This window comes from Streptomyces sp. NPDC002788 (assembly GCF_053592115.1).
This window is the reverse complement of the sequence record NZ_JBSFVB010000001.1, coordinates 114108-228574: the sequence shown is the minus strand read 5'-3', so window position 1 is coordinate 228574 and position 114467 is coordinate 114108. Positions and strand designations below refer to the sequence as shown.

Below are 114467 nucleotides of genomic sequence, written 5' to 3'. Positions count from 1 at the left end.
CCGGAGGTGTCGCAGTGTCGTAAAGCAGGCCAGCGAAGCAGCCGTCATGGCGATGCCTGCTACCACCGCGGTGGTGTTGAGTCCGCTGGTGAACGCGGTTCGTGCGTGGTCGAGAGCCCGGGCTGGCAGCTGGTTCGTAAGGGAGGAGGCTCCGGAGAGACTGTCGCTGTAGGTATCCGCCGCGGATGGGGATAGCCCGGACGGGGCCTCGGCCTTGCTTCGGTAGATCGCGGTGGTGAGGCTTCCCAGGAGTGCAACCCCTGCCGCGATGCCAAGTTCTTGAACGGTCTCGGAGAGAGCGGCCGCCGATCCGGACTGCTCCGACGGTGCCGCACCCACGACGATCTCGGTACCGAGCGCGGCGATGACCCCGAGTCCGAGGTAGGCGAACGCGAATCCAGTGATCACGCTCAGCTTGCTGTCCGTCCCTGCGAGGGCGAGCAGGGCGTATCCGGACAGCGACAGCACCAAGGTGGCCGACATGACGACGCCAGGTGACACGCGACCGGCCATGAGCGGGGCACCGATGGCGCCGATGAGCATAGCCAGTGCGGGCGGCCCCATCCACAGGCCAGCCGCCGTCGGCGAGAGGCCTTCGACGAGTTGCAGGTACTGGGTGACCAGGAACATCACTCCGCCGAACCCGACCAGGCCGATCAACAAGACGGACAGAGCTGCGGAGAAGACCCCACTGGCAAAGAGTTTCATGTCCAGCAGCGGCTCGCTTAGGCGCAGCTGACGACGGACGAACGCGACTGCGGCGCTACCACCGACGAGGACAGCGGCCAATGCCTGGATGTCGACGCCGCCGGCGGCCGCATGCTTGATCGCGTAGATGATCGGCAGCATCGCCGCGAGGGACAGCCCAACGCTCAGTAGGTCGAGACGACCGGCGGGAGCCCGGTACTCCGGCAGCAGCACCGGTGCACCAGCCAGCACCAGCATCGCAACCGGCACGGCGATGAGGAAGACTGCGCCCCACCAGAAGCTGGCGACCAGTGCCCCGCCCGCGACTGGGCCTGCCGCCATCCCCAGGGCAAACATTGTTGCCCATACGCCGATCGCCAACGCCCGCTGCCGAACGTTGGTGAACATGTTGCTGATCAGCGACAGTGTCGAGGGCATGAGCGTTGCGCCGGCCACTCCGAGCAGTGCCCGCGCCACGATCAGCCATAGGGCGCTGGGAGCGAACGCTGCAAAGACCGAGGTTGCGCCAAATGCCGCCGCTCCGATCATCAGCAACCGGCGCCGTCCGATCCGGTCGCCCAATGTCCCCATCGTGATCAGGAAGCCCGCGATGAGGAAGCCGTAGGCATCCATGATCCACAGCGTCTCCGTCGCGGTCGGATTCAGGTCCGCGGCCAGGCTCGGAAGGACGAGGTAGAGCGCCGTCACATCGAGCCCCAGCAGCATGGTCGGCAGCGCCAACAGCGCAAGACCAATCCACTCGCGCCGCCCAGCGCGCGCTGGCTGTCCCATGCTCATCACGCCCCACCCTCAGTAGTTGAACTCACGTACTACTTGTACCATAGTTCAGTTATGACGAGCGAGAAGTGCGGGGCTGGGAGACACAGGAACGCGCCCCTCAGCGTGGAGGGTCGACGGCGACGCCTGAATTCAGGTTCTTAAACCTTTGGTGCCGGAGCCACGGAGGGGTACCACGCCCGCGATCATGAACGGCTGTGGATGATGTGCTCCTCCAGGACCTGTTGATCCACCAGATCGAAGGCGCTGCACTTGAACAGGTAGTGCTCGAGGGCGAGTTGGTGGTCGTGCGGGCCCGTGCATCGGCGGAGCGGGCCGCGTGTCGGGGATACCGGTAAGAACCGTGTCACCAGCCACTAACGGCACCCAGCGTGACAGCACCAGCTCCCGCTGGCTGCCCCCTTCAGCACCAAATCACCTGCGGGATCAGAAACACGCACTACATAAGGGGTCCTTGGGTCCTTGCGCTATGCCCGCCCGGGTCGCGTGGTCTGGCGCCGCGCCTCACGTCCCGTCCGGCCCTCACCCGCCGGATCGAGGAGGTCCAGCACCCGGTCATGCCGCGTCGGCGACCCGCCGATGGCCGGACCCGCTGCCGACCGACTGCCCGGGTGGGCCTGTGCGCGGGACGAGGGACAAGTGGCGCCTGGTTTTGGCATGGCGCGCCGGCTGCCGGGGTGCGGTCTGCCCGAGCAGCCATTCCTCATAGCGGCCGAGTGCCAGGACCAGGCACAGCAGCCCCAAGGGCAGCAGGAAGGCGGCGAAGAGCACGACGACTCCTCTCGGAGGTGGCTTTTTCCATTCGGGTAGCCCCGCCCGGCGAGACGGAAAGCCAGACCGTGTGCAGGAAGTGTGACCCTCACGTGCGGGCGACGGGTCCGGCGGCTGCCCGTCGAGGGGCGGCAGGCATGTACTCGGCGGGGCGGTGCAGGCGTGGAGTATGAGGTGTGTCATCTACCGTGAGTCGCCGGGCGAGCCGGAGCAGGTGGACTGCGGGCAGGCCGACGGCGGCCTGGCGGCGGTGCTGGACAGTCTGAAGCGGGTCGGCGAACGCGAGTTCTGCCGGGTGAATCTGGATGGTTCTCGAATTCCGTGACGCCGTCCAGCCCTTGGTCCCGGTGGTGCAGGACTTCGCAGGCCCCCACGCCGGGTGGCCCGAGGAGATGCCGCCGTACTTCCGTGACGTCGCCGACCACACGCACCGCACCGACACCGAGGTGCGCTCCCTGGACGAGCTGCTCAACTCCGCCCCCGAGGCCCACCTCGCGCGGGTGGGGACCTGGCAGAACGACGACATGCGCCGCATCTCCTCCTGGGCCGCCATCCTGGCCACCCCGACCCTCGTCGCCGGCATCTACGGCATGAACTTCGCACACATGCCGGAACTGAGCTGGACGTACGGATACCCGGTCGCCATCGCCGTGATGGCCGGCGCCGCTGCCCTGCTGCACCGGACCTTCCGACGCAACGGCTGGCTGTGAACACCTGCCTCACTTCCGCCGGCCGACGGAAGTGAGGAGACACCCCTGCGGGTGCCGCTCTGAAAGGTGCCAGTCCTGAACGAGCTGATCGGCTTGACGGCGGGCCCGGGCCGGCAGCGCGCTGTGCGTTGCCAGGGCGTCGGGCGCGGCTTCGTCGGCGGACTGCTCGGTGCCGGTTCCCGAGGAGCGGGTCGGAGACGGCACCCGTACCGCCCCCGCGGTGACTGCCACGCATGCTTTCGCGGCTACCGGCTACCGGCTACCGGCGATCGCGGAGCGGGTCTGGTCGACCAGGCGTCCCAGCCGCAGGGGCGGCCTTCCTCCCCCCAGGACGAACTGGCGGTCGGCGGATGCCGGCGCCGGACTCGTCGAGGGCGAAAGTGCGGAACCGAGGGGGCCGGACACGGATTTCCGCGCCAGGCAGGGCAACGGGCAGCACGCCGTCGGCCGACGGCGCGCTGCCCGGCTGGGGCCCGGAAGGTCAGCCGCCGTGCACGGCGCTGACCAGGTCGGGCAGGAGCTTTGCCGCGTTCGGCGTGCCCAGTCCGGTGACGGGGTCCCATCCTGGGCCGGCCGAGTAGCCCGGGACCGACGTCTCGGCGGTGTTGTTGCCCACGGTGACGTCGTTGAAGTCGGCCGCGTAGCCGGCCGGGTCGGACGCGAGCTTGTACAGAGCCGGGTTGATCTGCCCGAGTCCGCCGTGGTTGATCTGGGCGGCGATGGAGACCAGGCCCGCCCACTGGGGACACGCCAGCGACGTGCCGCCGATGTCGTACCAGCCCGTGCTGCACGGTGTGCTGCCGCACTTCAGCCCGCTCTGGCCGTCGGGCGGGAGGGACAGGTACACCAGCGCTCCCGTCGACGGGCTCGCCTGAAGGGAGATGTCCGGAACGCCGCGCATGGCGCCGATGGCCGTGCTGCCGGCCGGCAGCACGCCCGACTGGTAGTCCGGCTTGGCGAAGACGCTGCTGTAGCCGCCGCCGGAGCCGGTCCAGCCGATCTCCGACTGGCCGGAGGCGTTCTGGCAGGCCCCCGGCGGAGAGACGCTGTCGACGACCCTGCCGCTGGTGGCACCCGGGGCGGTGCACAGGTTCGTGCCACCCACTCCGGTGACCAGCGGATCGGACGCCGGCCACTCGACAGCGGGACCGGAGAGCGTCGTCCCGCCCTGGCCCACCGGTGTCTTGGCCGAGCCGGCGCTGCCGTCGTCACCCGACGAGCCGAGAACGGTGACGCCGTTCTGTGCCGCCGATTTGAAGGCGTAGCGCAGGTTCTCGAGCGACCGGGCGCTGCCGAAGGCACCCTCCGCGGAGGCGAACGACTGCGAGATGACGGTCGCGAGGTGATGCTCGACGACGTACTGCTCGGCAGCCATCATCTGAGGCAGGCCCTGCACCCCGAGGGTCTCGGCGGTCGGGGTGGTCACCAGCAGGATGTTGGCGCCGGGTGCCATGGCATGGGCGGTCTCGACGTCGAGAGCCACCTCCAGCGCCCACGCGCTCTTGTCCTCCTGCCCGGGGCTGTTGCCCGTGGACGGCGGCGCTTTGGTGGCGGGCGAGCCCTGCAGGTGAAGCTCGCTGAAGGTCGGCATGCCGGACGCACAGCTGACGCCCTCTTCCCCGCACATGGGCGCGATGCCGAATGCCTGGTCGAAGACATGCAGGTCGTGGGCCATGGTGTCGCTGCCGTAGGAGTCGACGATGGCGATCGTCTGACCGCGTCCGTCGTTCCCGGCGGAGTGCAGCGGGCCCACGTTGTAGGCCGCCTGAATGGCCTGGGGAGTGAAGCAGCGGCGTCCCACTGACGCGCACTGGGGCTGGGTCGGCGGTGTCTGACCGGTCGTCACCTGCCTGTAGTCGGCCACCGTCGGCCGTACTTGCGGATAGATCGTCTGGTAGGCCGCGCTCGTCGCGGGCACGGCGCCCGCCGCCGCGAGACTGAGGGTGCCCACCCCCGCGAGCAGCCACCGTCTGATGGTGCGTGCCATCAGAGTCCTTCCTTGAGGCCGAAAGGGGACTTGCGTGTCCGCCACCTCAGGTGGGGGGTGGGACAGGGGGTGCGGACGTGGGGAGGCTAGCCCTCACGGCTAGCAGGCCGACACACTTGTCCTGTCAACAATGATCAAAGAATGGCCCACGACGAACCGGTGGTGCGGTGGTCCTCGGACATGACGACGGCGCGTCCTCGGCCCGGGCTCCCCTGGGCGACGGAAAGCCGGCGTTCAGCCCGTGCGGTATCACCGCCGGAGGTTATGTGACACACAACGACCGTCAACGGATTGTCCACGGTATTCCCTCGAATTCTCAACGCCCGCCAAATCTTGCGTAACCGCGCTTCTACGCGCGTTACCGTGCCGTTCATCCCGCGCCCGGCCCACTGCGCGGGGTGGTCGGACGTGAACGAGCAAGGGTGCCTTCCTCGCCGACCGGGAACGATCATCAGGCGAGGAGATGCCGTGAACAGAACGCTCCGTTTCGCTGCTCTGACGGCGACAGCGGCGCTGCTCACCGCCGGCTGCGCGACCAAGGCGCCGCCCACCAGCAGCATTGGCTCGTCCGCCGCCCCGGCGGCCGCCAAGTTCAGCGCCTGCATGGTGACCGACACCGGCGGTCTGGACGACAAGTCGTTCAACCAGTCCGCCTGGGCCGGCATGCAGCGGGCCAAGGCGGCCGGTACCGCGACGGTCTCGGTCGCTCAGTCCACGAGCGAGAACGACTACGTGGCGAACATCAACTCGTTCATCGGCAAGGGCTGCGGGATCATTCTGACCGTCGGCTACGACATGGCCAACGCGACGAACGCGGCAGCCAAGTCCCACCCCAAGCAGAAATTCGCGATCGTCGACAACGGCAGTCACGGCTCCAACGTGCGCGGCATCGAGTACAACACCGCCCAGAGCGCCTTTCTCGGCGGCTACCTGGCCGCCGGCATGACGAAGACCGGCAAGGTCGCCACCTGGGGTGGCGAGAACATGCCGACCGTCGACGTCTACATGGACGGCTTCTGGGAGGGCGTCCAGTACTACGACAAGCAGCACGGCAAGAACGTCAAGGTGCTGGGCTGGAACGAGAAGACCCAGCAGGGCTCCTTCGTCAACTCCTTCACCGACCAGAACGCCGGCAAGCAGCTCACGGCGACGTTCCAGCAGCAGGGCGCCGACATCGTCTTCCCCGTCGCCGGGAACGCCGGCCTCGGCGGGCTCGCGCAGGCCAAGGCGAGCAACGGCGCGCTCAACGCCATCTGGGTCGACACCGACGGCTGCGTGTCCGCCGCCCAGTACTGCGGGGTGCTGATCAGCACCGTGCAGAAGGGCATCGCCAACACGGTCGACGCCACCGTGAAGGACACGGCGTCCGGGCAGTTCAGCGCCAAGCCGTACGTCGGCACGCTCGCCGACGGCGGCACCGGACTCGCGCCGTACCACGACTTCGCGTCCAAGGTCCCGGCCTCGCTGACCTCCGAGATCGACAAGATCAAGGCGGAGATCATCGCGGGCAAGATCAAGATCACCTCGCGCAACCAGCCCACCAGCTGACAGACCGGCCGGTCACGTCGCCGGGCGGGCGCACCGCGCGCCACCCGGCGACAGGCCCGCCACCGAAGGAGAACCGTGCGCCTGGAACTGCGCGGCATCACCAAGCGGTTCGGCCCGCTGGTCGCCAACGACCACATCGACCTGACCGTGGAACCCGGCGAGATCCACTGCCTGCTGGGCGAGAACGGGGCCGGCAAGTCGACGCTCATGAACGTCCTCTACGGGCTCCACCAGCCCGACGAGGGCCAGTTGCTGATCGACGGCGAGCCGCGGACGTTCCACGGACCGCGGGACGCGATCGCCGCCGGGATCGGCATGGTGCACCAGCACTTCATGCTGGTGCCGGTGTTCACCGTCACCGAGAACGTGGTCCTCGGCGACGAGCAGGCCGGCCCCCTGGGCTGGCTCCACCGCCGCCGGGCCCGCAGCGACGTGCGCGCGGTGTCCGAACGTTACGGGCTCGCCGTCGACCCGGACGCGCTCGTCGAGGACCTGCCGGTCGGGGTCCAGCAGCGCGTGGAGATCATCAAGGCCCTGATGCGGGACGCCCGGGTGCTGATCCTGGACGAGCCGACGGCCGTCCTGACCCCTCAGGAGATCGACGAGCTGTTCACGGTCATGGACATGCTGCGGCAGTCGGGGACGTCGATCCTTTTCATCACGCACAAGCTGAAAGAGGTCAAGGCCATCGCGGACCGGATCACCGTCATCCGGCGCGGCCAGGTCGTGGGCTCCGCGGACCCCTCGATGAGCGAGGCGGAACTGGCCGCCCTCATGGTGGGGCGCGCCGTGCGGCTGGTCGTCGACAAGGCCCCGGCCACGCCCGGCGACCCCGCCCTGCAGGTCACGGACCTGACCGTGCGTGACGGCGGTGCCGCCGTGGTCGACGACGTGACGTTCACGGTCAGGGCCGGGGAGATCCTCGGCATCGCCGGGGTGCAGGGCAACGGCCAGTCGGAACTGGCCGAGGCGATCCTCGGCCTGCGCGAGGCGACCGGCTCGATCCTCCTGGACGGCACCGAGCTGGTCGGCCGCACGCCCCGCGAGGCCCTTGCCGCAGGGGTCGGATTCATCCCGGAGGACCGCTCGCACGACGGCCTCGTCGGCGACTTCACGGTCGCGGAGAACCTGGTCCTCGACCTGTACGACAGCGCGCCGTTCTCCCGCGGTCTGTCGCTGGACCTGGCCGAGATCGGCCGCAACGCCACCGCCCGTATCGCCGAGTACGACATCCGGGCCCTGTCACCCGCCGTGCCCGCCGGCACGCTCTCCGGCGGCAACCAGCAGAAGGTCGTCGTGGCACGGGAGATGTCCCGGCCACTGCGGCTGCTCGTCGCCTCCCAGCCCACCCGCGGTGTGGACGTGGGCGCGATGGAGTTCATCCACCAGCAGATCGTGGCCCAGCGCGACCGCGGATGCCCGGTCGTCGTCGTGTCGACCGAACTCGACGAAGTGGCGGCCCTCGCCGACCGGATCGCCGTGATGTACCGCGGCCGGATCGTGGCGGTGGTGCCACCGGACACCTCCCGCGAAGAGCTCGGACTGCTCATGGCGGGGATCACCGAGGACGCGGCCGAGGAGCAGGCCGCGGAACGGAGACAGCCATGACCCGGCCCGACCAGAAGGCCCCGCACGGCACCGACGGCCTCCCGCCGGACACCGCGCATGCCCGGACCGGCCCCAAGAGGGGAAGCGACCTGGGCGCGCTGGCCCGCGCCGTGTTCACCGCGCAGAACTCCACGCTCGTCACGGTGCTCGCCGTCGTCGTGGCCCTGGTGGCGGGCGCGGTCCTCATGGTGGTCTCCGACCCGCAGACGCTGGCGGCGTGGAACTACGTCTTCGTGGCGCCCGGCTACACGCTGTCCGCCACCTGGAAGGAGATCGCCTCCGGCTACGGCGCGCTGTTCGACGGCGCGATCCTGCGGCCGGACACGCTGACCCAGGGTTCGCTCACGCTGATCCTCAAGCCCCTCACGGACACCCTCGCCCGGGCCACGCCGCTCCTCTTCGGCGGCCTGGCCGTCACCGTCGCCTTCCGCGCGGGCCTGTTCAACATCGGCGGCCAGGGGCAGCTGATCTTCGGCGCGATCGCGTCCTGCTGGGTCGGCTTCGCCTGGCATCTGCCGGTCGGCGTCCACCTCCTCGCGGCCGTCCTCGCGGGCGCGCTCGGCGGCGTGCTCTACGGCGCCGTCGCCGGACTGCTGAAGGCGTACCGAGGCGCCCACGAGGTGATCGTCACGATCATGCTCAACTACGTGGCGCTGTACCTGCTGAACTGGGTCATCAACACCAGGGAGTTCCACGACCCGACCGCCAGTGGGCAGGCGATCTCCAAGTCGGTGGACGCCGACGCGCAGCTGCCGCACATCTTCGGGTCCGCCCTGGCACCGACCCTCGGCCTGCCGCTCGCGCTCGCCGCCGCCGTCGCCGTGGCGTGGCTGCTGAAACGTTCCGCCAGCGGGTTCGAGATCCGGGCCGTGGGCCTGAACCCCGACGCCGCGCGCACCGCCGGCATCAGCGTCCGCCGTGTGCAGGTCACCGCTCTGGCGCTGTCGGGCCTGCTGTTCGGCCTCGTCGGCATGTACCAGGTGCTCGCCGCGCCGTCCGCGTCCGCCGCGCTCACCCCGAACCTCGACGCGAACCTCGGCTTCGACGCCATCACGGTCGCGCTGCTCGGCCGCACGAGTCCGTGGGGCGTCGTGGGAGCGTCGCTGCTGTGGGGCGCGCTGGACGCCGGCTCGGCCACCATGCAGGCGAGCGCGGGCATCCCGGTCGAGATCGTCGAGATCGTCCAGGCCCTGATCGTGATCTTCGTGGCGGCGCCCCGGCTCATTCAGGAGATCTTCCGGCTGCGCGCCTCGCGCGCCGACGGGCCCGCCCCGGCCGCGCCCGGCCCCGCCGCACCGACCCCCGCTTCGCCGCTTCCGGAGGCAGCCTCGTGACCGCCGTATCCATCGCCGCCGCGCCGCCTCGCCCGCGCACCGGACGCAACGACCGGACAGTGGGCGTGGCCCAGGCCCTGGCCGGTGCGTACGGGCTGTGGGCGTTCGCACTGGGGAGCCGGACGGCCCACGGGGCGAAGGCCGTCTTCGGCCTCGCGCTGCTCGGCCAGAGCGGCGCCCAGCTGGGCGACCTGACCGTGCCGGCGCAGGCCACCGCGGCCTCTCTCGCGACCGTGAGCCTCCTCTGCGGGCTGGTGCGCGCGACCGTGCCCGTCGGCGTTCGGGTACGACGACTGCTGACGCTCGGTTACCTGATCGCCTTCGTCCTGGCCTTCATGGTCTGGGCCGCCGCGGGCCGGCAAGCCGGGTCCGTCAACATCGCGGGCATCCTGCAGAACACCCTCGTGGCGGCCGTCCCCCTGACCCTCGGCGCGCTGTGCGGCGCGATCTGCGAACGGTCCGGAGTGGTCAACATCGCCATCGAGGGCCAGTTCCTCGTCGGAGCGTTCGCCGCCGCCATGGCCGCCACGATGACCCACTCGCTGTGGGCGGGCGTGCTCGCCGGCTGCCTGGGGGGCGTGCTCATGGGGGCCCTGCTCGCGGTCTTCGCCAACCGCTACCACATCGAGCAGGTGGTGCTCGGTGTCGTGCTGAACCTGTTGGCCGGCGGGCTCACCGGGTTCCTGTTCGACCGGCTGATGTCCTCGGACTCAGCCACGTACAACAACCCGCCGATCTTCAACGCGATCCGCGTCCCGGGCCTCGCGGACATCCCGCTCATCGGCCCCGTGCTCTTCGACGAGAACGTGCTGTGCTACGCCACCTACGTCCTCACCGCGGTGGTGCACATCGCGCTGTTCCGCACCCGCTGGGGCCTGCGCACCCGGGCTGTCGGCGAGCACCCGACGGCGGCCGACACCGTCGGCGTCAAGGTCCTCGGCACGCGCTACCGCAATGTCGTCATGGCCGGCGCGATCTCCGGGCTCGGCGGTGTATGGCTGACGATCGGCCAGGTAGGGGCGTTCACCAAGAACATCTCCTCCGGCATGGGGTTCATCTCCCTGGCCGCGCTGATATTCGGCCGCTGGTCCCCGCTGGGCGCCATGGGAGCGGCCCTGCTGTTCGGCTTCGCCACCGGGCTGAACGACTCCTTCGGCTCGCTCGGTACGCCGATCCCGAGCCAGTTCCTGGCGATGGCGCCGTACCTGGCGACCATCTTCGCCGTCGCCGGCCTGGTCGGCCGGGTACGGCCGCCCGCCGCGTCGAACAGGCCGTACCTCAAGAGCTGACCGCCGCGGCGCGCGCACGGCGCTGGGCACGGCCGGCGCGATCACCGCCGTCAGGGCGCCGGGTACGGGCGCGGGGCGACCGGCGCCGCGGCCCCACGGTGGGCGGCCGGCCTGCCTGGTCGCGCTTGGCGGCCCTCTGGGCGGACTGCGTGAACGGGTGAAACGAGAAGCTCGGCGTGCGGAACCGTGAGGGGCGGCCCCCGCCGATGTGATGCTCCCCACGAGCCCGGAATGAAAGGTGATGTTCGGGCAAGGCTCACGCTCATGCCTCACACGCACAACCCTCGGCAGGTGACGTGATGGCGGCGACCGGGGCAACCCGGACGCCGCCCGCCACAGCGACCGCAGTCGAGGCCGCCCCCACAACTCCGGTGCCCTCACTGCCGTCACTCACGGGACTGAGATGGATGGCCGCACTGCTGGTCTTCGGGCTGCACGTGCGCAACTTCGGATATTTCACGGGTACCGGCGGGCGTATCGAGGCGTGGGGGTTCGGGGCCGGGGCCACCGGGGTGTCGTTCTTCTTCATCCTCTCCGGCTTCGTCCTGATGTGGTCCGCACGGCCGGGCGACCGCGCGCGGGCGTTCTGGTGGCGGCGTATCGCCCGGATCTATCCGGTCCACCTCGTCACCGCCGCGATCGCGATGATCATGGGATTCACCCTGGCCCATCAGGCGAAGCCCAGCCTGTATCAGGCACTGGCCAATGTGCTGCTGTTGCATTCCTGGTGGCGCCCCTGGTGGCAGACGCTGGATCCCGTCAGCTGGTCGCTGGCCTGCGAGGCCTTCTTCTATGCCGTCTTCCCGCTGCTGGCTCTCTGGCTGCGACGCCTGGGGGCCCGGGGATCGGCCGTCCTGGCCGGGGCATCGGTGCTGGCGGTGCTGGTGCTGGCCTGGTCGGACGCGCACCACTGGCTGGGCCAGCCGCTCTACTCCTTCCCCGCGGCCCGCTTCCCCGAGTTCGTCCTCGGTGCGGCCGTCGCCCGCGTGGTCAGTCTCGGCCGCTGGCGGGGGCCGAGCCTGGAGGCCTCACTCGCTGTGGCGATCATCGGCTACTTCCTGGTCCCCCAGGTCCCCGCCGGATACCCGGCCACCACCTGCACCGTCATCGGCTTCGCCCTGCTCATCCCGGCGGCGGCCGTCGCCGACCTGCGTGGCCTCCCCTCGCTGTGGCGGCACCGAAGGCTGGTGCGGCTGGGGGAACTCTCCTTCGCCTTCTACATGATCCATCTCCTGGTGCTGCGGATCGGCACCCACCTGCTCGGCACCTCCCCGCACTTCGGGGTGCTGCCCGCGCTGACCGCCACCCTCGTCGCGTTCACCGTGGCGCTGGGGTTGTCCTGGGCCTTGTACGAGGGTCTGGAACGCCCCGCCAGGCGGCTGCTGCTGCGCGGCCGCCGTGCCAAGGGCACAGGAGACGCCGGCGAGTTCGCTTCGGCCTGAGGTCGCAAGGGTTTTCGCGGCCTCATCCACCAACCAGGTGGTGCGCGGCCCCCTGGATACGCCCTCGACGCCGGGGTCTCCGTGCGCCAGGGCCCCGACGGCGTGCGCCCCCCGCGCGTAGGCACCGTCGGCATCTCTGCGCCAGTGGGCCCCAGTGAAGGCGAAAGGCGATATGCGTCACGCCGCCGGCCGGAACGATCAGCCCGGTTGCACCGTCTGCTACGAAAAGAGGCTCGTCGACGCATCGCCTGGGTGCGGCTCGGCGTCCAATCAGCGCCGAAGTGACCGGCTCGACCCCGTGACGGTGAGACATGACGGACATTTCACATGGTCGACGCGGGTCGGCCAGAACCCGCACGCGTGACCAACGGTCCGGGGTGGACACGTCACGACACGGCCGCTCGGGCGATCACCGCCGGGTGCACAGCCGCAGGGCGCGGCGGGCGCGGCGTCGGATGGCCAAGAAGCTCGGCATCGTCGCCTGTGTGCTGCTCGTGCTGGCGGTCGGCGTGGGGGACATGCTGTACGAGCATCTGAACAGCAACATCAAGTCGGTACCGCTGTCGGGTGCCGGTGGCACGGAGAAGGCCGACGCGTCCGGTGGCAGGCCCGTCAACGTCCTGCTGATCGGTTCGGATTCCCGTGCCGGTGCTTCGGACTGCAAGCTCGGCGGCGACTGCGGAGCGGGGCAGAACGCGGACGTCGAGATGGTCGTGCACATATCCGGCGACCACTCCAACGCCACCGTCATGAGCGTGCCGCGGGACACCGTCAGCGATATCCCGGCGTGCAAGGACAGCCAGAACCACACGTCGGAGTCCGGCTACACCGGAGCGATCAACAGTGCGCTGCAGTACGGCCCGGCCTGTCAGGTGGCCGCCGTTCACCATCTCACGGGCATTCCGATCGACCATTTCGCCGTGATCGACTTCTCCGGTGTGGTGAGCATGTCCGACGCGGTGGGCGGAGTTCAGGTCTGCGTCGACGACAACATCTACGACCCGTACTCGCATCTGAAGCTGTCCAAGGGCGATCACACCCTGAAGGGGACGGCCGCACTGCAGTGGCTGCGGACCCGGCACGGGTTCGGCGACGGCAGCGATCTGGGCCGTACGTACGCGCAGCACGAGTATCTGAGTGCGCTGATGCGCACGTTGCACAGCGCCGGCACGCTCGCGAACCCGGCCGCTCTCTACGGCATCGCGAACGCGGCGACCAAGGCCCTCACGGTGGACACCGGGCTGGACAGCGTCACCAAGCTGATCGGCCTGGCCGAGGCGCTCAACCAGGTTCCGACGAAGCGGATCACGTTCACCACCATGCAGACCATGCCCGATCCCGCCAACCGCAGCCGGGTCCTCGTGGGGCCGGACGCGCAGAACCTGTTCAACATGATCATCAACGATCAGTCGGTGACGGAGGGCAGTTCGGGGAAATCGTCGACCGCGAATCCGACGCCTTCGCACACCTCGGCGCAGTCCGGAATCCCGCACTCCCGGATCGCCGTGCAGGTCGAGAACGGCAGCGGTGTGACAGGGCTAGCCGCAGCCGTCGCCCAGGACCTCCTCGGCGACGGCTTCAGCCCGGGGACCACCGCTTCCAACGCCCCTACGTCGGCGTCGGCGACCGACGTCGAGTACCCGCCGGGCCGGCAGGCGGACGCCCAGGCGGTGGCCGCGGCCTTGAAGATTCCCGGCAGTCGCCTGAAGCAGGACGGCAACGTCTCCGGGGTGACGCTCCTGATCGGCTCCGACTGGAGCAGCGGCAGCACCTTCCCGCACTCCGCCGGTGGCGCCCCCTCGGCAGCCGGCACCCGGCAGGCTCTGTCCAGTGCGCACGCCGAGACCGCGGACCGGGCCGACACCTGCGGGCAGGTGAGTACCGAAGACACCGTCGAGATCAACGGTGTTCCCATGACGCCGACTCAGGCATACGCGATGTCGCCCAAGGTCGCGAGGTCAGCGCCCTGACGGTCCCGAATCGCACAACCGGCCCCCCCGCCCGCGCGGTGACCTCCATACCGCGATCCGGGTGACCTCCGCGACGGCGCGGCGCGGAACCGCCCTGCCCATGTGGTGCCGGCGGTCACACGGCTGACGGCCGGCGGGCAGGTGCTCGGCCCGTGCGCGGGCCGCGGCTGCGAAGGAGCCAAGCACGTCTGCGCGTCCGCGGCTTGTCCCGTTCGGTCCGCAGCCGCAGTCAGTGCTGGGCACTCTCGCCGCCGGCGCCGCTGTGCCTTCGCTGCGTAAGGCGGGCTGCGGAAGCGCTCATAACATCGCGACGTACGCTGCGCGCCATGAGGTACATGCGTTCGGGCCGGGCCCGATCCGCGCGATCGCGGGCATCAGCCACATCCTCGGGAACGACGGCCGCGCAGACGTTGAAGTTTCTCGGCGTGAGCGCACTGGCCGGAATCGTGCTGGCCGGCATCGTGCTGTCGACCACCGGCGTGATCGGACTGTCCGCCAAGGGCGTGGCGACCGGCTTCGACCGTTTGCCCGGCGACCTCGAACGTCCGCCGCTGAGTCAGGCGTCACACATCCTGGACGCCGACGGCGACCTCATCGCGACCGTCTACTCCCGGGACAGGACCGTGGTCCCGCTCAGCCGGATGAGCCCGGTCATGCGGAAGGCCATCGTCGCCGTCGAGGACGTCCGCTTCTGGCAGCACGGTCCCATCGACCCCAAGGGCGTGCTCCGAGCGGTCGTGAGGGACACCGAGGCGGGCGGCGCCGCGCAGGGCGCCTCGACGCTGACCCAGCAGTACGTCAAGAACGTCCTCATCGAAGAGGCGGGTGACGATCCGACCGCCGTGGCCCAGGCCACCTCGCCGACCCTCGGCCGCAAGATCCGGGAACTCAAGTACGCGATCGAGGTCGAGAAGGAACTCGGTAAGAAAAAGATCCTGGAGAACTACCTCAATATCGTGTCGTTCGGGGAGCAGTCCTTCGGCATCGAGGCGGCCTCCGAACGCTACTTCAGCACGCACGCCGAGGACCTCACGCTCCCGCAGGCCGCCCTCTTGGCCGGCGTCGTCAACGGGACCACGCTGTACGACCCGATCAAGCACCCCCAAGCCGCCCGCGACCGCCGCGACATCGTCCTGCAGCGCATGGCCGACGTGCACGACATCACCCAGGCGCAGGCCGACACCGCCAAGAAACAACCTCTCGGCCTGAAGGTCACCACGCCCGAGAACGGCTGCATCACCGCCGTGCGCGGTGCCGGCTTCTTCTGTGACTACGTCCGCGAGGCCTTCCTCAGCAGCCCCGTCTTCGGCAGGACCGCGCAAGAGCGCGCTCAGCGCTGGAACACCGGCGGCCTGACCATCAGGACCACCCTGGACCCCAAGGCCCAGGACGCCGTCCAGGCATCCATCACCCGGCACGTGCACAAGACCGACTCCGTCGCCACGGCCGTCACGCTCGTCCAGCCCGGCACCGGCAGGATCCTGGCGATGGGACAGTCGCGCCCGTACGGCTTCGGCAAGAACGAGACACAGATCAACCTCAGCGTCGACCATGACATGGGCGGTGGAACCGGCTTCCAGTCAGGCTCGACGTCCAAGCCGATCACCGCCGCCGCGGCGATCGACGGCGGTACCGACCCCAACACCGTGCTGTCGGCGCCGTATTCGATGAACTACCCCAGTCCGGTGAGCACCTGCGGCAAGCCGTGGGTGCGCAATCCCACCGATCCGCCGCTGTCCAACGAGGACAAGTCGGAGGTCGGCCCGATGAACATGAAGAAGGCGATGGCCCTGTCGGTCAACACCTACTTCGTCCAGCTCATCGGCAAGACCGGTATCTGTCCGGTGGTCCGGATGGAACGGAAGCTCGGCGTGCGGCAGGCGAACGGCGCTCCACTGCAGCAGGTCCCCTCCATCACCCTGGGCACCCAGCAAGTGAGCCCGCTGACGATGGCATCCGCCTACGCCGCCTTCGCCGACAAGGGGATCCACTGCACGCCCGTGGCGATCACATCGATCACCGACGCGAGCGGCAAGTCGCTACCGGTACCGCAGAGTTCCTGCAACCGGGCGATGTCGCCGAAGACCGCAGCGACCCTCAACACGCTTCTCAAGGGTGTGGTCGAGGACGGTACCGGCAGGCAGGCAGGCTTGAAGAGCCGCGACAGCGCGGGAAAGACCGGTACGACCGACAACCGCTGGGCCGCGTGGTTCGTCGGTTACACCTCGAACCTGGCCGGCGCGGTCTGGGTCGGCGGTCCGTCCCACAACGTCTCCATGACCGACATCACCATCGGCGGCGTGTTCCACAAGGAGGTCTTCGGCGCCGACACCCCCGGTCCCATCTGGCGCGACGCCATGACCGGCGCCCTCGCAGGCACCGCCTCGCCCCCGCTGCCCACCGTCCGACTCGCTGCACGCAAGCCGTAGACGACGTAGCGGACATCAGCAGGACCCGCCGCGCTGCGCGCTTCGCCGAGCCGTCTGTCGTGGCTGCGGGGTCGCGGCGGCGCCGCTCCGCAACGGTCACGCCCGGCCAGGAAGGCATGCTTATTTCGGGCATACGAGGTTTTGTCGCACCTCTCAGGGAAGTCTTAGGTAGCTCTCATCATCTCGGAGCACTCTCAGTTCCATGACAAAGACCTCCCGCCGAGACGGCGGAGCCGGCGCTTCAGCGGCCGGGCGTCCCGCGGCGATTCGCCGTGAGCGGGCATACCGCCGCGGGTCCGGGACCGGCAGGGCGTACCTCTGCGGAGCGCGTCCTTGCGCCGGCCGACTGCCGGCCGACGCGGTGTCGTCGCGGTCTTCTTGGGGCTTGTGAGAACGCCATGGACGGGACCCGGGTCCGCGTGGTTCAGCGCGGTACGCCCTTCGTACGTTCGCGGAACGCGGGCGGCCCTGGGCGGCTGCGGCGCTTCCTCGCGCTGTGTGTCGGCGCGGGCGCGGCGACGCTGTTCGTGCTCGTCGCCCGTTCGTTCGGCTACACGCTCGACGTCGCCGTGGTGCTCGGCCTCTATGCCGGGCTGACGGTGTTCGCTGTGGCCGGGGCCGAGGTGATCAGCCGAGGCATGCCCGGATGGCTGCGGCGCTGTGTGCGCGGCACACTCGTCATGGCGCTTTCGGCGGCTGTGCTGTGCACCGCGGGCGGGGCCGCCCTGCTGGCGGTCACCCCCGGAGTGAGCGACGCGGAGCAGCGGGTCCGTGCGCTGGACGCCGAGCGGGGGGTGAGCGACATGGCCGTTCCGACGCCGCCCAAGGTGGCTGCGGCCCTTGTCGCCACCGAGGACTCCCGCTTCTGGCGCAACCCGGGCATCGATCCGGTCGGCATCGCGCGGGCGGGCAAGGTGTGGCTGGAGGGCGGGGGAGGAGACGGGGGTGGTGCGACACTCGAGCAGCAGCTCGCGAAGATGCTGTACACCAACGGCCGACGGACGCGCATCGACCAGGTCGAGCAGGTGGTGCTCGGCCTGAAGCTCGCCCATGACTACCCGAAGACAGCGATCCTCCAGATGTATCTCGCGGTCGCCTATTTCGGTCACGGCTACTACGGACTGGAGACCGCCGCCCGCGGCTACTTCGGCACCACCCCGAACCGGCTGACGTGGCCCCAGGCCGCTCTCCTGGCCGGTCTTGTCCAGGCACCGTCACTGTACGACCCGCTCCGCGATCCGGGTCTCGCGCGGGAGCGCCGCGCGGAGGTGCTCGGACGCCTGGTGGCCGTCGGCGACTTGACCCCCGTCCAGGCCCGCGCCTACACCGCCGGCCCTCTCGAGGTCTCCCCGTGAGGACGGAGCGGACGGTGGCGGAATCGTCACCGGGGTCCGGTTCGGGCGGGCGTCGAGCTGTCGGAGCCGGGGGCGACCAGAGCGACGGCGACCAGCACGGGACCGAGGGTCAACGGACCGGGCTAGATCGGCACCGGTGGCCGCGGAGTCGCCGCCCGCGTTTCCTCCACGGCCGCAGCCGTCCCGGTGGCACTCGGGGCACCACCGGGACGGCTGCTGTCGGATGCGCGGGGAGCGGAATCACGGCCGCCCCGGCTGTGGGGGCGTCAGAGGTCACATGGTCGCGGTCGTGCCCCTGGCGCGAGCCCTGCGGCGGTGCAGGGTGAACGCGGTGCCGGCTGCTGCGGCTGCGGCAGTGAGGAGGCCGGCGCCGAGGGTGATCGGCAGGGCCGGGGAGGCCGGGCCGGCGTCGGCGACGTTCTGTGCCTTGAGGTCCTGGATGTACGGCGGGTACGGCGTCTTGTCGGAGGCGGCCGTGGCCGTCCGGGTGTAGTGCGGGATCTTCTTCACCGACTTGACCGAGCCGTCCGAGTTCAGCAGGACCTGCTGGTCGTTGGGACGCCGGAAGTCGAACATGTGGGTCAGGGTGCCGGCGCGCTGGTCGAAGGAGGCGTCGCCGATGCGGCCGGTGTGCCAGTTGTTCTCGATGAACTGGGTGATCGACGTCTGCTCGGTGGCGGTGTGGTCGACCTTGTCGACCTTGCTGTACGGGGAGATGACCAGCAGCGGCTGGCGGGTGCCCGGTCCGCAGCGGTCCTTGTAGCCGCCCGCGGCGGCAGGGCCGGACTGGCAGGCGGGGCTGTCGAGGGCCTTGCCGTTGGAGCCGAGGACGGAGTCCGTGGAGCCGTTCAGCACCTTGGAGGTGACGTGGTCGTACCAGCCGTCGGAGTCGTCGTAGGCCACCACGACCGCGGTGGACTTCCACTCCGGGGACTGCTGGAGCGCGTTGATCTCCTTGACGAGGAAGTGCTGTTCGTCGACGGGGTCGGAATAGCCGGCGTGGCCGTCCTGGTATTCGGCGGCCTTGAGGAAGCTCACCGCGGGCAGGTTGCCGGCCTTGAGGGCGGCGTCGAAGTCGCTCAGGTCGTAGTTGTGGTTGGCGCGGCCGCTGTGCCCGATCTCGGCGACACTCGCCGGGGCCAGGTGGTGGGGGTTGGCCGTCGACTTGTAGTACGCGAACGGGTTGTGGTGCGGGCTGTAGTCCTCGACCGCCGCGCCGCCGACGTTGGTGTGCGTCGTACCGCCGCACTGGGCGTAGCCGCCCTGCTTGCCGTCCCACGCGGTGGACGGGCGGAAGCCGCCCTGGAACCAGCCCCAGGTCACGTCCTTGGCGTTGAGCAGGTCACCGATGTTCTTGCCCTGCATCGCGGCGAGCGCGTTGGTGGCGGTGTGGTCCTTGTCCGCACAGTCGTCGTAGGCGGGGTCGGGGTCGTTGGTGACCGTGCCGACGCCCTGGGCGTTCGGAGAGACGACGGTGTACGAGTCAGGGGTCTTGGTCTGCTTCGGGTTCTCCGTGCCGGAGGCCGGGTCGACCGAGATGACGCCGTGGGTCTGGCCCGAGACCAGGTTCAGCGCACCGGGCGTGGAGGGGCCGTAGACCGAGCTGAAGGACCTGTCGTTGAGGGTGTAGTGCTGGGCGTAGTTCCACAGCGCGGTGACGGTGTTGCCGTCGTAGTAGTCCATCACCAGCCCGGGCTCACCGAACAGGCCGCTGCACTTGCTGACTTCGGTGTTCTCGACGTACTTGTCGGCCTTGCCGCCGTCGGCCGCGTACTGCTCCGGGCCGTAGGAGTGGTTCTGGTCGCAGGTCATGGCCTGCGAACTGCTGAGCCGCTCGGGGGCGTACAGGTTCGGGTTCTTCGTCAGCAGCCCGGCGGTGAGGAGGTCGTCGGTCTTGGGGGTGTGCGCCGCGGCCTTGAAGGTGGTGCCGTCGGTGTTGGCGGCCTGGGGGTAGGTGGCGAAGTAGTGGTCGAACGAGACGTTCTCGTCGTAGATCACCACCAGGTGCTTGATCGGCGTCGCCGTGCTGGTGGCGGAGGAGCCGGGGCCGCCGTGCGCCGAGGCTGCCGACGCGGGGACGGCGCCGCCCGCGGTGGCCAGGGCGGCGGCGCCGAGCAGAGCGCCCACGCGAGCCAACCGGCTCCGCGCGCCTGGAGTTCTTCCTGTGCCGATCATGCTGTCTCGCCTTCCGAGAGCAATGAGTTCCGCTGCCACGACGTAGGTGGCCATGGCATCCACGACGGGATCTTGGGCCATCGTGGCGGCGGGGCGGGGGAGCGACAACGACGGGAGCGAGAACGTTCGGTCAGGAAATGCTCATGGCCTTTTGGAGTGTTCTTGACCGGTATGCGTCGGCGAGATCAAGCCAGCATGCCGCGTCCCAGCCAGTCGGACGCGTCCCGGACACCGGGCAGGGCGAAGAAGTAGCCGCCGCCGAACGGGGTGACATAGTCGACCAGGGGTTCGCCTGCCAGCCGCTTCTGCACGGTCTCGAACTGACGGGCCAAGTCCTGCTGGTAGCAGCAGAACAGCAGGCCCATGTCGAGGTTGCCGTTGCTGTCCATGCCGCGGTCGTAGTTGTAGGCGCGGCGCAGGATGCGCTGGTCGGCGGTGACGGGGGTGCGCGGGTTGGCCAGCCGGATGTGGCTGTCCAGGGGGATCACGTCGCCCTTGGGGTCCTGCGGGTAGTTGGGGGTGTCGCTCTCGTGGCGTCCGTCCAGGGGCGCGCCGGTGTCGCGGGCACGGCCGAACATCCGCTCCTGCTCGGTGAGGGAGACCCGGTCCCAGAACTCGACCAGCATGCGGATCAGTCGTACGACCTGGTAGCTGCCGCCGACCGCCCAGTCCGGCTCCCCGGCACCGGCACCCACCCACACCAGGCGGTCCATCTCGCGGGCGTCGCGCACGTCGGGGTTGGCGGTGCCGTCCTTGAAGCCCATGTGGTTGCGGGGGGTGCCGGAGGGGCGGGGCGGGCTGACGAAGCCGTCCATGCGCCAGCGCACCTGCATGCCGCCGCGGGTGTGCCGGGTGACGTCGCGCAGGGCGTGCAGCACCGTGTCCGGGTGGGCGGCGCAGAACTGCACGCTCAGGTCGCCGTGGCACCAGGCGGCGTCCAGATCGTCGTCGGGGAACGACGGCATGGCCGTGAGGCGGTGCGGCTTACGGTCGGCGAGGCCGTAGCGGTCGTCGAAGAGCGAGGCACCGACGCCCACGGTGACGGTCAGTCGGTCGGCCGGGATGTCCGTGCCGAGGGTGCCGGAGTCGGCCGGGGGAGCGGTGATGCCGAGCGAGTCCGGGCTGCCGCCGGTGGTGAGGAGACGGGCCCGTTCGGTGAGCGTGCGCAGCAGGTCGGCCAGTTCACCGCGGTTCTCGGTGGTCGTGTCGAAGGACACGAACACGGTGGCGCGTTGCGCCGGGGTGGTGATTCCGGCCTGGTGGTGCCCGTGGAAGGCGATGCCGGCGTTTTCGCGGGGCTGTGCGGCGGCGGTTGCGGCGCCGTGGTCGGCTGCCACGAGTCCGGTGCCGGCCACGGCGGCCGCCCCCGCCAGGAAGCCCCGGCGGCCTACGCGGTTCAAGCGATTCACGCGGTCCTCCGTACGTCGGTGAGGGCGGCCACGTCCGCGAGCCGCTCGACCAGCTCGCCCACGTCCGCGTCGACCTTCTCCCGCTGCGCGCGGGTGAGTCGGCCCAGCGGTGTCCAGCGGCCGTCGCGGTCAAAGGCGTCAAGGGTGTGCTGGGTGCGGTTCATCCAGGAGTCGAGACCGGCGAGGCCGCTGTCGCGGGTCTTGAGCAGCGGGTGCAGGTAGCCGAGCAGTACGCGGGTGCCGTCGAGGTTGGCGCGGGCGGTGGCCAGATTGGTGCCGCTGCCGTAGTCGGTGCGGCCGGTCAGCTCGAACTGCGAGGTGTTCTCCAGGATTTCGTGCGCGCGCAGGCCGACATCGGCCGGGTCCATCCGCTGGGTGGGCCAGCTGTCGCGCAGCGCGTGGACGGCCTTGGCGAGCCGGTCGGCCGGGCCGCGCAGGTCGCTCGCCGACTCGCCGTGCCACAGGCCGTACTCAAGGCGGTGGAAGCCGGCGAAGCGGGGGTCGTGGACTCCGCCGGACAGCCCTGCCGTGGTCCCGTTGATCTCCGAGTCGGCATCGCCGAACGTGCCGTACGCGGCGCCCATCCGCTCGTACACCAGGTGTGCGGGCAGCCAGGCGGCCCGGGCGGCGATGAGGTCGCCTCGGTCGACGGCGTCGCGCAGCGCGTCGGTCTTCTTCGCCAGTTCGACCGTGCGGGCCCGGATCCACTTCTGGTAGGCGAGGGTGGGCGGGATGAGGTCCTGCTGGGAGACGGGCACGGCGGCCGGTCCGCTCTTCGCATCGGCGCCGGTGACCCGCACGGTGGGGCCGGTGACGGCGTCCGCGTCGTCGGGCAGGCACTTGAAGGCGTACGAGCCGTTGCCGAGGGTCACCGGCATCGGGCGGACGGTGCCCGGGGCGAGCCCCTCGACTTCCCCGTGGACCGCGCCGCTCGTCGGGTCGGTCAGATACACCTCGGCCGCCGTGCTGGAGACGTTGCGCAGGTCGAAGACCTGGCGGCCCGGCGCCGGGTGAGTCCAGCCGTGTCCGCAGTCGGAGGGGGCGATCTCGACGGTGGTGTGCCGCAGGCCGTCGGCCGCGACCGATGCCTTGGTGCTCTTCCCCGAGCCTCCCGCCGTCAGCACACCCGCGGTCACCGCTGCCGCGGCCGCCAGGGCGCCGCCCGCGAGCAGCGCCGTGCGCCGACGGGAGGCGGGGTGGGGCCGAGGCGGCATGGCGCTGGATGCGGCGTTGGTTTCGAGGTCGGTTCCGGGCACGCCGGGCCTCCCGGGAGTCGTACGAACGAGGCGGCGCAGATGAGCCTATGCAGGCCGCGGGGCCGCAACCTCGTTCCTGACCAGGTCCTGACCAGAGGAAAAGCCAGAATTCGTCCGCAGTTCACCCCTTGCGCGATCGATCGTGGGCGGACGTGCCGTGGGCAGCGGCGGGCCGGTGCGTCATCCCGTATACGGCCCCCGGTCGCGGCCCGCGACGTCTCCGCGTCCGGGAGGGCTGTCACCACCGCTTTCCGCCGGACGGCTCGGCCGGCTCCGGCACTGCTTCCTCGCCGTCGGCACCCGGGTGGGGCGCGTCGTCGTCCGGGTGCGGACGGCGGGTGGCGATCAGGTACACCAGCGCGCCGGTGAACAGGACCAGGCTGACGTAGTCGTTCAGCCGCAGGCCCAGGAAGTGGTTGGCGTGGTCGATGCGCAGTGCCTCGATCCAGGTCCGCCCGGCGGTGTAGGCGAGCACGTAGCAGGCGAACAGGCGCCCGCGTCGAAGCCGCGTATGCCAGCGGCGGTCCAGGTACAACAGGAGCGCCATCACGCCGAGGTCCCAGAGCGACTCGTACAGGAACGTCGGGTGGTACAGGGCCACGTTCGGGCTGTCGGCGGGGCGGTGGGCCGGGTCGATGTACAGCGCCCACGGCAGGTCGGTGGGGCGGCCGTACAGCTCCTGGTTGAAGTAGTTGCCCCAGCGGCCGATCGCCTGCGCCAGCACCAGTCCGGGCGCGACGGCGTCGGCGAAGTCGGCCAGGCGGATGCCGCGGCGGCGGCAGCCCAGCCAGGCGCCCACGGCGCCCACCGCCACGGCGCCGGGGATACCCAGGCCGCCGTCCCATATGTAGAGGGCCCGGATGGGCTGCTTTCCGGCGGTGAAGTACAGCTCCGGGTCGGTGATCACGTGGTAAAGGCGGCCGCCGAGGATGCCGAACGGCACCGCCCAGACCGCGATGTCCGCGATGTCCTCCCGCCTGCCGCCCCGCGCCTCCCAGCGGCGGCCGGTCAGCCACACGGCGGTGAAGATGCCGGCCAGGATGCACAGCGCGTAGGCGCGAATCGGAACCGGCCCGAGGTGCCACACCCCCTGTGAGGGGCTGGGAAGGTACGCAAGGATCATGAGCTCGAACCGTTCTCCACGTGCAAGATCCAGCCGTCGGCCGGGGACGACCCGATGGACGACACGTCGGACACCGAGGCATCGGTCGGGCGGGTGTCTGTGAGTGCCGGGCAGGTCCGCGTCGACTGCCCCGTGTGGGTTGCCCCGCGGCCGTCGCCGGTGCCGTGCCGGCCCTGTTCACGCCCGCCGAGTTCCTGGGCGAGGCGGGCGACGGCCCGGCGCCGGGCTGACGCGCGGTGAGGCGGCTCGCCGGTGTCCGCTCTCGGTGCGCAAGCCATTCGGCGGGTGTTTTTGATGGCTGTGGGCATGGTGCCGCCAGACTCTCCTTGGCTCAGCTGTGAAGTCGCGGGATCGGTCACGTCATCGCCTACACGCGGCTGGTCGTCCGCGGTCCGGTCGCGCTGGCGGACAGCCACTGGGACCAGGGGAGGTTGAAGTCCGCGTAGCCGTTGTCGCCTGCGGCGTTCCCGCGAGGCGAGCCGGTGATGGTGACCGGGTCGCCCTGTTCGACGTAGTGGTAGAACCACTTCGCCTCGGACAGTGACAGGTGGACGCAGCCGTGCGAGCCGTAGCCGTGGCCGGGGTGGGGGTCGCCGGTGGAGTAGTGGACGTAGGTGCCCGACGTCGTGAGGTGCACGTCCCAGGGCAGGTTGAGGTCGTAGTAGTCGGGGTTGTGCTTGTCGCAGGTGATACCGACGCTGCAGGACGTCATCCGTACCTTGGGCTCTTTGTCGATCACCGCCATGGTGCCGTCCCAGGACGGGAAGGTGGGGCTGCCGGCGTCGATGGGCATGGTGCGCACCAGTCGGCCGTCCCGGGTGACCTTCATCCAGTGGCCGGGGACCGACACCGTGGTCTCGACGTCCGGCCCGATGGTGAAGCTGTGCCGGTAGTCGCGCAGTCCGTACCGTCCGAAGCCGTCGCTCACGTCCTTGAGGCCGGCGTTCAGCGTCACCTTCGTGCCTGATGGCCAGTATGTCCGTGGCCGCCAGTCGACCCGTGTGCTGCTGAACCAGTGCCAGGCGCCGGTGACCGGTACGGAGGTGGACACCTTGAGGTGGCGCTCCACCGTGGCGCGGGCGGAGGAGGCAACCGGATCGGTGAAAACGACGGAGACCGGCATGGCCACACCGACGGTGCCGCCGGGCTCGGGAACGATGCTGTCGAGCAGCATCGGCGGGTGTGTCGGTGACGGACTCACGCTCGTACGCGGCTCCGGCGAGGAGTGCGCCGCGGCGTGGGACACCGAGGCCGCGGCGCTGCCGTCGCACCCGCTCGCGCCTGCGAGTACCGCGGTTGCCAGCAGGGCCACTGCCATGCCGTTCTTGAGACTTCGCATGCTCGACTCCCCATCATTGTCCGGCGGGCGTGGTGGTGAACTGCACGTAGCGCGGGAGCCTCGCGGTCATCGGCGTGGTGATTGCGCGCCGGCGTTCCCTTGCTTGCCGCCTCCTGAGCCGAAGAGGCCGCCTGCCAAGCCGTCGGTGCTGGTCGGCGAGGGGGAGGGGGTGGGGGCGGTGGGGGAGGTGCACCCGCCCGGGATGTCGCTGCACGGCGTGATGGACGGGGACGGTGTGGGTGTGGTCGGTGAAGGGGTGCTCGAGGGCGACTCGGTGGGGGACGCCGAGGGGGTGGGGGACGGGGCGCCGTTCTCGTCGGCTCCCTGGCCGAGTGGCGGTGCCGGAGGGAAGGACTTCACGGGTTGGCCCTGGAGCGCGGCGGACATGTAGCCGAGCCACACCTGGGTGGGCATGTCCGCTCCGAAGACCTTGCTGTAGCCGCCGACTCCGGACATGGACTTCAGGCCCGAGTTGCCGGAGCCCTCCTTGAACATGGTGACCGCCGTGGACAGTTGCGGGGTGTAGCCGATGAACCAGGCGGACTTGTAGTCGTCCGTGGTTCCGGTCTTGCCGGCGGCGGGGCGTCCGAGGGCAAGGGCGTTGGTGCCGGTGCCGTGCTCGACCACGTCCTGCAGCACGTTCGTGACGGTCTCGGCGGTCGAGGCGGGCATGGCCCTGCTGCCGGCGGGCGGGGTGAAACCCGACAGCTGGCGGCCGCCGTCGAGGACCTTGGTGACCGAGTAGGGCTCGTGGTGGACCCCGTCGGCGGCGAAGGTGCCGTAGGCGTCGGCCATGCGGATGGCCGACGGGGTGGAGGTGCCGATGTAGAAGCCGGATGTGTCGTACTGGAGGGTCTTGCGCAGCAGACCGGCCGCCAGCGCCTCGTTCTCCACGTTGCCGTAGCCGACGTACTCGCCCAGTTGGACGTACGGGGTGTTGACCGACTGCTCCATGGCCTTGCGCAGGGTGATGTAACCCCACTTGGTGGAGACGTCGTTCTGCTGGTGGAGCAGCCCCGTGGGGTCGCTGCCGTCCGGGAGGTACTGTCCCTGCTGGTTCTTGATCTCGATGCCGTTGTCGCCGTCGAACTTGCTCTCCGGCGTGATCGGCGACGGCGGCTGCCCGGGGGAGAGGACCGCGCCGTGGTCCAGGGCGGCGGCGAGGACGAACGGCTTGAAGGTGGAACCGACCGGCACACCCGAGCTGTTGGCGTTGTCGGTGTAGTGGCCCTTGTTCCAGCCGTCACCGCCGTACAGGGCGACGATCGCTCCGCTGGTGGGGTCGACGGAGGCGGCACCGACCTGCACGTTCCGGTCCGCCGACCGGTGCTTCGGGTCCAGGTGCTGCCCCCGCATCCTGGCCACCGAGGCGCTCAGCTCGGCGACCTGGTGCTTGTCGAAGGTGGTGTAGATCTGGTAGCCGCCCTGATTCAGCTGCTGGTCGGTGACGGACGAGTGCTGCTCGACGTACTGTTCGGCGATCTGGACCAGGTAGCCGACCTGCCCGCTCATCGAGCCGGAGGCCGTCATCGGTTTCGGCACCGGGAAGCCCTCCCGCAGATACCGATGTTCCTGCGTGCCGCTCAACTTCCCGATGGCGACCATCCGTCCCAGCACGTACTTCCAGCGGGCGGTGGCCTGGGCGCGGGCCTGCGGGTCGTCGGCGTTCATCATCACGCTCGGCTCGTTCACCGTGGCGGCCAGGAAAGCTCCCTGGCTGACGTTCAGCTTCTCCACGGGAAGGTGGTAATACGCCTGGGCGGCGGCCTCGATGCCGTAAGCGCCGCGGCCGTAGTAGTTGCTGTTCAGATAGCCCTGCAGAATCTGCTGCTTGCTGAGACTGTTGCCGATCTTCAAAGAGATCATGATCTCCTTGAACTTGCGCGACAGGGTCTGGCTCTGGCTGAGGTAGGTGTTCTTCACGAACTGCTGCGTGATGGTCGACCCGGACTGCACCTGGCCGCCGTCAGCCATGTGGTAAAGCGCCCGCAGGATTCCCTGCGGGTCGACACCCGGATCAGTGTAGAAGGAGGCGTTCTCCGCCGCGAGGAAATCCCACTGCACATCGGACGGAACCTGCGACAGGCTCACGTTCTGCCGGTTCACCTGCCCCACGCTGGCCATCTGCGAGCCGTCCGACCAATAGAACACGTTGTTCTGCAGCTGAGTGTTCGGATTGACACTCGGAATCGTCACCGACGCGTAGGCGAGGCCAACCGCGCCGACCATGCCGCCGAACAGCAGCACGAAGAGGGCCAGCACCTGCTTCCACGACGGCAGCCAGCGCCGCAGACCGCGTCTGCCCGTCCGCGGGTAGTCGATCAGACGCCTCTTCACGGGAGCACCGCGCCGGGAGGAAGCGGCCTGACGCGCACCCGGGCCCGGTCCTTCCGCCTTCCCGCGTGCTGAGCGCCGGTTCGCCGTCTTGGCGGCCCTGCGCATCTCCGCTCGGGTCATTCGGGGCTGCCCACCCGCAGCCCCCGTCCCCTCCGCCGGATACTGGCCGGAATGACCCCGGGAATTTCGCGAAGGAGGCCCGCTACGGTAATCGCTCATCCTTGCTGCCTTCAGTGAGATACGCATGCCGGAGTAGTTCCTCCGGCACTGTCGGTGCCTGCCCCCGTGGTGGTCGCGGCGGAAGCCGGAGCCTGGGCTGCGGCTCCATGGCCGACGCGGCAGTTCCAGGCGTTCGTTGCCGTAGGAGGCGTAACAGCCCCGGTTCGGTTGCCTCCCGCAGCCGGCCGATCGGCCCAGCCGAAAGACCGCCCCGCCGTCCGCGTGTGCGCGGACAGCGGCTCTGCCTTACCGGAAAAGGGACCGGTGTCAAGCTGAGCCTAAAAGGATTGAGCCGGCGAGAGCCGACATTTGGCGCCCTGTTGACCGCTCCATCGATTCGAAATGACCTCCGGCTGACCGCTTCGATACTTCGCCGCGCGACGTCTCGGTCCGCCCGGGTGCCGTCGGCGGTTCCCAGGGAAGGGCTGAGGGTGTTACCGAACCCGGGGACAGGAGCCGCCGCACCATGGCCGACAACCCACCCACAGCAATCACGGCGGCCCCGGACGAGGCACCGCTCAGCAGTTTCACGCTCGCGCCGCGGTCACGGCGGGAATGGGGTTGTCGCCGATGCCTGCGAATTGTTCATCGTGGGAACCGTCGGCACGCTGATTCAACCGCGCAGCGGCACCTCATTGCGTCACAGGCGGGATTCATCAATTCGGTCTCGCCGGTCGGCGCATTTCTGGGCGCGTGTCTTGGCTGAACGCTCCGGTGATTCGGGAGCGGAGGTTCCCGGTCACGGCGGAGCGGTCGGTTACGTTGCCTTCCGCTTCCAGCGCCGTATACACCCGACGGCGTGCTTGCCCTCTCGAGGAAGACGCGCACGTGCTGACACGCGACGACATACGGTGTGCCCGGTACGAACCCGAGGGCAGGATGGAAAGTGGGGTTTCAGCAGCCTGTCGGCCCGTCAGTCCACTGCCTTGCGGGCCAGCGCGTTGTTCGCGATCGAGTTGTGCACGCTGAAGCTCACCGCGTCCGAGCGGTAGCGGTCGTCCGACCACTCGACGGCACGGCCTTCGTGGGTCGTGGTGACCCGGCGGACGCGAAGGAGCGGGCTGGTGCGGCGGACCTCGAGGAGCTCGCAGTCCTGGGCGCCGGCTGCCACCGCGTCGATGACGTGCTCCCCGTAGGCGAAGACCAGGCCGGTGTCGTCGTAGAGGCGCTGGGTGACGGACGGGCAGTCGGGTTCGATGGCCTCGACGGTGGGGGAGATCCAGTCGGCGTAGACGGTCCGCTCCAGCAGTACCGGCTCGCCGTCGAGGCCGCGGACGCGGAGGACGTGCAGCACCGGGGTGCCGGCGCGCAGTTGGAGGCGTGCGGCGTCCTCCGTGGTCGCCGGGCGGTACTGCTGGGCCACCACGTGCCCGGTCGCCTCGCGGCCCATGGCACGTGCCCATTGGGCGAAGCTGCGCAGTTCGGTGAAGGTCTGGCTGCGACGGTTGGCGAGGACCACGCGGCGTGCGCCCTGCCGGGAGCCGATGAGGCCCTCGGTGGTCAGGGCCGTGATGGCCTGGCGGATGGTGCCGCGCGAGACGCCGTGGTGGGCTGCGAGTTCGGTCTCCGCGGGCAGCAGGCTGCCGACTGTGTATTCCTCGCGGTCGATCGCGCGCCGCAGTTCGTCGGCGATCTTCTCGTGTCGCGCCGCCATGCTTCCCCTCTGCCTCGACTGCTGTGCACAGCGTGAGCAGCCTATTCGAGTTTCTGAGGTGAGGGGAAAAGGTTGGTAAGAACCAGGGAATCCGAGGTCAGGGTTTCACCAGTGTTCACGAGCGTGACACCGGTGGCGGGCCTACTGAGGTCAACTTGTTCGGACAAGTCACCCCAGACAAGTCACCGCACCGCCCCAACCCCCGCGCACCACTGGAGAGACCGTGACCGTGTCCTTGTGGAGAACAGCCGTCCTCGGCGGTTCCCTCGCCGTCGTCGCCGCGCTCGCCCTGAGCGCCTGCGGCGCCGCTCCCGACAACGTGTCGGCCACCGCCGGCGGCGAGAACGCCGCGGCCGCCACGTCCGCCGCCGACTTCGGTGGCATGGACAAGCTCGTCGCCGCGGCGAAGAAGGAGGGCACGCTGCACGCCATCGCGCTGCCCCGCGACTGGGCCGACTACGGCGCCCTGATCGACGGTTTCGAGAAGAAGTACGGCATCAAGATCCAGGTGGAGAACCCGGACGGCGCCAGCCAGGACGAGATCAACGCCGTCACGTCCCGCCAGGGCCAGAACCGCGCTCCGGACGTCCTGGATCTGGGCAGCTCCTTCGCGCTCAGCGCGGCCCAGCAGGGGCTGCTCGCGCCGTACAAGGTGGCCTCCTTCGCCGACATCCCCACGGGACAGAAGGACCCGAAGGCCCGTTGGTACAACGACTACGGCGGCTACATCTCCATCGGTTGTGACGCCAAGCGGGTCAAGACCTGCCCGACCACGTTCAAGGACCTGCTGAAGCCGCAGTACAAGGGCCAGGTGGCCCTGAACGGCAACCCCACCAAGTCCGGGTCGGCCTTCGCGGGCGTGTTCGCGGCCGCGCTCGCCGACGGCGGCTCCTTCGATGACATCCAGCCCGGCCTCGACTTCTTCGCCAAGCTGAAGAAGAGCGGCAACTACACGCCCGTCGAGTCGACCCCGGCCACCGTCGAGAAGGGCGAGACGCCGATCAGTATCGACTGGGACTACCTGAACGCCGGGTACGCCGACGAGTTCAACTCCAAGGGGCTCGACTGGCAGGTGGCGGTGCCGTCCGACGGCGAGTTCGCGCAGTACTACTCGCAGGCCATCAACAAGGACGCCCCGCACCCGGCGGCCGCCCGCCTGTGGGAGGAGTACCTCTACAGCGCCGAGGGCCAGAACCTGTGGCTGAAGGGGTACGCCCGTCCGGCCCTGATGGCCGCGATGGAGAAGGCCGGCACCCTCGACAAGGCCGCGGCCGCCAAGCTGCCGAAGGTCTCCGGCACGCCCACGTTCCCGACCGAGGCCCAGCAGAGCAAGGCCAAGACGGCCATCGCGCAGGGCTGGGGGAAGGCCGTCTCCGGATGAGCGCCACGCTCCCGCGGGTCGACGTGGCGCCGGTCGCTTCGGTGAAGCGGCGGCGCCGCACCCCCGGCTGGCTCGCCGTCGTCCCGCTCCTGGCCTTCACGGCGATCGCCTTCGGGCTCCCCGCACTGGCCATGCTGAACGGCGCTTTCACCGTGAAGCACCAGGCCACGGCCACCACGGCGTACGGCACCGCGAACCTGACGGCCTCGCTGCACGGTGCGTACCTGACCGCCCTTGGGGGCAGCGTGAAACTGTCCGCCGTCTCCGCGGCCATCGCAGCCGTGCTCGGGCTGCCGCTCGCGCAGGTCGTGGTGACCTCCCGCTTCCGCGCGCTGCGCGAGGCCGTGCTCACCGCGTCCGGGGTGCTGGCCAATTTCGGTGGCGTCCCGCTGGCGTTCGCCTTCGTCGCCACCCTCGGCAACGCCGGTGTGCTGACCCGGCACCTGGGCCTGGCGGACGCGGGCTGGGACCTCTACAGCTTCTGGGGCCTGGTGATCGTCTATCTGTACTTCCTCATCCCGCTGATGGTCCTCACCATCACCCCGGCCCTGGAGGGTTTGCGCTCCCAGTGGCGCGAGGCCGCGCAGAACAACGGGGCCACGGCCGTGCGGTACTGGCGGCACGTGGCGTTGCCCGTGCTCGCGCCCACGCTGCTCGGTGGGTTCGTGCTCCTGTTCGGCAGTGCGTTCGCCGCGTACGCCACCGCCGCGGCGATGGTGGGCAGCTCGGTGCCGCTGGTCACCCTGCAGATCGCCGACGCCCTCTCCGGCAACGTGCTGGTCGGTCAGGAGAACGTGGCGCTCGCCCTCAGCCTCGACATGGTCCTGGTCGCGGGCCTGGTCATGGCCGTGTATCTGCCCCTGCAACGCCGGAGTGCGCGATGGCTCGCCTGAACCTGTGGCGGTGGGCCGTGCTCGGCCTCGCCGCGCTGTACTTCCTGGTGCCGCTGGCCGCGTCCGTGGTCTTCACGGTCGACGTACCCGGGCAGGGCATCACGTTCGACGCCTACGGTCAGATCTTCTCCACCTCCGGGTTCGGCTCCAGTCTCCTGCTGTCGCTGGAGCTGGCCGCGGCCACCATCGCGATCGTGCTGGTGCTGATGGTGCCCGCGATGGTCGCGCTGCGGCTGGGCGCCGCGCGAATGCGGCCGGTCGTCGAGGTCGTCTGCTCGCTGCCTCTGGTGGTGCCGCCGATCGCGTTCGTCGCCGGGATCGGCACGGTGCTGAAGTGGGGACCCGAGTACCTCTCCCGCACGCCGCTGTTCGAGACGTTCGTGGCGATCCAGAACCCGAGCTTCCCGTTGGTTCTCGTCCTGGCGTACGTCGTGATGGCGCTGCCCTTCGTGTACCGGGCGCTGGACGCGGGGCTGCGCGCGATCGACGCGCGGACCCTGGTCGAGGCCGCCCGCAGCTGCGGGGCGAGCTGGCCGCAGGCACTGGTCGGGGCCGTACTGCCCAATCTGCGCGGCGCGCTGCTGAACGCCTCGTTCCTGACCCTGGCACTGGTGCTCGGCGAGTTCACCGTGGCCCAGCTGCTGGGCTTCCAGCCGTTCGCCGTGTGGATCGTCAACGTCAGCGGCTCGCAGGCCCAGCTGTCCGTCGCCGTCTCCGTGCTCAGCCTGCTCGTCACCTGGGCACTTCTCCTCGCGCTCACCGTGTTCGGCGGGCGCTCCCGAACCGCTTCCCGGGGATGAACCATGACCGCCACCACGCTTGAGAAGACGGCCGCCACAGCGCAGGCCGCCACCGTCGAATTCCGGGGACTGCACCGGGAGTTCGGGGCCACCGTCGCCCTGGACGGCCTCGACCTGACCGTGCGGTCCGGCGAGTTCCTCGCCCTGCTCGGTCCGTCCGGCTGCGGGAAGACCACCGCGCTGCGCATGCTCGCCGGGTTCGAACAGCCCGGCTCGGGTGCCGTGCTGGTCGACAACGAGGACATCACCCACATCCCGGCCCACCGCCGCGACGCCGGGATGGTCTTCCAGTCGTACAGCCTCTTCCCGCATCTCAGCGCGCTCGACAACGTCGCCTTCGGCCTGCGGATGCGGAGGGTGCGTACGGCCGAACGACGAGCCCGCGCCGCCGAGTTGCTCGACCTGGTGGGCCTCGCCGACAAGGCAGAGCGGTACCCGCACCAGCTCTCCGGCGGTCAGCAGCAGCGCATCGCGCTGGCCCGCGCGCTCGCCCTGCGCCCGCGGGTGCTGCTCCTCGACGAGCCGCTGTCGGCGCTCGACGCCAAGGTGCGGCTGAGTCTGCGCGAGGAGATCCGCCGCCTGCAGCAGGAGCTCGGCATCACCACCCTGTTCGTCACGCACGACCAGGAGGAGGCGCTGTCCATCGCCGACCGGGTCGCGGTGATGCGGGCCGGACGGCTCGAACAGTGCGCCGCCCCGGCCGAGTTGTACGGCCGTCCCGCCACCGCCTTCGTCGCCGAGTTCGTGGGCACCATGAGCCGGATCCCGGGTGTTGCGGGGAACGGGTCCGTCGAGGTGCTCGGCCGGCTGCTGCCGGTCGACGGAGAGGCACCGACGGCGCGGGAAGTCGATGTGCTGGTGCGGCCGGAGACGGTGCTCGTCGCGGCGGACGAGCACGGCGACGCGCACGTGGTGGCAACGGCCTTCCTCGGCGCGGCCACCCGTGTCACCGTCCGGCTCGCCGATGGCACCGAGGTGAAGGCCGACCTGCCCACGCACGAGGCCGCAGTGCTCGGCTCGGGCGCCGCCGTGAGTGTCTCGCTGCCCGAGCGGCCGGTGCTCGTCGCCGATCGTACGAACCAGTCGTGAAAGACAGAGACGTGACCCCTCACTCCCGACGGCCGCTCCAGGCCGTCCTGTTCGACATGGACGGCACGCTCGTCGACACCGAGCGGCTGTGGTGGGAAGCGGTGGAGCAGGTCGCGGGGAGGCCGCTGACCGAGGCGGATCAGCCGGAGGTGCTCGGCCGCCCGGTCGAGCACACCGCCCGGTGGCTCGGCGTGGCCGCGGGCGTGCCGGCCACGGAGCTCGCCGCCGAACTGCACCGGGAGTTCGCGGGCCGCGTCCGCACCGGCATCGTGCCGCGGCCCGGCGCGCTCGACCTGCTGGAGGCCCTGGCGCGTGAGGGCGTTCCCACGGCCCTGGTCACGGCGTCTCCCCGAGCCGTCGCCGACGCCGTGCTGGACACCCTCGGTGCGCACCACTTCGCGTTCTCCATCACCGCCGACGACACCGAACACACCAAGCCCGCCCCCGACCCGTACCGCGCCGTCTGCCGCGCCCTCGGCGTCGACCCGGCTCGCTGCGTGGCCGTGGAGGACACCCAGACCGGTATCAGCTCCGCGGAGGCCGCGGGCTGCGCCGTCCTCGCGGTGCCCTCTCTCGCGCCGATCGACGCGGCACCGGGACGGACGGTCCTCACCAGTCTCGTGGGGGTCACCCCGGACCACCTGCGTGCCATGGTCACGTGTGAACCGCGCGTCATGAGCTGCAAAACCTGAGGCCATGCTCCGGCGGGACATCTGCGCGCTGCGGGGCAGACACCGCGACCAGCCGCCGGAGTCGGCCGGCCGGCGCCGGGACCGAGAGGGGAACGACTTCGGGGCGGCCGCGGTCGGCCGTACTTCTCTGCGAAGTTCCCCCGTCAGGACTGTGGGGCGTGGCTGCCCATCTCCCCGGTGAAGACCACGGGGTCACTGTCGAACCCGCGCACCATCTCGTGAAACTCCCAGGCTCCGGAGGCATTCCGGGTGAACTCCGCGACCGTCGTCGCGGTGGAACCGGAGACCTGCGCGAAGTCGTCTTTCAGCAGCTCCTTGTACCCCTCGACGACCAGGACTCCGGCGTTGGATATGTCACCGAAGGTTTTGGGGCCGGTGTTCTGGTGGATCGCCACGCCCACGACGACCCGTGCGAAGGAGGACGCGAGGCGGTCGAGCTCCAGGGTCATCACTTCCACGTAGCCGAAGCCCTGACCGGTCTGGCTGTTCCGACTCATGTTGATGGTGCCGTCCGGTGAGCGGCTGTCGAAGTGGACGACGTACACAGGCCGCCCGTAGGGGGCATCCGCCGAGTAGGTCGTGGCGATGATGTCGAGATGGTGAGGTGGCTGATCCCAGGGACTCGGGTCCCACTTGAGCCGTACCTCGACCTTCCCCACTCCCTGGCTGTCGCTGCTCACCGGTTTGCTGCCTCTCCCATGCCGAGCCACACGGGACGATCTCCCGCATGGTCAAGTATGGCCCCCACCCGCCCTGTTGAAGCCTTGTACGGCGAGCTCCTTCACCAGGCCCCCTCGGTGAGAGCGCGCAGCGCAGGCAACCTGTCGCCGACGCGACCGAGCGGTGCTGGCTGCTCGGGGCGGGGCCGCCTTCGGGTACCCGGTTCGGAAGCCGGGCCCGTCCGGTCGTGGCCAGTGGAAGCTCCGGCTCGCCGACCCAGCCTGCGGGAACACGCATCTTCCGCCCTCCGGCCGCTCTCGCCGACGGGCTCACGGCAACGCACGACCCGTCACGACGTCCTCCGGATTCCTGACGTGCCGGAGACGGTTTCTTAGCGGCCACCGGCATGCAGACGCTGATGAACACTGCCGGGAACCGGCAATGCGCGGCCGGGATCGGATGGTGCAGCATGGCTCGTGGGGAGCACGGTGGATGGGTTCGATGCCGGACACCGGCAGGTGCTCGGCATCGAGGCCCGGAACGACCGGCAACCGTCGGAGACGACTGATGCGCGCCGCGGGCAGAGAGGGGGACCAGGAGATGCGGATTTTTCTGGCAGCGGCCACGGGGCTGCCCACGATCCTGCTGACCGCCGCCCTCGTGGTGGTCGTCTGCTTCTGGCTCCTGGCCGCCGTGGGCGTCGCCGACGTCGACAGCTTCGACACGGACGTGGACCTTCGGGCGTGGCGCATGAGCGGGGTGCCCGTGACGATCGCCTTCTCGCTGCTGACGGTGCTCGCCTGGGCGTTGAGTGTCGGGGCGGTGGTTCTGCTGGCCGTGGCGGCGCCCCCGGCACCGGTCGCCGGGATGCTGCGCATCGTCGTACCCCTGGGGGCGCTGTTCGTGGCCTGGGGCGCGACCTGCGTGATCGTACGGCCGCTGCACCGCCTCTTCCCGGATGAACCCGTGCTGTCCGTGGCGAGCGAGCCTCGCACGGGCGACGCCGCCGCGCTGCCCCCCGCCCGCGGCCGGGATCCCTACGGCCGCGTGCCGAGCGACGCCGCGCACCCTTCGCGGAACCGCGCCGCCTGAGCCGGACCGCCTGAGCCGCGCCGCCGCCGGATCTCTCCTCCGGCCTCCTTTCCTCAGCTCGACTCCCTCATGTCCGAAGGACGTATGCCATGGTTGCCATGATCGTGGGCATCGGCGCGCTGGTCGCTGCCTGCCTGCTCGTCGTACTCGTCGTCGCCCGGTTGTTCCGCAAGGTGGAGCAGGGCAAGGCACTGATCGTCTCCAAGATGCGCAAGGTTGACGTCACCTTCACCGGGCAGGTCGTGCTGCCCGTGCTGCACAAGGCCGAGGTGATGGACATCTCGGTGAAGACGATCGAGATCACGCGCGCCGGTAAGGAGGGCCTGATCTGCCGGGACAACATCCGTGCGGACATCCGGATCTCGTTCTTCGTGAAGGTCAACAAGACCGTCGAGGATGTCATCAAAGTCGCCCAGGCCGTCGGCACCGCGCGGGCCAGCGACCGGGACACGCTGCAGGAACTGTTCCACGCGAAGTTCTCCGAGGCGCTGAAGACCGTCGGCAAGCAGCTGGACTTCACCGACCTGTACACCAAGCGCGAGGAGCTGCGGTACCGGATCATCGAGGTCATCGGGGTCGACCTCAACGGCTACCACCTGGAGGACGCGGCGATCGACTACCTGGAGCAGACGCCGCTGACCCAGCTCGACCCGGCCAACGTCCTCGACGCCCAGGGCATCCGCAAGATCACCGAGCTGACGGCCGTGGAACACGTGCGCACCAACGAGGCTCAGCGCACCGAGGAGAAGGAGATCACCCGGCAGAACGTCGACGCCCGCGAGGCCATCCTGGAGCTGGAACGCCGGCAGGCGGACGCCGAGATCAAGCAGCGCCGGGAGATCGAGACCGTACGGGCCCGTGAGGAGGCCGAGACGGCGCGGGTGATGGAGGAGGAGCGGCTGCGGGCACAGTCCGCGTTCCTCAAGACCGAGGAGCAGCTCGGCGTCCAGCGCGAGAACCAGACCCGTGAGGTCGCCGTCGCGGCGAAGAACCGCGAGCGGGTCATCGCCATCGAGAACGAGCGCATCGAGAAGGACCGGCAGCTCGAGGTCATCGCCCGGGAACGGGAGACGCGACTGACGCAGATCGCCGCCGAGAAGGAGGTCGAGGCGGAGAAGCGGGAGATCGCCGAGGTCATCCGCGAGCGCGTGGCCGTGGACCGTACGGTCGCCGAACAGGAAGAGGCCATCAAGAAGCTTCGGGCCGTGGAGGAGGCCGAACGCGGCCGGCAGGCCGTGATCATCGCCGCCGAGGCCGAGGCGCAGGAAAAACTGGTCAAGGACATCAAGGCCGCCGAGGCCGCCGAGCAGGCCGCCCTCCACCGCGCCGCCGAGGAACTCACCCTCGCCGAGGCCCGGTTGAAGAGCGCCGACCTCGACGCACAGGCCAAACTGCGCCTCGCCGAGGGCACCCAGGCCGAATCCGCCGCCGAGGGCCTCGCGGCCGTCCAGGTCCGCGACAAGGAAGCCGAGGTCATCGAGAAGGCCGGCCGCGCGGAGGCGGAGGCCACCCAGGCACGGCTGCGCGCCGAAGCCGACGGTGCGCGGGCCAAGGCGCTGGCCGAGGCCGAGGGCATCGGCGGGAAGCTGAAGGCCGAGGCCGCCGGTCTCACCGAGAAGGCCGCCGCCATGGCCGCGCTGGACGACGCCTCCCGCGGTCACGAGGAGTACCGGCTGCGCCTGGAAGCGGAGAAGGACATCCGTCTCGCCGGGCTGGACGTACAGCGGCAGGTCGCCGAAGCACAGGCCACCGTGCTGGCCACCGGCCTGGAGAACGCCGACATCAACATCGTGGGCGGCGAGTCCGTCTTCTTCGACCGGCTGGTCTCCTCGATCGCCCTCGGCAAGGGCGTCGACGGCTTCGTCCAGCACTCCGAGACCGCCCAGGCACTCGTGAAGCCCTGGCTGGACGGCACCTCCAGCTTCACCGACGACCTCAGCCGCGTCCTCGGCCCGGTCTCCCCGGCCGATGTGCAGAACCTGACCGTCTCCGCCCTGCTGATGAAGCTCATGAAGAACGGCGGCGCGAGCGCCGGACAGTTCCAGCAACTGCTGGACAAGGCAGGCGAGCTGGGCCTCGCCGACACGTCGCTGACCGCGCTCAACGGCAGCGTCAGGGCCTGACCGCCGTCGGGGCCCGCCCTGCATGCCGGGACCCGACGCGCCGTCACGGCCCGGCCCGGCCCGTGGGCCGGAGCTGCCGCACAGGGGACGGCAGCTCCGGCCCACGATTCTCCGACTTCCGAGAGGGACCCCATGACCACCGGGACCACCGGTCTGGACGCCGGCACGTACGAGGTGCTGCGCGACCGGCTCACCGCGCAGGCCGCTGAGCTCGCCCGCCGCGCCCAGGCGCTCAACGCTCGCCGGACCGAGGAGTTCGGCTCCACCCGGCTGGAGCTGACGAGCACCGAGTCGCTGCGCACCGAGCACAACTGCGTGCCCCGCGACATCGTCTCCGTCGGCGACACGCTGCTCTTCGGCCACAACGTCTTCCTCGGCCTCAAGCCGGAGACGACGGTGGGCGATGTCTTCGCGCTGTACGACCGCGATGTGAACCGCCTGGCCGAGGACGCCGTGCCGGGCCTGCTCGACGACCCCGCCTTCGTCCGCGAGTTCGCCGCCCTCTACCGCTACTACCGCCAAGCCCACCTTTTGCAACTCCGCCGTATCGAGGGCAAGTTGCTGGCCGTCTTCCAGACGGGTGAGAAGGCCGGCGACATCCGCGTCCTGCGCTGGGCGGTCACCGACGACGGCCTGCCGTCCTTCCTGGACGCGCGTGGCGAGCGTGACCACGTCTTCCCGCCTTCCCATGACTTCGCATGGACGCAGACGACCCGCGAGCACCACGTCCTCGGCCGCCACCCGCATGTCTCCATCGAGGGGGAAGTCTTCGTCGAAACGGTGGGCGGCACCCTGACCGTCAAGGTCGAGGACGACACCGAGACAGGCGAAGGGATTCACGCCGAGCCGGTCGCCGAGCCGCTGCAGTCCCTCGCCGACGCCGACATCGCGTACGCGCGCGTGGGCGCCCTCATCCTGCTGGACGTCCTCCCGTACAAGGAGGACGTCCACCGCTACCTGGTCTTCAACACGCTCACGAAGAGCGTCGTCCGCCTCGACGGCATCGGCCGGGCTTGCCGAACACTCCCCGAGGGCCAGGGGATCGTCTTCCCCGGCGGCTACTGCCTGGCGACGGGGGCGTACAAGACGTTCGACGGCGTCACCGCCCCTTCGGACGTGGCGGACCTGGAATTCGAGCGCGTGGTTCGTGCCCCGAACGGCGAGGACGTGCTGTTCGCCTTCCACGCGCGCGAGGAAGGGCGCAGTCTGCTGCTGCCTTACAACATGATCCGCAAGGAGGTCGCCACCCCGCTGTCCTGCCACGGCTGGGCCCTCTTCGACGACGGCTCCCTCGTTGTCCTACGCGCCGACAGCGACGAACCGCAGCGCGTCCACCCGCTCCAGCTCTGGAACTCCCCGTATGTGTCCGACACCCACGCCGCCGCCCAGCCCGTCGGCGCCGGCCCGCTCGCCCGCGTCGGCAACGCCGACCTCGTGCGCGGCATCTCCGACTGCCTGTCCCTCACGCGCGCCGTCACCGAGACGACCCCGACGAGCGAGGTCTACCAGGCGCTGGCCGCCGCGTGCGTGCGGGCCACCGACTCCTACCACTGGCTGAGCGATCCCGAACTAGGGGATCTGCACACGCCGTTGGAGCAGGTCCGGACCACCGCCGAGCAGGTGCTGGCCGAGTTCGAGACCGTCCAGGCCCTCACCCGGCAGGCGGCCGACGCGCTCGCCGAGGCCGCGGCGCGCGTCGCCACGGTCGTACGACGTCTGCGCGGCGAGGCCCCGCGCAGCGCCGCCGCCTGGGTGACCGGCCTGACCGAACTGCGCCATGCCCGGGGCCACCTGCTCACGCTCAAGGACATGCGGTACGCCGATACCGCCCGCGTCGACGAACTCGCCGCCGATGCCGAGGCCGACCTCGCCTCCTTCGGACAGCGGGCCGTCGCCCATCTGGCGCGCGAGGACGCCTTCGACGGCCATCAGGCCGGCATCGAGCAGCTCGTCGCCGACGCCGAGGCGATAGCCACCGTCGCCGAGGCGGCGCCCGTCGCCGCCCGTCTCGACGACCTCGCCGACGGGCTGCGCACGGTGACCGAGGTCGTGGCCGGTCTGGACATCGGCGACGCCACCGCCCGTACGTCCGTCCTGGAGCGGATCGCAGAGCTCCTCGGCGGCGTCAACCGCGCCCGCGCCGTGCTCGACGCCCACCGCCACGCGCTCCTCGACCGTGAGGGGCGGGCCGAGTTCGCCGCCGAGTTCGCCCTGCTGGGCCAGGCCGTCATCGGCGCGCTCGCGGCCGCCGACAGTCCCGAGGCGTGCGACGACCAGCTCGCCCGGATGCTGGTGCAGGTGGAGAACCTGGAGTCCCGGTTCGCCGAGTTCGACGACTTCCTCGGTGAGCTGGCGAAAAAGCGCGACGAAATCCACGAGACGTTCTCCGCCCGCAAGCAGACCCTCGCCGACGCCCGCGCCCGCCGCGCCGAGCGCTTGGCCGACTCGGCGACCCGCGTCCTGCGGACGGTCACCCGTCGCGCCGCCACGCTCGCCGACACGGACGAGGTCGCCACGTACTTCACCTCCGACCCGATGCCCGCCAAGGTCCGCCGCATCGCCGACGAGCTGCGCGAACTCGGCGACCAGGTCAGGGCCGAGGAACTCGACGGCCGCCTGAAGTCCGCCCGTCAGGAAGCGCTGCGTGCCCTGCGCGACCGCACCGATCTGTACGCCGACGACGGCCGAACCCTCCGCCTGGGCACCCACCGTTTCGCCGTCAACACCCAACCCATGGACCTCACCCTGGTCCCGCACGGCGACACGCTCGCCTTCGCACTCACCGGCACCGACTACCGCTCGCCGGTCACGGACCCCGACTTCGCCGCCACCCGCCCCTACTGGGACCGCCCCCTGCCGTCCGAGTCACCCGACGTCTGCCGCGCCGAACACCTCGCCGCCCGGCTGCTGGACGAACACGGCCCGGCCGCGCTCGCGGAGGCCGACCTGCCCGCCCTCGTGCGGCAGGCGGCAGAGGCCGCGTACGACGAGGGCTACCAGCGAGGCGTCCACGACCACGACGCGACCGCGGTCCTCGCCGCACTCCTGCGTCTGTACGAGGGCGCCGGCCCGCTCCGCCACGAGCCCGCCGCCCGCGCCGCCGCCCAGCTGTTCTGGGCGCACGGCACGACGGCCGAGGAGCGCGAGAACTGGACCCGCCGTGCGGTATCGCTGGCCCGCGCCCGGGACACGTTCGGGCTCGCGCCCGCGATCGCCGACCTCGTGGCCGAACTGGCGGAGGCGATCGGCACCCGAGCGGCGGCCGGCTACCTCTTCGAGGAGCTGACCAGCGGCCCCGACGGCTTCGTCATCAGCGTCGGCACCCGCACGCTGCTCGACACGTTCCGCCGTACGACCGGCACGTCGGCATATGACGACGACCTCGCCGTCCTCACCGACTCGGGCGCCCGCAGACAGCTGGTCGAGGCATGGCTGACGTCGTACGCCACCGCGACCGGAACGGAGATCACCCCCGGCGACCTGGCCGAGGCGGTGGCTGCCGAGCTCTGCCCGGACCTGCCCCGTTACGAGTCCGACGCGCCGCTGGCCGAGACCGTCGAGGGGCTGCTCGGCACCCACCCGCGCGTCAGCGGCGGGACCCTCACCGTCCGCATCGACGAACTGCTGGCCCGCACAAGGGAGTTCCGCGCCCGTGAGGTCCCCGCCCACCGCGCCTACCAGCGCCGTCGGACGGCGCTGGTGGCCGCCGAGCGCACCCGCCTCCGCCTGGATGAGTACCGGCCGACGGTGATGTCGGCGTTCGTGCGCAGCAAGCTGATCGACGAGGTGTACCTCCCCCTGGTCGGCGACAGCCTCGCCAAGCAGCTGGGCACCACGGGCGAGTCCAAGCGCACCGACACCGGCGGTCTCCTGCTGCTCATCTCCCCGCCCGGCTACGGCAAGACGACGCTCATGGAGTACGTCGCCGATCGCCTCGGCCTGATCCTGGTCAAGGTCAACGGCCCCGCGCTCGGCCGTGCGGTGACCTCGCTCGACCCGGCCGAGGCTCCGAACGTGACCGCCCGCCAGGAGGTGGAGAAGATCAACTTCGCACTGGAGGCGGGCAACAACACCCTCCTGTACCTGGACGACATCCAGCACACCTCGCCCGAGCTGCTGCAGAAGTTCATCCCGCTGTGCGACGCCACGCGCCGCATCGAGGGCGTGCGGGACGGTCGGCCGCGCACTTACGACCTGCGTGGCAAGCGCTTCGCCGTCTGCATGGCCGGCAACCCGTACACCGAGTCCGGCAGCCGCTTCCGCGTCCCCGACATGCTCGCCAACCGCGCCGACGTCTGGAACCTCGGCGACGTCCTGACCGGCAAGGAGGACGCCTTCGCGCTCAGCTTCGTCGAGAACGCGCTCACCGCCAACCCGGTCCTCGCCCCGCTCGCCGGCCGCGACCGCGCAGACCTCGACCTGCTGATCCGCTTGGCCGAGGACGACGCGACGGCCCGCGCCTACCGGCCGGCACACCCGTATGCCCCGGCCGAGCTGGAGCGGATCGTGGCCGTACTGCGGCACCTGCTCGCGGCCCGCGAGACGGTTCTGGCGGTGAACGCCGCGTACATCGCCTCGGCCGCCCAGTCCGACGCCACCCGCTCCGAGCCGCCCTTCCGGCTCCAGGGCTCCTACCGGAACATGAACAAGATCGCCCAGCGCATCCAGCCGGTCATGAACCACACCGAGTTGGCGGCCCTGATCGACGACCACTACACGGCCGAGGCCCAGACCCTCACCACCGGCGCCGAGGCCAACCTGCTGAAGCTGGGCGAGCTGCGCGGCACGCTGTCGCCGGAACAGGCTGTGCGTTGGGCCGAACTGAAGGCGGCATACGTCCGTACTCAAACTCTCGGCGGCCCGGAGCACGACCCGCTCGTCCGAGCCATCGCCGCCCTCGGTCTGCTCGCCGACCGGGTCGCGGCCGTGGAGACGGCGATCACCCGCGCCGCCGACCCGCGCCTGTTGATGGCCAACCCCACCGCCAGGCACGCGGCCCGTTCGGCCTCGGTGTCAGGGCAGGAGTGACGTGGAGAGAGGGCAGGTGATCTGTCACGGGGGCGCGTGCCGGGCCGGGAGCCTTCCCGTCACCAGCCGGTCAGGAGCAAGTGATTGAGAAGCAGGGCGAGCGCGGCCTGCGCCGCGAGCCACGCTCGGGGTCGGGTCAGGAACGCGCATGCGGCCAACAGCCACAGGGCGAACGGCAGCCAGATGCGCTCGGTCTCCGCTTTGCTCATCCCTGAGAGGTCGGCGATGAGCAGGGCAGCGAACGCGGCGGCGACGAGCAGGGCGAGGCGGAGGTCGGCCGAGGCGCCGGGACCGCCTGCCCGTGGCACGACACGCCGACGAGGGGCAGAGAAGACGCGTACAGAAGTGCCGTGGCGGTCGGGTGTCGGGACGCGCGGAGGTGCGCCGGGGGCAGGACGTGCCCTGAGCCGTGCCGTGGTTCCGAGGAGCGTGGCGGCGGTGCGTCGCAGGCCCGCCACCGTCGCCGGTCCCACGATCAGGACCGTGCAGGCGAGGTTGGCCCACACCCAGTAGCCGTAGGGCCGGACGCCGCCGGCCCCCTGGTGGTAGCGCTCGACCAGGAGGTGGTACGCCTCCCACCAGTCGAAGCCCGCGAAGGTGAACACGAGCGGCACGACGGAGGCTCCGGCGAGGGCGTAGGGCAAGGGCCGGATCCGTCGCGGGCCGCCGAGCAGCAGGGCGGCGCCCGCGATCACCACGAAGAGCGTGAGGCCGTAGGAGAGGTAGCAGGTGAGGCCGAAGAGGAGCCCGGAGGCGAAACCGTTGAGCCGCGGGCTGTGTCCGGTCACCGCGAGGGCGAGGAACGCGACGGTCCAGGCGGCGACCGCCGCGAAGTAGCCGTCCGCGGACGTCCCCATCCATACGGCGGCCGGCGCCAGCACCAGGAACGGCGCCGCCCGGCGCGCGAGGGCCTCGTCCGCGAGCGCCCGCACGGCGACCAGGACTGCCGCGCACGCCGACCCGCCGACGGTGATGCACCAGACGCCGGCCCAGCCCCCGCCGCCGAGCCCCACCCGGTCGAGCAGGACGAACGTGACGGTCGCCGCGGGAGGGTGGCCTGCCACATGTGCGGGCCAGTTGTCGGGGGAGTGCAGCAGGATGTGGTGGGTGAAGTCCCGCAGGGTCGCGGGGATGTCCTGGAAGCGGTCGACGGCCCGCAGGTACTCGTGCCTCGTCGTGAGTTGGACCGCGATCCCTCGGTGCCAGCCGTCGATCAGCGCCAGAGAGCAGGTCCAGGCCATGGCCGTACCCCAGGCGGCGCAGAGCAGTGACCGCCACGGCAGCCGGGCGGCGACGGCCGGACCCTGGGCGACGACGGCCACGGCGACGACGAGAGCCGCGGGGGTACCGGGGCCGACGTGGGGACCCCACGTGGCCAGCAGAGGAGGCCAACCCACGCGCAGCGTCCCGTGCTCCCGCTCGATCGCGGTGCCCACCAGCACGGCCGCCGCGACGAGCAGGGCGGCCGCCACTGTCGCACGCAGGTCTCGGAGAAGATCACGAGTCACGGGAGGAACGCTAGGCCGCTCGGACCGTGCCGAGGCCGCTGCGCGTGCGGACGTCAGCGTTTCGTCATGTGTCGAAGGCCCGTTTCCGCGGCCGGACGGGCCTACGGTCGGCGCATGTCACGGTTGCACACCCCGCCCGCCTCGCCCACGTCCCCCGGTTTCTGGCGCAGTCCGGTGCGCGGTCCCTGGTTCACCTCCGTCCTCGGTGTGGTGCTGCTTGCGGGTATCACGGTGCTGTTCGTGACGGGGCTGCTGTCGTACGCCGCCTACAACCCGGACCTCGCGCGGGTGAACGACAAGACCCCGGACAAGGGCCTCCTCGGCTTCTACCTCTTCGCCTGGCCGACGCGTCCGTACTGGCTGTACCGGTTCACCCAGGGCGTCCATGTCACGCTCGGGATCACGCTCATCCCCGTCCTGCTGGCCAAGCTGTGGTCGGTCGTGCCGAAGCTGTTCGCGCTGCCGCCGGCCCGGTCGCTCGCGCACGCCCTGGAGCGGATCTCCCTGCTGCTCCTCGTCGGCGGCGTGCTGTTCGAGTTCGTGACGGGCGTGCTCAACGTCCAGTTGGACTACGTCTTCCCCGGCTCCTTCTATCCGCTGCACTTCTACGGCGCCTGGGTGTTCTTCGCCGCGTTCGTGGTGCACGTGGTGCTCCGGGCCCCTGCCGCCGTTCGCAATGTGCGTCGCATGCGGGCGGGGACGGGCCCGCAGGAGGAGGCGGGCGGGGAGCCGGACTTCCCGCTGGTCTCCCCGCGACCCGCCGAGCCCACCGTGTCGCGGCGCGGGGCGCTGTGGCTGGTCGGGGGCGGTTCGCTGTTGCTGTTCGGGACCACGGCGGGGCAGAGCTTCGACGGTCCGTTGCGGCGCACCGCCCTGCTCGCGCCGCACGGCGGCGCCGATCCGGGCAGCGGTCCCGGAGGCTTCCAGATCAACAAGACGGCCGCCTCCCGGGGGATCGGCGCGAGAGAGACCAGCGAGGACGTGTGGCGGCTCGTCGTCACCGGGCCGACCGGAACCCTCCGGCTGAGCCGTGCCGAGCTGCTGGAACTGCCGCTGCACAGTTCGGCGTTGCCCATCGCCTGTGTGGAGGGGTGGTCCACCAGCGACCAGTGGTGGCGGGGGGTGCGGCTGCGGGATCTCGCCGCCCTGGTCGGGTACGACGCGGACGCGGCCCCCGACATCCTGGTGGAGTCCCTCCAGCGACGTGGCGCCTTTCGCAAGGCCGCCCTGCGGTCCGACCAGGTGCGTGACGCTCGCTCGCTGCTCGCCCTGGACGTCAACGGTGAGCCGCTGACCCCCGACCACGGCTACCCGGCGCGGATCATCGTGCCTGCGGCGCCCGGTGTGCTCAACACCAAGTGGGTGGCCCGGATGACGTTCGGAGACCTGTGATGCGCAGAGCCGTGCCCCGGCTGGGAAGCCCGCTGCGGATCCTGCTCCTGGCCGGCTCGTTCGCGCTCGCGGGCTACGCGGGCCTGCGCTTGCTGTCCGGGGACCGGCTCGGGGTGACGCTGTGGTTCGTCGGCGCGGCTGTGCTGCACGACCTGGTGCTTCTGCCGCTGTACGCGGCCGTGGACCGGGCCGTCACCGGTGTGCTCGGTGCCGTCGGCCGCCGGGAGTGGGCCCTGTACGTCCGGGTGCCGGCGGCCCTGTCCGGGCTCCTGCTGCTGGTGTGGTTCCCGCTGATCAGCGGCCGGGTCGCGGACAGCTACGAGTCGGCCACCGGCCTGTCCGCGGACGGCTTCCTCGCCCGCTGGCTGCTGATCACCGCCGCACTGTGCGGTGGTTCCGCCCTGCTGCTGGTGCTGCGGCTGCGCAGGGCGACGAAGCAGCGGCCACCGGCCGACCACTGATCGACGGTGCGCCAGCCCAGCGGGCGTGCGTACCGCAGCAGCGCCGGGGTGCCGAGCCGGGCCCAGGAAAACGGGGTGCCGGTGGCGCCCCGTGCGTCGGTGCCGCGCACGATACGGACGTCGGCGCGCTCGTCCACGTCCACCGGCACCGTCTCGGCGATCAACAGGCCACCGGGCAGCAGGAGTTGGTCCAGTCTGCGGAGCAGGTCGCGCGGGTCGCCGCCGATGCCGAGGTTGTCGTCCAGGAGCAGGGCGGTGTTCCAGCGGCCCTCGCCCGGCAGTGGTTCGAAGACCGAGCGCCGCAGGGCCGGCCCGCCGAGACCAAGGGTGTGGGCGACGGCGGCCTCGCTGACGTCGATGCCGAGCGCGGTCCGGCCCCGGGCGGCGAGTTCGGTGACCAGCCGTCCGGGCCCGCACCCCACGTCGAGGACGGCACCCTCACACCGGTCCAGGGCCTGCCGGTCCACGGCGTCGGCCCGCGCGCACCACCGCTCGACGTCCAGCGGCAGCAGCCAGCCGTCGAGGCGGCGCAGGAAGAGCGGCCCCCGGCCGGCCCGGAGGGCGTCGGCGTAGGGGTCGGCGGACCAACTGTGCTCGGCGGTGTCCCGTGCCATCACCTCGTGCGCTGTGCTCATCGGCGGCCGGCCGTCCGCAGCCGGGCCAGTTCCGCGGCGAAGCAGCCGTGCGGTGCCATGGCGGCGACCGCTTCGGCGTCGGCAGCCGTGTCCACGTCCCGCAACCCCGGAAGATCGCGCACCCGCAGGCCCGCGGCGACCAGCCGGTCGCGCTGGACGGCGCCGGTGGCGGGCGTCGACATCGGAACCCCGCGCAGCAGCTCGGGGTCCGGCTCCGCCAGCCCGAGCGCCCAGAAGCCGCCGTCCTCGGCCGCACCGAAGCACGCCCCGTACCTCTGGAAGTCCACCGTGAGGAGATCCGGTGTCACCTGCGGTGTGTCCATCCCGATCAGGAGGGCCGGGCCGTCGCAGTCGGCGAAGGCTGCCGCCAGCCGCTCGTCGAGGCCGCCCGCGCACTGCGGCACGACGTCGAAACCGGGCGGCAGCCAGGGCCCGACCGTCCCGTCGAGGACCAGGACCCGTCGCCGGGCGGGTGCCGTGGCCACCGCACGCAGGGTGTCCGCGAGGGACGCCTCGGCGAGCGCAGCCGCCTCTGCGGGTGTGAACGGCGGGGTGAGCCGGGTCTTCACCCGTCCCGGCCGCGGTTCCTTGGCGATGACGAGCAGGGTGGTCACCGGTGGGTTCCTCCTCGCGCCTGCGCTGCGGTAGCCGCCGGTACGGCGGGGGGTTCGGCCAGGACGCGGCGCATGTCCCGTACCGCCTGCCAGGTGCCGCGCCAGGTGCCCGTCACCTTCGAGGCACCGGTGCGCGGCAGATAGGGGACGTCGTGCTCGGTGACGCTCCAGCCCGCGTCGGCGGCGCGCACCACCATCTGCAGCGGATAGCCGCTGCGCCGATCGGTCAGACCGAGGCCGAGCAGCGCCTCGCGGCGGGCGGCGCGCAGGGGGCCGAGGTCGTGCAGCCGCAGTCCGGTGCGGCGGCGCAGCAGCCGGGCGAGCGCGATGTTGCCGGCCCGGGCGTGCGCGGGCCAGGCGCCCCGGCTCTTCGGCCGGCGCCGCCCGAGCACCAAGTCCGCCTCGCCGCTTCGCACGTCGCGCACGAACGGCACGAGCAGGGCCGGGTCGAGCGAGGCGTCGCAGTCGCAGAAGCACACGATGTCGGCCGTCGCGGCGGTCAGCCCCGCGTGGCAGGCGGCGCCGAAGCCGCGGCGGGACTCGTGGAGGACGGTCGCGCCCAGGCGGCGGGCGATGTCGGCCGAGCCGTCGGTGGACCCGTTGTCGACGACGAGGGCGCGCCAGCCGGGAGGGACGCGGTCGAGCACCCAGGGCAGGGCTTCGGCCTCGTTCAGGCAGGGGAGGACGATGTCGACGTCCTCGGGTTCGATAGAGGTCATCACGGCGTTCACCCTACGAACGCGAACGGTGCATATCGGACTCCGGCTCCTTACGAAACACGGACGTCAGCGCCCGCGGGCGGCTGGAGGGCGACGCGGATGAGTGCTCGGTGCGAGGCTGGCCGTATGGAACAGCAGCCGTACGAGCCGCCGCCGGACGCCTCCGCCGGCCGAGGGGTCGGGGACGCCCGCGTCCTCGTCGTCGATGACGACCCCACAGTCGCCGAGGTCGTCTCGGGCTACCTGGATCGCGCCGGGTACGTGGTCGACCGGGCCGGGGACGGGCCGAGCGCACTCGCCGGCGCCGCCGCGCACTGGCCGGACCTGGTGGTACTCGATCTGATGCTGCCCGGCATGGACGGCCTGGAAGTGTGTCGGCGCATGCGCGACCGCGGCCCCGTGCCGGTCATCATGCTCACCGCCCGCGGCGACGAGGACGACCGCATCATGGGCCTGGAGGTGGGCGCGGACGATTACGTCACCAAGCCGTTCAGCCCCCGGGAACTGGTGCTGAGGGTGGAGTCGGTACTGCGCCGCACGCGTCCCCTCGCGGGCACGCGGCCCCTCGGCGCGGCAGGACTCACCGTCGACCCGGCCGCCCGCCGCGCCACCAAGAACGGCGCCGAACTGGCCCTCACACTGCGCGAGTTCGACCTCCTCGCGTTCTTCCTCCGGCACCCGGGCCGGGCGTACAGCCGCGGGGACCTGATGCGGGAGGTGTGGGGCTGGGACTTCGGCGACCTGTCGACCGTCACGGTCCACGTCCGGCGGCTGCGCAACAAGGTCGAGGACGATCCCGCTCGACCCCGGTTGATCCAGACGGTGTGGGGCGTCGGCTACCGCTTCGACCTCGCCGGCCCCTCCGGTCGAAGCGAGGAGTGATCATGCGCGACACCCTCCTCATCGCCCTGTTCGCGTTCCTCGGCGCCGGCGCGGCCGGGCTGCTCGGCGCGGGTGCGCTGTGGCTGCTGCGCCGCCGCTCCCTGACCACCTCACTCACCGTGGTGGCCGCCGTCGCCGTGACCGCGATGCTCGCGGGCACGCTGGCCGTGGCGCAGGCGATGTTCCTGTCCGCGCACGACCTGACCGTGGTCACGACGGTGGTCGCGATGGCGGCCGTCGTCTCCCTGGTCACCGCCCTGGTGCTGGGCCGCTGGGTCGTCGCCCGCAGTCACGCACTCGCCCTCGCCGCCCGCTCCTTCGGTGACGGCGGCGACTTCACCGCGCCCCACGGTCCGGCCACCGCCGAACTCGCCGCGCTCAGCCGCGAACTGGAGGCCACCAGCGCCAAGCTGGCCGAGTCCCGGGAGCGTGAGCGCGCCCTGGAGTCCTCCCGCCGCGAACTCGTCGCCTGGATCTCGCACGACCTGCGCACCCCGCTCGCGGGCCTGCGCGCGATGTCCGAAGCGCTGGAGGACGGCGTCGCCACCGACCCCGGCCGCTACCTGCGCCAGATCCGCACCGAGGTCGAACGCCTCAACGACATGGTCGGCGACCTCTTCGAGCTCTCCCGCATCCATGCCGGCGCCCTGGCTCTGTCGCCCTCCAGGATGTCCGCCTACGACCTGGTCGGCGATGCCCTCGCCGGGGTGTATCCGCTGGCCCACGAGTACGGTGTGCGACTCGTCGGGGGCCGCGTCGAGCCCCTGCCGGTGGAGGTGGACGGCAAGGAGATGAGCCGCGTGCTGGGAAACCTCCTGGTCAACGCTATCCGGCGCACACCTGCCGACGGGACCGTCATGGTGGCAGCCGAACGCTCGCCGGACGGCGTGGTGCTGTCGGTCTCGGACAGTTGCGGCGGCATCCCCGAGGAGGACCTGCCGCGCGTCTTCGACACCGGCTGGCGCGGCACCCACGCCCGGACGCCTCCGGCGGGAGCGGGCCTCGGCCTCGCCATCGTCCGCGGGATCGTGGAGGCCCACCAGGGCCGGGCCACCGTACGCAACATCCCCGGCGGCTGCCGCTTCGAGGTGGTGCTGCCCACGGCCGCTTCATGAGCGCGGGCAGCACCACCGGTCCATCAGGGCCCTACGAGCCACGCATCCCGGAACGCGCGAACTCCCGCATGCCCTCTTCGAAGCCGATCTCCGGCTTCCACCCCAGCTCCGTCCGCAGCCGGGAGGAGTCCGCCGTGATGTGCCGTACGTCCCCCAGCCGGTACTCGCCGGTCACGACCGGCTCGGGCCCGCCGTACGCCGCGGCCAGCGCCCGCGCCATCTCGCCGACCGTGTGCGGCTCGCCGCTGCCGCTGTTGTACGCGGTGAGCGCCCCGGCAGCCGCATCCGCCTCAAGTGCCGTCGCGTTGGCCGTCGCCACGTCCCGTACGTGCACGAAGTCCCGCCGCTGCCGGCCGTCTTCGAACACACGCGGAGCCTCACCCCGGGCCAGCGCCGAGCGGAAGAAGGAGGCGACCCCGGCGTACGGGGTGTCGCGCGGCATTCCGGGCCCGTACACGTTGTGGTAGCGCAACGACACCGCCGCCCCGCCCGTCGACCGTGCCCACGCCGCGGCCAGATGCTCCTGGGCGAGCTTGGTGGTGGCGTACACGTTGCGCGGGTCCACCGGTGCGTCCTCGGTGACCAGTCCCGTCGACACGTGCTCCCGGCACACCGGGCACCGCGGCTCGAAACGCCCGGCCTCCAGGTCGGTGACGGCCCGAGGCCCCGGCCGCACCACCCCGTGCCGCGGGCAGGTGTACCGCCCTTCCCCGTAGACCACCATCGATCCGGCCAGCACGAGCCGCTGTACGCCCTTCTCGGCCATGGCGGTGAGCAGTACGGCGGTGCCGAGGTCGTTGCGGGAGACGTACTCCGCCGCGTCGGTGAAACCGGTGCCCAGCCCGACCATCGCTGCCTGATGGCACACGGCGTCCACACCGGACAGGGCGCGGGTCACGGCCTCCCGGTCCCGCACGTCCGCGGCCGGGTCGTCACGCACGTCGAACACGACGGGCTCGTGCCCGCGCGCCCGCAGCGCCTCCATCACATGGGACCCGATGAACCCGGCACCGCCGGTGACCAGTACACGCATGCGCCCACGTTAGGGCGGCGCCTCGACACACCACAGGACCGCGCCCACCACGTCACCGGTCCGTAAGACGACGCGCACCCGGCGAGAAGAAGCGGCAAGTGCTCAATGCGGCCGCCACAGAGGAGGCCGAAGCGCGGACTCGGGCGCCCACAGCACGACGAACCGCTGGCGCTCCGGGAAACCCACCCTGTGCCGGTGCGTCGCAGCGGGACAGCGCGTGGTTTCCGCGAGACGCTGCCGCCGGGACGGGGCGGAGCGCCGGCTTCCCCGCCCCTCGACCCTGTCCGCACTCCTCCCCGGAGCCCTCAATGGCAGCACCCACCGCCCCGTCTCGTGAGGACGGTTACCGCTTCGACGACCTGCGCGCGCTCTTCATCAACTGCACGCTCAAGCCGTCCCCCCAGCTCAGTCACACCCAGGGACTCATCGACAGGAGCCGAGCGATCATGGAAGCGCGCGGGGTGACCACGGAGCTCGTCCGCGCGGTCGACCAGGACATCGCGCCGGGCGTCTACCCGGACATGACCGAGCACGGCTTCGCCACGGACGCTTGGCCCGCGCTGTACGAGCGGGTGATGTCCGCGGACATCCTGGTACTGGCCGGGCCCATCTGGCTGGGCGACAACAGCTCCGTCACCAAGCAGGTCATCGAGCGCCTGTACAGCTGCTCCAGCCTGCTCAACGCACAGGGACAGTACGCCTACTACGGACGTGTCGGAGGGTGTCTGATCACCGGCAACGAGGACGGCGTCAAGCACTGCGCCATGAACGTCCTCTACAGCCTGCAGCACCTCGGCTACACCATCCCGCCCCAGGCGGACGCCGGCTGGATCGGCGCCGCCGGGCCCGGCCCCTCGTACTTGGACCCCGGCTCGGGCGGCCCGGAGAACGACTTCACCAACCGCAACACCAGCTTCATGACCTGGAACCTGATGCACCTGGCGGCCCTGCTCAAACGGGCCGGAGGCGTTCCGGCCCACGGCAACCAGCGCACGGAGTGGGACGCCGGCTGCCGACCGGGCGCGGACAACCCCGAGCACCGCTGACCCGGACCGGGAGCCCAGTACTCCCGTCCCCCGTGCCCGACGCTGCGACGTAAGGATTCCGTCATCAGCTGCGGGGTGCGGGACGGCCGCCCGTTTCCGTTGAATGGGAGAACAACAGGAATCTCTCAGGAGGCGAGCGGGGATGGGGCGCGTGCGAAAGGTATTGACCGGGCCATTGGTCATCGCCTTGCTGGTGGTGACGGTCGGCGGAGTCGGCTTCGGGCTGTACTGGTTCCAGCCGTGGAAGCTCTGGCAGGACGAGACCGTCCAAGAGGCCCTGCCGGGGGTGATGGAGACCTCCGCTCCTCCTGCCCCGGCGCCTTCGGACGAGCCCTCCGCGTCGCCCTCGCCGACCACCGGTCCGCGGACGCTGGCGAGCGGTGAGCTGATCAGCCACGAGCACGCGACAGCGGGCTCGGTGAAGCTCGTACGGCTGGCAGACGGCTCCCATGTCGTCCGGCTGGAGAACCTCGACACCAGCAACGGGCCGGACCTGCGCGTCTGGCTGACCGACGCGCCGGTGAAGGAGGGGAAGGCGGGGTGGCATGTCTTCGACGACGGGAAGTACGTCAGCCTCGGCAAGCTGAAGGGCAACAAGGGGAGTCAGAACTACGCCCTGCCCCCTGACGTGGATCCGTCGGGCTACAGCAGCGTGAGCATCTGGTGCGACCGTTTCGACGTGTCGTTCGGCGCCGCCGAGCTCGCCCGCGCCTGACAGCGGTGCGGCCATGTCTCACCGCGCCGGCACTCAGGGGTCCTTGCCCTATGAGCGTCCGATCAGGCCGCGCGGCCCGGGCGGGCACAGTGCGAGGACCCCTCAGCCCGGGGCATCGAGGGCGGCCAGGATGTCGGCGGGTTCGGCGCGCCTGGTGCGGTCCGTGTCGACGCAGGCCCAGCGGACGACGCCCTCGCGGTCGATGACGACACAAGCGTCTGCGCACGCCGCCACTCGGTCCTGATCGCATGGGGCCACGCCGGCACGCTTGGCCGGCCCCTCGTCACCTCCGTGGATCACCGGATCAAGGCAGGGACCTCCGCCCCGCCGGGCCCCCGCCCCCGGTCTATGCGTTAAAAAGGGCGTCAAGGGTGCATTCATTCGGGGGGACCCACATGACGGGGCAGGGCGTGTCCAAGGAGTACGGGGAGTACCTGGGCGGATACGCCGGCCTTCTCGCGGATGCCTCCGCGACGGGCCGCCGACTGACTCGGGAGGAACTGGACTCGCGCCGCGCCCTGGGTGAGCAGGCCGCGGAGGCCGGTCTCGGGTTGAGGGCCCTGGTCGCCGCCCACATGGCAGAGGCCCGGGCGAACTGGCCGACCGGGAACGGCGTTCGCGTGGACAGCGTGCTCGCTGCCGCGACCCAGGCCATGGACGCGTTCGCCGAGGGCTACGAGCGGGCCCAGCGGCACGCCGTACGCCAGGAGGAAGCCGCCCGCCGCGAGTTCATCGACGACCTGCTCTACGGCCGCAGCGACCTGGGCCGGCTGGCCCAGCGCGCGGAGCGCTACGGGCTGCGCCTGTCGTATGAGCACGCCGTCGCCGTGGCTCGCGGCGAGACCGCCTACGACGAGGGAGACCCAGCCCTCCGGGAGGTGGAGCAGGCGCTGATCGGCCGGTTCGGCGACCGCAGCATCCTGCTCACCACCAAGGACGGACGGCTCGTGTGCATCGCCCCGGGCGACCAGGGCGAGGTCCTCGCCTACTTTGCCAAACAGGCGTTCGCCGCCACCGGCGGGGGACAGGTGGCGATCGGCCGCCCGCAGCCTGGCGCGGCAGGCGTCGTCCACTCGTACGAAGAGGCTCTGAACGCCCTCGACCTGGCCGAACGCCTGGAACTCGACGAACCTGTGCTGCGCGCCGCCGACCTCCTCGTCTACCCCGTCCTCACCCGCGACCGGCAGGCCATGGCCGACCTGGTGCACAGCGCTCTCGGCCCGCTGTGTCAGGCCCGCGGCGGTGCCCAGCCGCTCCTGGACACCCTCACCGCGTACTTCGATTCCGGCTGCGTGTCCACGGAGGCGGCCCGGCGGCTGTCGCTGAGCGTGCGGGCCTTCACCTATCGCCTGGAGCGCATCCACAAGCTCACCGGCGCCGACCCGGCGGATCCGGTGCACCGCTACACGCTGCAGACCGCGGTGATCGGGGCCCGGTTGCTGGACTGGCCGGCGAAATCCTTCTGAGGGGTGACGTGTATGAGGACTCGCACGAGAGCCTGACGCGCACGCCGTTCCGCATCGGCGCGCCACCCCCGCTGACCACCCTGATCACGCCGGCATCGCCGGTCACGACGGGGCAGCGATCAACGAGCCCGGGCGCGTATGCCGTCCCCCTCAACTGTCGCCTGCGGCGCCGCCGCGTTCCGGGACGGCCCGCTGATAGATGTCGGGGATGCCATCGGCGTCCTCGTCCCGCGTCTCCTCTTCCCACAGGCGGCGGTAGACCCCGTTGCGGCGCTTGACCAGTAGTGCCGCCAGAACCGCGGCGATGAGCGAGCCGAGGAGTACGGCGGCCTTGATGAGCTCGGCATCGGACGGGTCGGGGAAGGCCAGTTCGCCGATGAGCAGGGCGACGGTGAAACCGATTCCGGCGAGCACCGCCAGGGCGAACACGTCGGCCCAGGCCAGGTCGGGGTTGAGCCGGGCCCGGGTGAAGCGTGCGGCGAGGTAGGTGCCCGCGAAGATGCCCAGGGCCTTGCCGGCGACCAGGCCCAGCACCACCCCCAGCGGCTCCGGCTGGGTGAACACCTCACCCAGCGACCCGGTGGAGACTGCGACGCCCGCGGCGAACAGAGCGAAGAGCGGCACGGCCACTCCGGCCGAGACCGGGTGCAGCAGGTGGGAGGTCCGTTCGGCCGGGGAGGCGTCTTCGCCCTTGTCGCGGGTGGTGCGAAGGATGAGGCCCATGGCTACGCCGGCGACGGTGGCGTGGACGCCTCCGTTGTACATCAGGGCCCAGATGGTGATGCCGAGCGGCACGTACCACCACCAGCCGCGCACGCGGAATCGCTGGAGCACGTAGAAGACGACCAGTCCGGCGACGGCTCCGGCGAGGGCGGCGAGATTCAGATCACTGGTGAAGAAAACCGCGATGACGAGGATCGCACCGAGGTCGTCGACGACGGCGAGGGTTAGCAGGAAGGCGCGGAGGGCGGAGGGCAGGTGGGTGCTGAGGACGGCCAGGACCGCGAGGGCGAAGGCGATGTCGGTGGCCATGGGCACGGCCCAGCCCTCCAGACTCCCTCCGCCTGCGGTTGCGGTCGCGGCGTACACGGCGGCCGGCACCACCATGCCGCACAGCGCGGCGACCACCGGCAGCGCGGCCGTGGCGGGCGTACGCAGCGAGCCCACGACCAGCTCGCGCTTCAGCTCGATGCCTGCGACCAGGAAGAAGATGCTGAGCAGTCCGTCGGCGGTCCAGTGCTGCACCGACAGGTCGAGGCCGATCGCGGCAATGCCGAAGTGGAAGTCGCGGATCTGTTCGTAGGCGCCGCTCCACGGGGTGTTCGCCCAGACCAGCGCCACCACGGCCGCTGCCAGCAGTACCAGTCCGCCGACGGTTTCCGTCCGCAGGGCCTGGGCTACCGCCGATCGCTCCGGCCACGGCAGAAGGCCGAGGAAAGTCGAGCGCTCGCGCGGGTCAGCAGCCATCAGAAGAGACCTCCGGGGCATCGGCATGAGGGCATACGCCCCTTCGACGCCGACCAGACTTCCCGGCACACCCTGCGTGCGGCCCCCGCTCCGGGCGGACCGCTGACGCGTTCCGAACACCCTAACCGCCTGCTCCGGATCAGGCCAGATGCGTCTTCAGCTGCCCCGATGCACACAGGACCGGGTCCGTGCACTCCACGGCGCGAGGTGTGTACGAGCCGATGAGGAGCCGGACCGCGGGGGCGGTCAGACGGTGGTCTTCACCGACTCCCGGTCTTCTTCGCCGTCGGTGATCTCGCCGGAGTGACGCCGCCGATGGATTCCCCGGCGCGGGCATCGGCCCAGCCGGGCGGGGTTGGCGATGACGATGCTCAGCGGGGTCATCGTGCAGATGACGACCGTGTCGATGACGGCGACCCGGGCCGGAGCCCTCCAGGGGAGATCAGGTCAGGCCGGCGTTTCCGGGAGGGAGGAGTGATCTTCTCTCTTTGGGTAAAACTGATGCAAAGAGCCCTTCCGCGCCCAAGACGGTGAGAAGAGGCACGCAATGGACCCTTGGCTGATCTGGCTCATCATCACTGCCGTGCTGGCCGTGGCGGAGATCGTCACCCTCACCGCTGCGCTCGGAATGCTGTCCGCGGCCGCGTTGGTCACGGCGGGTTCCGCCGCGCTGGGGTTGCCGGTGCCTTTGCAATTCTTGGTCTTCACCGCGGTCGCCACGGTGACCTTGGTGTTCGTGCGTCCCGTCGCGCTGCGTCACATGCGCCGGCCGCCGGCGGCACGGTTCGGCGTGGACGCACTGGTCGGCAAAGGCGCCTACGTCGTCTCGGAGGTGACGGGTCTGGGCGGCAGGGTCCGTATCGACGGGGACGAGTGGACGGCCCGCGCCTACGACGAGACGCTGGTGATTCCTGCCGGAAAGACCGTCGACGTCATAGAGATCAGTGGCGCCACCGCGATCGTCTACCCCAGGGACTGAAGCCATGGACACCTCGGCATTCTTGATTGCCGGCCTGATCGTCGCACTGTTCGCGGTTTTCACCGTGGTGCGGGCGGTCCGTATCGTGCCCCAGGCCCGCGCTCGCAACGTCGAGCGACTCGGCCGCTACCACCGGACCCTGAATCCCGGCCTCAACCTCGTCATCCCGTACATCGACCGCGTTCACCCGGTGATCGACCTGCGGGAGCAGGTCGTGTCCTTCAGACCGCAGCCGGTCATCACCGAGGACAACCTGGTCGTGGAAATCGACACCGTCCTCTATTTCCAGGTCACCGATCCGCGGGCGGCCTTCTACGAGATCGCGAGCTTCCTTCAGGCGGTCGAGCAGCTCACCGTCACCACGTTGCGCAATGTCGTGGGATCCATGGACCTCGAGAAGACTCTCACCTCGCGTGACACCATCAACAGCCAGCTCCGGGGCGTGCTGGACGAGGCCACCGGCAAGTGGGGCCTGAGGGTCAACCGGGTGGAGATCAAGGCCATCGACCCCCCGCAGTCCATCAAGGACGCGATGCAGAAGCAGATGCGAGCCGAGCGGGACAAACGAGCGGCGATTCTCGGGGCCGAAGGCCAACGCCAGTCGCAGATCCTCACCGCCGAAGGCGACAAGCAGGCCGCCGTCCTGCGTGCCGAGGGCAACCGTACGGCCGCGATCCTCGAAGCGGAGGGTCAGTCCCGGGCCATCGACGAGGTGTTCCAAGCCGTGCACCGCAACGACCCCGATCCCAAGCTGCTCGCCTGGCAGTACCTTCAGACGCTGCCGAAACTCGCACAGGGCTCGGGGAGCACCTTCTGGGTGATCCCCAGCGAGGTCACCTCCGCACTCCAGGGTGTGTCCCGCGCCTTCAGCGAAGTGCTGCCCCCCTCGCCGGCCACTCGTGAGAAGCCCGCGGGCGACATGGATGCCCAGGCCGCCGACGACACGGCGCAGGCAGCGGAAGCCGCTGCCGCGGCCCTCGCCGACGCAGCCGAGGTCGATCGCGCCACGCCGGAATCCCTCCCGTCCCAGTCTCCCTGACAGCGGGTGACCTCCGGCGGCCGTCGTGGCCGCGGTCGAGGTGTGACTGTCCCGCAACCGCCGGGCTGGGACCCCGCGACGTCGTTCGCTGACGCGCAGTGCGGCGGGTGAGTCTCCGGTCAGCTCCGGTGAGGGTCCTCGGAGACTGCCACTGCGCCGCACCGCCGCCGACCGGGCCGTGCCCCGGCGGCCGGCATGAGGCTCGCCGCCCGGATGCGCAAGGTTCGCCGGGACTCGGACGGCACCTACGGCGTCCCCAAAATCACCGCCGAACTGCGCGCCGGTGGCGAGCAGGGGAGGGGCCGGCCACTGCGCCCGGAACCAACAGCGTCAAGGGATGGAAGGGCCGGGGAGCTCCACTGCCGCCGATTCCGGAGACCCCCACGGTTCCTCCAGTGCGGCCCGAAGTGCGATGACGGTATCTGCGCCCACGCGCCCGGCGAGCGTGGCTTCGAGCCCGGCCAGTATCTGCATCGTCTCCTCCCGGCGCCGGACACCGGCCGCCGAGAGCAGCACGAGCTTCGACCGGGCGGACCGCGGATCGCTTTCCACGGTCACCACGCCCACGGCGACGAGTTCGTGGACCCACTGGTGCGCCGTCGGGGCGCTGACGCCCAGACGCCGGGCCAGCTCGGCGATGCTCGCCCCTTCTGACGGGAGCTGACTGAGCAGGGTCACGTGTGCCGCGCTGATGGTCGCCCCGTCTTCCTGGGCCTCAAACGCAGTGGTCAGGGCGGCTCGGAACCAGTTGTGCGCGCGCCACAGCAGCCGGATGAGCGGCTCGGATTCAGAGGGGGAGGAGGTCATGTGGTTCTGCTTTCACGGTGGGGCGGTCGGTTCGGCGCGGTCTGCCGATCGTAAGCCGGTCAGGTCTGGTGCCCGACATCACCGGGGCTTCCGAGAACCCCATTCATTAGGTAGCCTACGATTAGGTTACCTAATGGTGGGCTGGATCGATCCCCAGCCCCGACCTCATGTCCCCGATTGGCATGAAACCGATGGAAAGGCAGGACGATGACGACAGGATCGTCTGTATCCCCCCTCGCCGCGGGCACCACGCGGCGGCGTATGCTGGCCGCCGCGGCCGGCGCCACAGCCGGCACGGCAGCCCTCGCGGCCCCGCCCGCCGCCGCCCGGGCCGCCACTTCCACGTCGGCCGGGACCGCCGCCGGCCGCCCGGGACGCCGCATGAAGGTGATCGCGGTCGAAGAGGCGTTCTCCGTCCCGGAGCTGATCCCGTGGCCGGGCGAGGCCCCCATGCCCCCCGGTTGGGGGCAGGAGTGGGGGCGCCGGCTCGCCGACTTCACGGAGTTGCGGCTGGCGGACATGGACGAGCACGGGGTGGACGTGCAGGTCCTGTCGCTCACCTCACCAGGTGTGGAGGCCATCGAGGACCCCTCCGAGGCCGTGGCCACGGCCCGCCGGGTCAACGACCGCCTGGCCGAAGTGGTCGCCGCCCACCCGACACGGTTCGCAGGCTTCGCCGCCCTGCCGTTGCAGGACCCGAAGTCCGCCGTGCTCGAGCTGCGCCGGGCGGTGGAGCAACTGGGCCTCAAGGGGGTCCTGCACAACGACCACGTTCAGGGTCATTACCTCGACGAGCCGCAGTTCCGGCCCGTGTGGGCGGAACTCGAACGGCTCGGCGTGACGCTCTACCTCCATCCCGCGCTCTTCCCCGCCGATCAGTGGCGGGTGTTCCAGGGGCATCCCGTGCTGAGCGGGCCGTCCTGGGGATGGACGGCGCAGGTCGGCGCCCACGCACTGCGCCTGATCTACGGTGGAGTGTTCGACGAGTTCCCCGGGGCCTCGGTGACGCTGGGGCACATGGGAGAACTGCTTCCTTTCCAGCTGGCCCGGCTCGACAGCCGCTACCACCAGGCCGACCGCAAGAGCAGGCCACGAAACCTCCCCTCCCACTACCTGCGGCACAACCTCTACGCGACCACCAGCGGCGTCTTCTCCCACGCGGCCCTCCTCGGAGCCGTCCAGGCCGTCGGCGCCGACCGGTTGCTGTTCGCCGTCGACTACCCCTACGAATCAACGGCCGAGGCAGTCGAGTTCCTCCGCACCGCGCCGTTCTCCCGCGCCGACCTCGAGCGCATCGCACACCGCAACGCGGCACACCTGCTGGACCTCTGATCAAGACAGCAGCAGTGAGAATGCGCGGGCGGGCGGTCGTCATCCGGCGGCTCGGGTGGACTGCCGTATCACAAGGTGTGTCCGCAAAACGAGGCCGGCCCGAAGGCGTCCTGCACAGGCCGGCTGTCGGCAGACCCAGGGGAAGCAGCCGTCGACCACTCCGTTCTCCGGCTCCTCCGCAGCGCTTCGGGCGTCCGGTTGCTCCCGGCGGGCGACGCGGCGGTGCCGTGGTCGATCGGGGCCTGGGCCGGTGGTCCCCGGGAGCGGTGCAGGAACGCCTGCCCGAGCAGCCGACCCGCCGCACGAAGGCGCTCCCGGTGCGAAATACTCGCCCGATGAGTTCACGCACTTCCCCGATCCGCCGGCCGATCACGATACGGAGGGCCGTCGCGCGGGATGCCAAACGGCTCACGCGGCTCGTGCGTGGCTCAGGCGCCTACGAGGGTGAGTACGCAGCCGCAGTCGCGGGCTACCGGGTCGGTCCTGATTACATCGAGGCCCACCGCGCCTTCGTAGCCGTAGGCGCCGACGAGCCCGGAGACCGGGTCCTCGGGTTCTACTCGCTCGTCCTCGCCCCGCCGGAGCTCGACCTGCTGTTCGTCGCCGACGAAGCGCAAGGACGGGGTATTGGACGACTGCTCGTCGCGCACATGCAGTCCGAGGCCCGTGCCGCCGGGCTCGACCGCGTCAAGGTCGTGTCGCATCTTCCCGCCGAGGGCTTCTACCACCGCGCCGGTGCAGTGCGGATCGGGACCGCGCTCGCGAACCCGCCCGCCGTGCCGTGGGACCGTCCCGAATTCGAGTTCCGCATTCCTTCGGAGTCGTAGCCGTCGACGATGGCGATGGTCCTGCCGGAGCCGCCGCCGGCGGAGGTCTTCGGGTTCCGGCGCACAGCAGCATCTCCAGGCGGAACCGCCGGCCCGCCCAGCGCTACGGCGTGGGGGGCCGCTGCGGGGAGCGGAGTACGAGCAGGGTGATCTCGCTCGGGGCGAAGACGCGGAAGGGCGGGCCCCAGAAGCCGGTGCCGCGGCTGGTGTAGAGGAGGGTGCGGGTGCCGTGGCGGCTGAGGCCGGCGAGGGCGGGCTGGTCGATGCGGACCAGGTGGTGGAAGGGCCAGATCTGGCCGCCGTGGGTGTGGCCCGAGAGCTGGAGGTCGATTCCGCTTGCTGCGGCCCGCTCGACGAACTTGGGCTGGTGGGCCAGGAGCAGGACGGGCAGGTCGGGGTCGGCGCCGTTCAGCGCTCCGGCGAGGTGGGCACCGTGGCCGGCCAGGCCGGAGGATTCGGCGGTGACGTCATCCACGCCGGCGACCACGAGGGTGTCGCCGCCGCGTTCGAGCAGCAGATGGCGGTTGCGCAGCGGCTCCCAGCCCAGCTCGTCCATCAGGTCGACCCAGCCCTGGGCCTCGCTGTAGTACTCGTGGTTGCCGGTGACGTAGACCCGGGCCCGGGTGGCCTGCACGGTACCGAGTGGGGCGGCCTGGGCGCGGCGGCGTTCGGCCGTGCCGTCCGCGATGTCGCCGGTGTGGCAGACCAGGTCGGCCTTCAGCGTGTTGACCGTCTCGCAGACCCGTGCCGACCAGCGGGCGCGGTCGAGTGGGCCGTAGTGGGTGTCGGTGATGAGGACGACGCGCGTGCCGTCCAAACCCGCCCCCAGGCGCGGAAGTTGCACGTCCAGGCGGCGTACCCGTGGTACCCGGCGGGCCTCGGCGTACCCCCAGGCGAGCAGCACGGCGGCTACGCCGAGGACCGCCCAGGTGACGATCCGGGCCCGGTCCTGACCGTCGCCTACGCCGGCCACGGTCAGGGCGAGGCGCAGCGGGACGCCGAGCAGGACGGACCAGGAGAACAGCACCCAGCTGACCCCGAGGAGGGTGTCTCCAACGATCGCCGCCCAGTCCTGCTGCCGCCGGCCGTGGCCGCGTACCATCGCGAGCGGCATGGCGATCAGACCGAGGACGAACAGGGCGGTGCCGCCCAGCGTCACGGGGAGTGGCCAGTGCTGGCCGGCCTGCAGCAGCACCCAGCAGGGCACGGTCCACAGCAGGACGGGGGCGATCAAAGGGATGTAGCGCATCAGGCGACGCAGTCGGCTCCGCCGGGTCGCATGCCCTGCACCGTCCGCGGATCGGGCCTCGCTGGTGGCGGTCACGCTTCGCCTCCTCAAGTAACCAGACTGCCGACGCGCGCACTGTATCCGGTCGTCCGGGTGTGCGGCTGACGGACGCCTATGACAAAGCGCTCCTTGCGGCCGCTCTGGCCGAGCGGCTCGATGGATTTGACGTGGACCTGCAACCGGTGGCCCGGGAGCGTCGGCGGACCGAGCCCGCCGTAGGCGGGCTGGTGCGGCTCGACTTCCTCCCGCACTGCCCGATAGCGGGCCGAAGTCGCTGCCCGGCTTGCCGTCTGCCCCGGGCCGGTGGGGGCGGTTGGTCCTGCACCGCACCGCGGCCCTCGATCCGGTCCGGCAGGTCCTGGCTTCGCCCTCCGCCTCACAGCGTGGCGCGCAGGTGGCTGACGGTCACGAAGTGGTAGCCGCGGGCGGTGAGGGCGCGCAGGATCTGGGGGACGGCGGCGACGGAGGTGGCGTGGATGTCGTGCATGAGGACGACGTCGTTGGGCTTGGTCTTGTCGATGACGGTCTGGGCGACCTTGGCGGGGAAGCGGTACTTCCAGTCCTCGGTGTCGACGTCCCACAGCACCGGCGAGAGGGTGGTTGCGGCCTTGACGGTGCGGTTGATGGCGCCGTAGGGCGGGCGGAAGACGGTGGGGGTCTTGCCGGTGGCGGCCTTGATGGCGGCGCTGGTGCGGTTGAGCTGGGAGGCGATCTGCTGGGGGGTGAGCCCGGTGAGGTCGGGGTGGTTCCACGAGTGGTTGCCGATCTCGTGGCCGGCCTTCGCCTCGGCGCGGACGAGGTCGGGGTGCGTGGCGACGTTCTGGCCGACGGTGAAGAAGGTGACGCGCGCCTTGTACTGGGCGAGGTAGGTCAGCAGTGTCGCGGTCTCGGGGGCGGCGGGTCCGTCGTCGAAGGTCAGGGCGATGCACTTGACCTTCTTGCAGTCGGTGTCGTCGTCACCGGAGGCTGTGTGGGTGGGGACGGCCGGAGCGGGGACGTGCGGCGCGCCCAGGTCGAGTGAACGGCTGGGGCTCACGGTCTGCCGCTGGGCGCGCTTGCCGAACGCGGACAGCCACGGTGTGATCGTCTTCTTGGGGATGGTCACCGTCTGGGCCCCGGCGGCCGGAACGCCCACGTCGCCGCGGTCGAAGTGCACCCGCAGGCCCCCGTCGGAGGTGAAGGCCATGTCGTCGAGGGCGGTGTCGCGGCTCTCCGGGTCGGAGAACGTGTCGTCCAGGCCGGCGGCGTCCACGCCTCCCCGGTCCTTGAGCTGATCCTTCAAGGCGGCGAGGAAGGCGTCCCGGGAGCCGTCGGCGACGAGTCCGAGTGCCGTGCGGTAGACGCCGGCCTTGCCGTCGTACCAGTACGTGCCGGCGGACCGTCCGTCCGCCGCGGCACTCTGGTCCTGGGTCGTGAGGCGGACGCCGAGCACGTCGCCGGAGGCGACCAGGAACTGGTGGCTGATGTTGAGGTCGCGGCCCTCCGCGCCTGCCGAGTCGTCCCCGCACGCCCCCGAGCGGAAGGTCGCCAGGCGCCGCTCCACGTACTTCTTCATCGCGGCCGTCATCGCCTCCGCGCCCGGCACGTCCGGGTAGCTGGTCGAGAACGGGCAGGAGCTGCTCTCGCTGCTGTCGTTGACGATCTCCAGGCCCTTGATCTTCGACGGGTCGACCGCCCGGACCGGGGACGGCGACGAGCCGGGCCGCGCGCCGGCGGATGCCGTGACCGGGGGCTCGGACGTGCCGTGTGCACAGGCTGCCGTGAGGGTGAGCGAGCCGAGCAGCAGGAGGGAAGGGAGCAGGGTGTGAGAGCGCATGTGACCAGAACCTGAGGAGAGAGAGGACCTTCCGGGCGTCGCGGGACCGGACGCCGGTCGGCCGCCGCGTCGGAGGGACGGCGACGGCCGTTGTGGTCTCTGATCGTGCTGGTCAGGGGCGTTTTTCAGCGAGGCCCGGGGTCACTGTGAACAATTTCGGCGCTCCCTGAAGTGGCGCTCTGTCCCCTTTCAGGGGTCCTTGCACTATGAGCGCGCGACCCGGGCGGGCACAGTGCAAGGACCCCTCAGGGGATTCACTGCACCGACGGGCAGACCTGCCGGTACGGCGCGTCGGGGACGTACCGTCGCCACTGTGCCGGGGTCAGCCCGCCGCCGGCGCGCTCGCAGACGGCGCGGACGGCCGCGTCGGGGGCGATGGGGTGGCGTTGCAGCATCACGTTCGGGCCGGTGGCATAGACCGTGCTGTCGTCCCGGCCGAACGCGAGCGAGCGGATCTCGTCCCCGGGCGTGGGCAGGTCGCCGCCGAGCAGCCGCTGGCTGGAGGTGTCCCACAGCCGCAGGGTGCCACCGGCTCCCCCCACGGCGAGGGTGTGGCCGTCGGAGGAGAAGGCGAGTGCGCCCACGGCCTCGGCCCGGCTGCTCGGTGCCGTGTCGGCCGTGCCGGTGAGTACACCCGCGGCGTGGCGCAGGTCGCCGTCCCAGAGGGTCACGTGCCCGGTGGTGTCGCCCACGGCGAGCCGGGTGCCGTCGGGGCTGAACGCGAGAGCGGTGACCTCACGGCCGTCGGCGAGCGCCCACCCGGTGACCCTGCCGGCAGGCAGGTCGGCGTACTGGTCGGCGGAGCCGACGAGCAGCCGTCCGTCCGGCCGCACGGCCACGGCCTGCCCGAAGAAGCCGTGCAGGGTTCGCGGGCCGCGGTGGGTCCGGGTGTCCCAGACCTCCGCCGCCTCGCCGTCGCCCGCTGAGCGCACGGCCATCACCGTGCGCCCGCCGGCGCCCAGGGCGAGCGCCGACACGGGGCGGTCGGCCGCTCCGGAGGTGGTGAAGCTCGTCCGGACCGTGTGGGCCCGTACGTCCCACACGGTGAAGCGCTGCCGCAGGGATCCGCCCGAGGAGGTGGTGTCGGCGACGGCGAGCGTGCGGCCGTCCGGGCTGAAGGCCAGCAGCGGGGTCTCGTCGCCGGTGACGCTCGGTAGGGGGCCGAGCGCGCTTCGGGCGAGGACGGCGCCCGTGCGGGTGGAGCGCAGCTCGAAGCGGTAGCCGGACCCGGACCGGGTGGCGGTGGCGAGGGTGGTGCCGTCCGGTCCGAGGAGCGTGGCGTCGGCCGAGGTGCTCTGCCAGGGTGCGGCGAGGCGGTCGGTGAGGTCGAAGGTGTGCACGGTGGCGCGGTCGAGGTAGCGCAGGGTCCGGCGGCCCTGGCCCGGGGTCCACATCAGATCCCTGACCTCCGCGCCGGCCAGCGGACGGTGGAAGACCTGCACGCCGCCCGCGCCCAGCCGCCACACGGAGATCTCCTGGTCGTCGGCCGTGGCGAGGAACTCTCCGTCGGGCGAGAGGTCGGCTTGGGCGAAGCCGGTGGTGCCGCCGCTGGCGAAGTCGGCGACGACGCGCCCGCTGCGGACGTCCCAGACGGTGGCCGCCGTCCCGTGGACCACGGCCAGCCGCCTGCCGTCCGAGCTGAGGCGCAGCAGCCGGTCCCCGCCGTCCGCTCCCGAGCCGGTGCCGCACACGGTCTTGTCCGCCTTCTGCCAGGCGCCGGGCAGCTGCCTGCCGTGCGCGGTGTCCCACACCCGGGGCGGGCTCTCGGGGGGGCAGAGGGCGGCCAGACGTCCACCGGAACTGAGGGCCGCCGTGGTGAGGCCACGGGAGACACCGGTGGTGAAGAGAACCTTGCCGTCGTCCGTCCGCCGGACCCGCACCTGGCCGGGCCCGTCGAACGGCTGGACGAGGTACGCGTCTCCGTCGGGCGCGGTGGCCCCGAGCTCCGCGTCGCCCAGATCGGCGGCGGACCTCCCCTCGGGGAGGTTCCACAGGGTGTCACTGTCCGCCCCCGACAGGACGAGGAACCGGCCGTCCGGGCCGACATCGGACGCCTCCGCTCCGCTCGGCAGGCGGTAGACGCCGGTGCGGCGGTGCTCGGCCACGTTCCAGGCGGTGACGCGGCTGCCGTCGGCCCTGAGCAGGGTGCGGCCCTGGTCGGTGAGGAAGCGTCGGACGTTCTCGCCGGTCTGCGGGTCGGTGAAGGCGTCTTGTTCCGGCTGGGCGAGCGCGCCCAGCAGGGCCGAGCGGGACTCGGTGAGCGGGGCGATCCGCCACGCCGCGGCGCCGAGCAGGGAGGCGGTACGGGGATCGGTGGCGCGCAGGCTTTCGGCGACGGTGGCCAGGCGGCGGGCGGCGGCCTTGGCGGCCTCCTCCTCGCTCACCCGGTCTCGCTGCCAGGCGACGAACCCCGCGGCCAGTGCGAGCACGAGGAACACGGAGAGCCCGACGGTGAGCACACGCGTACGGCGGGCCGTGCGCGTCTCGGCGTCCCGCTCGGCGTCACGGGCCGCGGCCGAGGCGCTCAGGAAGGCCCGCTCCGACCGGGTGAGGTCGTCGTCCTCCTCTTCCCTTTGTTCCTCCCGTTTCTCGCGCTGCCTGCCGAACAGTTCCTCGGCGCGGTCCAGCCGGGTCCCCCGGTACAACGCACCGGGGTCACGGTCCAGCTCCTCCCAGGTGCGGGCGGCCTCGCCCAGGACCCGCTGGGCGCGCAGCCGCTCCCGGCTCTCCTCGATCCAGCCGGCGAGGCGCGGCCAGCCCGTGATCAGGGCCTCGTGGGCGAGTTCCACGGTGTCGCCGTCCAGGGCCACCAGGCGGGCGGCAGCCAGACGTTCCAGGACGTCCGCCGCACCGGGCCCCAGCTCGGACCGGGACGCCGGGCGGCGCGTGTCGGCCGTGTGGTCCCCCGGGGCGATCAGCCGCAGCAGGATGCGCCGGGCGGTGCGGGCCTGGTCCTTGTCCAGATCGCCGTAGACCTGCTCGGCGGTGGCGGCGATCGCCCCGCGCACGCCGCCCGCCTCCTCGTAGGCGGCCAGCGTCAGCGTGCGGCCCCTGCGACGGCGCCACGTCTCCAGCAGGGCGTGCGAGAGCATCGGCAGCGCCCCCGGCTGACCGCCGACCTCCTCGATGATCCGCGCGGTCAGCACCCGCTCCACGTTGAGCCCCGCCGCGATGGCGGGGCCGGTGACGACCTCTCGCAGCTCGTCCCCGCTCATCGGCCCGACCAGCAGGTTCGCGTGACCGACCGCCTCCGCCAGCTGCCGGTGCTCGGCACAGTGGCCGTAGAAGTCGCCGCGCACCACGACCACCACCCGCAGGCGGCTCTCCGGCTCACGCGCTCCGAGCAACAGGTCCAGGAAGCGGTCCCGCTCCTCGCGGTCGTCACAGAGGGTGAACAGCTCCTCGAACTGGTCGACGATCACCCAGGTGTCCAGCTCACCGTCTTGGGGAACGAGCGCCTGCCCGTGCGTGTGGGCGGGCCGCTCGCCGGGGGTGAGGACACGGATCACCGCCGGGCGGTCGGCACCCTCGCCCTCCCGCAGCAGCGGGATGAGGCCGGCCCGGAGCAGCGACGACTTGCCGCTGCCGGAGGGCCCGAACACCGCCGCGAACCGGTGTGCGCGCGCCAGGTCCAGGAGTTCGCGGACCAGCGCCTCCCTGCCGAAGAACAGGTCGCTGTCGTCCGGCTCGAAGCGGGCCAGCCCCCGGTACGGAGCCCGTTCGTCGGCCGAGGGAGCGCGCAGTTCGGCGTCCGCCTCCCGCCAGCGGGCCTCCCACTCGTCCGGGTCGGCGTCGAGCGCCTCCGCGTAGGCGCGCACCACCGCCAGGGTCGGCAGCTGGTCGCCGGCCGCGGCCTGGGACAGTGCCGTCGTGGAGTAGCCCGCCCGCTCCGCCATCTCCCGGTACGGCGGTTTCCCGGCCTTCTCCCTCAGCAGCCGCAGGTCGTGCGCGAGGCGCTGCACCGGACCGGCGCCGGGGTCCACCGGTTTCTCGCGTCGGCCCACCTGGTGGCACCTTTCAAGCCTCGAACACAGGAACGGGCGACAACCTACGTTTTCGCCCCTCCGGAGGCAATTCCGGTCCACCGCGCGGGAACGCCCAGGTCAGGGCACCAGCTCGATGGCGTCGTACGACACCCCGGGGCTGAGGTAGGCCGTGCCGCCCGAGCCGCTGACGATGTCGATCGTCAACTCCTGATCAGCGGTGGCGGACTTGATCCAGGCGCTCGCCGGGATGGCGTAGCGGTAGGTGTGGTTGTTGCCGCGGTAGGAGCCCACGGTCAGGGAGCGGGTCGTCGGTTCCTTGGCGGGTGCCGGTATGGCCGAGACCCAGTCGTTGACCCTGATCCGGGGCCTGCCGTTCGCGAACGCGGTGGTGATGCCGATGTTCAGGGTGTGGCCGGAGGCGAGCTGCTGCCGCGTCAGCCTGAAGCGGATCTTCAGCCCGTTGTTGACGCCCGCCCACTGGTAGCACGGGAAGTCCGCCGGGGACGAGGAGCCCACGGTGTGGACGCCCGTGGTCCAGGGCCCCGCGCGTGCGTCGGACGGGTGCATGGTGGTCATCAGGGACGCGTTCTTGAAGCCGGCGGGGGTGCCGGTCCAGTCGCCGATGCGCCAGATCGCGGTGTTCCGGCTCGGGTCGGCGGTGATCTTCAGCGTGTGCAGAGCCGTCGTCTTCCCGGCCGCGACGGTGACGGACGTGGTGTGGACGGCGAGTTCGTCCTTGTAGACGGTGAGCTAGTAGGTGCCCGTGAGCATGTACGGGGAGACGAAGTGCCCGGTGGCCGCGTCGGCCTTCGCCCAGTACTGGGCGGCGGGGTTCGAGAAGCCCACGGTGTAGGCGTGGCCGTCGCCGCGGCCGCTGATGCCGACGCCGGCGACCCGCCCGCGACCGCCGCGGCCGACCCAGCCGGCCAGGCCCAGACCGTCGACCCACGACGTGTCCATGATGTCGTGGGTGAGCGAGCGGGCGGGCGCTCCGCCGTCGGTGAAGGCGAGGACGTAGGGCCCCTGGAGGCCGAAACGCATCGGCTCGGTCTGGTTCTCGCCGTAGTAGAGGATCTCGTACAGCCCCGCGCCGTCCTCGTAGTCGTGGCGCATCAGCGAGCGGTAGAACGGGCCGCCGGATGCCTTCTCGTGGTTGTTGCGCACCATCCACATGCCGACCTTGCCGTCGCTCCAGCCGACGTGGTCGTAGTCGATAGCTGTAAGGGATTTTTGGTGGTGGTGATGGTGCGGCGGTGGCGGCCGGGCGGAGCCGGTTCACCACCGCCGGCGGTGCCTTCCGTTATCGGACGGTTCGGTAGGCGTTGCGGATCGTGCCGGTGTATGTGTTGCCGGCGGTGTCGGCGAGGGCCGCCCTGAAGGAGACGGTGCCGGGCTTCCTCGGGTTGGTGATGATCAGGTAAGGCTTGCCGCTCGCCGCGCTGTGCACGGTGACCGGCTTCCAGGTGCGCCCGCCGTCGTACGACGTCTTCGCGGTCAGCGACTTCAGGTGCCCCTTGGCCGCAGCCGGGCCCTGCAGGGACAACGGGACGGTGATCCGGGCGCCCGCCCCGGCGGTGCCGGTCAGGCTCAGCTCGGGATGGAAACGGACGACGGACAGCGGCCAGGCGACCGCGCGGGTCTCGGGCGTGTTCGCCGAGGTGAACGTCCACACGCCCTCGACGTGGTCACTGACCTTGTAGCCCTTGCCGCGGACGGCGGTGATGGACAGTTTGTAGCGCGCCGTCCCGGCCCGCAGGTTGGAGTAGGTGTTCGGGCAGGTGTCCTCGGTGAAGTCGCCTATGACCTTGCTGCCGGACGTGAGCCGGGTGTGGACCGTGGTCTGAGCGGAGTACGAGAAGTTGCCGGGCCCGTCCGAGAACATGGGCACGCACAGCGCGTAGTACCGCCCGATCCGCAGACCGCCCACCACCTTCGTCGGTGTCACGATCGGGCCGTGGACACCGCCGTCCAGAGTGACCCGGTACGTACGGTCCGGCGCGAAGCGGCGCGAAGTGGTGAAGGAGGTCATACCTTCCCCGTCCGTACCGTTCTGTGTCCGGGCGCCGAGGATCCAGCGCACGCCGTGGCCGGTCGACAGGAACTGCACGATCTTCGCGGTAGGCGCCGCCCGCAGGGGCCCTTCGAGGGCGAACATGGCCTGGTCGAGCGCCGGCCAGCCCGGCGTGGTCCACGCGTTGTTCTGCGCGGTCTGCGCCTTGGCCAGGGCCGTGGCGACGGAGGTGTTCACCCTGGCCATGCCCCGGGTGGAGGCGAAGGTGCGGGTGAGGCCGTCGAAGAAGCCGCCGGTGCGCGTGGTCACCAGGTTGTACGCCGGGGAGGTCGCGGTGCGCTGCCAGATGCCGCCGGCCTGGGCGATGAAGGAGCCCGCGGGGGCGTTCGGGCCGACCTGACCGAGGAAGGTCGTCGCGTCGAGGTCGGTGCCGATGGCGAGGTCGTAGGCCGGCTTGGCTCCGCGGGCGGCGAAGGCGGCCTGGCCGTCGCGGAGGGTGGCCCGGCGGTCCGGAGCGGTCACCTTCACCGGCTTGGCCTTGCGCCCGTCGAGGGCGACGGTGGTGTCGTGGTCGAGCACGAGGTGGGGAGCGACCAACTGGGCGGACCGGCCTGCCGGGGTGGTGGTCATGGCGCTGATCGCGTAGCGCCCTCGGGGCAGCCGCAGGGTGACCGTGCCGCTGCGCGCCTTTCCGTCGTCGTAGGGCGTGAACTGCTTGCCCGTGTCCAGGCCCGCCACGGTGACGTCGGGCTCGTTGTCGCGCTTGCCGTCCCGGCGGGTGGTGACCAGGGTCAGCGTGTGCGCCTCCACCGCACGGTCGACCGCCACGGCGGTGCGGACGCTCTGTCCGTCACCGCTCGCGGTGACCGCGCCGGAGTAGACGCCGTCGGCGCTGCCGAGCCGGGTGTCCGCCGTGACCGTCGCCCGCGCGGTGCTCCCTGCCGGGACGGTCAGCCGGGCGGGGGAGACGGTGACCATGCCGGTGGGCGCTGCCCTGCCGTCGGGGCCGGTCGCGGTGATGTCCAGGTCCAGGGTGACCGGCCGGTTGCCGTCGTTGCGGTAGGTGAGAGTCCTGGTGACGGGCGTGTCGTCGTGGTGCGGCCAGGGGTCCGGGGTGCCGAAGTCGACCGAGGACGGCTCGCTGCTGACAGTGGTGTCGATCGCCCGGGTCAGGTCGGCCCGGCCGACGCCGACGCCGTACGGAGTCACGCCGCTCAGCGTCCTGGCCGAGGCCGTGAGGGCGGACTTGAGCCGCTCGCCGGTCCAGCCGGGGTGCTCCTGGGCCAGGATGGCGGCGGCGCCCGCGGTGTGCGGGGTGGCCATCGAGGTGCCGGACATCGACACATAGCCGGGTGCCTCGTCGTTGCCCTCGGTGCCGTGAGCGGCCTTCGCGGCGATGACGTCGACGCCGGGCGCGGCGATGTCCGGCTTGAGGCGGCCGTCGGCGGTGGGACCGCGGCTGGACCAGGAGGCGACCTCGTCGTCGCGGTCGACGGCGGCCACCGTCAGGGCGGCCGCCGCCGATCCAGGGGAGCCGACGGTGGTGTCCGAGGGGCCGGAGTTGCCGGCGGCGATCACGAAGAGGGTGCCGGAGGAGGCCGACAGGTCGTTGACGGCCTTCTCCATGGGGTCGACGCCCGGGGTGTCGACGTTGCCGAGGCTCATGTTGACGACCTTGGCGCCCTGCGCCACGGCCCACTGCATACCGGCGATGATGTCCGAGTCGTCACCGAAGCCGGTGTCGTCCAGTACCTTTCCGGCCAGCAACTCCGCGCCGGGAGCCACCCCCTTGTACTTCCCGCCGCTCTTCGCGCCGGAGCCCACGATGGTGGAGGCGACGTGGGTGCCGTGGCCCTGCCTGTCGTCGGTGGAGCCGGAGCCGCTGAAGTCCTTGGCCTTGAGGATCTTGCCCTTGACGTCCGGGTGGGTGGCGTCGATGCCGGTGTCCAGGACGGCGACCTTGACGCCCTTGCCGTCGTAGCCCGCCTTCCAGGCTGTCGGGGCACCGATCTGCGCGACCCCTCCACGCGGGTCGGGAGCATCGGCGTCCCGCGCGCTGATCCTGACCCGCCCGTCCAGCCACACCCGGTCGACACCGGGGGCAGCGGTCACGGCGGAGCGGCCACCGGTGGAGTCGGTCAGCGCCTGCCACACCTTGCCCGCGTCCGGCTTGTCGGCGGTCAGCGCGTCGCCGTGGACGGCCGACAGACGGTGTGTCACATCCGCCTCAGCGGCCAGGAGGGCTTCCCTGGCCCCCTTCTGCGCATGGCTGGAGCCCTTGTAGGAGACGATCAGCGGCACCTGCCGCCGATGCGCGTCGTCGTAACCGTCCTTGACCAGTTCCGTGACGTCGAACAGACGGCGGTCCAGCCTGCCGCTGCCCAGCAGCCTCGTCGCGTCGAGCGGAACGACGTAGGTGTGGCCGGCGAAGCGCCGTACCGAGTACCCGACGCCGCTACGGCCCTTGCCCGGCCGCACCTCGACCACCCGGCCGTTGCCGTCCACGCGGACGGTGTCGCCGGTCAGCAGCGTCACCCGCGCGGCCGGCTTGGTCAGGCCGCCCGGGGACACGGTGGACGGGCCGGCCGGCCTGATCGGTGCGGCGGAGGTGACCGTCGCGGTCGCGGTGAGGCCGGCCAGGGCCAGCACGGCGGCGATGCCGCACACCGTCCTGCCGTGCCCGCGCGGTCTCCCGCCGGTCCGTCGGCGCTTGTTCCGCAAAGGAAAGTCCCTTTCCTCGTCGTCGGTGCATGGTCCGCACGCAGCCGCGTACGCGAGTGGAAGGCGGCCCCGAGTCACCGAAGGGGGCATGGGGCCCGGGGCCGCCTGCCGGAGGGCCGGTGGCGGGGGGTTTGCCACCGGCCCGCACCGACTCTGCAAGGCCGGGGAGTTGTTCAGTAGGCCCTGACCAGCACTGAAAAAAAGGCGGTGCGCCGGCTGATGAGCGTCCCCCCCGACACGGCGCCGCGGTCGCCGCCGAACCGGGGTCATGGGGGGAGCGGGGTGCACCTGACCGGTTGCGTTGCCGAGCAGCGAGACAGCGGTGCTGAACCGTTCGACACCGACTTGTCGTTCCACGGCTCCGTGGAGCTGGTGGTGCTTCGTCACCCGCACCGGCACCCCGACCACCGCCACCCCCTGGTCGCACCAGACGGTGCGGCCGGAATGCAGGACCGTCCAACCGGTCCGTCAAAGGAGTGCAAGATCGATGTGGACGCGGAGTCCGGCTGCCGGCTGTGGACCGGTAGCGGTAATCGGGAGGGCCCGTCCGGCTACGGCGCTGTTGCATACCGAGGGAAGACGCAACTCGTTCACTGTGTGGTGTTCAAGCTGCTGGTTGGGGAGATTCCGGAAGGCTCACAGGTGAGTCACGCGAGCCACGGGGACCTCGCCACACGCGATGCTGCAACCCGCCTCACCTGGAAGCGGTGACGAGGAAAAGGACTTTTCGACGCCGGGAGTTGGGGAGGGCACGCTCCCGCAGGACCCACTGTCGACACGGTCACGAGCACACGCCAGAGAACACGTGCCTGGGCCCCCGAGGGTTCCGGCAGTGCCGGGCCTGTCGTAGCGAGAGGGGCGTGAAAGAAGCACCCCCCAGGTGAAGAAGCGTATCGGGTCCTACCCGTGTGTCCGTACCGAAGGTGGTGGTCGCGGGGTGGTCTCCCAGGCCGGCGGTGTGCTGCTGGTGGAGACGATCCGCAAGACCGGCCTGGACAGGGCGATATCGGTGGCGTTGGCGCCGTGGCAGCAAGTCGCGGGCGGTGCATGATCCGGGCAAGGTCCTGCTGGATGCGGCGCTGGCGGTCGCGCTGGGCGGGGACTGCCTGGCGGATGTGGGCATGCTTCGGGTCGAGCCGGCCGTGTTCGGGCCGGTCGCCTCCGACCCGACGGTCTCCCGCCTGATCGACACCCTTGCCGCCTCGGGCGAGAAGGCACTGACCGCCATCCGCACAGCCCGGTCCGAAGTCCGCTGCCGGGTCTGGACGTTGGCCCGCGACCGGGCTCCGGACGCCGGTGGGCAGGTCACCGTGGATCTGGACGGAGTGCTGGTCATCGCCCACTCGGACAAGCAGGACGCCGCCCCGACCTGGAAGAAGACCTCCGGTCACCACCCGCTGATGGGCTTCGTCGACCACGGCCCCGGTGGCACCGGTGAACCTGTCGCCTCCCTTCTGAGGGCGGGCAACGCGGGCTCGAACACGGCCGCCGACCACATCGAGGCCGCCCGCCTCGCCCTCGCTCAGCTGCCCACGAAGTACCGGCGCGGGCGGCAGACCTTGATCCGCTGCGATTCCGCGGGCGGCACCCACGAGTTCGTCGCCTGGCTCGCCCAGCGCGGGCGCTGGCTGTCCTACTCGGTCGGCATGGTGATCACCGAGGCCATTCACCAGCACGTCCTGAAGATCCCGGCATCGGCATGGACACCGGCCGTCGAGACCGGCGGCGAGGTCCGCGACGGGGGCCTGGGTCGCCGAACTCACCGGCGACCTGCTTGAGGGCTGGCCGAAGGGCATGCGGCTGACCGTCCGCAAGGAACGGCCGCATCCCGGGGCCCAGTTGAGGATCACGGATGCGGACGGCATGCGGATCACCTGCTTTGCTACCAACACCGCCGGCCGTCCCATCGCCGAACTCGAGCTCCGTCACCGGCTGCGGGCCCGGGCCGAGGACCGCATCCGTGCTGCCCGCGCGACGGGCCTGCGGAACCTGCCCCTGCACGACACCGCACAGAACAAGGTCTGGCTGGAGATCGTCCAGATCGCTCTCGACCTGCTGGCCTGGATGCCCATGCTCGCCCTGACCGGCCAGACCCGGCTCTGGGAACCCCGCCGCCTCCGCTTCCGCCTGTTCTCCGCAGCCGCCCAGCTCGTCACCACCGGCCGGCGCCGCGTCCTCCGCCTCGCGGCCCACTGGCCCTGGACCCGGGAGATCACAGACGCCCTCGCACGGCTCGCACTCCTGCCGAACCCCGGCTGACCAGCAGCTTCCCTACCCCTGCGAGTAGCACCACCCCACCCGGAGCAGTGGAACCCGGCGCCCACCCGACGCGACACCCGGGCCCACGGCCTGCCCGGCATCAGCCACCGAAAGCGAAACGGCCCACCGACTCCGTCGGCGGACCGTCAAGAAAGATCGAGGCTCAGAGTGCAGGCAGCGGAAGTGCCACCCGTGGCCCCAGACCGAACTCCTCGGCCTCGTCGTTACTGACGACCGCGACGGTTCCCGCAGGGATGCCAGGAAGGGTGGCCACGCGGGACGCCACCGCCAGAAGATCCCCTTCACCGGCTCCGGTGATGAAGAAGACGTAGACGTCCCCGTCCTCCTCTCCCTCATCGAAGACTTCCACGTCACCTTGGTCTTCGAGATCGGACAGGAAGTCCTCGGCCTCCTCGATCCAGGGAAACGGGTAGGAGCCGTCCGGCAGGCCGGGCGTCGGCAGCAACGGGACGTGGATCTCAACAACGATGGTGGGCACGGAGGTCATCTTGCCCCCACAGTCTCCGCCCGGATCAACCAGGAGCGAGCCACGCGTCAACAGCCCTGCTGAGGTTGAAAAGAGCTTAATATCTGTTCCCGAGGGGTCAGATTTTGGGGGGTCGCGCGGCGGGAGTTTTTGCCGCGAAGAGCAGAGTGGAATTATCCACCGCACGCGGGCCGCTCCGGCGTGCTACTGTCTATCTCAGTTGCAGTTGTGGTTCCCACACTTCAAGTGCCCCACCAGGCTTCTGCCGGTCGGGAGCACTTTTGTATTTCCGGTCATTTCCGGGCGGGGTAATCATCGCGGCGACACGGCGTCCGCACAGTGCGGACGCCGATGCATTGCCCCAAAGGAGATATGACATGGCTGCTGGTACCGTAAAGTGGTTCAACGCGGAAAAGGGTTTCGGCTTCATCGAGCAGGACGGTGGCGGCGCCGACGTGTTCGCCCACTACTCGAACATTGCCGCGCAGGGCTTCCGTGAGCTGCTCGAGGGCCAGAAGGTGAACTTCGACATCGCGCAGGGCCAGAAGGGCCCGACGGCCGAGAACATCGTTCCGGCCTGACGCTCACGCGCAATCCGTAGCTGGGGCCCGCATCCTTCGGGGTGCGGGCCCCAGCTGCACGCGTATCCCGCAGCGGCTTTCACCCGCGGGACGCCCCGGAGGAATCCGCAGTACCACCACAAGCGGTTCCTCCCTTCAGGACGCAGACGCATCCTGAAGCGCTGCACCGCAGCCGGCGCCCGGATCGCAAGGTCCCCAACGCGTCACCCATTTCAGCACCTGCGCCCACGGATGTTTCCGCCGGCCAGATCTGCTTTCTTTTGCCACCGGTCCATACTTGTAATTCTCCATGCCATTCATCGCGGCGGGAATTCCTTGATATGTGCCACATCGAGGAAGGTTCCGCATGAACCGCACGTACACGAACGACCGCCCCGCCCGCTCCCGTGACGGCCGTGACGCCGGAAGGGGCGGCGGTTACGGCTCGCAAACGCCGCGTCGTACCGGCGGGCCCGTCCGCTCCGGCGGTTACGGCCGTCGGCCCGCCGGAGTGCAGGGTGAGTTCGCGCTGCCCAGGACGATCACCCCCGCGCTGCCGGCCGTTGAGGGCTTCGCCGATCTCGACATGCCCGAGCAGCTGCTGGCCGAACTCGGCATGCAGGGTGTGACCGTGCCGTTCCCGATCCAGGGCGCGACGCTGCCGAACTCGCTGGCGGGCCGTGACGTGCTGGGCCGCGGACGCACGGGTTCGGGCAAGACGCTCGCCTTCGGCCTCGCTCTGCTCGCCCGCACCGCTGGTCAGCGTGCTGAGCCCCGCCAGCCGCTGGGGCTGATCCTCGTACCGACGCGTGAGCTGGCACAGCAGGTGACCGACGCGCTGACCCCGTACGCCCGCTCCGTGCGGCTGCGGCTGGCCACGGTGGTGGGCGGCATGTCGATCGGCAGGCAGGCCGGCGCGCTGCGTGGCGGAGCCGAGGTCGTCGTCGCGACGCCGGGGCGGCTCAAGGACCTCATCGACCGCGGCGACTGCCGGCTGAACCACGTGGGCATCACCGTGCTGGACGAGGCCGACCAGATGGCCGACATGGGCTTCATGCCGCAGGTCACCGCGCTGCTCGACCAGGTCCGCCCCGAGGGGCAGCGAATGCTCTTCTCCGCCACCCTGGACCGCAACGTCGACCTGCTGGTGCGCCGCTACCTGACCGACCCCGTCGTGCATTCGGTCGACCCCTCGGCAGGTGCGGTCACGACGATGGAGCACCACGTCCTGCACGTCCACGGCGCCGACAAGCACGCCGCCACGACCGAGATCGCCGCCCGCGACGGACGCGTGATCATGTTCTTGGACACGAAGCACGCCGTCGACCGGCTGACCCAGGACCTGCTCAACAGCGGGGTACGGGCCGCCGCGCTGCACGGCGGCAAGTCGCAGCCCCAGCGCACCCGCACGCTGGCGCAGTTCAAGACGGGGCACGTCACCGTGCTGGTGGCGACCAACGTCGCGGCGCGCGGCATCCACGTCGACAACCTCGACCTGGTCGTCAACGTCGATCCGCCGACCGACCACAAGGACTACCTCCACCGCGGCGGCCGTACCGCCCGCGCCGGCGAGTCCGGCAGCGTCGTCACCCTGGTCACGCCGAACCAGCGCCGCGGCATGGTCCGTCTGATGTCGGACGCCGGAATCCGGCCGCAGACCACCCAGATCCGCTCGGGCGACGAGGCCCTGAACCGGATCACCGGAGCCCAGGCCCCGTCCGGCATCCCGGTCGTCATCACCGCACCGGTGGTCGAACGCCCCAAGCGCAGCGCCACCTCCCGAGGCCGACGCCGCCCCACCTCGGCGACCAGGCGCACCCCCGTACGCCAGTCCGGCTTCGGCGCGGTGGCCTAGAACTTTCGTGATCAGGAAGCCGGCCCATCTCTGCAGGAGGCACCTTGTGACGCTGGTTCAGACGCAGCCCCGCCCGGCGGACGCCGACCCCGCGCACAGGACGGCGGTGGAGGTCATGGACGCGGCCGGACCGCAGGTCTGTGACGACATGAGCGTCGAGGTGGCGCTGGCCGTCATGGCCGCCGCCCGCATGGTCCGACTGGTCGTCTGCGACCAGGACGGCCAGTGCACCGGCCTGGTCACCCGTACCGAACTCGCCGCCGTCCGCGACAGCTCCGACTACACGGACCGTGTCCGCCTGCGCGACATCCTCGGCGACCACGGCTCGTTCGCCTCACCCGCGACCACGATGGCCGAAGCCGAGCACGCGATGCGCACCCGTCGGCTCGGTGTCCTGCCGGTGGTCGACGACCAAGGCAGCGCCCTGGGCATCCTCGCCCTCTCCCGCTGAAACACCTCGCCCCTGGCCGGACCGTTCTTTCCTTCTCTCTGTGAGGCCACATGCGCTGCGTCATCGCCCGCTTCCCCTTCGAGCTCACCAAGGTCGGCGTGCTGGAATCGATGAAGGGTGTCAAGCCCGAACCGGTCACCGGCGAATCGGTGATCATCGGCCGCCGCCACTACCCCGTCAAGCAGGTCGGCCAGGTCATCACGCGCCAGGACCGCCGTGACTTCAGCGCCGCCGAAGTCCTGCGGGCCATGGCTCAGCTCGGCTTCACCTGCCGCGCCGTTCCCAAGGCAGCGCCCCTGGGCATTCTCAGTCCGATGCAGCACGCTTCCGCGATGCTCGGCACCCCCGTCACGGTCTGACCGGGTAAACAGACACGAGCCACCTGACCAGCAGTGTGGGCCCGACCGGTTCGCCGGTCGGGCCCACACCGCGTGCAGCGGGTTCCCGTCGCCGTTGCCCTGCAGGATCCGGGCGGCATGGAAGTGCAGATGCGTGGGCGGCCCGTCCTCCTTCACGGGGGCGTCGAAGACGGCGGGCGAACTCGCCCAAGCGAGCGGAATCCCTCAGCACATCCGACACCCTCTGCCTCCACACCGCTTCGGCAGCCAGGCGGCCGGTGATGACAGCGCCACCGGTGGCCACGGTCAGGGACATCTGGTTGCTCTGGCCGGACTCCACCAGGGCGGCGACGTCCACCAGCAGCTCGTCAGGCTGCGGCATGAGGCGGACCATGTTCGCCGGCCATCCGGCTGCTTGAGCGGTGACGCTACCGGGCAAGGCAGGCGCTCACGGTTTTGCCGCCGGAGGCCCCGCGGGTGACCGCCGTGGCGTGGGCGAGGCGGGTGACCATGGGCCAGCCGAAGCCCCCGGTGCCGCCGTTCAGGTCAGGGGTGCGCATGCGCGGCACATGCCGGCTGGGATCGTGAACCCCCACCGTGGCGCAGGGCATTGGTGACGAGCTCGGACACGACCCAGACCACCGTGCCCGCCGCGTCAGGGCACGGCCGGCTGCTGCAAAGCTTCGAGGAAGGCCCGTGCCGTAGCGCGTGCGTCGGCAACGGCTGTTGTGGAACGGACGGCTGCGGCGCTGGCAATCACCGTGATCATCAGGGTCACCCTGGTCTCTGAATCGTCCATGCCGGTGCCCGTGCCTACCCAACCCCTGTGCCCCGCCCCTCCACCCGCCAACCCCGCAGAGCCCCAGTGCTTGCCTGAAGGGGACGGAGGACCACAGTCGACGCATCACGGCACCTGCTGCCGTGAGCCCGTGTCAGGGGCCGATGCCCCCTACTACGACGTGATTTTCCCCGAGGCGGTACGGGTTTCGCTCACGGACGCCCTGAGGCGGCTGGTGTCCGGGGCTCGCGCGGTTGCAGAGATCGGCGCCGGCAGGGGGTCTTCACCGAGGCACTCCTGGAGTTGCTCGGGCCGGGCGGTGAGATCTTCGCGATCGAGCCGACGCGCATCATGCGCGCCGCCCTGGTGACGCGGCTGTCCCGCATAGCGGCAGCCGCGGACACAGTGACCGTACTGCCCGAGGGCGCGCTGGAAGCAGAGGTGGACCTACCGCTGGACGCCGTGGTGCTGTTCAACATGGTCATGCACTTCTCGCCGGAGCAGCGGGTCCGGCTCTGGCGCAAGTGGTCCGGGGCGCTCCGCCCCGGCGGCCTGCTGATCATGGAGTCGCAGCACCCCCAGGCAGCGACCGCCGTCCCGCCGTCCGTGATCCTTGGAAGCACGCTGGGACGGCACCGCTACGACACCCTTGCGCGCGCAGAAGTCCAGAGTGAGGACCTGATCCGCTGGATGATGACCTACCGGACCTGGCGCGGCGACGAACTGATCCGGGAAGAGACCGCCAGGTTCGACTGCCATGTCGTCTCGCAAGAAGTGACCGGCCAGCAGGTCGATGACGTGGTGGACGTCCGCCTCGGTGAGGAACGGCAGTACGGCTTCCGCGGCGAAGAAGTACGGGCCGCCGGAGTCCGCGGCGACGGTCTCCGCCCACGCCTCTTCCGTGACCGACGCGGCGATCATCGTGCGGCGTGACGTGTCGGAGAAGAAGGCGCGGCGCACCTCGTCACGTCGGGCAGATCGAGCTCGAACCAGCGGGCCCGGCCGCTGTCGGTGCGCTCATAGCGGGTGTTGAGGCCCGTGCCGAGTTCCACCACGGTGCCGGCGGGGTGGGCGGCGAGGAAGTCGGTCACCCAGCGGTCGAACAAGCTGGTGCGCAGGACCGCACCGGTCAGGCTGGGCAGATTGTCGAAGCGGGCGAAGTCGTAGTCGATCGCCGCGACGATCTCCTCGGCGCGCGGGTCGGTGAGGATCGCGTCCTTCTTGCGGCTCTCCACCGCCCGGCCGTAGAGCGGGATCAGAAGGGTTTCCTGGACCGTGCCCAGGTCTGCACCGCGCTGCGTCATGACCGCCTCCCCGGCTCTCACGAGTGGGACGACGGTATATGGAAATGGATTCCATTAACAAGAGATGCCCGGCGCCGTCGTGTCGCGACGCCGCCGGGCTACTCCTGTGCGTGCCGGATGGCATCCAGCACGATGTGGGCGACATGGTCGTCGGTGAGGCCGTACTGGATCTCGCGGGCCTGGCGCCGGGTCGTCACGATCCGGGAGTTGCGCAGCACCCGCAGGTGCTGGGAGACCAGCGGCTGGCTCACGCCGAGTGCTGTGACCAGTTCGTGGACGTACTTTCCACCCTGGGACAGCTCGCGCACGATGCCGACGCGGACCGGGGACGCCAGCGCCTTCAGGAGGTCACTGGCTGCCTGCAGGTCCCGCAGTGGCTCGTCGGTCACGGCTGTCGGGGCGGGCGGAGTCGTTGCCATATGCACACATTAGCATGTGGCAATGATTTTCGGTTGACGTTCCGTTTGCCAAGGGTGAACTCGGCTCAGTGATCGTCCCAGTGTCCATCGTGGGCGGCGTGGCGGTGACCGTCGTGCACGTAATCGACGTGGTCCTCGTGCGGTACGGCGACGTGGCCACAGCCCTCGCCGTGCTGGTGAGTGTGGCCCTCGTGGCTGGCGTGGCCGGTGTTCGCGCACTCGTCGACGTGGTCCTCGTGGACGCGGTGGATGTGACCGTCGTGCGCGTAGTCGGTGTGGTCACCGTGCGGGATGGCGACGTGGCCGCAACCCTCGCCGTGGGCGTGCGTGTGGCTGTCGTGCGTGCGGTGTTCAGTGGCGGTGGTCATCTGATGCTCCTGGTTGTGCTCTTGGGTCGCCCGTGGCTCGTGCTCCGGCAGGCCGTGCATGGCGACATTAACATATGGCGATCCATGCATGTGTAGTTCGAGGTTCCCCCACCCGTTCCTGGGTGGGGGAAAGCAGTCCGATGCTGCCCGCGTGGCCGCGGCGGCCGGTGCGTCACGCAGGCCCAGTTCTCAGGTGCTCCGCGTGATGGAGGGCCTGCCTGAAAGGGGGACGCCTGTGGCTGTGACCGGGTGCGTGCTCCAAGACAGGTCGGGTCGATGACGGGGAGATCACCTGGGCCCCGGTCTTCGAAGTGTCCCTGCGGCCGGTAGTCCCTCAACAACTGACGCATCGAACGCCTGTTGTGCATCCGTGGTCATCCGTTCGATGCGGATCAGTGCTGCCCGGCCGAAGCGGTGACGACCCACCTGGCTGTGCGCGGGCGCCGACCCGGCCGAGGTCGCCCAGCGGGCCGGCAATAGCGTCGAGGTCCTGCTGAGCCGGTACGCGAAGTGTCTGTATGACCGGCAGTCCATCAACAACCAGCGCATTGAAGGACTCCTGAGCGCCTACGGCCGTCCGGCCGAGCCTGATGAACAGGACGAGGGTCAGCTTCGTCGCAGGAGCTGCTGGCGGCTCACCAGCCGAACTCCATCTGGACAGGGATGCCGTCGATGATCTCGGAACATGAACGTGACCGTGGCGGGCTCGCCGACCGCCTCGGCCGACCCGAGCACCCTCTCCACCTCGTCGTTGATCGGGTAACCCACCACTCGGGAGCCACCCGCGATTGCTTCGTCGTGATCAATGTCGGTGAGAATCGGTGTCACTCCGGGTGTGGAGCATGCGGTCCGGGGCCCCCTCGGCCGAGCCACGCTGGGAGGGGGCCTTGTCCGGGAAGCCGGAGGTCCTCCACCATGCGCGGGCGCCCGAGGTGACGGCGAAGGCATCGACACCGGGCAGGGATTCGATCCATCTGCGTGCGCTCGGGCCCATGGCGAAGGCAGCCGTTGCGTAGGCGTCGATGTCGGTGAGGTGGCGGCCGACCAGGGTGATCGAGAGCAGTCCGCAGGCCGCCGGGCTACCGGTGTGCGGGTTGAGGATGTGGGCGCCGCGCTCGGCTGCACCGGAGGTCGCGATGGCGAGGTCCCGGCCGGTGACGATAGTGCAGAGGTCGCGGGGTTGCAGGGGGTTGACGATGCCGACTTGCCATGGCACGCCGGGGGCGCACTCGCCGCGCAGTTGGATGTCGCCGCCACCGTTGACACAGGTGTTGCGCGCCCCGGCCCGCTCCAGAATCTCTGATGCGCGTTCGATGGCCCAGCCCTTCACCATGCCGGTGGGGTCGAGGCGACCGCCGGGCGCGCGGCTGAACCAGCCGCCGCTGATGCGCTCGGCACTCTCGCAGAGCTGCAGCACCTCGGCGACTTCGGGATCGCAGTCGGCGAGGTTCATCTCGCCGCGGACCAGGCGGCTGATCTGGCTGTCGGGGCGGTAGACGGAGAAGACCTCGTCCACCCGGTGCAGCCACGCCACGGCCTGCTCAAGGGCGCGGCGGATGGCGGACGTGGGCGTGTCACGGATGTCGAAGGAGAAGACCGTTCCCATGGCGTGCTCGACGTGACGCAGCGGCGCGGGTTTTCCGGAGCCCGTGGAAGCCCTGTGCACTTCGTACATCTCGCGTATGTCAGGCACCCGCCTTGTCCAGGGCGCTCTGGAGTGACTGCATATAGCCCTCACTGGTGTAGGAGGCGCCGGAGACAGCCTGGATCTGCGCGCTCTGCGCACCCAGCGCTTCCCGGGTCAGGGTGGGCACGGCGTAGTCGGCGATCGCCTGGCTGCGCGACGCGGCGCTCGGAGTCCGCAGTGCTTTGACGCTGGTCAGTTTGCCGTGGGAGAGGGTGACGGCGACTTGGACCGGGCCGTAGGGGGTCTGCTCGACGGCACCGGTGTACGTGCCGGTGGCTCCGCCCCCGGTGCCGGCGCTCTTCGACCCGCTGGGGCGGCTGGAGTGGCTCGGCTGGCCGGAGCCGGAGGCCGGTGTCGGCGAGGGGACCGCGCCACCGCCGGAGCCGGCCAGTAGCGGCAGGGCGGTGTGGTGCGGTTTGAGGGACAGCAGCAGGACCAGGCCCGCAACGGTTGATGTCGTCAGGAGGGCGGCTCGGCGCACTGCCATGATGTTGCTCCTTTCAGGATGCTCGGACCGGTCAGAACGCGAATGCTTCGTGGTGGATGCGGCGGCGTGGTACCCCGGCCCCGCGCAGGGCTGGTATCGCCGCGGCCGTCATCCCCGGTGGCCCGCACAGGTAGACGTCGCGCTCGGCGATGTCGGGCACGAGGGTGGCAAGCCCGCCCGCGGTGAGTGGCGAGGAGTACTGGGCGGGTTCGTCGACCACGTAGTGCACGGTTGCGCCGCGATCGGCCGCTATGGCGTCGAGTTCCTGCCACAGCGCCAGGTCCTCCGGGCGGCGCGCCCGGTAGACCAGGGTGACCTGGCCGGGCAGCGTCTCGAACAGCGCGCGCAGCGGGGTGATGCCGGCGCCGCCGCCCAGCAGCAGTACTTTTCGGGCCGTGCGTCGGGCCGCCGTGAAGGCACCGTAGGGCCCCTCGGCCCACACCCGGGTGCCTGGCCGGAGCCTGGCCAGCGCCTTGCTGTGGCCGCCGACGGCCTTCACGGTGATCCGCAGGTAGTCCGGGTTCGGAGGTGCGGAGAGCGAGTAGGGGTTGGCCGTCCACCACATCCTGGGGGCGAGGAAACGCCAGCGGAAGAACTGACCGGGCTCGGCACCCAGTTCATCCAGGTGACGGCCGCACATGAAGACCGACACCACGCCGGGCGCCTCGGGCCGCACCTCGGTCACGGTCAGCCGGTGCCGCAGGGCCCGCAGCACCGGGGTGAGGAAGCGGTTCCACACCAGCAGCGCAGCCACGCCGATGTAGAGGGCGTACCAGGCGAGCTGGGCGGGGCGGTGGGCGACGAAGTCGGCGCCGTCGGAGAGCTGGTGGAAGAAGGCCAGGAAGATGGCGAGGTAGGTGGCGAAGTGCAGGTAGTGCCAGGTCTCGTAGCTCAGTCGGCGGCGGGCGGCGCGGGCGGAGATGATGCCGGTGGCTACCAGGAGGAGGAAGCCCGCCGTGGCCTTGAGCATGTCGGGATAGGTGAGGACGAGCGTGGTGGTCTGACTGAAGAAGCCTGCGTGGGCGCTCGCCGCATAGCCGAGGATGATCAGCAAGGTGTGGGCGAGCGTCAGCGAGATGGTGTAGCGGCCGCCCAGCGCGTGCCAGCGGGCCAGGCGGTCCGAGCCGACGGCCCGCTCCAGCAGGGGAAAGCGAGACATCAACGCGAGCAGCACCGCGCAGGCGTAACCGGCCAGCAGGCCGGTGACCCGGCCGGCGTCGGTCAGCCATCCGGCGAGGCCGACCACGGAGGTGGTGTCGATCCACCACAGGCCCACCACAGCTGCGGCTCCGGCATGGACCAATACCTGGGCCACGACGGGAATAGTGTGGGGGGAGGGCAGGGCGCGCTGAGGGGAGCGCGTCCTTGTATGGCGGCTGTGTGTGGATGTGGTGGCCACGGGGCTCCTCTCGTCGACTCGCGATGCCGTGCGGTGCCTCGACGCCGCGTCGACGTGGTGATGCGTCGTGTGGTGCGTGTGCGTCGGCCACCTTTCCAGCGGAACTTCTGGAAAGCCTCTGAGCGCTCCCCCTCGCTCGCTCATTCAGAGAGAACTCAGAACCTCTTGCCGCTCCCGGCGAGGGTGCTGTCGGGGCTCTCGCCAGTGCCCCCTGGTAGGAGGACAACACTCTCGGACCGCGGAAGTCCGCCCCGGACGCTCGGGGCCGCGAAGGGGCGCCTGCGGAGGCCAGTGGTGGCGGCGGCCGGGAGGCGTTACGCGGGGTAGGGGTCCGCGTCCTTGTCGAGGGCCGGGTGCTCGTCGGGTGTCGCTGCGAGCGGTAGCCGCAGAAGGAATGTGGTGCTGCAGGGGCTGCTGGTGACGGTGATCGTGCCGTGGTGTGCGGTGATGACGGCTTCGACGATGGCGAGGCCCAGGCCCGTGCCGCCGGTCCTGCGTGAGCGACCGGGGTCGGCCCGGGTGAAGCGGTGGAAGATCTCCGCCTGGAGGGCTTCGGGAATGCCCGGGCCGTCGTCGGCGACGGCGAGTTCGGCGTGGTCGAGGTCGGTGGTGAGGGACAGCGTCACTCGTGTGCCGGGCGGGGTGTGGGTGCGTGCGTTGGCGAGCAGGTTGGCCAGGACCTGGTGGAGGCGGTGTTCGTCGCCCTGGACGATGACGGGTTCCTCGGGCAGGTCCAGCAGCCAGTGGTGGTCGGTGGACAGGGCGCGGGCGTCGTCCAGTGCGTCGAGGGTCAGGCGGGTGAGGTCTACGGGTTCGCGGGCCAGGGGGCGGCCCGCGTCCAGGCGCGCGAGGAGGAGCAGGTCGTCGACCAGGCCGGTCATCCGCTGTGACGTGGCAGCGATGCGTTCCAGGGAGTGCCGTACCTGCTGGGGCAGGGGGCCGGGGTCGCGCAGGGCGAGGTCGGTGTGGGCGCGGACGGTGGCGATGGGGGTGCGCAGTTCGTGGCTGGCGTCGGCGGCGAAGTGACGCAGACGTTCCTCGCTGGCGTGGCGTCGGGCGAGGGCGTCACCGATGTGGCCGAGCATGCGGTTGAGGGCTGTGGCGACCTGGCCGACCTCGGTGTGCGTGTCGCTGTGCGGGACGGGGGCGGGCATGGCGACCTCCCCGGTGGCCAGGGGCAGGCGCGTAACCTCGGTTGCCGTTTTGGCCACCCGCTCCAGGGGCCGGAGGGACAGGCGCACCCAGGCGGCGCCCGCGGCGGCGGTGGCCGCCAGGGCCGCGCCGAAGACGGCGGCCTCCACGATCTCCAGCCGGTGCACGGTGTCCTCGACGGGGCGCAGCGGGAGTCCGGTGACCAGGATGTCGCCGTCGTCGCCCCGGACGGCGGCCAGGCGGTAGCGACCGGCCAGCGCGGACAGGTGGAGGCTGCGGCCCTTGCCGTCCGGCGGCAGCGTGGCCAGGGCGTGCCGGTCGGCCGGGGTCAGGTGAACGGCGGCGTCGGTGTCGTCCTTGACCACGGCGGCCTGGGTTGCGTGGCCGGCCAGCAGGCGGGCGCCGAATGTCCCCTCGGCCTGGCCGCGGGTGTCGGGAACGTTGTCGGCGTCGGGGCGCTTTTCGTGCTCGAGGCTGGCCGCGAACCGGCCGCCGGTGGCGGCGAGTTGCTGGTCGACGCGTCCGACGAGGAAGGTCTCCAGGGCGACGACGGTCGCGACGCCGACGACCGCGCAGGCCACTGCCAGCAGCACCACGAGCCCTGCGGTCAGCCGCAGGCGCAAGGACACCGGCCGGCGTGCGCGCCGGGCGGCAAGTCGGTGGCGCAGTGCTGCGGGTGGGTATGGCCGGCGCTCCGTCACGACCGGTCCTGCTTGAGGACGTAGCCCACACCGCGCACCGTGTGGATCAGCGGCGCCCGCCCGGCGTCGATCTTCTTGCGCAGGTAGCTGATGTAGAGCTCGACCACGTGGGCCCGGCCCCCGAAGTCGTAGGACCACACACGGTCGAGGATCTGATTCTTCGACAGCACCCGGCGCGGGTTGCGCATCAAGAACCGCAGCAGTTCGAACTCGGTGCGGGACAACTCCACGATCCGGCCCGCCCGGGTGACTTCCCGGGCTTCCTCGTCCATCACCAGGTCCCCCACGACGAGCCGCGGCGCGCCCGCCTCGTGCGACATGCCCGCCCGGCGCATGAGTCCCCGCAGCCGGGCCAGCACCTCCTCCAAGCTGAAGGGCTTGGTGACGTAGTCGTCGCCACCGGCGGTGATCCCCGCGATCCGGTCCTCGACAGCGTCACGCGCGGTCAGGAAGAGCACGCACACCTGCGGCAGCCGGCGGCGAAGTGCGTGCAGCACCTGAAGGCCGTCGATATCGGGCAGCATCCAGTCCAGGACGACGGCGTCGGGGCGGAAGCTGTCGGCCGCCTCCAGCGCGGTGGCGCCGTCGTCGGCGATGCGGACCTCCCAGCCCTCGGAGCGCAGCGCCGCGCCCAGAACCTCCGTGAGGTCGGGTTCGTCGTCCACCGCGAGGACGCGGACGGCGCCGCCGTCGGGCCTGCGCAGCGGAGGGAGAGAGGTGTGGTTCGGTGTGGTGCCCATGATGCGTCCAGCATCGCGCCTCATCGGCGGTCCCGGGCGGACGGGCGCCTCTGAGTTTCTTCTGAACTTCGAAAGAAAGCAGACGCGGACCCGTCGTCTCCAGAACGTACTCAGAGCATGCGGGGCCGCGATTGTTCGAGACTCTGCCGGGTGACCTCGTCCTCCTAGGCGGGCCTGCACCCCGCATGACTTGGCCCCGCAGGCTGAACCCGACGCCATCGCCGCCGCCCTGCCCTGTAGACCGCGGCTGCCATGTCATGTCCGCACCACCGCCGACGCGGCTGGCTGTTCCACTGTGGGCGGGTGTGGACGTGGCTGGCGCGGCAGTTGCTGACGGTGAAATAGGCCGCTCGCAGAAATTGTGACTATACGTCCCAACTTGCTCTCAGAAGAACCTGAGAAACAACTGTGCCAGGCTGACGCGTCGATCGGCGGACACGGCCCGGAACCGTGCCGTCCACCCCCATGGCCGCCTCCTGGAGGAGCACCCCGATGAGCCTCGTCAACGGCTTGCCCGCGCACGTGCTGTTCGTCCACTTCGTCGTCGTCCTCATCCCGCTCAGCGCCCTGGTGCTCGTCGTCAGCGCGCTGTGGCCCAGGGCCGCACGGCGGCTGGGTCTGATCCTGCCGGTGCTCGCATTCGTGACCCTGGTGACTGTGCCCCTGACCACGCAGGCCGGCGAGTGGCTGGAGCGGCACGTCGACAGCGATCCGCTGGTGCGCAAGCATGCCGAACTCGGGGACGGGCTGTTGCCGTGGGCCGCAGGACTGTTCCTGCTGGCGACGGCCGTGTGGTGGACGACCCGCCGGACGCCCGCGCCGCAGGACTCCACGGACCGGGCCCGCAGCGGCGCGGTCGTGAGGGTCGCGGCGGCCGTGCTGTCCGTCGTGGTGGCCGCCGGCGCCGTCGTCGATGTCTACCGCATCGGCGACTCCGGCGCGAAGGCCGCCTGGCACGACGCCTTCTCCAAGACCGGCACCCGTTGATGCTGTCCGTCGTCGCCCTCGAACTGTCCGGTCTCCGTAGTTGACGTCGGCGCGTCCTTCGCACTGGCAGAAGCGTTGGGTGATGCCGGCCGTCCCAGCTCTGCGCCCGCGTCTGGCCTGGGACGACGCCTCCGTTGCAAGGAGGGCTGGCGGCGGAAGGCCCTCTGCCATGCCCTCCAGGTGTGGCGCACCACCGGCATCGCGGCACGGCCCCAACCCGCGCACGCGTAGGCGCTGCCCGGTCGACTGCCGGCCCGAACCTGCTGCCCCTTCGATCTCGGGAGATACCGCATGATGATGCTCCATCCCGCCGTCCAGCTCGCCTTCGATGGCTCCGGCATCGACGGCTCGCTGTTCACCGCCGTCACCGACCTCGCCCGCGACACGAAGTGGCTGAACACGCCGCTCAGTCTGTGGACCAATGCCGGGCTCGGCGTGTTCGCGGTGCTGATGCTGGTCGGCTGGTGGCAAGCCCGCCGCCGCGACAGCGCCACCATGACCCTCGCTCTGGCCGCCCCCGTCGCCGTCATGGTCTCCTTCACCGTCGCCGAGGTCGTCAAGAAGGTCGTCGCCGAGGTACGGCCGTGCTACTCGCTGCCGCACGACTACTTCGTCAGCGCCTGCCCCGCCCGAACCGACTACGCCTTCCCCAGCGGCCACACCACCGTGGCCGCGGCGACCGTCGCCGCACTGTGGCTGCTTCAGAGGCGCCTCGCGGTGATCGCCGCCGCCTTCGCTCTCCTGGAGGGCTTCACCCGCGTCTACCTCGGCGACCACTACCCCCACGACGTTCTCGGCGCCGCCCTGCTGGCCATGCCCGTCGCCTTCCTGGCCAGCCGCATCCTGGGCCGCGTCGCCGTCCCGCTCGTCGAGCGGCTGCGCACCGGGCTGCTGCAACCAGTGCTGACCGCCGCGCCTGTGGGCGCTCACGCCGCCCGCTGAATCCGGCACAGGAGGCACCGCGATGGCACCGCCCCCGCTGCCGGGCGTACTGGCCGACCTCGCCCCCGTCCTCGACCGCTTCGGCTACCTGGCCGTCGCCGCCCTGGTGTTCGTCGAGGACTTCGGTCTGCCCGTTCCCGGCGAGACCGTGATGCTCGCCGCCGCCGTCTACGCCGGCGCGGGACGGCTCAACATCGTTGTGGTCGCCGCCATCGCCTTCCTCGCAGCAGTCCTCGGCGACAACGTCGGCTACACCATCGGCCGCTGCGGCGGCCACCGGCTCATCACCCGCTGGGGCCGCTACGTGCTGCTCACCGAAGAACGCCTCGCCAAGGCCGAGGCGTTCTTCGCCCGCCACGGCGGCAAGATCGTCACCGTCGCCCGGTTCATCGAGGGCCTGCGCCAAGCCAACGGCATCATCGCCGGGCTGGCCGAGATGCCCTGGCGCCGCTTCCTCGCCTTCAATGCCCTCGGCGCCGCCCTGTGGGTCGGCGCCTGGGTCAGCCTCGGCGACCTCGCCGGACAGCACCTGAACACCCTCTACCCCGCCATCCACCGCTACGAGCTGTACCTGCTCGCCGCCGCAGTCGTGCTCGTCGGCGCATTCCTCGCCCGCCGCCTTCCCCGCAACAAGGGCAGCCGTTGACGAATGGCCGCCTTGCCGCCCGTCCATAGCCCGCAGAAGCGGTACCGAGACGGTGACGACCCACCAGACCGTGGCGCTTCAGTGTGGCATCCACCACATTCAGGCAGGCCAGGAGGGGTTTGCGTGAGGTGGTGAGGATGCAGTCCCCGGTCCGCGGCACGACCCCTAAGGCAGCGTCTGGCTGGGCGGGAGGCGCTGGGCGGGAGACCGCCGACTGCTGGGGCCCGGCCCCTGCGCCCATGTGGAACGGCGTTACGGCTGACGCTTGTCCTCGGGCGCTCGCGTCGGCCTCGATCTGTTCCTTGCGGACCTGGCCCGTGACGGTCTCTTCCTCGGTCCGCTCGTCGGTGGTGAGACGGACCCGCTCGACCGGCTCGGCCTTGGGATCCACGACAGGCCGCTCCTCGTGCAGCGTCACTTCGTGCTCCGCTTCACTGATGTCCGGGCCTGCCATGGCCCTAAGGGGACGGTCTGCTGGACCTCTTCGGTGACGACGTACTCGCGCAGCCGGGCCCGGCCGACCTCCTGGTGTTCGGTGCCGACGTGCATCTGCTCTTCGGAGCGGGTCATCGCGTCATCGGTGGCTTCCGTGCCGGTGGCGGATTCGGCGTCGGCGCGGGCCCAGCCGCCGGTCCCGGGCTGGTTGGCCTGCTGCCAGGCGGCGTCCCAGTCGATGCCGTAGTGCTCGTACAGTCGGTGCTCTTCGTCCTCGGACAGGTGGCCCCCGGCGTCGACATCGACGTTCGGGGCGTCCTTGACCTCGTCCTTGGCGTAGTGGACCTCCAAGTGGTCCGTGACGATGCGAGCGGCGTGGATCGGTACGAACGACTCGCTGGTGCCGAACAGGCCGGTCTTGACGCTGACCAATTCCGGCTGGCCGGTGGCGTCATCGAGGAAGACGTGCTTGGCCTCGCCGATCTTGTTGCCGTCGGCGTCGTAGACCGGATGGTCCAGCACGGTCGGAATCTGCTCGCGGGTGATCGCCGCGATACTCCTTCTGCTGGCCTCCCGGCTAACCCTCGTAAACACCATGAAACTCGCCAACTTGACCAATTCGGGCGGATGTAGGGCGTGGGACATGCCGGGTGGGCGCGCGGATACCCGCCCGTCATGGCACGGAACGTCACCACGCGGAGGCAGGGCCGGTACGACGCAACCGGCCGGGACACCGAGGCCCGGCGTGAGAGGAGGGTCGGACCGGATGAGCAGGTGGAGCGGCGAGCCCCGGATGAGCCAACTCAGCTGCCTGGGCGCTCCTGGCGGGCGGTGGTGAAGGGCACCGTCAAGGAGTTCAAAGACGATGAGCTGGCCGATCGGGCTGCGGCGCTGACCTACTACGGCGTGCTCTCCCTCTTCCCGGCGCTGCTGGTGCTCGTCTCGCTGCTCGGGATCGCCGGAGCGTCGGCGACGCAGCAGGTGCTGGACAACCTCCAGAAACTCACCCCTGGATCGGCCCGTGACGTCATCCGCGATGCCGTCACGCAGCTGCAGGGCAACGCGGGTATCGGCTCGGTCATGGCGATCGTGGGCCTGGCGGTGGCGGTGTGGTCGGCATCCGGCTACGTCGCGGCCTTCATCCGTACCGCCAACGCCGTGTACGACACGCCGGAGGGACGCCCGGTGTGGAAGGTGCTGCCAGTTCGCCTGGGTGTGACGGTGGCGCTGCTGGTACTGGCGGTCGTCAGCGCGCTGATCGTGGTGTTCACCGGTGGCCTGGCTCAGCAGGCAGGTGCAGCTCTGGGCGTCGGGGACACGGCGCTGACCGTGTGGTCCATCGCGAAGTGGCCGGTCCTGGTCGTGCTGGTCACGATCATGATCGCGCTTCTGTTCTGGGCGACACCGAACGTGAAGGGCCGCGGCTTCAGGTGGGTCACCCCGGGCAGTTTCCTGGCCCTGGTGATCTGGGTGATCGCGTCGGCCGGATTCGCGTTCTACGTGGCGAGCTTCTCGTCCTACAACAAGACCTACGGCACCCTCGCCGGTGTGATCGTGTTCCTGGTGTGGCTGTGGATCAGCAACATCGCGATCCTGCTCGGCCTGGAGTTCGACGCGGAGATGGCCCGCCAGCGCGCCGTCGCCGGCGGTCTGCCCGAGGACGAAGAGCCCTATGTCCCGCCCCGCGACACCCGTGCGTGGAGCGAGGAAGACCGGCGCCGTTTCGAATGAGGTGTCCGCCGAGGGCGAGTTAGGCGCTGCTGAGATCGGGAAGTCGCAGTTCATGGAAGTGCTGGCGGATCTTCGCGAACGTGATCACCGGATGACGCGGTGGGTGGCGTCGTGGCGGTCGGGCTGCGTACGGCGGGTCCTGCCCGCAGTGGAGGAGACTGCCGAGCACACCAAGCTGTGGTGGGGCGCCGCCGTGACCCTGTCCGCCACCGGGTGGCGGGGACGCAGGGCCGCGACCGCCGGCCTGGCGAGCATGGCCGTGGCGGAACTGGCCTCGAACTGCGTCCTCAAGCGCATGTGGCACAGGCGTCGACCGCCCAAGGAGTGGATCTCGCACGAGGAGGTCCATGACCGCCCCGACTCTTCGTCGTTCCCTTCCGGGCACACCGCCGCGGGAGTGGCGTTCAGTGCCGCCGTGGCAGCGGTGTGGCCGTGGGCGGGCGCGGTCTGTGCGGTGCCGGCCGTCCTGGTGGCCGCCGAACGCGTGCACACGGGTGCCCACTACCCCTCCGACGTCGCGGTCGGTGCCACGACCGGTCTGGCCGCGGCGGCCTTGGTCCGTCGTGCTCCCCGCCTGGCACGCCGACTGCTGCGCTGACAGGCACAAGCCCCCGATGGCCGGAGATCCGCTGGATGGCGTACTCGCATCCGGGTACCCGGGGACCCGGTGAGGTGGGCGTATGCCGTTCAACGGCACTGGCCGACGTCTCCATCGGGGGCGACCACTACCGGCAGCTGAGAAAGGCGGCAATCCGACATGAGTACTCAGGATTCCCACCGCAGCCCCAGCGGCTCGCAGGAGCCGGTGGGCGATCTGGTCCAGCGGGCCTCCCAGCAGCTGACGGAGCTGGTGCGCGGGGAGATGCGGCTGGCGCAGGCGGAAATGAAGGAGAAGGGCAAGCGGTACGGCAAGGGCGGGGGCCTTTTCGGCGGGGTCGGCCTGGTCGGCTTCCTGACGCTGCAGGCCCTGGTCGCCACCGCCATCGCAGCCTTGGCTGTTCCCCTCCCGGTGTGGGCCGCGGCCCTGATCGTCACCGCCGTTCTCGGCGTGATCACCGCCGTGCTGGCGTTGATGGGCAAGAAGGAGGTCAGCCAGGCCGCTCCACCGGCACCCGAGCAGACCATCGACAGCGTCAAGGCCGATGTGGCCGAGATCAAGGAGAGTGCACAGCGATGACCCAGCCGCCCCACGACGAGCCCACCGCCTCGAGCCCCGAACAGTTGCAGGAGCAGGTCGAGCAGACCCGCCACGAACTGGGGGAGACGGTCGAGGAACTGGCCGCCAAGACGGATGTCAAGACCCGCGCACAGGAGAAGGCGACCGCTGTGAAGGAGCAGGTGGGCGTGCTGACCGAGCAGGCGGGCGCCAAGGCCGCGGAGGTGACCGGGCAGGGCAAGGTGAAGGCCGCCGAGGCCGCGCACCTGGTGCAGGACAAGCTGCCCGACCCGGTCAAGGACAAGGCCACCGCAGCCGCCGAGCAGGTGAGGGCCAAGGCCGGACAGGCCGGTCAGGTGTGGCAGGACAAGGCCCCCGAACCGGTCCGCGTCAAAGCCCAGCAGAGTGTCCAGGCCGCCCGTGACAACCGCACTGCGCTGATCGTGGCCGGCAGCGTGGCGGTGGGCGCCTGGCTGCTGTTGCGCCGCCGGGGCGGGAGGTAGCCGTGAAGGCATCGAAAGTCGCCTACAAGCCGGTCGGCATGGCGCTCGGCGCGCTCAGCGGCGTGGTCGTCGGCGGCCCGCCTCGGCGTGAACCGGCGGAGCCCGCGACGACATCGCCCTGGTCATCGTGCGCCAATGAAGCCCTCAGCGGGAGGCTGCGGAGTTTCCCGGTTCGAACGACCGGCTGACCGTGCGCGATCGGCGGCGGTGCAGGCCGACGGGCAGGTTTCCGGGTGAAGCGCGCTTCTCCAGCATGTTGGATGCCCAGCCGGGTCGAGCGTCTCGGTGACCTGCGGTGGCTGCCGCACCTGGTTAAGCCGCGCGGGCGACCCGCCCAGCGCCGCAGACCGCCTCTGCCGGCCCGTGGACAGTCGATCAGCCGCCGCTTCGCGGGGGCCGGACGCACACCCGGGCTGTGGCCTTCCGTCTTCCTGCGCGACGAGCGCCGGTTCGCCGTCTGGGCGGCCCTGCGCATCTCCGCTCGAGTCATCCGGGGCTGCCCGCCCGCAGGCTCCGCCCCCTCCCCGCTGGTTCGGCTTCCACGAGGTCTTCCACGCGCTGACCGTGGCGGCCTTCACAGCGCACTACACCGCCATCTCCCTCGCCACCTACTGACCCCGCGACAGTGTTCCGGTCCGCCGCTCATGGCCCACGTCGCCGCGTGCTGAACCGCGGCGGACCGGGCGGTCGCCGAGGCATCGCCCCGCGCGTGAAAGTCGAGGCGGAAGACATCAGGGGGGATGGTTCGCTGTGGCGCATCACGCGTACGCGGGTGGAGGGGCCAGGGATACGAGGTCGTACTCGCCGCCGTCCGCCCTGAAAGTCGGCTGCTCTCCAGGTGTGACGGTCCGTAGGCAGGTAAGGAGGGAGGAGCGAGAGAAAGACGACAGCGGTCTTCAGCTGACCTGAGACAGGGGGCTCCGTGTTCGAGGCGCAGGACATCAGGGAATGGCGAGGCCACGACGTGGTCGACCACGAGCGGCACAAGATCGGCGTCCTGGAGGCGGTCTATGTCGACACGGCCACAGACCAGCCCGCGTTCGCGACGGTGACGGTCGGCCTGCCGACCCGGCACCGGCTGGTGTTCGTCCCCCTGGGTGACGCGACGGTCGGCCCCGGTTATCTGAAGGTCGCCTACGACAAGAAGCAGGTCAAGGAAGCGCCCTCGATCGGCACGGACGGCGAACTGCTCGCGGAGGACGAGAAGACAGTCTTCGCGCACTACGAGCTCGCCTACCGAACGGGTGCGGGCGGCGAACGTCGCCTCGCCCGCCGCTGATGCCCTCACCAACGTCCCCCACCTGAGGTGACACCAATGGCTCTCTTCCTCCTGCTGCTCATTGTGGCCATCGTGCTCGGCATCATCGGTGTGGTGGCGAAGGGCCTGTTCTACCTGTTGGTCATCGGCGTGGTGGTTCTGGTCGCCGACCTCGTCCTCCTCGGCCTGCGCCTGGGCCGCCGCCGCAGGCGCCTCCCCCGGTGACGCGGTCAGCCGGGCAAGCGCCCCCACGGCCGCCCGCCCGGGGACCGGACGTAGCGGGGTGTCGGAGCAGTCGTCGAGTCATCGCCCAGGAGTGGTCCGCCCCGTCCGCGACGGGGCGGAGGCGTCGGAGAGGTCGGCGCCGGTGTCGGCGTCCCGCTCGGAGTGGCCGACGCCGTGCCAGTCCAGGCACATGACGGTCGCGTCGTCCTGCAGGTGGCCGTGGTTGGCGTCGACGATCGCCGCGATGAGGGTGCGGGCGGCCTCGCGGGGATGCAGCGCGCGGGTGCCCACGATCAGGTCGGACAGATCGAGGCTGTTGGCGTTGCGCTCCAGCATGCCGTCGGTCAGCATCACCAGCCGGTCGCCCGGCTGCAGGTCCAGCGACTGGACCCGGTAGGTGTGGGGGACCTGGAAGCCGAACGGCATATCGATCTTCGGAGTGATCTCCCGCACCTGGCCGTTTCGCATGCGCAGCGGCCAGGGGTGGCCGGCGTTGATGAACTCGGTCCTGCCGTCGGTCAGGCTGATGCGCAGTAGCTGGCCGGTGACGTAGCTCTGGCGGCCGTGTTCACGCATGGCCTGGTCGGCCTGTCGGGCCTGTTCGGCGAGGTCGGCGCCGGCCCGCCGTGCCCGGCGAAGGGCGCCCACCAAGAGGGTGGCCAGCAGCGCGGCGTCGACATCGTGACCCATGGCGTCGGTGACGGAAAGCTGGACTGTATCCCGGTCGATCACGTAGTCGAAGGTGTCGCCCCCGACGTGGTCGGCCGGCTCCAGTGCCCCGGCCACCGCGAACTGCGCCGCCTCGCACGCCAGCGACGCCGGGAGCAGCCGGTGCTGGATTTCCGCAGCGAGGCTCAGCGGGGTGGTCCGGCGGCCCCACTGGTACACGTCGGTGTAGGACCGATTCGCGATGACGATGTATGCCAGGGCGTGCGCGGTCTCACCGATCTCCCGCATCACCTCCGCGTCCGGCGCCGCGGGCAGGAAGAGTTCGAGGAGCCCGATGGCGTCCCCGCGGTTGGTCACCGGGGCGACGATCCGCACCAGCGCGCCCTCGCCCCTGTCCTCCACGCTCGGCCGCTGGGTGCGGATCACGTCGTCGTACAGGGTGCCCCGCAGCGTGATGCGCCGGGCGGGTTGATCGGTATCGATGCTGCCCGCCGCCCCCAGTCGTACGACCGAGCCACCGGTGAAGTCGGTGATGAGGAATGACACCGACGCGGCCCCGAGGCGCTCCTTGAGCATGCCCGCGACCACGTCGAGCGACTCCACAGGCGCCGCGGACTCCGCTGCGGCCAGAGTCTCCGCCAGGGTTATCGCCTTGCCCCGGCCACCCCCGTTCGCGGGAGTACGAGTGGTCGGCCCACCGTCTCCGTCAGGCCCGCGCACGGTCACGGTGACTCCTCGCTGCTCGCTGCTGCTCAGGGCTCCGGCCCGGGGATGCGAGGGGCTGGCGCCAAGCCCGGTGCCCGGTAGATGTTATGGCACCACAGAGCCTCTGAACGGATGCACCTGTCGGCCGGCTGTTCGTCGAACGGCCCGGCCACCGTCACCGTGTGGAACGCCTGGACCGCGCAGTCACCCGGCCTACCAGAGTTCATGCCACGCTGGCACCGGAGACGACAAACAGTAGTGGGGCCCGAACGGTACGCCGTTCGGGCCCCCACCGTTCGACGTCCCCCAAGGCCAGAAGGGCCCGCAGGCCGAGAACATCAACCCGGCCTGACCTCGCAGCCTCTGCCCGAGGGATAGCGCCCGCCGCGTCCGGTGACTGCTGCGGCCCGTGCAGGGCCGTCCTTTCGGCCGAACAAGGGGGTCCGCTTTTGTGCCGGGCGCCGACAGGACCTGTGGTGCACAGGAGCAGGGCCGCGCAGCAATGGCTGCGCGGCCCTGCTCCGTTGAGATGCGTCCGGGGCGGCCCACCTCGGCCGGGCACCTCCTGAACTCGGTCACATCAGGCGTTGTCCCGGGCTCGGCCGCCTCACCGTACGTGTCGCAGTTCGTCGGCGACCAGGGTTGCTCGCAAGGTGCTGCAACACCGAACCGGAGCAGTAGGGATACGAGGCCGGGGTGCGCGCCACGTGCCGACTCGGGCGCCGCATGTCCTGCGCGGCTGCCTGGAGGAGCAGTCGTTCAGGCGCTGGTCCAGGCGTCGAGGAAGGCTTTCCGCCCAGCCGAATCGCCCGACCTGCGTTCTGCATGCAGAACGCGCCAGGCGGTGAGCTCGAGATCTCGGAGCCACAGTTCGGCCGATGACCTGTGTCTTGAGGCCGGGCAGATGGTCGGATTCGGCGAGGCCCCAAATCCCCCGCCCCGCATGCTCGATGGGTGGTCTGACTCGACAGGGCTGAGTGAGCGGACGCCCGCCCGGGCCCGCGCCGGACCCGCACCCCGAACAGGAGGGGCACCGGTGGTGGCGCGTGATGTGCCTGCACGACGCCGACTGCTTCTCCATGCCCGGCTACCAACCTGGCATCGCCGCGCTCGCGGCCGGCCTGTGGTCTCCCCTCGCCACCCTGGCCCTGATCGCGCTGACCTTGTGCGGTGCCCTGCCGGTCCAGGCGGCGGACGGCGCGCCGCGAGAGGCCAGAGGCCGCCACTGCCCACGCGGCCGCGGCGAACCGGCCCCAAGGGTACGGGCGGTCAGCCGCAGGTACGAGAAGACCGGCTCATTCCCCGTGCGCAGGCTTCGTCAGCTCTGCGTTGAACTGAGCGCCGATCAGGAGGGACAGATTGGAGAGCCACAGCCAGACCAGGAACACCACGACGCCTGCCAGCGAACCGTACAGACGGTCATAGGTGCTGACCAGGGAGGTGTAGACGGCGAATCCGAGTGAGACGGTCAGCAGGAGCGCCACCGCCAGTGTGCCGCCGGGCGCCATCCTCCGGACAGGGCGGGAGGACGCCGGTCCTGACCGGTACAGGACGAGCACCAAGGAGACGGCTACGGCGGCCACGACCGGCCACCGCAGCGTGTCCCAGGTGGTCTGGGGCCCGGTACCCAGACTCAGAGCCTGACCCAGACGCCGGGCCAGGCCGCCGGTGAGCAACAACGCGAGGGTCGACGTCAGAAGCAGGGAGCTCAGGACGAGGGCCGTGGCGATGATGCGCGGAGCGGTACGCCAGACCGGCCGGGCCGCGCTGATCCGATGCATGGAGTACAACGCCCGGCGGAAGACGCTCAGATAGCTGCATCCCGACCACAGGGCCCCCGCCCCTCCGACGAAGATCAGCGTCCATGCCGCCGTCGGCTGTGCGACCATCTGCCGCAGGGTGCTGCGCAGCAGAGCGCGGGACTCGGCCGGGGCCGCCTGCGTCATGCGGTCGATGACCTCCGGCTTGGCCGTGGGCATGGTCAGACCCAGAATCGAGAGGATCACCAGCAGCAACGGGAACAGGGCCAGAACCGCATAGTAGGTCAGCGCAGCGGCCCAGTCCGTGACGTCGTCGTTCCAGACGGCCACCGGCGTCCGGCGCAACGCCACCCACCACCGAGCCGTGTGACCGTCTGCATCATCCATGACGCGGATGCTCTCACTCTTCGTCCTCGGGCCACCATCCAGCACTGCGGTGCGACAGAACCCGGCACGCGTGCCGGGTTACCCGACGTGCTTGGGGACGGGACGCTCGCGGGGGCCACGGCCCCTTGGCACCGCGCGGTGAACAGAGCGTGGAGATTCTCCTGTCCCCGTGCGCGAGGTGTCTCTATGACCGGCGCAGCGCAGCGTTCAGTATTGCTCGGTCTCCACGAAACCCCCGGCCGAGTCGTCGTCCGCACCGAGTGCGGCGGCGGTCGGGTCGAATCCGGGCGGGCTGTCCTTGAGACCCAGGCCCAGGCCGGCCAGCTTCGCCTTGACCTCGTCGATGGACTTCGCACCGAAGTTACGGATGTCCATGAGGTCGGCCTCGGAGCGCGCGAGGAGTTCGCCCACGGAGTGGACGCCCTCACGCTTGAGGCAGTTGTACGAACGGACGGTGAGCTCGAGCTCCTCGATCGGCAGGGCGAGGTCGGCGGCGAGGGCGGCGTCCGTGGGGGACGGGCCCATGTCGATGCCCTCGGCGTCGATGTTGAGCTCGCGGGCCAGACCGAACAGCTCGCCCAGGGTCTTGCCGGCCGACGCCATGGCGTCACGCGGGCGCATGGCCTGCTTGGTCTCGACGTCGACGATCAGCTTGTCGAAGTCGGTGCGCTGCTCGACACGCGTGGCCTCGACCTTGTACGTGACCTTCAGCACGGGGCTGTAGATGGAGTCGACCGGGATACGGCCGATCTCCTGGCCGACCTGCTTGTTCTGCACGGCGGAGACGTAACCGCGGCCACGCTCGACCGTCAGCTCCATCTCCAGCTCGCCCTTGCCGTTGAGTGTGGCGAGGACGAGGTCGGGGTTGTGCACTTCGACACCGGCCGGGGGCGCGATGTCGGCGGCGGTGACCAGACCCGGTCCCTGCTTGCGCAGGTACATCACAACCGGCTCGTCCTGCTCACTGCTCACGACGAGCTGCTTGGTGTTGAGGATCAGGTCGGTGACGTCCTCCTTGACCCCCGGCACGGTGGTGAACTCGTGCAGCACGCCGTCGATACGGATGGACGTGACCGCCGCACCCGGGATCGACGACAGCAGGGTCCGGCGCAGGGAGTTGCCGAGGGTGTAACCGAAGCCCGGCTCCAGCGGCTCGATCACGAACCGGGAGCGGAACTCGTCGACGACCTCTTCGGCCAACGAGGGACGCTGAGCAATCAGCACGGGGTGTCGCCTCCAGTGGTTTTGGCGCCCGCTCTGTGACGCCGTAGACACACGAAGAGTACGGGCGATACGGATGCGGCTCCGGGAAATAGCACGTGGAGTGGTCCATCAGCCACAGTGACGACCACGGCCAAGATCGGCACGGAGACGGCGGCCCCCATGGCCTCAGCGTGTAGCGCGACCCTTATCCGCGATGGCACCGTGCATGTCACCAGGGGCGTTGTTCGGCACAACCACCTGGGTGCATCCCCTTGCGTGGCGGTGGGGCAGAACCGTCCGAACACACGCCGACCGGGACATCGGCATCGGCATGGTCATCCGAACCGGCGCTGCGGTGTGCCACGGCGGACTGCAGAGGGCGGTCCGCCAGGAACTCGCCTGCGATGAACTCCAAGGACGGGCCCACGCCACCGGAGCGTGGCTCGCCTTCAGCCTGCGACCCTTCGCCGCCCTCGCCGCTGACGGCCTCAGCACGTGGCTAGGGCTGCACCTCACCCTCACGCTCATCACCGCGGCCCTGGTCATCCCGTTCCTTGTGCTCTGGAACTCACCCGTGCGACGCCTTCGTGGGTCGATCCGTAGTCGAAGCAGATCTAGGAGTCCCCTTCCGGTGAGTTGGCCATCGGGGTCTGATCACGGAGTAGGAGCCGCAGCCGGTGAGGTCACCACCTCCGCGCTTGACACCTCCCCGTCAATACCGGTCAGGAGTGGACGAATGTCAACGCCTTGTCAACCTGGGCAATCAAGTCGAGCATCGACTCGGCCGAAGCCATCCGGCAACGATCGAGTCATGCCGCTGTACCGGGATCGATGGGACGGTTGTGCAGTGCCATCCCGGACGGGGTCTGACTCCTGAGATCTTTGACCGAAGTGTCCAGTCACGGACCTGTCGACTGTCGTTGCGGGATGCTGCCTGCCACCGAGCCACGGGGCGGGTCCCCATAGGGGCCTTGCCGACGATCAGGCGCCATCACAGTTCAGACCGCCCGAGCAGGCCGGTGCCATCCACCCTGCACCTCACATAGCGGGAGGCGAACCATCATGACGACCAGACAGCGCAGCACCTCCTCGAGCACGGATCCTCCAGTTCGGCGCGAGGTGGTCCTGGGCGTGGACACGCACGGAGAGGTGCATGTCGCCGCCGTGGTCTCCCCGTTGGGGAAGGTCCTGGGCACCGAGTCCTTTCCGGCGACGGCGGCCGGCTACCGTCAGCTGCTCGTCTGGGCCCGCAAGCGGGGGACGGTGCGCCGGGCCGGTGTGGAGGGAACCGGCGCCTTCGGCGCGGGCCTGTCCCGTTACCTGCTCGCTCAGCAGATTCAGGTGTTCGAAGTGAATCGGCCCGATCGGTCGGCCCGCCGTCTGCTGGGGAAGTCGGACCCGCTCGACGCTCAGGCCGCCGCGCGAGCCGTGCTCCGCGGTCGTGCCCGAGCCCGGGCGAAATCCGGCGACGGCCCGGTGCACAGCGCCCGGATCTACAAACTTGCCAAGGACTCCGCGGTCAAGGCCCGCACCCAGGCGATCAACCAGCTCAAGGCCGTCCTGGCCATCGCCGAGCCCGCCCTGCGGGAACGACTGTCCAGCCTCGGCAACGCCGAGCTGTTCCGCACCTGCGCGCGCCTCGGCCCACCCGACGGTGGAGGAGACGAGGACGCGGTGGCCGTGAGGTCATCCGATGTCTCAAGCGATACGCAGCCCGCGCGGTCTTCAACCTGGTCAGACCGGTTTCCCGCACCCCCGCGTTATAGGGGCGTCTGTGAGCCGTGAGAGGGTCTGGGGCGTGAGTGAGACACCGTCGAACACCCTGCAATACCGCTTTGACGGGCCAGAAGAGGCTCCCGTCCTGATCCTGGGTCCCTCACTGGGTACCACATGGCACATGTGGGACCGCCAAGTCCCCGAGCTGACCAAGCAGTGGCGTGTCTTCCGGTTCGACCTGCCGGGACACGGCGGCGCACCCGCGTACCCGGCGGGCTCGGTCACCGAGCTCACCACACGACTGCTGGTCACGCTCGAAGGGCTCGGCGTGCAGCGTTTCGGCTACGCGGGCTGCGCGCTCGGCGGCGCGGTCGGCATCGAGCTGGCCCTGCGCCACCCCGAGCGGCTCGCGTCCCTCGCGCTGATCGCGGCCTCGCCCCGCTTCGGCACGGCCGACGAGTTCCGGCAGAGAGGCGTGATCGTCCGCACGAACGGCCTCGACCCCATCGCCCGTACCGCGCCCGAGCGCTGGTTCACCGGGGGTTTCGCCGCCGCGCAGCCCGCGATCACCGAGTGGGCCGTGCAGATGGTGCGCACCACCGACCCCGGCTGCTACATCGCCGCCTGCGAGGCGCTCGCCTCGTTCGACGTCCGGCCCGAGCTCGGGCGGGTCGGCGTGCCCACCCTGGTCCTCGTCGGCTCGGACGACCAGGTCACCGGTCCCGCCGAGGCGCGCACCCTGGTCGCCGGCATCCCCGACGCCCGCCTGGCCGTCGTCCCCGGCGCCTCCCACCTGGTGCCGGTCGAACAGCCCGCGGCGGTCACCGACCTGCTCGTACGGCACTTCTCCACCGCCTGGCAGCCCGCCTTCGAGATCTCCACCGGCCAGACGGCCCTGCCCTCGGCCGCCGCCCTCAAGCCGGCCCCGTCCCCCGCACCGCCGCAGCCCCCGCAGACCGGGCCCGTCGCCGAGATCGCCCCGGTCGCCGTACCGCCGCAGGCCGAGGGGCGGCCCGACCCCTACGACGCCGGGATCAAGGTCCGCCGCGAGGTGCTGGGCGACGCGCACGTCGACCGGGCGCTGGCGCAGGCCGACGAGTTCTCCGGGGACTTCCAGGAGTTCATCACCCGCTACGCCTGGGGCGAGATCTGGGACCGCCCCGGCCTCGACCGGCGCACCCGCAGCTGCGTCACCCTCACCGCCCTGGTCGCCGGCGGCCACCTCGACGAGCTGGCCTTCCACACCCGGGCCGCCCTGCGCAACGGCCTCACCCCGGGCGAGATCAAGGAAGTGCTGCTCCAGGCGGCCGTCTACTGCGGCGTGCCCGCGGCGAACAGCGCGTTCAAGGTGGCCCAGCAGGTCATCCGCGAGGAGACCACGCCCCAGGAGTGAGCCTCTCCACGGCTCTAGGCAGGATGGAGACCATGAAGCTCACGAAGAAGTCGCACGCCTGCGTCCGCCTCGAGAAGGACGGCCGAACCCTCGTCCTCGACCCGGGCGCCTTCAGCGAGGAGGACGCCGCGCTCGGCGCGGACGCGATTCTCGTCACCCACGAGCACCCCGACCACTTCGACGAGTTCCGGCTGCGCGCAGCGATGGAGCACAGTCCGGCCACCGAGATCTGGACCCTGAAGTCGGTCGCGGAGAAGATCTCGTCCGCCTTCCCGGGCCGCGTCCACACCGTCGGCCACGGCGACACCTTCACCGCCGCCGGCTTCGACGTGCAGGTCCACGGCGAACTCCACGCGGTCATCCACCCGGACATCCCGCGCATCACCAACGTCGGTTACCTCGTCGACGGCGGCAAGGTCTTCCACCCCGGCGACGCCCTCACCGTCCCCGGCCACCGGGTCGAGACGCTGATGCTCCCGGTGATGGCCCCCTGGAGCAAGATCTCGGAGGTCATCGACTACGTCCGCGAGGTCAGGCCGCAGCGCGCCTACGACATCCACGACGCCCTGCTCACCGACCTCGCCCGCCCGATCTACGACCGTCAGATCGGGCAGCTCGGCGGCTCGGAGCACCTGCGGCTGACACCGGGCGACTCCGCCGAGATCTGAGGCTCCGGGGGACCGGGCCGCGTTGTCAGACCCTCCGGGTAGGTTGTGGGACATGCGCATCGCGACCTGGAACGTGAACTCGATCACCGCCCGCCTGCCCAGGCTCCTGGCCTGGCTGGAGAGCAGCGGCACGGACGTGCTGTGCCTCCAGGAGGCCAAGGTCGCCGAGGAGCAGTTCCCCGCGGAGCAGCTGCGCGAGCTGGGTTACGAGTCGGCGGTCCACGCGACCGGCCGGTGGAACGGCGTGGCGGTGCTCTCCCGCGTCGGCGTCGAGGACGTCGTCAAGGGCCTGCCCGGCGACCCCGGTTTCGACGGCTCGGTGGAGCCGCGCGCCATCTCGGCGACCTGCGGCCCGCTGCGCGTCTGGTCGGTGTACGTACCGAACGGCCGTGAGGTGGACCACCCGCACTACGCCTACAAGCTCCAGTGGTTCGAGGCCCTCAAGGCCGCCGTCGCCGGTGACGCGTCCGGCAGCCGTCCCTTCGCGGTGATGGGCGACTACAACGTGGCGCCGACGGACGACGACGTCTTCGACCCCGCCTTCTTCGAGGGCTCCACCCACGTCACCCCCGCCGAGCGCGCGGCCCTGGCCTCCCTGCGCGAGGCGGGCCTGTCGGACGTGGTTCCGCGGCCGCTGAAGTACGAGCACCCGTTCACGTACTGGGACTACCGCCAGCTCGCCTTCCCGAAGAACCGCGGCATGCGCATCGACCTGGTGTACGCCAACGCCCCCTTCGCGAAGGCGGTCAGCGACGCGTACGTGGACCGCGAGGAGCGCAAGGGCAAGGGCGCGTCGGATCACGCGCCGGTCGTGGTCGACCTCGATGTCTAGGTGTATGAGAACTCGACGTTGGTGACGCTCTCGCGGAGGCGTGCTGCTGGCGGCTTTCCGGCGGCAGCACTATGCGGCCGGTGGTAGTTGTAGTGGATGTTCCACACTGCGATCGCGGCTGACCGGGCGTCCTCGCTGGTGAACTCGCGGGCGTAGAAGACTTCCTCGGCCATGATGCGCTGGTAGCGCTCCACCTTCCCGTTGTGCCGAGGTGTGTATGGCTTGGTTCTCTGATGCCGGGTGCCTTGCCCGACGATGCGGGCGAAGTCGCCGGAGCGGTAGCAAGCGCCATTGTCGGTGACGACCCGGTGGATGTGGTTGATGCCGTGGGCGGCGAACCAGACCTTCGCCCGGGCGAGGAAAGCAGCAGCTGTCGCGCCCCTCTCATCGCCCAGCGGTTCTGTGTAGGCGAGCCGTGAGAAACGCCGAGGCCGAGCCGGGTCAGGTGTCGGCTGACAGTTCGCCGGTCGATCACAAAACCGATACTGACAAGTTCGTCGGTGATCCGTTGCGCTGACCACTTGAGCGCGCGGCGCCAGGACTCGATCTGCTCGATGCCCCATGCTGGAGTCGCGTTCGGACTCCGGTGCGGACTCGACGGCCGGTCTTGCAATCCCGCAGCACCGTGTAGCCGTCAGCGATTTACCCACTTGCTGGCGCATGCGCGAGAGATACCCATCTCAGCAGCGACGTGGGCAATGGGACGTGTCTGGCACCGCTTCACGAGCCGCCTACGGCCCTCGACGCTCAGGGGCGCGATCCAGTGGGGCACTCGTCGTCCTCTCGAATTCAGACGACGGCAGGCGCGACACCTATCGTGCGCGCCTGCCGCATTGCGGCCTTTCAGCCCTTCGGTGCGACGCGGATACGGTTCCCGTCAGGATCGGCTGCGAGGAAGGTCAGCCCGAACCCCGCATCATGAGGCTCGCGCAGGATCGTGACCCCCTTGGACTGCCACTGCTCAAAGGTCGCGTTGAGCTCGTCGGGTCGTCCACCGTCAATGGCCAGGCAAACCTCACTGGTGCGCGGGACGTCCGGTGACAGATCCTCGAACTGGCCAGACCACAGAGCGAGGTCAGCGCCTGGCCCGAGGTCGAAGGTGATGTATCCCGGAGTCTCGAACGAGGGGCTCATACCGAGGAGGTCGCCGTAGAAACGAGCTGCGGCGGGAGCGTCGTTCACGTAGACGATGGACACGACGGATGTGGTCATGATCGTTCCTTTTCACAGGCGGTAGGTACGCACCCACCAGCCTGAGCGGGATATGCGCCGCATCGTGTCGCAATTCCTGAAAAAGTTGGTGTGTGACCCCGGACCGCTTCTTCGCCCTGATGCTGCTCCTCGAATCGAGGGATGCCGTGACTACACAGGAACTTGCCTCGGCGCTCGGGGTGTCCCTTCGAACCATCACCCGAGATCTGAACTGGCTCCGTGACGCCGGTCTGCCGGTGTCCGCACACCGGGGTCGCCTCGGAGGCGTGACCATGCTGCCCGGGTCCGGGCTCGACCTCACGCGGCTCACACCGGGCGAGCGTGATCATCTGTCGCTCACTGGGCTGGATGAGAAGCAACGTGCGGAGCTCAACGTATCGGTTGAAAGCCAGCGCGCGCTCTCCAAGATCGTCGCTACACAGTCACGTCGAGTTCATGAGCTCCTGCCGCTCACCGACGTAGTGCACGTGGACAGCCGTCCCTGGCGTCAGGCACGAGCTTTCGGCACGACTCCGGCTTCGCTGATCGGCACAGTGCGGCGAGGTCGCCGGCTACGGATCGAGTACGACAGCCCACGCGAGTCATGCCCACGCGACCTGGTCGTGGATCCCTACGGGCTGTTCGCCAAGGCCGGCATCTGGTACCTCGTCGCCGATTGTGCCCGAGTGCCACGGATGTACCGACTCGAACGGATCACGACGTGGAAAGAAGTCGACCAGCCACGACGGATCCGCGAGAGCCAGACCCTGGCCACCGTCGCTGCAGCGCTCACAGATCAGTGGGAACACAACCACGCGATAGAGGTCAGCGCCACCATCGACGAGACCCAGATCGAGCGAGCGCAACGGATCTTTGGCCTACGACTCGTCTGGGACGACCAGGAAGAATCCGCCACCGGCCGCAAGGTAACGATCCGCTTCCTGCATCTGGAGGACGTGCGAGCACTACTGCCGTTCGGGAGCGCCATCACTGTGCACGGCCCCACCGAAGCCAGGGCTCACCTCCGCGACCTCGCCACCAATCTTGCCCACCACTATGCGCCGTCACCAACGTCCTGACCTGCAACATCTAGGACCTCAGAAGCCGCAGGTCGACCGAGTCCGCCAGGGCCGCCAGCCCCGCGTCGCCCGGATGCAGATGGTCCCCGCTGTCGTACCCGGGGAGCATCCGGGACGGACGGGCGGGGTCGCGTACGACGGCGTCGAAGTCGAGCACCCCGTCGAAGATCTCGCCCTCGCGGATCCACTGGTTGACCGCGACCCGCTCGGCGTCGACGGCGGGTGTGCACCGCGCCTCGCCCTCGCAGGGCAGGATCGTCGCCGCGAGCATCCTGAGGTCCCGGGCGTGCCCCCGTGCGGCGATCTCCCGCAGCCCGGCGATCACCTGCTCCGCCGAGGTGCCCCACCGCAGGTCGTTGACGCCCTCGAAGACGACGGCGGTTCGGACCGACGGCTGGGCGAGGACGTCCCGGTCGAACCGGTGCAGGGCGCTCACCCCGGCCGTGTCCGTGGACACCCCGTCGCCGGGGTACCGGTCGGTGACCACGCGGTTGCCGGAGACGCCCTGGTTCAGCACGCCGTAGCGCGGGACGGTGCTCTGCGTCAGCAGCCGGTCGGCCAGGACGTTCGGCCAGCGCCGGTTCGCGTCCACCGTGGACTTGTCGCCGTCGGTGATCGAGTCCCCGAGCAGCACCACGGATCCGGGCCCGCCGCTCACATCGACCCCGGCGAGCAGCGGCCAGCCGGTGATCACGGAGGTGTACGCGCCTGCCGAGCCGTCCGCCGCGTGATCGCCGGCCTCGCTGACGTACGAACGCTGCTGCGCGAGCCGGTGCACGGGCGCCGCCGCCACCGTGCCTGGCAGGTGGAAGCTCACCAGCAGATCGGCGTCCGCCGGCACGGTGAAGCCGAGCGGATCGCTGTACGCCTGCGCCCCGGCCGGGATCCGCACGCCCGCCGCCCCGCCGAAGGACAGCGGCACCGGAGCGCCCCGCGCGGCCGCCCCCGAGGCCCGCACGGCCACCGTCGCGCTCCCGATCCGCACCGGCGCCGCAGCGAAGGTGTTGTCGAACCGCACCCGCACCAGGGGACCGCCGGCCGATGTGTGCACCACCAGCCGCAGCGTCCGGTCCGTCCAGGGCCCCACCGCGCCGTAGCCGCCGGTGGACGTCGTCCAGCTGCCCGTCCAGCCCTGTGTGGCGGTCCGTACCGACATCGCGAAGACGTGCAGCCCGGCCGCGCCCGGCAGCCGGACCGAGGCTACCGCGCGGCCCGGGACCAGCGGCACCGTCACGACGTACAGGCGGGCCCGCTCGGCGAGTTGACCAGCGGGTGTGTTGATGTGCGGCAGGGCCACGGCCTTCGTGGCGAGCGGGCCGGTGCGCCAGTCGGGCGCGGTCAGCCGGTAGCCGGCGCGCGTGCCGTTCGCGTACGTGATCGTGCCCGGCCCGCCCACCTCCGTGCCGGCGGTGCCCGCGACCAGGAAGGCGAGGGCGTCACCGCGGCCGGCGACCCGGACGTCCTGGCCGGCGGCGCGGACGTTGTCCGGCTCGCCGGGCCGGCGCTTCGGCCAGGTCAGCCAGGCTCCCTGCACGGTGAGGGCGCGGCCGGGCGTCCAGCCGGCGGCCGCGAGGTCACGCGCCGAAAGGGAGGCCCCGGCACCGTCGAAGTCGGCCTGCTCGGGCCGGCTGTCGTCGCTGACGGCACTGTTGTCGAACAGCCGCTCCAGCGGCACCGGCGTGGCCCGCCCCTCCTCCTCGGCCCGCGCCGAGGCCGCCGAGACCAAGGACCCGCACAGGGCCAGGACGACCAGGATCCCCCGGACACATCGGCGCACGGCCGGCACCTCCCGCTCATCGACACACGACACGACACGACCAGACGCAGGGACGGAACAGAAGGCGTAACGACCAACGAGACGCAAGACGCACGGTGAAGCTAGGGAGACATGGGGGACCCGTCAACGCGCGCCGCGTGAACTCGGCCGGAACACGACCGGAATCGGCGGGCCCGCGCGCCCTGTGGTGCGTACGGCGGTACGAATGACACGCTGTACGTATGAACATCCCATTCCTGGGCCACCGGCGCCAGAAGGTCGGGTTCCCCGATCCGGCAGGCATCGCGGAACTGCTCGCCGAGTGCGAACTGCTCCGTTCCCAGGCGTCCAGGGAGGGTGTCCGGCTGGACGACTCGGCGGCCTCCCTGGAGGCCCTGGACCAGCTCGTGCCGCGCTGGCGGGACGACGAGGAGACCCTGCTCTGGCTGGGCAACGACGCCGGGCTCTACCTGGGCACCGTCATCGTGCGTACCGTGCCGGGAGCCGCCTGGGAGATCCGGTCCGACGGACAACCGGTCGTGCGGCTGGCCTCCGGCCGGGAGTTCGACGTCGTGGACTTCGGGCACGAATGGGCCACGAACGGCGTGCCCGAGCTGTCGCAGCTGTACGCGGAAGTCGCGGAGTCGTGAGCCTGCTGGCCGTAAGCTCTGGACCACATTCCGACGTAAATACGGCTAATGATCCACAGGTGCGTGTCGCCTCACAAGTCCGATCCTGCCTGGATACGTTGCGGCAACCACCACACAGCTGAGAGTGAGTAGGGCTGAGTATGGCCGTCGATCCGCTGATCGAGCTGCGTGACGTCAACAAGCACTTCGGGGACCTGCATGTCCTGCAGGACATCAACCTCACCGTCGGCCGGGGGGAGGTGGTCGTGGTCATCGGCCCGTCCGGGTCGGGCAAGTCCACCCTGTGCCGGGCGATCAACCGGCTGGAGACCATCGAGTCCGGGACGATCATCCTCGACGGGCAGCCGCTGCCCGAGGAGGGCAAGCCCCTCGCGCGGCTGCGCGCCGATGTCGGGATGGTCTTCCAGGCTTTCAACCTCTTCGCTCACAAGACCGTCCTGCAGAACCTCTCCCTGGGGCAGGTCAAGGTGCGCGGGCGCAAGAAGGAGGACGCCGACAAACGCTCCCGTGAACTCCTCGACCGGGTCGGCGTCGCCGACCAGGCGGACAAGTACCCGGCCCAGCTCTCCGGCGGTCAGCAGCAGCGCGTGGCCATCGCCCGCGCCCTGGCCATGGAGCCCAAGGCGATGCTCTTCGACGAGCCGACCTCGGCCCTCGACCCGGAGATGATCAACGAGGTGCTGGAGGTCATGCGGCAACTGGCCCGCGACGGCATGACCATGATCGTCGTGACGCACGAGATGGGCTTCGCCCGCTCGGCCGCCAACCGCGTCGTCTTCATGGCCGACGGCCGTATCGTCGAGGACCGTACGCCCGACGAGTTCTTCACCAACCCCAGCAGCGACCGCGCCAAGGACTTCCTCTCCAAGATCCTCAAGCACTGAACGGGCAGGCACCGGACGGCTCATCGCGTCGGACCTCGACTACGATGTGCCCTTCATCCCTGTCGGAGAGGGGGACTTCGCCGAAGGCCGCCGATCCCGCCCGGGGTGAGCAGACCGCCCGCCCGGCCCGCGGGGGACTCCCCTCGGGTGCGGCCCCCACGGCCGGATGGCCACGGGGGCGGCGGTTCACATCGGCCATGCTCGTCCGGCGGCAGCCGGAGATCACTGCTCGCGCAGCGGAACCGACACGTACGACGGGTCGTTCGCCGGCGAGGAGAAGGTCAGCTGCGCGCCGGACGGGTTGTGCTCGATGTACAGCGGGTCGACCGTGTCGACGACCAGGGCGAGGCGATGCCCGGCCGGGACGTCGTAGGCCGTGGAGTACAGCTCCAGGTCGACGCCGAACGCCTTTCCGGGGGTGCGCCCGTGAAAGGTGTACGGCGCGTGGGAGACCAGCTTGCCGAGGCCGAGCGGCCCCACGTCGTACAGGTAGGCGACGAGGGTGCCGCTCTCCTTGGTCGGGGTGAGGGTCGTGTGCAACTCGGCCGTTCCGCGCACCTTCTGGGCGGTGGCGTACTTCTCCGACTGCCATACGGCGGCCCAGCGGCGGGGGAGCAGAGGGATCGAGGCCATCGGCGGCAGACGGGTGATCTGGTCGAGGATGCTGGACAGGAACACGACGCCGCCGTCGGCCCCCGAGTTCACGTTCGCGCGGATCGTCTTCGAGCCCGTGAGGGCGATCTTCCGGTCGTTCGCGCCGACCGACTTCCAGTCCAGGTAGCCCTCGTAGCCGCCCGTGGAACGGGACTTGAGTTGGACCGGCTGCTCGCGGTCGATGCCGTTGTCCTCGCCTCTGAGGTAGTGGTCGAACCAGCGCTCGGTGTCCTTCCACACGTCGTTGGGCAGCCCGAACAGGCCGGTGAGCTCAGGTGTGGCGTGGTCTCCGGGGCGCGTTTCCAGCCGCTTCGGGCCGGTCAGCTTCTCGTAGAAGTCGGCGTACTGGTTGGGCGGGAAGACCGAGTCGCCCCAGGCGTTGGCGAGCATGATCGCCGCGCCGTTGTCGTTGATCCGGTCGACGTAGGTGACAGCGGAACGTTTCTTCCCCCAGGCGATGAGCTCCGGCTCCTTCACCGGATCGGAGCCGTAGAAGTCGTCGAAGACCTGGCGGAGCTCCGCGCTCTGACGGCCCGTGACGATGCTCGCGCCGTCCAGCAGGGCGGCCGCCTGGACGTGCTGGGTGCGCCCGGCGTAGATCGAGCCGATCAGGTCGGCCCAGCCGCTGAGCGAGGCGACCGCCCTGACCCGCTTGTCGTGGGCCGCGGTGAGCAGGCTGATGCCGGCGCCGTAGGAGACACCCGCCATGCCCACGTGCCGGGCGTCCGAGGAGGTGTTCGCGAGCGCCCAGTCGATGACCTTCGAGGCGTCGGCGACGTCGGGTGGGCCCGCCACTTCTATCTCGCCGCCCGACTGCCAGAAGCCGCGCACGTTGTAGGTGACCACGACGTACCCGGAGTCGGCGAGCTTCTGCGCCTGCGTCAGGTACTCGACCTGGGGCAGCCCCCAGCTCGTCGGCATGACGAGCAGCGGGTGGCGATCGGTGCTGCGGGCCCAGGCCGGGGTGACGACGTTGGCCTTGAGGACGGTGCCGCCGTCGCCGCTGATGTCGACGAAGCGGACGGGGTTCGGCGCCGCCCGGGCGGTGGGGGCGACTCCGAGGGCGGTGCCGGCGACCAGGGTCGCCGAGACGGCGCCCACGGCGGTGCTGCGCAGGGCTGCCTTGCGGTGGGGTCCCACGGCCACTCCTCACTCGTGTAAGTGCAAAGGGACCAGACGGTAACCTCACCCTCTTGCCAGGGGTAACCCGCCAGTAAGTTACGTGCCAGTAACGATTGTTGAGACGTGGAGAATTCAGGGGGACCGGTGGCTGTTGCGTGGGGCCGGGGCGGGGAGCGGGGTCTGTGCCGCGCGGGTCACGTCCTCGACGAGCTCGACGACGTCCGGTCCGTACGCCTGGGAATTGATCACCTTGAGCAGGATGGCGAAGGAACCGCTGCCGTACCTGCGGGCCAGCCGTTCCTGGTTGCGGGCGAGATATCTGGTGGCCGCCTGGTTGGTGATCGAGGTCTGGCCGCAGAAGAGGAACACCGGACGGGTGTTCTGACTGCGGTCGGAGGTGAGCCGGGCGAGCAGCGCGTACTCCTCCTTGCCGTTGTCCACGCGGTAGCGCTCCGTGCCCACCAGGAACGAGCCGCGGTCCGGGCCCGGTTCGGCGTCCACGTTCACCCGGACGCCGGGGAGCAGGGAGGACAGATGGGCCGCCATCCGGCGGTTCGACGCCGGGCCGCCCACACAGAACTCCGTGCGCTCACCGAAGCCCTGCCGTGCGGTGTCGTGCGGGAGGATCTGGGCGTGCGCGTTGCAGTCCTTGATCAGAGCGGCGAGCTCCAGGAGCGCGAACACGTCGTAGCGCATCACCGAGAACTCCGGTCCCGAGGCGCCCCGGTTCACCACCAACAGGGACTCGGAGTTGTCGGGCAGCCCGAAGAACGCCTGCTTCCTGCGGAGCCTGCGCCGGTACAGGTAGGTGCGGGCCACCCAGCCCAGCGCGGCGCTGATACCCGCCGCGACCACACCCAGGACGATGTTGCGCACGTCGTCGTTCATGGGCGCGCATGGTAGCGGGCCCGACGCACCGGTGTTCGACGCCTGCCTGACGTGGCCATGGTCATGAATTAAGCTGCGCGGACGGCCTTTGACTGGAGGTGCGGATGCGTCGCCCTGTGGCACGGAATCTGACGGTCCTGGCGGTTTCGGCCGCCGTGGTGGCTTCGATGGGGGCGGCTGCGCCACCCACCGCGCACAACTCCGGGGGTGAGAAGACACCCCTGGCCGTCGGCTATGGCGGCGCCGTGTCGAGCGTCGATCCCGACGCCTCCGCCGCCGGGATCGAGGTCCTGAGGAAGGGCGGCAACGCCGTCGACGCGGCCGTCGCCACGGCCGCCGCGCTCGGCGTCACCGAGCCCTACTCCGCAGGCATCGGCGGGGGCGGCTACTTCGTCTACTACGACGCCGAGTCCCGCAAGGTGCGCACCATCGACGGCCGCGAGACCGCACCGCTGAGCGCCGGCAAGAACCTGTTCGTCGAGAACGGCAAGCCGATCCCCTTCGCCCAGGCCGTCAGCAGCGGTCTCAGTGTCGGCACGCCGGGCACGCCCGCCACCTGGCAGACGGCGCTGGACCGGTGGGGCAGCAAGCGGCTCTCCAGTGTCCTGAAGCCGGCCGAGCGGCTCGCCCGCGACGGCTTCACGGTCGACAAGACCTTCCGCGCGCAGACGGCGTCCAACGAAACCCGGTTCCGGTACTTCCCGGACACCGCGGAGCTGTTCCTGCCGGGGGGACGGCTGCCGGTCGTGGGCTCCACCTTCAAGAACCCAGATCTCGCCCGCACCTACGCAGAGTTGGGACGCAAGGGTGTCGGCGCGATCTACCACGGGTCACTCGGCCGGGACATCGTGGACACGGTCAACAAGCCGCCGGTGGACCCCGGCTCGGGCTGGAACGCCCGCCCCGGCGACCTGTCCGTGAGGGACCTGGCCGCCTATCGCACCAAGCTCCAGGCGCCGACCAGGACCTCGTACCGCGGCTTCGG

General features: G+C 70.5%; 88 protein-coding genes and 11 pseudogenes (2 of these 99 cut by a window edge). 54 read left to right on the top strand and 45 right to left on the bottom strand.

Translation table 11 applies throughout. From position 1 onward, the window contains the following. Together ACWD1U_RS00995 and ACWD1U_RS00990 are read right to left on the bottom strand one after the other, a co-directional pair. Positions 1-1485, bottom strand: partial view of an MFS transporter gene (locus ACWD1U_RS00995; RefSeq protein WP_451103546.1) — the 5' portion only. It extends 69 nt beyond the left edge of the window; the window shows 1485 of its 1554 coding nt (coding positions 1-1485); its start codon is at positions 1483-1485; its stop codon lies off the left edge, out of view. 555 nt (positions 1486-2040) lie between these two features. Next, entirely contained in the window at positions 2041-2256 is a 216-nt protein-coding gene (locus ACWD1U_RS00990; RefSeq protein WP_451103545.1) for a hypothetical protein, read from the bottom strand. A 169-nt stretch (positions 2257-2425) separates the two neighbouring features. Here ACWD1U_RS00990 and ACWD1U_RS00985 point away from each other — a divergent pair, with 169 nt between their 5' ends. Continuing rightward, complete coding sequence (locus tag ACWD1U_RS00985) at positions 2426-2581, top strand: hypothetical protein (protein ID WP_451103544.1); 156 nt, start codon at positions 2426-2428, stop codon at positions 2579-2581. Further along, positions 2562-2966, top strand: a complete 405-nt coding sequence (locus tag ACWD1U_RS00980; protein WP_451103543.1) for a CorA family divalent cation transporter — start codon at positions 2562-2564, stop codon at positions 2964-2966. The genes ACWD1U_RS00985 and ACWD1U_RS00980 overlap by 20 nt, the downstream gene beginning before the upstream one ends. 481 nt (positions 2967-3447) lie before the next feature. On the opposite strand, the gene ACWD1U_RS00975 is transcribed toward ACWD1U_RS00980, so the two are convergent. Further along, a complete protein-coding gene (locus ACWD1U_RS00975) occupies positions 3448-4953 on the bottom strand; it encodes a S53 family peptidase (RefSeq protein ID WP_451103542.1) in 1506 nt (501 codons plus the stop codon). 468 nt (positions 4954-5421) lie between these two features. Between ACWD1U_RS00975 and ACWD1U_RS00970 the strand changes: the two genes are divergently transcribed. From ACWD1U_RS00970 to ACWD1U_RS00935, 8 genes are all read left to right on the top strand, one after another. Beyond that, positions 5422-6501 (top strand): BMP family lipoprotein, encoded by a 1080-nt coding sequence (locus ACWD1U_RS00970; RefSeq protein WP_451103541.1) that lies wholly within the window; start codon positions 5422-5424, stop codon positions 6499-6501. A gap of 75 nt (positions 6502-6576) precedes the next feature. Beyond that, on the top strand, positions 6577-8109 hold the full coding sequence (locus ACWD1U_RS00965; RefSeq protein ID WP_451103540.1) for an ABC transporter ATP-binding protein: 1533 nt from the start codon (positions 6577-6579) through the stop codon (positions 8107-8109). Continuing rightward, positions 8106-9443, top strand: coding sequence for an ABC transporter permease (locus ACWD1U_RS00960; protein WP_451103539.1), 1338 nt, complete (start codon positions 8106-8108; stop codon positions 9441-9443). Before ACWD1U_RS00965 ends, ACWD1U_RS00960 begins: the two co-directional genes overlap by 4 nt. Beyond that, on the top strand, positions 9440-10732 hold the full coding sequence (locus ACWD1U_RS00955) for an ABC transporter permease (RefSeq protein WP_451103538.1): 1293 nt from the start codon (positions 9440-9442) through the stop codon (positions 10730-10732). The genes ACWD1U_RS00960 and ACWD1U_RS00955 overlap by 4 nt, the downstream gene beginning before the upstream one ends. Positions 10733-11031: 299 nt before the next feature. Next, positions 11032-12174, top strand: coding sequence for an acyltransferase family protein (locus ACWD1U_RS00950; protein WP_451103537.1), 1143 nt, complete (start codon positions 11032-11034; stop codon positions 12172-12174). Positions 12175-12629: 455 nt separating this feature from the next. Further along, positions 12630-14144 carry an LCP family protein gene (locus ACWD1U_RS00945; protein WP_451103536.1) on the top strand — a complete coding sequence of 505 codons (1515 nt, stop codon included), beginning with the start codon at positions 12630-12632 and terminating at the stop codon, positions 14142-14144. Positions 14145-14479: 335 nt separating this feature from the next. Then, positions 14480-16573, top strand: a complete 2094-nt coding sequence (locus tag ACWD1U_RS00940; RefSeq protein WP_451103952.1) for a transglycosylase domain-containing protein — start codon at positions 14480-14482, stop codon at positions 16571-16573. 398 nt (positions 16574-16971) lie between these two features. Next, positions 16972-17928, top strand: a complete 957-nt coding sequence (locus ACWD1U_RS00935) for a transglycosylase domain-containing protein (protein ID WP_451103535.1) — start codon at positions 16972-16974, stop codon at positions 17926-17928. Positions 17929-18201: 273 nt separating this feature from the next. Here the strand turns inward: ACWD1U_RS00935 and ACWD1U_RS00930 are convergent, their stop codons facing one another. The 7 genes from ACWD1U_RS00930 to ACWD1U_RS00900 form a co-directional block, all read right to left on the bottom strand. Then, positions 18202-20103, bottom strand: coding sequence for a phospholipase C (locus ACWD1U_RS00930; protein WP_451103534.1), 1902 nt, complete (start codon positions 20101-20103; stop codon positions 18202-18204). A 185-nt stretch (positions 20104-20288) separates the two neighbouring features. Further along, on the bottom strand, positions 20289-21512 hold the full coding sequence (gene efeB, locus ACWD1U_RS00925; RefSeq protein WP_451103533.1) for an iron uptake transporter deferrochelatase/peroxidase subunit: 1224 nt from the start codon (positions 21510-21512) through the stop codon (positions 20289-20291). Next, positions 21509-22726 (bottom strand): EfeM/EfeO family lipoprotein, encoded by a 1218-nt coding sequence (locus ACWD1U_RS00920; RefSeq protein ID WP_451103951.1) that lies wholly within the window; start codon positions 22724-22726, stop codon positions 21509-21511. The genes efeB and ACWD1U_RS00920 overlap by 4 nt, the downstream gene beginning before the upstream one ends. 280 nt (positions 22727-23006) lie before the next feature. Next, entirely contained in the window at positions 23007-23891 is an 885-nt protein-coding gene (gene lgt, locus ACWD1U_RS00915; protein WP_451103532.1) for a prolipoprotein diacylglyceryl transferase, read from the bottom strand. A gap of 367 nt (positions 23892-24258) precedes the next feature. Then, complete coding sequence (locus ACWD1U_RS00910) at positions 24259-25230, bottom strand: L,D-transpeptidase (protein ID WP_451103531.1); 972 nt, start codon at positions 25228-25230, stop codon at positions 24259-24261. Positions 25231-25296: 66 nt separating this feature from the next. Continuing rightward, a complete protein-coding gene (locus ACWD1U_RS00905) occupies positions 25297-27567 on the bottom strand; it encodes a transglycosylase domain-containing protein (protein ID WP_451103530.1) in 2271 nt (756 codons plus the stop codon). A gap of 1132 nt (positions 27568-28699) precedes the next feature. After that, the gene (locus ACWD1U_RS00900; protein ID WP_451103529.1) at positions 28700-29440 is read right to left on the bottom strand and encodes a GntR family transcriptional regulator; all 741 of its coding nucleotides are present in this window, start codon (positions 29438-29440) and stop codon (positions 28700-28702) included. A gap of 223 nt (positions 29441-29663) precedes the next feature. On the opposite strand from ACWD1U_RS00900, the gene ACWD1U_RS00895 reads away from it, so the two are divergent. The 5 genes and pseudogenes from ACWD1U_RS00895 to ACWD1U_RS00875 all read left to right on the top strand — a co-directional run. After that, positions 29664-30821, top strand: coding sequence for an ABC transporter substrate-binding protein (locus tag ACWD1U_RS00895; RefSeq protein WP_451103528.1), 1158 nt, complete (start codon positions 29664-29666; stop codon positions 30819-30821). Continuing rightward, positions 30818-31714 carry an ABC transporter permease gene (locus tag ACWD1U_RS00890; RefSeq protein ID WP_451103527.1) on the top strand — a complete coding sequence of 299 codons (897 nt, stop codon included), beginning with the start codon at positions 30818-30820 and terminating at the stop codon, positions 31712-31714. Before ACWD1U_RS00895 ends, ACWD1U_RS00890 begins: the two co-directional genes overlap by 4 nt. Beyond that, positions 31702-32514, top strand: coding sequence for an ABC transporter permease (locus tag ACWD1U_RS00885; protein WP_451103526.1), 813 nt, complete (start codon positions 31702-31704; stop codon positions 32512-32514). The genes ACWD1U_RS00890 and ACWD1U_RS00885 overlap by 13 nt, the downstream gene beginning before the upstream one ends. A 3-nt stretch (positions 32515-32517) precedes the next feature. Then, on the top strand, positions 32518-33603 hold the full coding sequence (locus tag ACWD1U_RS00880; RefSeq protein ID WP_451103525.1) for an ABC transporter ATP-binding protein: 1086 nt from the start codon (positions 32518-32520) through the stop codon (positions 33601-33603). A gap of 11 nt (positions 33604-33614) precedes the next feature. Continuing rightward, positions 33615-34271, top strand: a pseudogene (locus ACWD1U_RS00875) (HAD family hydrolase); the annotation flags it as partial. 167 nt (positions 34272-34438) lie between these two features. Here the strand turns inward: ACWD1U_RS00875 and ACWD1U_RS00870 are convergent. After that, on the bottom strand, positions 34439-34975 hold the full coding sequence (locus tag ACWD1U_RS00870; protein WP_451103524.1) for a TerD family protein: 537 nt from the start codon (positions 34973-34975) through the stop codon (positions 34439-34441). Positions 34976-35555: 580 nt separating this feature from the next. Between ACWD1U_RS00870 and ACWD1U_RS00865 the strand changes: the two genes are divergently transcribed. The 3 genes from ACWD1U_RS00865 (at position 35556) to ACWD1U_RS00855 (ending at position 43198) form a co-directional block, all read left to right on the top strand. Continuing rightward, complete coding sequence (locus ACWD1U_RS00865) at positions 35556-36047, top strand: hypothetical protein (protein ID WP_451103523.1); 492 nt, start codon at positions 35556-35558, stop codon at positions 36045-36047. Between the two features lie 89 nt (positions 36048-36136). Next, positions 36137-38170 carry a flotillin family protein gene (locus tag ACWD1U_RS00860; RefSeq protein WP_451103522.1) on the top strand — a complete coding sequence of 678 codons (2034 nt, stop codon included), beginning with the start codon at positions 36137-36139 and terminating at the stop codon, positions 38168-38170. A 132-nt stretch (positions 38171-38302) separates the two neighbouring features. Continuing rightward, the gene (locus ACWD1U_RS00855) at positions 38303-43198 is read left to right on the top strand and encodes a DNA repair ATPase (protein WP_451103521.1); all 4896 of its coding nucleotides are present in this window, start codon (positions 38303-38305) and stop codon (positions 43196-43198) included. Between the two features lie 59 nt (positions 43199-43257). Here ACWD1U_RS00855 and ACWD1U_RS00850 read toward each other — a convergent pair whose 3' ends face one another. Next, entirely contained in the window at positions 43258-44706 is a 1449-nt protein-coding gene (locus tag ACWD1U_RS00850; RefSeq protein ID WP_451103520.1) for a hypothetical protein, read from the bottom strand. 114 nt (positions 44707-44820) lie between these two features. Between ACWD1U_RS00850 and ACWD1U_RS00845 the strand changes: the two genes are divergently transcribed. After that, entirely contained in the window at positions 44821-46098 is a 1278-nt protein-coding gene (locus ACWD1U_RS00845; RefSeq protein ID WP_451103519.1) for a molybdopterin-dependent oxidoreductase, read from the top strand. 316 nt (positions 46099-46414) lie between these two features. On the opposite strand, the gene ACWD1U_RS00840 is transcribed toward ACWD1U_RS00845, so the two are convergent. The 3 genes from ACWD1U_RS00840 to ACWD1U_RS00830 are packed head-to-tail and all read right to left on the bottom strand — an operon-like array spanning position 46415 to position 48527. After that, the gene (locus ACWD1U_RS00840) at positions 46415-47194 is read right to left on the bottom strand and encodes a class I SAM-dependent methyltransferase (protein ID WP_451103518.1); all 780 of its coding nucleotides are present in this window, start codon (positions 47192-47194) and stop codon (positions 46415-46417) included. Beyond that, entirely contained in the window at positions 47191-47808 is a 618-nt protein-coding gene (locus tag ACWD1U_RS00835) for a TIGR04282 family arsenosugar biosynthesis glycosyltransferase (RefSeq protein ID WP_451103517.1), read from the bottom strand. Before ACWD1U_RS00835 ends, ACWD1U_RS00840 begins: the two co-directional genes overlap by 4 nt. Next, positions 47805-48527, bottom strand: coding sequence for a glycosyltransferase family 2 protein (locus ACWD1U_RS00830; RefSeq protein WP_451103516.1), 723 nt, complete (start codon positions 48525-48527; stop codon positions 47805-47807). Before ACWD1U_RS00830 ends, ACWD1U_RS00835 begins: the two co-directional genes overlap by 4 nt. Before the next feature lie 126 nt (positions 48528-48653). On the opposite strand from ACWD1U_RS00830, the gene ACWD1U_RS00825 reads away from it, so the two are divergent. Both ACWD1U_RS00825 and ACWD1U_RS00820 read left to right on the top strand, forming a co-directional pair. Continuing rightward, positions 48654-49409: a response regulator transcription factor gene (locus tag ACWD1U_RS00825; RefSeq protein WP_451103515.1), complete on the top strand. Its 756-nt coding sequence runs from the start codon at positions 48654-48656 to the stop codon at positions 49407-49409. Between the two features lie 2 nt (positions 49410-49411). After that, positions 49412-50524, top strand: a complete 1113-nt coding sequence (locus ACWD1U_RS00820) for a sensor histidine kinase (protein WP_451103514.1) — start codon at positions 49412-49414, stop codon at positions 50522-50524. A gap of 31 nt (positions 50525-50555) precedes the next feature. On the opposite strand, the gene ACWD1U_RS00815 is transcribed toward ACWD1U_RS00820, so the two are convergent. After that, on the bottom strand, positions 50556-51557 hold the full coding sequence (locus tag ACWD1U_RS00815; RefSeq protein ID WP_451103513.1) for an NAD-dependent epimerase/dehydratase family protein: 1002 nt from the start codon (positions 51555-51557) through the stop codon (positions 50556-50558). 308 nt (positions 51558-51865) lie between these two features. On the opposite strand from ACWD1U_RS00815, the gene ACWD1U_RS00810 reads away from it, so the two are divergent. Both ACWD1U_RS00810 and ACWD1U_RS00805 read left to right on the top strand, forming a co-directional pair. Continuing rightward, entirely contained in the window at positions 51866-52603 is a 738-nt protein-coding gene (locus ACWD1U_RS00810; RefSeq protein WP_451103512.1) for a flavodoxin family protein, read from the top strand. A 142-nt stretch (positions 52604-52745) separates the two neighbouring features. Continuing rightward, positions 52746-53318 (top strand): DM13 domain-containing protein, encoded by a 573-nt coding sequence (locus tag ACWD1U_RS00805; RefSeq protein WP_451103511.1) that lies wholly within the window; start codon positions 52746-52748, stop codon positions 53316-53318. Between the two features lie 102 nt (positions 53319-53420). Here the strand turns inward: ACWD1U_RS00805 and ACWD1U_RS00800 are convergent, their stop codons facing one another. Continuing rightward, positions 53421-53576, bottom strand: a complete 156-nt coding sequence (locus ACWD1U_RS00800; RefSeq protein ID WP_451103510.1) for a hypothetical protein — start codon at positions 53574-53576, stop codon at positions 53421-53423. A 137-nt stretch (positions 53577-53713) separates the two neighbouring features. Between ACWD1U_RS00800 and ACWD1U_RS00795 the strand changes: the two genes are divergently transcribed. Next, positions 53714-54784 carry a PucR family transcriptional regulator gene (locus ACWD1U_RS00795; RefSeq protein WP_451103509.1) on the top strand — a complete coding sequence of 357 codons (1071 nt, stop codon included), beginning with the start codon at positions 53714-53716 and terminating at the stop codon, positions 54782-54784. 150 nt (positions 54785-54934) lie between these two features. Here ACWD1U_RS00795 and nhaA read toward each other — a convergent pair whose 3' ends face one another. Next, positions 54935-56251, bottom strand: coding sequence for a Na+/H+ antiporter NhaA (gene nhaA / locus ACWD1U_RS00790; RefSeq protein ID WP_451103508.1), 1317 nt, complete (start codon positions 56249-56251; stop codon positions 54935-54937). Between the two features lie 246 nt (positions 56252-56497). Continuing rightward, positions 56498-56635 carry a hypothetical protein gene (locus ACWD1U_RS00785; protein WP_451103977.1) on the bottom strand — a complete coding sequence of 46 codons (138 nt, stop codon included), beginning with the start codon at positions 56633-56635 and terminating at the stop codon, positions 56498-56500. Between the two features lie 163 nt (positions 56636-56798). On the opposite strand from ACWD1U_RS00785, the gene ACWD1U_RS00780 reads away from it, so the two are divergent. After that, positions 56799-57230, top strand: coding sequence for an NfeD family protein (locus tag ACWD1U_RS00780; RefSeq protein WP_451103507.1), 432 nt, complete (start codon positions 56799-56801; stop codon positions 57228-57230). 4 nt (positions 57231-57234) lie between these two features. After that, the gene (locus tag ACWD1U_RS00775; RefSeq protein ID WP_451103506.1) at positions 57235-58269 is read left to right on the top strand and encodes an SPFH domain-containing protein; all 1035 of its coding nucleotides are present in this window, start codon (positions 57235-57237) and stop codon (positions 58267-58269) included. Positions 58270-58599: 330 nt separating this feature from the next. On the opposite strand, the gene ACWD1U_RS00770 is transcribed toward ACWD1U_RS00775, so the two are convergent. Next, positions 58600-59076, bottom strand: coding sequence for a MarR family winged helix-turn-helix transcriptional regulator (locus ACWD1U_RS00770; RefSeq protein ID WP_451103505.1), 477 nt, complete (start codon positions 59074-59076; stop codon positions 58600-58602). 207 nt (positions 59077-59283) lie between these two features. On the opposite strand from ACWD1U_RS00770, the gene ACWD1U_RS00765 reads away from it, so the two are divergent. Together ACWD1U_RS00765 and ACWD1U_RS00760 are read left to right on the top strand one after the other, a co-directional pair. Further along, positions 59284-60408, top strand: coding sequence for an amidohydrolase family protein (locus ACWD1U_RS00765; protein ID WP_451103504.1), 1125 nt, complete (start codon positions 59284-59286; stop codon positions 60406-60408). 335 nt (positions 60409-60743) lie between these two features. Further along, positions 60744-61235 carry a GNAT family N-acetyltransferase gene (locus ACWD1U_RS00760; protein ID WP_451103503.1) on the top strand — a complete coding sequence of 164 codons (492 nt, stop codon included), beginning with the start codon at positions 60744-60746 and terminating at the stop codon, positions 61233-61235. 103 nt (positions 61236-61338) lie between these two features. Here the strand turns inward: ACWD1U_RS00760 and ACWD1U_RS00755 are convergent, their stop codons facing one another. The 5 genes and pseudogenes from ACWD1U_RS00755 to ACWD1U_RS00735 all read right to left on the bottom strand — a co-directional run bounded on the left by ACWD1U_RS00755 (position 61339) and on the right by ACWD1U_RS00735 (position 73057). Next, the gene (locus ACWD1U_RS00755; protein WP_451103502.1) at positions 61339-62559 is read right to left on the bottom strand and encodes a metallophosphoesterase; all 1221 of its coding nucleotides are present in this window, start codon (positions 62557-62559) and stop codon (positions 61339-61341) included. 340 nt (positions 62560-62899) lie between these two features. Continuing rightward, positions 62900-64339 (bottom strand): polysaccharide deacetylase family protein, encoded by a 1440-nt coding sequence (locus ACWD1U_RS00750; RefSeq protein ID WP_451103501.1) that lies wholly within the window; start codon positions 64337-64339, stop codon positions 62900-62902. Between the two features lie 254 nt (positions 64340-64593). Next, positions 64594-68343 carry an nSTAND1 domain-containing NTPase gene (locus ACWD1U_RS00745; protein ID WP_451103500.1) on the bottom strand — a complete coding sequence of 1250 codons (3750 nt, stop codon included), beginning with the start codon at positions 68341-68343 and terminating at the stop codon, positions 64594-64596. 99 nt (positions 68344-68442) lie between these two features. Beyond that, a pseudogene (locus ACWD1U_RS00740) lies at positions 68443-69561 on the bottom strand (polysaccharide lyase family protein); the annotation flags it as partial. 64 nt (positions 69562-69625) lie between these two features. Then, the gene (locus ACWD1U_RS00735; protein ID WP_451103499.1) at positions 69626-73057 is read right to left on the bottom strand and encodes a S8 family serine peptidase; all 3432 of its coding nucleotides are present in this window, start codon (positions 73055-73057) and stop codon (positions 69626-69628) included. Positions 73058-73937: 880 nt separating this feature from the next. Here ACWD1U_RS00735 and ACWD1U_RS00730 point away from each other — a divergent pair. Then, a pseudogene (locus tag ACWD1U_RS00730) lies at positions 73938-75316 on the top strand (IS1380 family transposase). Positions 75317-75479: 163 nt separating this feature from the next. Here the strand turns inward: ACWD1U_RS00730 and ACWD1U_RS00725 are convergent. Next, positions 75480-75824: a hypothetical protein gene (locus ACWD1U_RS00725; protein WP_451103498.1), complete on the bottom strand. Its 345-nt coding sequence runs from the start codon at positions 75822-75824 to the stop codon at positions 75480-75482. Positions 75825-76180: 356 nt separating this feature from the next. Between ACWD1U_RS00725 and ACWD1U_RS00720 the strand changes: the two genes are divergently transcribed. The 4 genes from ACWD1U_RS00720 (at position 76181) to ACWD1U_RS00705 (ending at position 79028) form a co-directional block, all read left to right on the top strand. Further along, entirely contained in the window at positions 76181-76384 is a 204-nt protein-coding gene (locus tag ACWD1U_RS00720; protein ID WP_003973099.1) for a cold-shock protein, read from the top strand. A 346-nt stretch (positions 76385-76730) separates the two neighbouring features. Beyond that, positions 76731-78218 carry a DEAD/DEAH box helicase gene (locus tag ACWD1U_RS00715; RefSeq protein WP_451103497.1) on the top strand — a complete coding sequence of 496 codons (1488 nt, stop codon included), beginning with the start codon at positions 76731-76733 and terminating at the stop codon, positions 78216-78218. Between the two features lie 46 nt (positions 78219-78264). After that, on the top strand, positions 78265-78669 hold the full coding sequence (locus ACWD1U_RS00710) for a CBS domain-containing protein (protein ID WP_451103496.1): 405 nt from the start codon (positions 78265-78267) through the stop codon (positions 78667-78669). A 50-nt stretch (positions 78670-78719) separates the two neighbouring features. Then, entirely contained in the window at positions 78720-79028 is a 309-nt protein-coding gene (locus ACWD1U_RS00705; RefSeq protein WP_451103495.1) for an SCO5918 family protein, read from the top strand. 96 nt (positions 79029-79124) lie between these two features. Here ACWD1U_RS00705 and ACWD1U_RS00700 read toward each other — a convergent pair. Both ACWD1U_RS00700 and ACWD1U_RS00695 read right to left on the bottom strand, forming a co-directional pair. Continuing rightward, positions 79125-79389 (bottom strand): annotated as a pseudogene (locus ACWD1U_RS00700) (hypothetical protein); the annotation flags it as partial. A gap of 46 nt (positions 79390-79435) precedes the next feature. Continuing rightward, a pseudogene (locus ACWD1U_RS00695) lies at positions 79436-79776 on the bottom strand (ATP-binding protein). Positions 79777-80088: 312 nt separating this feature from the next. Here ACWD1U_RS00695 and ACWD1U_RS00690 point away from each other — a divergent pair. Continuing rightward, positions 80089-80718 carry a hypothetical protein gene (locus ACWD1U_RS00690; RefSeq protein WP_451103494.1) on the top strand — a complete coding sequence of 210 codons (630 nt, stop codon included), beginning with the start codon at positions 80089-80091 and terminating at the stop codon, positions 80716-80718. Here ACWD1U_RS00690 and ACWD1U_RS00685 read toward each other — a convergent pair. The 3 genes from ACWD1U_RS00685 to ACWD1U_RS00675 form a co-directional block, all read right to left on the bottom strand. Then, positions 80703-81089 (bottom strand): class I SAM-dependent methyltransferase, encoded by a 387-nt coding sequence (locus ACWD1U_RS00685; protein ID WP_451103493.1) that lies wholly within the window; start codon positions 81087-81089, stop codon positions 80703-80705. The genes ACWD1U_RS00690 and ACWD1U_RS00685 overlap by 16 nt on opposite strands. A 98-nt stretch (positions 81090-81187) precedes the next feature. Continuing rightward, positions 81188-81508: an ArsR/SmtB family transcription factor gene (locus tag ACWD1U_RS00680; protein WP_451103492.1), complete on the bottom strand. Its 321-nt coding sequence runs from the start codon at positions 81506-81508 to the stop codon at positions 81188-81190. 65 nt (positions 81509-81573) lie between these two features. After that, positions 81574-81876, bottom strand: a complete 303-nt coding sequence (locus ACWD1U_RS00675; protein WP_451103491.1) for a hypothetical protein — start codon at positions 81874-81876, stop codon at positions 81574-81576. Between the two features lie 424 nt (positions 81877-82300). On the opposite strand from ACWD1U_RS00675, the pseudogene ACWD1U_RS00670 reads away from it, so the two are divergent. Continuing rightward, positions 82301-82552: pseudogene (locus tag ACWD1U_RS00670) on the top strand (hypothetical protein); the annotation flags it as partial. A 126-nt stretch (positions 82553-82678) separates the two neighbouring features. Here ACWD1U_RS00670 and ACWD1U_RS00665 read toward each other — a convergent pair. The 5 genes from ACWD1U_RS00665 to ACWD1U_RS00645 form a co-directional block, all read right to left on the bottom strand. After that, positions 82679-83551 (bottom strand): FAD:protein FMN transferase, encoded by an 873-nt coding sequence (locus tag ACWD1U_RS00665; RefSeq protein ID WP_451103490.1) that lies wholly within the window; start codon positions 83549-83551, stop codon positions 82679-82681. Between the two features lie 10 nt (positions 83552-83561). Beyond that, positions 83562-84050, bottom strand: coding sequence for an FMN-binding protein (locus ACWD1U_RS00660; RefSeq protein ID WP_451103489.1), 489 nt, complete (start codon positions 84048-84050; stop codon positions 83562-83564). A gap of 31 nt (positions 84051-84081) precedes the next feature. After that, positions 84082-85449, bottom strand: coding sequence for a ferredoxin reductase family protein (locus ACWD1U_RS00655; protein ID WP_451103488.1), 1368 nt, complete (start codon positions 85447-85449; stop codon positions 84082-84084). A gap of 314 nt (positions 85450-85763) precedes the next feature. Beyond that, a complete protein-coding gene (locus ACWD1U_RS00650) occupies positions 85764-87230 on the bottom strand; it encodes a HAMP domain-containing sensor histidine kinase (protein ID WP_451103487.1) in 1467 nt (488 codons plus the stop codon). Positions 87231-87298: 68 nt separating this feature from the next. Beyond that, positions 87299-88042 (bottom strand): response regulator transcription factor, encoded by a 744-nt coding sequence (locus tag ACWD1U_RS00645; RefSeq protein WP_451103486.1) that lies wholly within the window; start codon positions 88040-88042, stop codon positions 87299-87301. A gap of 492 nt (positions 88043-88534) precedes the next feature. Here ACWD1U_RS00645 and ACWD1U_RS00640 point away from each other — a divergent pair, with 492 nt between their 5' ends. The 3 genes from ACWD1U_RS00640 (at position 88535) to ACWD1U_RS00630 (ending at position 90617) form a co-directional block, all read left to right on the top strand. Next, the gene (locus ACWD1U_RS00640) at positions 88535-89029 is read left to right on the top strand and encodes a DUF2231 domain-containing protein (protein ID WP_451103485.1); all 495 of its coding nucleotides are present in this window, start codon (positions 88535-88537) and stop codon (positions 89027-89029) included. A 291-nt stretch (positions 89030-89320) separates the two neighbouring features. Further along, positions 89321-89971 carry a phosphatase PAP2 family protein gene (locus tag ACWD1U_RS00635; protein ID WP_451103484.1) on the top strand — a complete coding sequence of 217 codons (651 nt, stop codon included), beginning with the start codon at positions 89321-89323 and terminating at the stop codon, positions 89969-89971. A gap of 22 nt (positions 89972-89993) precedes the next feature. Continuing rightward, positions 89994-90617 (top strand): DedA family protein, encoded by a 624-nt coding sequence (locus tag ACWD1U_RS00630; RefSeq protein WP_451103483.1) that lies wholly within the window; start codon positions 89994-89996, stop codon positions 90615-90617. A 349-nt stretch (positions 90618-90966) separates the two neighbouring features. Here ACWD1U_RS00630 and ACWD1U_RS00625 read toward each other — a convergent pair. Beyond that, a pseudogene (locus ACWD1U_RS00625) lies at positions 90967-91649 on the bottom strand (PRC-barrel domain-containing protein); the annotation flags it as partial. 78 nt (positions 91650-91727) lie between these two features. Between ACWD1U_RS00625 and ACWD1U_RS00620 the strand changes: the two are divergent. The 7 genes and pseudogenes from ACWD1U_RS00620 to ACWD1U_RS00590 all read left to right on the top strand — a co-directional run bounded on the left by ACWD1U_RS00620 (position 91728) and on the right by ACWD1U_RS00590 (position 95925). Further along, the gene (locus ACWD1U_RS00620) at positions 91728-92783 is read left to right on the top strand and encodes a YihY/virulence factor BrkB family protein (protein WP_451103482.1); all 1056 of its coding nucleotides are present in this window, start codon (positions 91728-91730) and stop codon (positions 92781-92783) included. Between the two features lie 91 nt (positions 92784-92874). Further along, positions 92875-93381 carry a phosphatase PAP2 family protein gene (locus ACWD1U_RS00615; protein WP_451103481.1) on the top strand — a complete coding sequence of 169 codons (507 nt, stop codon included), beginning with the start codon at positions 92875-92877 and terminating at the stop codon, positions 93379-93381. A 159-nt stretch (positions 93382-93540) separates the two neighbouring features. After that, a complete protein-coding gene (locus ACWD1U_RS00610) occupies positions 93541-93960 on the top strand; it encodes a phage holin family protein (protein WP_451103480.1) in 420 nt (139 codons plus the stop codon). After that, positions 93957-94442 (top strand): DUF3618 domain-containing protein, encoded by a 486-nt coding sequence (locus ACWD1U_RS00605; RefSeq protein WP_451103479.1) that lies wholly within the window; start codon positions 93957-93959, stop codon positions 94440-94442. The genes ACWD1U_RS00610 and ACWD1U_RS00605 overlap by 4 nt, the downstream gene beginning before the upstream one ends. 516 nt (positions 94443-94958) lie before the next feature. Continuing rightward, positions 94959-95057: pseudogene (locus tag ACWD1U_RS00600) on the top strand (PAQR family membrane homeostasis protein TrhA); the annotation flags it as partial. A 307-nt stretch (positions 95058-95364) separates the two neighbouring features. Beyond that, positions 95365-95721, top strand: a complete 357-nt coding sequence (locus ACWD1U_RS00595; RefSeq protein ID WP_283974520.1) for a PRC-barrel domain-containing protein — start codon at positions 95365-95367, stop codon at positions 95719-95721. Between the two features lie 36 nt (positions 95722-95757). Further along, positions 95758-95925: a hypothetical protein gene (locus ACWD1U_RS00590; protein WP_167551660.1), complete on the top strand. Its 168-nt coding sequence runs from the start codon at positions 95758-95760 to the stop codon at positions 95923-95925. Positions 95926-96003: 78 nt separating this feature from the next. Here ACWD1U_RS00590 and ACWD1U_RS00585 read toward each other — a convergent pair whose 3' ends face one another. Beyond that, positions 96004-97242 (bottom strand): PP2C family protein-serine/threonine phosphatase, encoded by a 1239-nt coding sequence (locus ACWD1U_RS00585; RefSeq protein ID WP_451103950.1) that lies wholly within the window; start codon positions 97240-97242, stop codon positions 96004-96006. 1034 nt (positions 97243-98276) lie between these two features. Here ACWD1U_RS00585 and ACWD1U_RS00580 point away from each other — a divergent pair. Then, a pseudogene (locus ACWD1U_RS00580) lies at positions 98277-98483 on the top strand (amino acid transporter); the annotation flags it as partial. Between the two features lie 111 nt (positions 98484-98594). Here the strand turns inward: ACWD1U_RS00580 and ACWD1U_RS00575 are convergent. Beyond that, entirely contained in the window at positions 98595-99446 is an 852-nt protein-coding gene (locus tag ACWD1U_RS00575) for a YihY/virulence factor BrkB family protein (protein WP_451103478.1), read from the bottom strand. A gap of 207 nt (positions 99447-99653) precedes the next feature. Continuing rightward, positions 99654-100670, bottom strand: a complete 1017-nt coding sequence (locus tag ACWD1U_RS00570) for a DNA-directed RNA polymerase subunit alpha (RefSeq protein ID WP_451103477.1) — start codon at positions 100668-100670, stop codon at positions 99654-99656. 1041 nt (positions 100671-101711) lie between these two features. Between ACWD1U_RS00570 and ACWD1U_RS00565 the strand changes: the two are divergent. From ACWD1U_RS00565 to ACWD1U_RS00550, 4 genes and pseudogenes are all read left to right on the top strand, one after another. Further along, positions 101712-102290, top strand: a pseudogene (locus ACWD1U_RS00565) (IS110 family transposase); the annotation flags it as partial. A 157-nt stretch (positions 102291-102447) separates the two neighbouring features. Continuing rightward, positions 102448-103758, top strand: a complete 1311-nt coding sequence (gene pcaDC / locus ACWD1U_RS00560) for a bifunctional 3-oxoadipate enol-lactonase/4-carboxymuconolactone decarboxylase PcaDC (protein ID WP_451103476.1) — start codon at positions 102448-102450, stop codon at positions 103756-103758. A gap of 32 nt (positions 103759-103790) precedes the next feature. Then, positions 103791-104426 carry an MBL fold metallo-hydrolase gene (locus ACWD1U_RS00555; protein WP_451103475.1) on the top strand — a complete coding sequence of 212 codons (636 nt, stop codon included), beginning with the start codon at positions 103791-103793 and terminating at the stop codon, positions 104424-104426. Between the two features lie 52 nt (positions 104427-104478). Beyond that, positions 104479-105258, top strand: coding sequence for an exodeoxyribonuclease III (locus ACWD1U_RS00550; protein WP_451103474.1), 780 nt, complete (start codon positions 104479-104481; stop codon positions 105256-105258). Here the strand turns inward: ACWD1U_RS00550 and ACWD1U_RS00545 are convergent. Beyond that, positions 105255-106030: pseudogene (locus ACWD1U_RS00545) on the bottom strand (integrase core domain-containing protein). The gene ACWD1U_RS00550 and the pseudogene ACWD1U_RS00545 sit on opposite strands and share 4 nt — an antisense overlap. Before the next feature lie 71 nt (positions 106031-106101). Further along, complete coding sequence (locus tag ACWD1U_RS00540; RefSeq protein ID WP_193478666.1) at positions 106102-106470, bottom strand: VOC family protein; 369 nt, start codon at positions 106468-106470, stop codon at positions 106102-106104. A 92-nt stretch (positions 106471-106562) separates the two neighbouring features. Between ACWD1U_RS00540 and ACWD1U_RS00535 the strand changes: the two genes are divergently transcribed. Continuing rightward, on the top strand, positions 106563-107528 hold the full coding sequence (locus tag ACWD1U_RS00535) for a helix-turn-helix transcriptional regulator (RefSeq protein ID WP_451103473.1): 966 nt from the start codon (positions 106563-106565) through the stop codon (positions 107526-107528). A 10-nt stretch (positions 107529-107538) separates the two neighbouring features. Here the strand turns inward: ACWD1U_RS00535 and ACWD1U_RS00530 are convergent, their stop codons facing one another. Then, complete coding sequence (locus tag ACWD1U_RS00530; RefSeq protein WP_451103472.1) at positions 107539-109305, bottom strand: SGNH/GDSL hydrolase family protein; 1767 nt, start codon at positions 109303-109305, stop codon at positions 107539-107541. A 221-nt stretch (positions 109306-109526) separates the two neighbouring features. Here ACWD1U_RS00530 and ACWD1U_RS00525 point away from each other — a divergent pair, with 221 nt between their 5' ends. After that, on the top strand, positions 109527-109934 hold the full coding sequence (locus ACWD1U_RS00525; RefSeq protein ID WP_451103471.1) for a DUF6278 family protein: 408 nt from the start codon (positions 109527-109529) through the stop codon (positions 109932-109934). A gap of 140 nt (positions 109935-110074) precedes the next feature. Next, positions 110075-110818 (top strand): amino acid ABC transporter ATP-binding protein, encoded by a 744-nt coding sequence (locus ACWD1U_RS00520; protein ID WP_451103470.1) that lies wholly within the window; start codon positions 110075-110077, stop codon positions 110816-110818. Between the two features lie 222 nt (positions 110819-111040). Here ACWD1U_RS00520 and ACWD1U_RS00515 read toward each other — a convergent pair whose 3' ends face one another. After that, positions 111041-112612, bottom strand: a complete 1572-nt coding sequence (locus ACWD1U_RS00515; RefSeq protein WP_451103469.1) for an alpha/beta fold hydrolase — start codon at positions 112610-112612, stop codon at positions 111041-111043. Between the two features lie 114 nt (positions 112613-112726). Then, complete coding sequence (locus ACWD1U_RS00510) at positions 112727-113482, bottom strand: hypothetical protein (RefSeq protein WP_451103468.1); 756 nt, start codon at positions 113480-113482, stop codon at positions 112727-112729. Between the two features lie 104 nt (positions 113483-113586). On the opposite strand from ACWD1U_RS00510, the gene ggt reads away from it, so the two are divergent. Then, positions 113587-114467, top strand: partial view of a gamma-glutamyltransferase gene (gene ggt, locus ACWD1U_RS00505; RefSeq protein ID WP_451103467.1) — the start only. Its footprint extends 925 nt past the window's final position; only the first 881 of its 1806 coding nucleotides appear in the window; its start codon is at positions 113587-113589; the stop codon falls past the right edge of the window.

Excerpts from the sequence above, each read along its gene's own strand:
- ACWD1U_RS00805 (WP_451103511.1), top strand. The coding sequence starts at position 52,746 with ATGGGGCGCGTGCGAAAGGTATTGACCGGGCCATTGGTCATCGCCTTG.
- ACWD1U_RS00610 (WP_451103480.1), top strand. The coding sequence starts at position 93,541 with ATGAGTACTCAGGATTCCCACCGCAGCCCCAGCGGCTCGCAGGAGCCG.
- ACWD1U_RS00660 (WP_451103489.1), bottom strand. The coding sequence starts at position 84,050 with ATGGCAGTGCGCCGAGCCGCCCTCCTGACGACATCAACCGTTGCGGGC.
- ACWD1U_RS00940 (WP_451103952.1), top strand. The coding sequence starts at position 14,480 with ATGCGTTCGGGCCGGGCCCGATCCGCGCGATCGCGGGCATCAGCCACA.
- ACWD1U_RS00945 (WP_451103536.1), top strand. The coding sequence starts at position 12,630 with ATGGCCAAGAAGCTCGGCATCGTCGCCTGTGTGCTGCTCGTGCTGGCG.
- ACWD1U_RS00775 (WP_451103506.1), top strand. The coding sequence starts at position 57,235 with ATGGACACCTCGGCATTCTTGATTGCCGGCCTGATCGTCGCACTGTTC.
- ACWD1U_RS00715 (WP_451103497.1), top strand. The coding sequence starts at position 76,731 with ATGAACCGCACGTACACGAACGACCGCCCCGCCCGCTCCCGTGACGGC.
- ACWD1U_RS00725 (WP_451103498.1), bottom strand. The coding sequence starts at position 75,824 with ATGACCTCCGTGCCCACCATCGTTGTTGAGATCCACGTCCCGTTGCTG.
- ACWD1U_RS00855 (WP_451103521.1), top strand. The coding sequence starts at position 38,303 with ATGACCACCGGGACCACCGGTCTGGACGCCGGCACGTACGAGGTGCTG.
- ACWD1U_RS00840 (WP_451103518.1), bottom strand. The coding sequence starts at position 47,194 with ATGAGCACAGCGCACGAGGTGATGGCACGGGACACCGCCGAGCACAGT.
- ACWD1U_RS00555 (WP_451103475.1), top strand. The coding sequence starts at position 103,791 with ATGAAGCTCACGAAGAAGTCGCACGCCTGCGTCCGCCTCGAGAAGGAC.
- ACWD1U_RS00630 (WP_451103483.1), top strand. The coding sequence starts at position 89,994 with ATGGCACCGCCCCCGCTGCCGGGCGTACTGGCCGACCTCGCCCCCGTC.
- ACWD1U_RS00720 (WP_003973099.1), top strand. The coding sequence starts at position 76,181 with ATGGCTGCTGGTACCGTAAAGTGGTTCAACGCGGAAAAGGGTTTCGGC.
- ACWD1U_RS00525 (WP_451103471.1), top strand. The coding sequence starts at position 109,527 with ATGAACATCCCATTCCTGGGCCACCGGCGCCAGAAGGTCGGGTTCCCC.
- ACWD1U_RS00685 (WP_451103493.1), bottom strand. The coding sequence starts at position 81,089 with ATGACGCAGCGCGGTGCAGACCTGGGCACGGTCCAGGAAACCCTTCTG.
- ACWD1U_RS00510 (WP_451103468.1), bottom strand. The coding sequence starts at position 113,482 with ATGAACGACGACGTGCGCAACATCGTCCTGGGTGTGGTCGCGGCGGGT.
- ACWD1U_RS00960 (WP_451103539.1), top strand. The coding sequence starts at position 8,106 with ATGACCCGGCCCGACCAGAAGGCCCCGCACGGCACCGACGGCCTCCCG.
- ACWD1U_RS00815 (WP_451103513.1), bottom strand. The coding sequence starts at position 51,557 with ATGCGTGTACTGGTCACCGGCGGTGCCGGGTTCATCGGGTCCCATGTG.
- ACWD1U_RS00605 (WP_451103479.1), top strand. The coding sequence starts at position 93,957 with ATGACCCAGCCGCCCCACGACGAGCCCACCGCCTCGAGCCCCGAACAG.
- ACWD1U_RS00675 (WP_451103491.1), bottom strand. The coding sequence starts at position 81,876 with ATGACCACCGCCACTGAACACCGCACGCACGACAGCCACACGCACGCC.
- ACWD1U_RS00760 (WP_451103503.1), top strand. The coding sequence starts at position 60,744 with ATGAGTTCACGCACTTCCCCGATCCGCCGGCCGATCACGATACGGAGG.
- ACWD1U_RS00930 (WP_451103534.1), bottom strand. The coding sequence starts at position 20,103 with ATGATCGGCACAGGAAGAACTCCAGGCGCGCGGAGCCGGTTGGCTCGC.
- ACWD1U_RS00635 (WP_451103484.1), top strand. The coding sequence starts at position 89,321 with ATGATGATGCTCCATCCCGCCGTCCAGCTCGCCTTCGATGGCTCCGGC.
- ACWD1U_RS00920 (WP_451103951.1), bottom strand. The coding sequence starts at position 22,726 with ATGCCGCCTCGGCCCCACCCCGCCTCCCGTCGGCGCACGGCGCTGCTC.
- ACWD1U_RS00865 (WP_451103523.1), top strand. The coding sequence starts at position 35,556 with ATGCGGATTTTTCTGGCAGCGGCCACGGGGCTGCCCACGATCCTGCTG.
- ACWD1U_RS00860 (WP_451103522.1), top strand. The coding sequence starts at position 36,137 with ATGGTTGCCATGATCGTGGGCATCGGCGCGCTGGTCGCTGCCTGCCTG.
- ACWD1U_RS00975 (WP_451103542.1), bottom strand. The coding sequence starts at position 4,953 with ATGGCACGCACCATCAGACGGTGGCTGCTCGCGGGGGTGGGCACCCTC.
- ACWD1U_RS00910 (WP_451103531.1), bottom strand. The coding sequence starts at position 25,230 with ATGCGAAGTCTCAAGAACGGCATGGCAGTGGCCCTGCTGGCAACCGCG.
- ACWD1U_RS00950 (WP_451103537.1), top strand. The coding sequence starts at position 11,032 with ATGGCGGCGACCGGGGCAACCCGGACGCCGCCCGCCACAGCGACCGCA.
- ACWD1U_RS00780 (WP_451103507.1), top strand. The coding sequence starts at position 56,799 with ATGGACCCTTGGCTGATCTGGCTCATCATCACTGCCGTGCTGGCCGTG.
- ACWD1U_RS00820 (WP_451103514.1), top strand. The coding sequence starts at position 49,412 with ATGCGCGACACCCTCCTCATCGCCCTGTTCGCGTTCCTCGGCGCCGGC.
- ACWD1U_RS00785 (WP_451103977.1), bottom strand. The coding sequence starts at position 56,635 with ATGACCCCGCTGAGCATCGTCATCGCCAACCCCGCCCGGCTGGGCCGA.
- ACWD1U_RS00640 (WP_451103485.1), top strand. The coding sequence starts at position 88,535 with ATGAGCCTCGTCAACGGCTTGCCCGCGCACGTGCTGTTCGTCCACTTC.
- ACWD1U_RS00825 (WP_451103515.1), top strand. The coding sequence starts at position 48,654 with ATGGAACAGCAGCCGTACGAGCCGCCGCCGGACGCCTCCGCCGGCCGA.
- ACWD1U_RS00980 (WP_451103543.1), top strand. The coding sequence starts at position 2,562 with ATGGTTCTCGAATTCCGTGACGCCGTCCAGCCCTTGGTCCCGGTGGTG.
- ACWD1U_RS00705 (WP_451103495.1), top strand. The coding sequence starts at position 78,720 with ATGCGCTGCGTCATCGCCCGCTTCCCCTTCGAGCTCACCAAGGTCGGC.
- lgt (WP_451103532.1), bottom strand. The coding sequence starts at position 23,891 with ATGATCCTTGCGTACCTTCCCAGCCCCTCACAGGGGGTGTGGCACCTC.
- ACWD1U_RS00615 (WP_451103481.1), top strand. The coding sequence starts at position 92,875 with ATGACGCGGTGGGTGGCGTCGTGGCGGTCGGGCTGCGTACGGCGGGTC.
- ACWD1U_RS00540 (WP_193478666.1), bottom strand. The coding sequence starts at position 106,470 with ATGACCACATCCGTCGTGTCCATCGTCTACGTGAACGACGCTCCCGCC.
- ACWD1U_RS00810 (WP_451103512.1), top strand. The coding sequence starts at position 51,866 with ATGGCAGCACCCACCGCCCCGTCTCGTGAGGACGGTTACCGCTTCGAC.
- ACWD1U_RS00885 (WP_451103526.1), top strand. The coding sequence starts at position 31,702 with ATGGCTCGCCTGAACCTGTGGCGGTGGGCCGTGCTCGGCCTCGCCGCG.
- ACWD1U_RS00935 (WP_451103535.1), top strand. The coding sequence starts at position 16,972 with ATGGACGGGACCCGGGTCCGCGTGGTTCAGCGCGGTACGCCCTTCGTA.
- ACWD1U_RS00830 (WP_451103516.1), bottom strand. The coding sequence starts at position 48,527 with ATGACCTCTATCGAACCCGAGGACGTCGACATCGTCCTCCCCTGCCTG.
- ACWD1U_RS00550 (WP_451103474.1), top strand. The coding sequence starts at position 104,479 with ATGCGCATCGCGACCTGGAACGTGAACTCGATCACCGCCCGCCTGCCC.
- ACWD1U_RS00880 (WP_451103525.1), top strand. The coding sequence starts at position 32,518 with ATGACCGCCACCACGCTTGAGAAGACGGCCGCCACAGCGCAGGCCGCC.
- ACWD1U_RS00845 (WP_451103519.1), top strand. The coding sequence starts at position 44,821 with ATGTCACGGTTGCACACCCCGCCCGCCTCGCCCACGTCCCCCGGTTTC.
- ACWD1U_RS00765 (WP_451103504.1), top strand. The coding sequence starts at position 59,284 with ATGACGACAGGATCGTCTGTATCCCCCCTCGCCGCGGGCACCACGCGG.
- ACWD1U_RS00985 (WP_451103544.1), top strand. The coding sequence starts at position 2,426 with ATGAGGTGTGTCATCTACCGTGAGTCGCCGGGCGAGCCGGAGCAGGTG.
- ACWD1U_RS00645 (WP_451103486.1), bottom strand. The coding sequence starts at position 88,042 with ATGGGCACCACACCGAACCACACCTCTCTCCCTCCGCTGCGCAGGCCC.
- ACWD1U_RS00575 (WP_451103478.1), bottom strand. The coding sequence starts at position 99,446 with ATGGATGATGCAGACGGTCACACGGCTCGGTGGTGGGTGGCGTTGCGC.
- ACWD1U_RS00590 (WP_167551660.1), top strand. The coding sequence starts at position 95,758 with ATGGCTCTCTTCCTCCTGCTGCTCATTGTGGCCATCGTGCTCGGCATC.
- ACWD1U_RS00770 (WP_451103505.1), bottom strand. The coding sequence starts at position 59,076 with ATGACCTCCTCCCCCTCTGAATCCGAGCCGCTCATCCGGCTGCTGTGG.
- ACWD1U_RS00520 (WP_451103470.1), top strand. The coding sequence starts at position 110,075 with ATGGCCGTCGATCCGCTGATCGAGCTGCGTGACGTCAACAAGCACTTC.
- ACWD1U_RS00680 (WP_451103492.1), bottom strand. The coding sequence starts at position 81,508 with ATGGCAACGACTCCGCCCGCCCCGACAGCCGTGACCGACGAGCCACTG.
- ACWD1U_RS00890 (WP_451103527.1), top strand. The coding sequence starts at position 30,818 with ATGAGCGCCACGCTCCCGCGGGTCGACGTGGCGCCGGTCGCTTCGGTG.
- ACWD1U_RS00620 (WP_451103482.1), top strand. The coding sequence starts at position 91,728 with ATGGCACGGAACGTCACCACGCGGAGGCAGGGCCGGTACGACGCAACC.
- ACWD1U_RS00900 (WP_451103529.1), bottom strand. The coding sequence starts at position 29,440 with ATGGCGGCGCGACACGAGAAGATCGCCGACGAACTGCGGCGCGCGATC.
- ACWD1U_RS00750 (WP_451103501.1), bottom strand. The coding sequence starts at position 64,339 with ATGCGCTCTCACACCCTGCTCCCTTCCCTCCTGCTGCTCGGCTCGCTC.
- ACWD1U_RS00665 (WP_451103490.1), bottom strand. The coding sequence starts at position 83,551 with ATGTACGAAGTGCACAGGGCTTCCACGGGCTCCGGAAAACCCGCGCCG.
- nhaA (WP_451103508.1), bottom strand. The coding sequence starts at position 56,251 with ATGGCTGCTGACCCGCGCGAGCGCTCGACTTTCCTCGGCCTTCTGCCG.
- ACWD1U_RS00795 (WP_451103509.1), top strand. The coding sequence starts at position 53,714 with ATGACGGGGCAGGGCGTGTCCAAGGAGTACGGGGAGTACCTGGGCGGA.